At 70.0% G+C, this 115,343-nt stretch carries 100 protein-coding genes, 2 pseudogenes and 1 riboswitch (1 of these 103 running past the window's edge); of the genes and pseudogenes, 67 read left to right on the top strand and 35 right to left on the bottom strand.

Going from position 1 to position 115,343, the window contains the following annotated elements; all coding sequences use genetic code 11:
* The 3 genes from F784_RS0107400 to F784_RS0107390 form a co-directional block, all read left to right on the top strand.
* Positions 1–714, top strand: the 3' portion of a protein-coding gene (locus F784_RS0107400; RefSeq protein WP_019586086.1) for a glycosyltransferase family 2 protein. It extends 1,242 nt beyond the left edge of the window; only the last 714 of its 1,956 coding nucleotides appear in the window; the start codon falls outside the window, past its left edge; it ends in the stop codon at positions 712–714.
* A 54-nt stretch (positions 715–768) separates the two neighbouring features.
* On the top strand, positions 769–1,098 hold the full coding sequence (locus F784_RS26045; protein ID WP_019586085.1) for a hypothetical protein: 330 nt from the start codon (positions 769–771) through the stop codon (positions 1,096–1,098).
* A gap of 84 nt (positions 1,099–1,182) precedes the next feature.
* Entirely contained in the window at positions 1,183–2,487 is a 1,305-nt protein-coding gene (locus F784_RS0107390; RefSeq protein WP_040382684.1) for a hemolysin family protein, read from the top strand.
* A 108-nt stretch (positions 2,488–2,595) separates the two neighbouring features.
* Here F784_RS0107390 and F784_RS0107385 read toward each other — a convergent pair whose 3' ends face one another.
* Positions 2,596–2,832, bottom strand: coding sequence for a hypothetical protein (locus F784_RS0107385; RefSeq protein WP_019586083.1), 237 nt, complete (start codon positions 2,830–2,832; stop codon positions 2,596–2,598).
* A gap of 410 nt (positions 2,833–3,242) precedes the next feature.
* On the opposite strand from F784_RS0107385, the gene F784_RS0107380 reads away from it, so the two are divergent.
* Positions 3,243–5,225, top strand: a complete 1,983-nt coding sequence (locus tag F784_RS0107380) for a putative bifunctional diguanylate cyclase/phosphodiesterase (protein WP_019586082.1) — start codon at positions 3,243–3,245, stop codon at positions 5,223–5,225.
* A 117-nt stretch (positions 5,226–5,342) separates the two neighbouring features.
* Positions 5,343–6,227, top strand: coding sequence for a hypothetical protein (locus F784_RS0107375; protein ID WP_019586081.1), 885 nt, complete (start codon positions 5,343–5,345; stop codon positions 6,225–6,227).
* 286 nt (positions 6,228–6,513) lie between these two features.
* On the opposite strand, the gene F784_RS0107370 is transcribed toward F784_RS0107375, so the two are convergent.
* Positions 6,514–7,077 carry a TetR/AcrR family transcriptional regulator gene (locus F784_RS0107370; RefSeq protein WP_019586080.1) on the bottom strand — a complete coding sequence of 188 codons (564 nt, stop codon included), beginning with the start codon at positions 7,075–7,077 and terminating at the stop codon, positions 6,514–6,516.
* 162 nt (positions 7,078–7,239) lie between these two features.
* Between F784_RS0107370 and F784_RS0107365 the strand changes: the two genes are divergently transcribed.
* Positions 7,240–8,148: an alpha/beta fold hydrolase gene (locus tag F784_RS0107365; RefSeq protein ID WP_019586079.1), complete on the top strand. Its 909-nt coding sequence runs from the start codon at positions 7,240–7,242 to the stop codon at positions 8,146–8,148.
* A gap of 386 nt (positions 8,149–8,534) precedes the next feature.
* Here the strand turns inward: F784_RS0107365 and F784_RS0107355 are convergent, their stop codons facing one another.
* Positions 8,535–9,173: a response regulator gene (locus tag F784_RS0107355; RefSeq protein ID WP_019586077.1), complete on the bottom strand. Its 639-nt coding sequence runs from the start codon at positions 9,171–9,173 to the stop codon at positions 8,535–8,537.
* On the bottom strand, positions 9,170–10,366 hold the full coding sequence (locus F784_RS22540; RefSeq protein WP_083939162.1) for a sensor histidine kinase: 1,197 nt from the start codon (positions 10,364–10,366) through the stop codon (positions 9,170–9,172). Before F784_RS22540 ends, F784_RS0107355 begins: the two co-directional genes overlap by 4 nt.
* Positions 10,367–10,558: 192 nt before the next feature.
* Here F784_RS22540 and F784_RS24450 point away from each other — a divergent pair, with 192 nt between their 5' ends.
* The 20 genes and pseudogenes from F784_RS24450 (at position 10,559) to F784_RS22500 (ending at position 29,907) form a co-directional block, all read left to right on the top strand.
* On the top strand, positions 10,559–11,344 hold the full coding sequence (locus F784_RS24450) for a phospholipase A2 (RefSeq protein WP_019586075.1): 786 nt from the start codon (positions 10,559–10,561) through the stop codon (positions 11,342–11,344).
* A gap of 202 nt (positions 11,345–11,546) precedes the next feature.
* On the top strand, positions 11,547–14,942 hold the full coding sequence (locus F784_RS0107340) for an ATP-binding protein (protein WP_019586074.1): 3,396 nt from the start codon (positions 11,547–11,549) through the stop codon (positions 14,940–14,942).
* A 342-nt stretch (positions 14,943–15,284) separates the two neighbouring features.
* The gene (locus F784_RS0107335; protein ID WP_019586073.1) at positions 15,285–16,292 is read left to right on the top strand and encodes a hypothetical protein; all 1,008 of its coding nucleotides are present in this window, start codon (positions 15,285–15,287) and stop codon (positions 16,290–16,292) included.
* Between the two features lie 64 nt (positions 16,293–16,356).
* A complete protein-coding gene (locus tag F784_RS0107330) occupies positions 16,357–16,704 on the top strand; it encodes a nuclear transport factor 2 family protein (RefSeq protein WP_019586072.1) in 348 nt (115 codons plus the stop codon).
* 135 nt (positions 16,705–16,839) lie between these two features.
* Entirely contained in the window at positions 16,840–17,013 is a 174-nt protein-coding gene (locus F784_RS26035; RefSeq protein ID WP_019586071.1) for a hypothetical protein, read from the top strand.
* 90 nt (positions 17,014–17,103) lie between these two features.
* Positions 17,104–18,384, top strand: a complete 1,281-nt coding sequence (locus F784_RS22530; RefSeq protein ID WP_019586070.1) for a styrene monooxygenase/indole monooxygenase family protein — start codon at positions 17,104–17,106, stop codon at positions 18,382–18,384.
* A gap of 25 nt (positions 18,385–18,409) precedes the next feature.
* Positions 18,410–18,538: a hypothetical protein gene (locus F784_RS27530; RefSeq protein WP_019586069.1), complete on the top strand. Its 129-nt coding sequence runs from the start codon at positions 18,410–18,412 to the stop codon at positions 18,536–18,538.
* Positions 18,539–18,700: 162 nt separating this feature from the next.
* Positions 18,701–19,600, top strand: coding sequence for an ester cyclase (locus tag F784_RS24445; protein ID WP_019586068.1), 900 nt, complete (start codon positions 18,701–18,703; stop codon positions 19,598–19,600).
* Positions 19,601–19,641: 41 nt separating this feature from the next.
* A complete protein-coding gene (locus tag F784_RS0107305; protein ID WP_019586067.1) occupies positions 19,642–19,911 on the top strand; it encodes a hypothetical protein in 270 nt (89 codons plus the stop codon).
* A 256-nt stretch (positions 19,912–20,167) separates the two neighbouring features.
* Positions 20,168–20,656: pseudogene (locus F784_RS22520) on the top strand (VOC family protein); the annotation flags it as partial.
* Positions 20,653–21,339: a cytochrome P450 family protein gene (locus tag F784_RS26780; protein WP_211211881.1), complete on the top strand. Its 687-nt coding sequence runs from the start codon at positions 20,653–20,655 to the stop codon at positions 21,337–21,339. The pseudogene F784_RS22520 and the gene F784_RS26780, both read left to right, overlap by 4 nt.
* 16 nt (positions 21,340–21,355) lie before the next feature.
* Positions 21,356–21,868 carry a cytochrome P450 gene (locus F784_RS26775; RefSeq protein WP_211211880.1) on the top strand — a complete coding sequence of 171 codons (513 nt, stop codon included), beginning with the start codon at positions 21,356–21,358 and terminating at the stop codon, positions 21,866–21,868.
* A 142-nt stretch (positions 21,869–22,010) separates the two neighbouring features.
* A complete protein-coding gene (locus tag F784_RS0107290; protein ID WP_019586065.1) occupies positions 22,011–22,307 on the top strand; it encodes a hypothetical protein in 297 nt (98 codons plus the stop codon).
* Entirely contained in the window at positions 22,304–22,774 is a 471-nt protein-coding gene (locus F784_RS0107285) for an aspartate/glutamate racemase family protein (RefSeq protein WP_026332341.1), read from the top strand. The genes F784_RS0107290 and F784_RS0107285 overlap by 4 nt, the downstream gene beginning before the upstream one ends.
* Positions 22,702–23,043 carry an aspartate/glutamate racemase family protein gene (locus F784_RS25190; RefSeq protein ID WP_169405657.1) on the top strand — a complete coding sequence of 114 codons (342 nt, stop codon included), beginning with the start codon at positions 22,702–22,704 and terminating at the stop codon, positions 23,041–23,043. The genes F784_RS0107285 and F784_RS25190 overlap by 73 nt, the downstream gene beginning before the upstream one ends.
* A gap of 258 nt (positions 23,044–23,301) precedes the next feature.
* Positions 23,302–24,471 (top strand): ROK family transcriptional regulator, encoded by a 1,170-nt coding sequence (locus F784_RS22510; RefSeq protein ID WP_019586063.1) that lies wholly within the window; start codon positions 23,302–23,304, stop codon positions 24,469–24,471.
* Positions 24,471–25,343: a carbohydrate ABC transporter permease gene (locus tag F784_RS0107270; protein WP_019586062.1), complete on the top strand. Its 873-nt coding sequence runs from the start codon at positions 24,471–24,473 to the stop codon at positions 25,341–25,343. Before F784_RS22510 ends, F784_RS0107270 begins: the two co-directional genes overlap by 1 nt.
* Positions 25,340–26,218, top strand: a complete 879-nt coding sequence (locus tag F784_RS0107265) for a carbohydrate ABC transporter permease (protein WP_245557777.1) — start codon at positions 25,340–25,342, stop codon at positions 26,216–26,218. Before F784_RS0107270 ends, F784_RS0107265 begins: the two co-directional genes overlap by 4 nt.
* A gap of 61 nt (positions 26,219–26,279) precedes the next feature.
* A complete protein-coding gene (locus F784_RS22505) occupies positions 26,280–27,488 on the top strand; it encodes an ABC transporter substrate-binding protein (RefSeq protein ID WP_019586060.1) in 1,209 nt (402 codons plus the stop codon).
* Positions 27,489–27,534: 46 nt separating this feature from the next.
* Positions 27,535–29,907, top strand: coding sequence for a glycoside hydrolase family 31 protein (locus F784_RS22500; RefSeq protein ID WP_019586059.1), 2,373 nt, complete (start codon positions 27,535–27,537; stop codon positions 29,905–29,907).
* A gap of 49 nt (positions 29,908–29,956) precedes the next feature.
* Here the strand turns inward: F784_RS22500 and F784_RS0107250 are convergent, their stop codons facing one another.
* Entirely contained in the window at positions 29,957–31,651 is a 1,695-nt protein-coding gene (locus F784_RS0107250; RefSeq protein WP_019586058.1) for a long-chain-fatty-acid--CoA ligase, read from the bottom strand.
* A gap of 292 nt (positions 31,652–31,943) precedes the next feature.
* On the opposite strand from F784_RS0107250, the gene F784_RS0107245 reads away from it, so the two are divergent.
* The 3 genes from F784_RS0107245 to F784_RS0107235 all read left to right on the top strand — a co-directional run bounded on the left by F784_RS0107245 (position 31,944) and on the right by F784_RS0107235 (position 34,385).
* Positions 31,944–32,696 (top strand): SDR family NAD(P)-dependent oxidoreductase, encoded by a 753-nt coding sequence (locus F784_RS0107245; protein ID WP_019586057.1) that lies wholly within the window; start codon positions 31,944–31,946, stop codon positions 32,694–32,696.
* A 97-nt stretch (positions 32,697–32,793) separates the two neighbouring features.
* Complete coding sequence (locus F784_RS0107240; RefSeq protein WP_019586056.1) at positions 32,794–34,098, top strand: hydroxyacid-oxoacid transhydrogenase; 1,305 nt, start codon at positions 32,794–32,796, stop codon at positions 34,096–34,098.
* 77 nt (positions 34,099–34,175) lie between these two features.
* Positions 34,176–34,385: a hypothetical protein gene (locus F784_RS0107235; RefSeq protein WP_019586055.1), complete on the top strand. Its 210-nt coding sequence runs from the start codon at positions 34,176–34,178 to the stop codon at positions 34,383–34,385.
* Here F784_RS0107235 and F784_RS22495 read toward each other — a convergent pair.
* The 5 genes from F784_RS22495 to F784_RS27525 all read right to left on the bottom strand — a co-directional run bounded on the left by F784_RS22495 (position 34,348) and on the right by F784_RS27525 (position 39,628).
* Positions 34,348–35,955, bottom strand: coding sequence for a glycerol-3-phosphate dehydrogenase/oxidase (locus F784_RS22495; RefSeq protein ID WP_019586054.1), 1,608 nt, complete (start codon positions 35,953–35,955; stop codon positions 34,348–34,350). The genes F784_RS0107235 and F784_RS22495 overlap by 38 nt on opposite strands.
* A gap of 81 nt (positions 35,956–36,036) precedes the next feature.
* Positions 36,037–36,816, bottom strand: coding sequence for a class I SAM-dependent methyltransferase (locus F784_RS0107225; RefSeq protein ID WP_019586053.1), 780 nt, complete (start codon positions 36,814–36,816; stop codon positions 36,037–36,039).
* Between the two features lie 57 nt (positions 36,817–36,873).
* Entirely contained in the window at positions 36,874–38,382 is a 1,509-nt protein-coding gene (glpK, locus tag F784_RS0107220) for a glycerol kinase GlpK (protein ID WP_019586052.1), read from the bottom strand.
* Positions 38,383–38,494: 112 nt separating this feature from the next.
* Positions 38,495–39,373: a manganese catalase family protein gene (locus F784_RS0107215; RefSeq protein ID WP_040382667.1), complete on the bottom strand. Its 879-nt coding sequence runs from the start codon at positions 39,371–39,373 to the stop codon at positions 38,495–38,497.
* A gap of 132 nt (positions 39,374–39,505) precedes the next feature.
* Complete coding sequence (locus F784_RS27525; RefSeq protein ID WP_019586050.1) at positions 39,506–39,628, bottom strand: hypothetical protein; 123 nt, start codon at positions 39,626–39,628, stop codon at positions 39,506–39,508.
* Here F784_RS27525 and F784_RS0107205 point away from each other — a divergent pair.
* Positions 39,627–40,631 (top strand): SDR family oxidoreductase, encoded by a 1,005-nt coding sequence (locus F784_RS0107205; protein WP_019586049.1) that lies wholly within the window; start codon positions 39,627–39,629, stop codon positions 40,629–40,631. The two genes, F784_RS27525 and F784_RS0107205, sit on opposite strands and share 2 nt — an antisense overlap.
* Positions 40,632–40,822: 191 nt before the next feature.
* Positions 40,823–42,490 (top strand): tyrosine-protein kinase domain-containing protein, encoded by a 1,668-nt coding sequence (locus tag F784_RS0107200; RefSeq protein ID WP_019586048.1) that lies wholly within the window; start codon positions 40,823–40,825, stop codon positions 42,488–42,490.
* Positions 42,491–42,709: 219 nt separating this feature from the next.
* Here the strand turns inward: F784_RS0107200 and F784_RS0107195 are convergent, their stop codons facing one another.
* A complete protein-coding gene (locus tag F784_RS0107195) occupies positions 42,710–43,168 on the bottom strand; it encodes a response regulator (RefSeq protein WP_019586047.1) in 459 nt (152 codons plus the stop codon).
* A gap of 77 nt (positions 43,169–43,245) precedes the next feature.
* On the opposite strand from F784_RS0107195, the gene F784_RS0107190 reads away from it, so the two are divergent.
* On the top strand, positions 43,246–44,514 hold the full coding sequence (locus F784_RS0107190) for a sensor histidine kinase (RefSeq protein ID WP_019586046.1): 1,269 nt from the start codon (positions 43,246–43,248) through the stop codon (positions 44,512–44,514).
* A 194-nt stretch (positions 44,515–44,708) separates the two neighbouring features.
* On the opposite strand, the gene F784_RS0107180 is transcribed toward F784_RS0107190, so the two are convergent.
* Entirely contained in the window at positions 44,709–46,061 is a 1,353-nt protein-coding gene (locus F784_RS0107180) for an FAD-dependent oxidoreductase (RefSeq protein ID WP_019586045.1), read from the bottom strand.
* A 99-nt stretch (positions 46,062–46,160) separates the two neighbouring features.
* Between F784_RS0107180 and F784_RS0107175 the strand changes: the two genes are divergently transcribed.
* Positions 46,161–46,643: a MarR family winged helix-turn-helix transcriptional regulator gene (locus F784_RS0107175; protein ID WP_019586044.1), complete on the top strand. Its 483-nt coding sequence runs from the start codon at positions 46,161–46,163 to the stop codon at positions 46,641–46,643.
* A 145-nt stretch (positions 46,644–46,788) separates the two neighbouring features.
* Here F784_RS0107175 and F784_RS0107170 read toward each other — a convergent pair whose 3' ends face one another.
* From F784_RS0107170 to F784_RS0107155, 4 genes are all read right to left on the bottom strand, one after another.
* A complete protein-coding gene (locus F784_RS0107170; RefSeq protein ID WP_019586043.1) occupies positions 46,789–47,136 on the bottom strand; it encodes a hypothetical protein in 348 nt (115 codons plus the stop codon).
* A gap of 980 nt (positions 47,137–48,116) precedes the next feature.
* Positions 48,117–49,301: a sugar ABC transporter substrate-binding protein gene (locus F784_RS0107165; protein WP_019586042.1), complete on the bottom strand. Its 1,185-nt coding sequence runs from the start codon at positions 49,299–49,301 to the stop codon at positions 48,117–48,119.
* Between the two features lie 44 nt (positions 49,302–49,345).
* The gene (locus F784_RS0107160) at positions 49,346–50,467 is read right to left on the bottom strand and encodes a glycosyl hydrolase 53 family protein (protein WP_019586041.1); all 1,122 of its coding nucleotides are present in this window, start codon (positions 50,465–50,467) and stop codon (positions 49,346–49,348) included.
* Entirely contained in the window at positions 50,464–52,455 is a 1,992-nt protein-coding gene (locus F784_RS0107155; protein ID WP_019586040.1) for a beta-galactosidase, read from the bottom strand. Before F784_RS0107155 ends, F784_RS0107160 begins: the two co-directional genes overlap by 4 nt.
* Before the next feature lie 371 nt (positions 52,456–52,826).
* On the opposite strand from F784_RS0107155, the gene F784_RS22490 reads away from it, so the two are divergent.
* Positions 52,827–53,942, top strand: a complete 1,116-nt coding sequence (locus F784_RS22490) for a LacI family DNA-binding transcriptional regulator (RefSeq protein ID WP_083939158.1) — start codon at positions 52,827–52,829, stop codon at positions 53,940–53,942.
* 126 nt (positions 53,943–54,068) lie between these two features.
* On the opposite strand, the gene F784_RS27520 is transcribed toward F784_RS22490, so the two are convergent.
* From F784_RS27520 to F784_RS27515, 3 genes are read right to left on the bottom strand one after another with little or no spacing between them, the layout of a single operon-like run.
* Positions 54,069–54,458, bottom strand: coding sequence for an SDR family NAD(P)-dependent oxidoreductase (locus tag F784_RS27520; RefSeq protein ID WP_019586038.1), 390 nt, complete (start codon positions 54,456–54,458; stop codon positions 54,069–54,071).
* Positions 54,455–54,613: a hypothetical protein gene (locus tag F784_RS27775; protein ID WP_211211878.1), complete on the bottom strand. Its 159-nt coding sequence runs from the start codon at positions 54,611–54,613 to the stop codon at positions 54,455–54,457. The genes F784_RS27520 and F784_RS27775 overlap by 4 nt, the downstream gene beginning before the upstream one ends.
* Positions 54,610–54,786, bottom strand: coding sequence for an SDR family NAD(P)-dependent oxidoreductase (locus F784_RS27515; protein WP_157465105.1), 177 nt, complete (start codon positions 54,784–54,786; stop codon positions 54,610–54,612). Before F784_RS27515 ends, F784_RS27775 begins: the two co-directional genes overlap by 4 nt.
* Positions 54,787–55,283: 497 nt before the next feature.
* Here F784_RS27515 and F784_RS0107140 point away from each other — a divergent pair, with 497 nt between their 5' ends.
* The 14 genes from F784_RS0107140 (at position 55,284) to F784_RS0107075 (ending at position 70,928) form a co-directional block, all read left to right on the top strand.
* On the top strand, positions 55,284–56,639 hold the full coding sequence (locus F784_RS0107140) for an NAD(P)-dependent oxidoreductase (RefSeq protein WP_019586036.1): 1,356 nt from the start codon (positions 55,284–55,286) through the stop codon (positions 56,637–56,639).
* A 132-nt stretch (positions 56,640–56,771) separates the two neighbouring features.
* A complete protein-coding gene (gene preA / locus F784_RS0107135; RefSeq protein ID WP_019586035.1) occupies positions 56,772–58,151 on the top strand; it encodes an NAD-dependent dihydropyrimidine dehydrogenase subunit PreA in 1,380 nt (459 codons plus the stop codon).
* Between the two features lie 129 nt (positions 58,152–58,280).
* Positions 58,281–59,645: a dihydropyrimidinase gene (hydA, locus tag F784_RS0107130; protein WP_019586034.1), complete on the top strand. Its 1,365-nt coding sequence runs from the start codon at positions 58,281–58,283 to the stop codon at positions 59,643–59,645.
* 120 nt (positions 59,646–59,765) lie between these two features.
* Complete coding sequence (locus F784_RS0107125) at positions 59,766–60,575, top strand: ABC transporter ATP-binding protein (protein ID WP_245557776.1); 810 nt, start codon at positions 59,766–59,768, stop codon at positions 60,573–60,575.
* Between the two features lie 44 nt (positions 60,576–60,619).
* Entirely contained in the window at positions 60,620–61,453 is an 834-nt protein-coding gene (locus F784_RS0107120; protein WP_019586032.1) for an ABC transporter permease, read from the top strand.
* On the top strand, positions 61,435–62,406 hold the full coding sequence (locus F784_RS0107115; protein WP_019586031.1) for an ABC transporter permease: 972 nt from the start codon (positions 61,435–61,437) through the stop codon (positions 62,404–62,406). Before F784_RS0107120 ends, F784_RS0107115 begins: the two co-directional genes overlap by 19 nt.
* A 150-nt stretch (positions 62,407–62,556) precedes the next feature.
* A complete protein-coding gene (locus tag F784_RS0107110) occupies positions 62,557–63,639 on the top strand; it encodes an ABC transporter substrate-binding protein (RefSeq protein WP_019586030.1) in 1,083 nt (360 codons plus the stop codon).
* Positions 63,636–64,907: a hydantoinase/carbamoylase family amidase gene (locus F784_RS0107105; protein WP_019586029.1), complete on the top strand. Its 1,272-nt coding sequence runs from the start codon at positions 63,636–63,638 to the stop codon at positions 64,905–64,907. The genes F784_RS0107110 and F784_RS0107105 overlap by 4 nt, the downstream gene beginning before the upstream one ends.
* Positions 64,908–64,909: 2 nt before the next feature.
* Positions 64,910–65,743: a nucleotidyltransferase domain-containing protein gene (locus tag F784_RS22480; protein ID WP_169405656.1), complete on the top strand. Its 834-nt coding sequence runs from the start codon at positions 64,910–64,912 to the stop codon at positions 65,741–65,743.
* Between the two features lie 6 nt (positions 65,744–65,749).
* Entirely contained in the window at positions 65,750–66,592 is an 843-nt protein-coding gene (locus F784_RS22475; RefSeq protein WP_083939155.1) for a PucR family transcriptional regulator, read from the top strand.
* 135 nt (positions 66,593–66,727) lie between these two features.
* Entirely contained in the window at positions 66,728–67,459 is a 732-nt protein-coding gene (locus F784_RS22470; RefSeq protein WP_157465104.1) for a hypothetical protein, read from the top strand.
* A gap of 115 nt (positions 67,460–67,574) precedes the next feature.
* Complete coding sequence (locus tag F784_RS0107085) at positions 67,575–68,921, top strand: aminotransferase class III-fold pyridoxal phosphate-dependent enzyme (protein ID WP_019586026.1); 1,347 nt, start codon at positions 67,575–67,577, stop codon at positions 68,919–68,921.
* A gap of 38 nt (positions 68,922–68,959) precedes the next feature.
* Positions 68,960–69,391 carry a VOC family protein gene (locus F784_RS0107080; protein ID WP_019586025.1) on the top strand — a complete coding sequence of 144 codons (432 nt, stop codon included), beginning with the start codon at positions 68,960–68,962 and terminating at the stop codon, positions 69,389–69,391.
* Positions 69,392–69,401: 10 nt separating this feature from the next.
* Positions 69,402–70,928, top strand: a complete 1,527-nt coding sequence (locus F784_RS0107075; protein WP_019586024.1) for a CoA-acylating methylmalonate-semialdehyde dehydrogenase — start codon at positions 69,402–69,404, stop codon at positions 70,926–70,928.
* A 260-nt stretch (positions 70,929–71,188) separates the two neighbouring features.
* On the opposite strand, the gene F784_RS0107070 is transcribed toward F784_RS0107075, so the two are convergent.
* From F784_RS0107070 to F784_RS0107045, 6 genes are read right to left on the bottom strand one after another with little or no spacing between them, the layout of a single operon-like run.
* Positions 71,189–71,947: an SDR family NAD(P)-dependent oxidoreductase gene (locus F784_RS0107070; RefSeq protein ID WP_019586023.1), complete on the bottom strand. Its 759-nt coding sequence runs from the start codon at positions 71,945–71,947 to the stop codon at positions 71,189–71,191.
* Positions 71,944–72,966 (bottom strand): LacI family DNA-binding transcriptional regulator, encoded by a 1,023-nt coding sequence (locus F784_RS0107065; protein ID WP_019586022.1) that lies wholly within the window; start codon positions 72,964–72,966, stop codon positions 71,944–71,946. The genes F784_RS0107070 and F784_RS0107065 overlap by 4 nt, the downstream gene beginning before the upstream one ends.
* Before the next feature lie 51 nt (positions 72,967–73,017).
* Entirely contained in the window at positions 73,018–74,316 is a 1,299-nt protein-coding gene (gene hisD, locus F784_RS0107060; protein ID WP_019586021.1) for a histidinol dehydrogenase, read from the bottom strand.
* Positions 74,317–74,342: 26 nt separating this feature from the next.
* Complete coding sequence (locus tag F784_RS0107055; protein ID WP_019586020.1) at positions 74,343–75,140, bottom strand: HpcH/HpaI aldolase family protein; 798 nt, start codon at positions 75,138–75,140, stop codon at positions 74,343–74,345.
* Positions 75,133–75,804: an alpha/beta fold hydrolase gene (locus tag F784_RS0107050; protein ID WP_026332333.1), complete on the bottom strand. Its 672-nt coding sequence runs from the start codon at positions 75,802–75,804 to the stop codon at positions 75,133–75,135. The genes F784_RS0107055 and F784_RS0107050 overlap by 8 nt, the downstream gene beginning before the upstream one ends.
* A gap of 4 nt (positions 75,805–75,808) precedes the next feature.
* Positions 75,809–76,420: a cupin domain-containing protein gene (locus F784_RS0107045; protein ID WP_019586018.1), complete on the bottom strand. Its 612-nt coding sequence runs from the start codon at positions 76,418–76,420 to the stop codon at positions 75,809–75,811.
* 578 nt (positions 76,421–76,998) lie between these two features.
* Here F784_RS0107045 and F784_RS0107040 point away from each other — a divergent pair.
* From F784_RS0107040 to eutC, 14 genes are all read left to right on the top strand, one after another.
* Entirely contained in the window at positions 76,999–78,372 is a 1,374-nt protein-coding gene (locus tag F784_RS0107040; protein ID WP_019586017.1) for an ABC transporter substrate-binding protein, read from the top strand.
* An 88-nt stretch (positions 78,373–78,460) separates the two neighbouring features.
* Positions 78,461–79,411, top strand: coding sequence for a carbohydrate ABC transporter permease (locus F784_RS0107035; protein ID WP_019586016.1), 951 nt, complete (start codon positions 78,461–78,463; stop codon positions 79,409–79,411).
* Positions 79,412–80,260 (top strand): carbohydrate ABC transporter permease, encoded by an 849-nt coding sequence (locus F784_RS0107030; RefSeq protein WP_157465103.1) that lies wholly within the window; start codon positions 79,412–79,414, stop codon positions 80,258–80,260.
* Positions 80,261–80,391: 131 nt separating this feature from the next.
* A complete protein-coding gene (locus F784_RS0107025) occupies positions 80,392–81,468 on the top strand; it encodes a nuclear transport factor 2 family protein (protein ID WP_019586014.1) in 1,077 nt (358 codons plus the stop codon).
* 3 nt (positions 81,469–81,471) lie between these two features.
* A complete protein-coding gene (locus F784_RS0107020; protein ID WP_245557775.1) occupies positions 81,472–82,557 on the top strand; it encodes a nuclear transport factor 2 family protein in 1,086 nt (361 codons plus the stop codon).
* A complete protein-coding gene (locus tag F784_RS0107015; protein ID WP_019586012.1) occupies positions 82,554–83,669 on the top strand; it encodes a nuclear transport factor 2 family protein in 1,116 nt (371 codons plus the stop codon). Before F784_RS0107020 ends, F784_RS0107015 begins: the two co-directional genes overlap by 4 nt.
* Before the next feature lie 25 nt (positions 83,670–83,694).
* Positions 83,695–84,741 (top strand): ester cyclase, encoded by a 1,047-nt coding sequence (locus F784_RS0107010; RefSeq protein ID WP_245557774.1) that lies wholly within the window; start codon positions 83,695–83,697, stop codon positions 84,739–84,741.
* Between the two features lie 11 nt (positions 84,742–84,752).
* A complete protein-coding gene (gene hisD, locus F784_RS0107005) occupies positions 84,753–86,036 on the top strand; it encodes a histidinol dehydrogenase (protein ID WP_019586010.1) in 1,284 nt (427 codons plus the stop codon).
* Positions 86,036–86,938 (top strand): carbon-nitrogen hydrolase family protein, encoded by a 903-nt coding sequence (locus F784_RS22465; protein ID WP_019586009.1) that lies wholly within the window; start codon positions 86,036–86,038, stop codon positions 86,936–86,938. The genes hisD (F784_RS0107005) and F784_RS22465 overlap by 1 nt, the downstream gene beginning before the upstream one ends.
* 39 nt (positions 86,939–86,977) lie before the next feature.
* A complete protein-coding gene (locus F784_RS0106995) occupies positions 86,978–88,102 on the top strand; it encodes a nuclear transport factor 2 family protein (RefSeq protein ID WP_019586008.1) in 1,125 nt (374 codons plus the stop codon).
* 58 nt (positions 88,103–88,160) lie between these two features.
* Positions 88,161–89,597, top strand: coding sequence for a glycoside hydrolase family 32 protein (locus F784_RS0106990; protein ID WP_019586007.1), 1,437 nt, complete (start codon positions 88,161–88,163; stop codon positions 89,595–89,597).
* An 87-nt stretch (positions 89,598–89,684) separates the two neighbouring features.
* Positions 89,685–90,857, top strand: a complete 1,173-nt coding sequence (gene solA / locus F784_RS0106985; RefSeq protein ID WP_019586006.1) for an N-methyl-L-tryptophan oxidase — start codon at positions 89,685–89,687, stop codon at positions 90,855–90,857.
* Between the two features lie 29 nt (positions 90,858–90,886).
* A complete protein-coding gene (locus F784_RS0106980) occupies positions 90,887–92,269 on the top strand; it encodes an ethanolamine ammonia-lyase subunit EutB (protein ID WP_019586005.1) in 1,383 nt (460 codons plus the stop codon).
* 20 nt (positions 92,270–92,289) lie between these two features.
* Positions 92,290–93,021 (top strand): ethanolamine ammonia-lyase subunit EutC, encoded by a 732-nt coding sequence (eutC, locus tag F784_RS0106975; protein ID WP_245557773.1) that lies wholly within the window; start codon positions 92,290–92,292, stop codon positions 93,019–93,021.
* 125 nt (positions 93,022–93,146) lie between these two features.
* Here eutC and F784_RS0106970 read toward each other — a convergent pair whose 3' ends face one another.
* From F784_RS0106970 to F784_RS24435, 8 genes are all read right to left on the bottom strand, one after another.
* Complete coding sequence (locus F784_RS0106970; RefSeq protein WP_019586003.1) at positions 93,147–93,938, bottom strand: SDR family NAD(P)-dependent oxidoreductase; 792 nt, start codon at positions 93,936–93,938, stop codon at positions 93,147–93,149.
* 21 nt (positions 93,939–93,959) lie between these two features.
* Positions 93,960–95,123, bottom strand: coding sequence for a M20 family metallopeptidase (locus F784_RS0106965; protein WP_019586002.1), 1,164 nt, complete (start codon positions 95,121–95,123; stop codon positions 93,960–93,962).
* Positions 95,124–95,217: 94 nt separating this feature from the next.
* The gene (locus tag F784_RS0106960; protein ID WP_019586001.1) at positions 95,218–96,258 is read right to left on the bottom strand and encodes a P1 family peptidase; all 1,041 of its coding nucleotides are present in this window, start codon (positions 96,256–96,258) and stop codon (positions 95,218–95,220) included.
* On the bottom strand, positions 96,255–97,112 hold the full coding sequence (locus tag F784_RS0106955; protein WP_157465101.1) for an ABC transporter permease: 858 nt from the start codon (positions 97,110–97,112) through the stop codon (positions 96,255–96,257). Before F784_RS0106955 ends, F784_RS0106960 begins: the two co-directional genes overlap by 4 nt.
* Positions 97,105–98,028 carry an ABC transporter permease gene (locus tag F784_RS0106950; protein WP_019585999.1) on the bottom strand — a complete coding sequence of 308 codons (924 nt, stop codon included), beginning with the start codon at positions 98,026–98,028 and terminating at the stop codon, positions 97,105–97,107. Before F784_RS0106950 ends, F784_RS0106955 begins: the two co-directional genes overlap by 8 nt.
* A 42-nt stretch (positions 98,029–98,070) precedes the next feature.
* Positions 98,071–99,546, bottom strand: a complete 1,476-nt coding sequence (locus F784_RS0106945) for an ABC transporter substrate-binding protein (RefSeq protein ID WP_019585998.1) — start codon at positions 99,544–99,546, stop codon at positions 98,071–98,073.
* 630 nt (positions 99,547–100,176) lie between these two features.
* Complete coding sequence (locus F784_RS22460) at positions 100,177–101,001, bottom strand: alpha/beta fold hydrolase (RefSeq protein WP_019585997.1); 825 nt, start codon at positions 100,999–101,001, stop codon at positions 100,177–100,179.
* The gene (locus F784_RS24435; protein WP_019585996.1) at positions 100,998–103,751 is read right to left on the bottom strand and encodes a PAS domain S-box protein; all 2,754 of its coding nucleotides are present in this window, start codon (positions 103,749–103,751) and stop codon (positions 100,998–101,000) included. The genes F784_RS22460 and F784_RS24435 overlap by 4 nt, the downstream gene beginning before the upstream one ends.
* 286 nt (positions 103,752–104,037) lie before the next feature.
* Positions 104,038–104,122: riboswitch (cyclic di-GMP riboswitch) on the top strand.
* 515 nt (positions 104,123–104,637) lie between these two features.
* On the opposite strand from F784_RS24435, the gene F784_RS22450 reads away from it, so the two are divergent.
* The 3 genes and pseudogenes from F784_RS22450 to F784_RS25180 all read left to right on the top strand — a co-directional run.
* A complete protein-coding gene (locus F784_RS22450; RefSeq protein ID WP_019585994.1) occupies positions 104,638–105,696 on the top strand; it encodes a S8 family serine peptidase in 1,059 nt (352 codons plus the stop codon).
* 31 nt (positions 105,697–105,727) lie between these two features.
* On the top strand, positions 105,728–108,085 hold the full coding sequence (locus F784_RS22445) for a putative bifunctional diguanylate cyclase/phosphodiesterase (RefSeq protein ID WP_019585993.1): 2,358 nt from the start codon (positions 105,728–105,730) through the stop codon (positions 108,083–108,085).
* A gap of 1,912 nt (positions 108,086–109,997) precedes the next feature.
* Positions 109,998–110,314, top strand: a pseudogene (locus F784_RS25180) (amidophosphoribosyltransferase); the annotation flags it as partial.
* 33 nt (positions 110,315–110,347) lie between these two features.
* On the opposite strand, the gene F784_RS0106900 reads toward F784_RS25180, so the two are convergent.
* Both F784_RS0106900 and F784_RS0106895 read right to left on the bottom strand, forming a co-directional pair.
* Positions 110,348–110,695, bottom strand: coding sequence for a hypothetical protein (locus F784_RS0106900; RefSeq protein WP_019585990.1), 348 nt, complete (start codon positions 110,693–110,695; stop codon positions 110,348–110,350).
* Between the two features lie 57 nt (positions 110,696–110,752).
* A complete protein-coding gene (locus F784_RS0106895; RefSeq protein ID WP_019585989.1) occupies positions 110,753–111,121 on the bottom strand; it encodes a hypothetical protein in 369 nt (122 codons plus the stop codon).
* A gap of 1,789 nt (positions 111,122–112,910) precedes the next feature.
* On the opposite strand from F784_RS0106895, the gene F784_RS27510 reads away from it, so the two are divergent.
* Together F784_RS27510 and F784_RS24430 are read left to right on the top strand one after the other, a co-directional pair.
* Positions 112,911–113,045, top strand: coding sequence for a hypothetical protein (locus F784_RS27510; protein WP_019585986.1), 135 nt, complete (start codon positions 112,911–112,913; stop codon positions 113,043–113,045).
* 633 nt (positions 113,046–113,678) lie between these two features.
* On the top strand, positions 113,679–115,343 hold the full coding sequence (locus F784_RS24430) for a hypothetical protein (RefSeq protein WP_157465099.1): 1,665 nt from the start codon (positions 113,679–113,681) through the stop codon (positions 115,341–115,343).

Here is a 115,343-nt window from a genome sequence, read left to right as displayed (position 1 = left end):
CGCGAGTGGTTCCGGCTCGCCACAGGGGGCCGCTTTGCCGATAAGCCCACCCTGTTGCTCGACGGCGACCTGCCCAGCCGGGTGTGGATGACGGACGAGTGGGCGCCCAAGCTCTCGGAGCGGGACGGCCAGCTTCACACGGTCTGCGCGGGGCGGCCGCTCGGGATGGTGCCGTGGAGCGAACTGGCGGCGGCGGGCATCCACGTCCACTTCTACGGGGCGCAGTTTCACGAGTGGTTCCCCAACTGGTCGCGCGAGGGGCTGGAGACGGGCCTGATGCACCTCCACCCCACGGTGACCCCGGCAGGCTGGGTGCGCGAGCTGTCGCAGTACGACGCGGGCTGGGTGCAGATTTTCGACTCGCGCAACGGCGGCGACCTGCGCCGGGCGGACTGGGACGACCTCAACCTGCCCGCCCGGCTGGGCACCTACGCGGCGGCGGGCCTGCCCTGGCTGATGCGCGACAACCGCCATTCCCTCGTCGCCATGCAGACCCTGGCCCAGAAACACGACTTCGGCCTGTTCTTCCGCGACTTCGCGGACGCCGCCGCGCAACTGCGCGACCGCCCCCGCCTCGCGCAGCTCACCGCCAATACCCGCGCCGCCCGGGATGACTTCGCCTTCGAAACGCACGCGACCGCCCTGGTGGCCCTGTTCCGGCAGGCTATCGCGCGGCGCCACGAGGCCGCGGTCGTGCCGTTGCCCTCGGACTGAGGTTCACCATCCGGGGTCATGTCCACCTGGCCCAGAAGAACGTAAAGTAAGCTCATGAACACTGTCGTGGCCACGGCCGGGCTGAGGTGGCGAACCGTCCTGGTGGTGTTGGCAGCGGTTCTGCTGGTCGGAGTGGGGGGCTTCGCCGCCTTCGGGCCCCGGCCCGTTTCGCCCGGGGACGTGCGGAGGCTGTGCGAGCGCGAGGTGCGGCGGCAGACCCTGACCATCGGGAACAGGGTGGTGGAGGAGTATACGCAGACGGGCCTGACGGCGAGATTCACCCTCCGCACCCTGGGGGATACGGGCACCGCTCCCGTCCCCGTGACCTGCGCGGTGGGCGGGAATGCCAGAAAACCCGAGGTGGCGCTTCAGATGGGGCGGTAGGCGGGTGGGGCCAGGCTTGAGGGAGGCTGAAGACTCCGGGTCCGGCGCCAAATGCTGGCGGGGCTTTCCCCTACACTGCCCCCCGTGGGGAACCCCTTCGTCGAATTCGGCATCCTGGTGCTGCTGCTCATCCTGAACGGCTTCTTCTCCGGCTCGGAACTCGGGGTGGTCTCGGCCCGCAAGTCGCGGCTCCAGGCCCAGGCGACGGCCGGACACCGGGGGGCCGCCCGCGCCCTGGACCTCGCCGAGCGGCCCGGCGCCTTCCTCGCCACCGTGCAGATCGGGATCACGCTGATCGGCACCATCAGCGCCGTCTTCGCGGGCGGCAGCCTCACCCGCTACCTCGAACCGGTGCTGCGGCCCCTGTTCGGGAACGCCGCCGCCAGCGCCGCCTCGGTCGCCGTCGTCCTGCTGGTGACCTTCCTCTCGCTGGTGCTGGGGGAACTTGCCCCCAAGAACATCGCCCTGCGCAATCCCGAGGGCCTGGCTGCCCGGGTCGCCCCCTTCTTCGCGGTGCTCTCGCGGGTGGTGCGGCCGGTCGTGTGGCTGCTGGAGACGACCACGCGCGGGCTGCTGCTGCTCTTCGGCATCCGCGGCGAGCCGCAGGAGAAGATCACCGAGGAGGACGTCAAGGCCCTGGTGCAGCAGGCCGCCGAGAGCGGCAGCCTGGAGGAGGGCGAGACCGAGCGCATCGACCGGGTGCTGCGCTTCAACGACCGCCGGGTGCGTGACCTGATGACGCCCCGGGCGGACGTGATCGCGCTCGGCGTGACGGGTCCCCTGGACGTGGTGGTGGAGCGGGTCCTCGCCTCCCCCCACGACCGCTACCCCGCGGTGGACGAGGTCGGCGAGGTGATCGGGCAGCTCAATGTGGTGGACGTGCTGCGCGCCTCCCGCACGGGGGAGCCGCTCGCCGACCTCATCCGCCCGGTGGTGTACGTGCCCGAGACCGCCTGGGCCGAGGACGTGCTGGCCCGGGTCACCCAGGAGGGGCACCAGCGGTTGGCGATTGCGGTGGACGAGTACGGCACCTTCTCGGGCCTGCTGACCGCGACCGACCTGCTCAAGGAGCTGGCGGGGGTGGACGCGCCGGAGGACGCCGAGATGATCGTGCGCCGGGAGGACGGGTCCTTCCTGGTGGACGGCGCCATCCCCATGCACGACCTGCGCGACACCCTGCCCCTGCCCCGACTGGAACACGAGGAATTCAGCACCCTGGCGGGCTACGTGCTGGAGGTGCTGGGCGAGTTTCCGCAGGTGGGGTCGCAGGCCGTGGCGGACGGCTGGACGCTGGAGGTGATGGACCTTGACGGGGCGCGCATCGACCAGGTGCTGATCACGCCCCCCGCCGAGGTCATCATCGCCACGGTGGACCGGGGGGACGGCTGATACCAAGTTGCGGTGGGCCGCAGACGAGGGGCGAGGCGAGCGGCCATTCGGTATGAACACGGCAAAAGGGCGTGGCTTCTTCACCACGCCCTCTCTGTTCAGCGCTCCTCAGCTTCCGGCGTCCCTGGCCTTCTGCTCGCTGGCGGCGTCATGCAGCTCGGCCTTGCCCCGGTCCACCAGTCCCTTGCCCTTCTCCACGGCGCTCTCCAGCGGATTGTCGCTGGTCTCGGCCTTGAAGTCGTGGCCCTCGGCGCGGGCGCGGTCCGCCCCCTCGTTCACCTTGTGCTTCACGGCGTCGGCCGCCTCGCCGAGACGTTCGCCCAGGCTCTTGTCCTTGTCGGTCATGACGCACCTCCTGCACCGTTACCTTAGGGGAAGGAGGGATGGGGAGGATGGCAGGACGTTCAAGAATGTGGAGGGGCGCGGCAGGCTGGTCCTCCCCAGGAACGTTCCTCACCCCGCCCCGCCGCGCGTGGGGCGCCAGGTTCGTTCGGCAAGAACACACCCGGGCAGGCCGGTCTCGTGGGATAGTTCGGGCGTGAGTCACGCCAAGCGAGCACAAGCGCCGCACTTCCGGGCCGATCACAGCATGGTGGCTAAGCCCGGAGCCGCGGGCAGCCTTGAACTCGCCCTCGGCGACCTTTTCGCCCGCCCCGCCTCTCTCCTCTCCTTGCTGGAGCGCTGATGCTCGCCGGGAAGCAGGTCGTGACGGGGACCGGTGTGTCCTCTTTCCCCCGCGGGGGGGCAGGGTCGGCATGAACGGGCTCCAGTGGTGGGAACGGCTGAGCCGCCTGGTCCCGGCGCCGACCCTGCCCGACGAGGACGGCTGGCGCCGGAGTCTGCTGGTCGCGCTGCCCTTCGCCATCCTCGCCTTCGTGCTGGGCGCCCTCCTGGAGTCGCGCGCCACTCAGCCCTACCTCCTGGACACCGTCGCCTACCCCCTGCTCGCCCTGGGGCTGGGCCTGCTCGAACTCACCCTCTTCCTGCGCCCCGGCAGCACCGGCCGGGTCGTGCTGGGCATCATCCTGACTTGCAGCGTCTACTTCCTGACCAAGTTCGTGTCGATGCTGTTTTTCACGCCGCCCGGGCTGTCGGTTCCCGCCGAGATGACCGAGACCTACTTCTGGGTCCCGGCCCTGTACGTCCTGTCCTTCTTCGTCCCCAACGTCCGGGGTGGCCGCGCCGTCTCCTACTTCTTCTTCGGCGTCACCCTGCTGCTCAGCGCCGCGTACGTGGCGCTCCACCAGAACGCCGAGATGGATTACCGGGTGGTGTTCGCCCTGACGGAATACAACCTCGCCAACCTGACGCTGCTGGCGCTCGCGGGGGCGTTTCTGGGCTTCAAGGAGCGGGTGGTGCGGGCCGAGGCGAGGGCGGAGACCCTGCAACGGCTGGCCTACACCGACCTGCTCACCGAGCTCCCCAACCGCCTGCACTTCAACCTCACCCTTCAGGCGGCCCTGGAAACGGCCCGGCAAGCGAAGCAGCCGCTGGCCCTGCTGTTCGTGGATGTGGACGGCTTCAAGCTGATCAACGACACCCTGGGGCACGAGGCGGGCGATGAGGTGCTGCGGGTGCTGGCACGGCGCTTCCGGGCCTTCTGTGGCGAGGTGGGCTGCTGTGCCCGCATCAGCGGCGACGAGTTCGTGGTGGTGCTGCCGAACCACTCCCGACCGGAGGCGGTGGAGGCGGCCCGCGGGCTGCTCAGCCAGCTGGCGGGGCCCGTCACCCTCCAGGGTGCCGCCGTGACGGTCACGGCCAGCATCGGGGTCAGTCTCTTTCCCAAGGATGGTCAGGACGGGGACGCGCTGTTGCGACACGCGGACACAGCCATGTATCAGGTCAAGGGCAGCGGCAAGAACGGGGTCCGGCCCTATACCCCCGAGGTCGACGAGCAGGTCGAGCGGCGCAAGCTGCTGGAACGCGACATCCAGACTGCCCTGGGCCGCGAGGAACTGTTCCTGGAGTATCAGGGGCTGTACGACCTGCACAGCGGGGAACTGGTCAAGGTCGAGGCGCTGCTGCGCTGGCGGCATCCACAGCTCGGGTTGGTGTCGCCCGCAGAGTTCATCCCAGTGGCCGAGAGCAGCGGGGCCATCGTGCCCATCGGAACGTGGGTGTTGGGGGCGGCCTGCGCTCAGGTCCGGCAATGGCAGCAGCGGACCGGGCGGGCCGTGAGGGTCACCGTCAACGTGGCGCCGCTTCAGCTCGCCCAGCCGGACTTCGTGGATACGGTGATGGCCGCATTGAAGAGCGGGGGGGTGTCAGCCAGTCAGCTTGAACTCGAATTGACCGAGGGCGCGCTGCTGCGGGATTCCCGGATGGTCCGCCAGACGTTACGCACCCTTCAGCAACTGGGGCTGGCCCTCGCCATCGACGACTTCGGGACGGGGTACTCGTCCCTGTCGTACCTGCGTGATCTGCCCATCAGCAGCATCAAGATCGACCGCTCCTTCGTGCATGACCTGAGTGCTCCCCGCCGCACGCCGCAGTACGCTCTCGCCCTGATCGAGGCGATCCTGACCGTGGCCCAGACGCTCGACCTCCAGGTGGTGGCGGAGGGGATCGAGACGCAGGCCCAGCTCGAGGTGGTGCGCGACCTGGGCTGCCATGTAGGCCAGGGCTTTTACTGGTCCAGACCCCTGCCGCCCCACGAACTGGAGAAGCAGTTGCGCCGGGTGGACGCGAGCGGGTGGGCTGAATCCGGGGCGGAACAGGAGACGCGCCGCGTCAATTAAGATTTAATGAAGATCCAAAATCCCCCGAGTTGCATATATCTTGGGCCCGTTCCTTTAGCTGATCTTTAACCAATCCGCGCCCACATCGGCGGCGGGCACTCGCCGCTCAGGAGTAGCATGCTGCAAATTCCATTCGCCAGACCCTTTCCCGTCAACCCGGTGCAGGTGGAGGAAGAAGCGCTGCTCCGGCGCATCTGCGTGCGGCCGCCGTATTTCGCGCTGCAAGCCCTCCAGTTCGACGGCGAGACGTTCGGGGCCCAGGTGCGCGCCGAGTTGCCGCAGGGCGCCGAGCTGGGTCCCATCCAGGGGGCGGAACTCAGCCGACATGCCGCCATCGCCGGGCTGTGCCGAGCGGCGCTGGAGCAGGGGGACGACAAGCGGCGGTACTACCTGGCCCAGCAGGCCCGGTACGAGGGCTACCCGAGTGACGCCCCCTACGGCTCGCCGGTCGCGCTACGCGCCGCGCTGATCGACCTCTCCAAGCGGATGGCGCGCACCTCCATCGTGGCGACAGTCGGGGGCGTGCCGCTCGCCCACTTGGAGGTCGAGTACACCGTGCTGACCGAGGCCGCCTTCGAGCGGCTGTTTCAGTCGCGCCGCAGGCCGACCCCCGAGAGCGGCGCCGCCATGGGGGCCCTGCCCCCCGGCCTGATCGAGCGGCGGGGCCAGACCCTCACCCGCACCCTGGAGGGCGTGCCCGCCGAGGCGTGCGCCGGGCACTTCGAGCACTACCCCGCCATGCCCGTCGCCATCCTGATGGGCCAGCTTGCCGAACTGGCGGGGCTGGGACTGGGGGGCGGACGGGTGCCGTACCGGGTGGTGCGCGGCCGGGTGGAGGCTCAGGACTTCTGCTGGGCCGGGGAGCCCGCCCGGTTCGAGGTCACCCCGGCCGCGCACGAGGGGAAGCTCCACACCTTCCGCTGCGCCGCCCACGCGAGTGGCCGCCTGACCGGCAGCATGGACCTCACCCTCCAGCCGGTGGAAGTGGCCGGGCAGGAGTGACGCCGGGCGTAGCCTGATACCAACTTGCTCTGATTCCAGAACATCCGGTGCTTTCCCGGATGTTCTCCTGTGGCCCCGGGCTCGGGGCGGCCCCTCACCCTTCCTGCTGAGGGTGGCGTTGGCTCACCCACTCATGGTCTACCGCCGCAAGCCGGTATTTCTTGCTCCTCGCTTCGCTCAACCCTTGTCTTCAAGTCACCACAATCCGGTATGAGGGGGGAGGGAGGCGGCGAGTGGCTGCGGGAGCACGGGGGTGCAGTCCTCGCCCGGCGGTGAGGACTTTGCTTTACGTGGGGGCCGCGCCGGAGAGGCGCAACTGGGGGGCCCCTGCCCGCAGCCGCAGGACGCTCTGCCGGAAGAGTTCCGGGTCGTTCAGGGTCCGGGCAACGGTGTAGGCGCCCTGGATGGCGATGAACAGGTCGTCAGCCTCCGTCAGTGACAGGCCGAGGGCGCCGGTCCGGGCGCGCAGGGCGTCGAGGTAGAGCCGCACCGTCTGGGCGGCCCGCGCCGCCGCCGGGTCCCCCAGTGCCCGCAACTCGCCCGCCAGCGTACCGAAGGGGCACCCGAACTCCGCGGCGCCGCCCGGGTCGGCGAGCAGCCAGTCGAAGTATCCCTCGAACCACGCCCGGGGGGGTAGGGGCGCCAGGGTCGAGAGCAGGTCGAGCAGCTCGGCCTCGCAGGCTTCCAGCGCGGCGCGCACCAGGTCGTCCCGCGTCTTGAAGTAGTAGTACATGTTGCCCAGGGGAATCCCGGCGGCCTCAGCCACGTCCTTGAGGGTCGTGCCCGCCACCCCGTTCGCGCGGTAGAGCCGCAGCGTGGTGTCCACGATGTGTTCCCGTTTGCTCCGCATCCCGCACCCTCCGCTGGGGTCAAGATGCCATGAAGCGCGCCTGCATTTTGAGAGGCTGCGCAGCCTCTACCCTCAGTTGGACAACTGACTGAGTTGCCCTTCGGCCTGGGCCCCGCGGCCCGGAGGCCACGTCTTCCTTGTTCCCATGAAAGCAGGTTCGCCATGTTCTCCAGATCCCAACGCCTTCTGTCGCTCGCCGCCCTGACCACGGCCCTGCTTGGTTCCGCCCTGGCGGGGGGCAGCACCGGGACGTACGGCGCGCACGACGGTTTTCTCAACGTGAATGGTGCCCACATGCACTACGTCAGCGTGGGGCAGGGCACGCCCATGCTGCTGCTGCACGGCTATCCCCTCAGCGGTGAGCTCTTCTCGCGCAACCGTCAGGCCCTGGCCGCCGCCGGATACCGCGTCATCACCATCGACCACCGCGGGTACGGCCAGAGCACCGCCCCCGCCAGCGACCCCGGCAGCCTCCAGACCTACGCCCAGGACGCGCTGGCCATGATGGACCAGTTGAACGTGCCCAGGGCCATCATCGGCGGGATGAGCATGGGCGGCCCCATCGCCTTCGAGATGTACCGTGGGGCCCCGCAGCGGTTCCTGGGCCTGATCCTGATCGACACCATCGCCAACCCCGCCAGCATCGTCGAGCAGAACCTCTGGAAGGGCATGGCGCAAAAGGCGAGCGCGTTCGGCCCGCAGTCGCTCGCGCCGGAGCTGCTCAAGGACATGCTGACCGGGCAGACGCGGGTGAACCGCATGGCCGACGCCACGTTCCTGACGAATATCGTGAAGCAGGCCAGCGTGGCCGCGGATGTGGCGGGGGCGAACGTGCTGGCGACCCGGCCGGACTCGATTCCGACCCTGAAGACGATCACGGTGCCGACGCTGATCATCGAGGGGCTGGAGGACACGGTGTACCCGCCGGAATTCAGCCTGAAGATGCAGCAGAACATCCCGGGCAGCAAGCTGGTGGTCATCCCGGGGGCGGCGCACGCGGCGATCTTCGAGAAGGCCAGCGCCGCCAACGCCGCCATCCTCAACTGGGCGAGAAGCCACAACCTCCGCTGAGGCTGGCCGCCTGCTCCTCTCCGGCCAGGTCACGAACTCAGCAGGTTCCGCCAAGGGCCGGGAGGGGCATTCGGACGCCGGACTGATCTGTGTTCTCGCCGGAGGGGACCCGGGCGCCCTAGGGGAGCTGCACCGGCGCTACGCCCCCCATCTGTACGCCCTGACCCGCCGCGCGGGGCACCACGACCCGGAGCTGCCCGTCCGGGAGTCTTTTTTGCTCATCGTGCGGCACGCCGACGGCCACGCCCGCACCTCCCCGGAAGCGCGCCTGGATCGTGGCGATGGCGCAAAGAGCGCTCTCCCGAGTCCGGCATCAAGCGTAGCGACCATTCTGGCCCGCAAGCCCGCCCCTTCGACCTGAAGCGGCGGGCTTCGGCGACCGCCCCTCAGATGAGCCCGTGTTCCAGCGCCCGCAGCACCGCCCGGGTGCGGTCGCGCGTGCCGAGCTTTGAGAGGACACTCGACACGTGGTTCTTGACGGTGCCCTCGGAGAGCGAGAGGCCGTCGGCGATCTCGCGGTTGCTGTACCCGCCCGCGAGCAGGCGCAGCACGTCCACCTCCCGCTCGGTGAGCGCGAAGGGTGACCCCGGGGGGGGGGCCTCGCCGCCGCGCCCGCTGATCTCCCGCAGGTGCTCGGTCAGGGCGGGCTGCGCCATCATCCCGCCCGCCGCCACCGTGCGGATGGCCCCGACGAGCCGCTCCAGCGACACGTCCTTGAGCAGGTAGCCGCGCGCCCCCGCCCTCAGGCACTGGAGCACGGTCTCGTCGTCGTCGAAGGTGGTCAGGATGAGGGTGGGCGGCACGGCGCCGCGGGCAGAGAGGGTGCGCAGCACGTCCACGCCCGACAGGCCCGGCATCAGCACGTCGAGCAGCATCACGTCTACCGGGGTGGAGGCGAGCACCTCCAGGGCCGCCGCACCGCCCGCGGCCTCGGCGACCACCTCGATGTCGGGTGCGAAGCGCAGCAAACTCTGGATGCCCTGGCGCACCAGGGTCTGGTCGTCCACCACGAGCACCCGGATCACGGGCCGCCTCCCTCCGCGGTTGGGGGCGGGGCCCCTTCGCCCGGGGCACCCGGCAGCCAGGCCCGCACCGCGAAGCCCTCGCCGCGGGGGGAGCCGAACGACACGTGCCCCCCGAGCGCCTCCAGCCGCTCGCGCATGCCCCGCAGGCCGTGCCCCACCTCCAGGGCCGCCGCGCCCCGCCCATCGTCGTGGGCGGCGAGCCGCACGCCCCCCTCGTCGCGGTTCAGCGAGAGCCACAGATTGCGGGCACCCGCGTGTTTGAGCGTGTTGGTGACGATCTCCTGCACGGTGCGCAGCACCGCCCGGGCCCGCTCGGCGTCGGTCAGGACAAGGTCGGGCGGCAGGTCCAGGTGAACGCGCAGGCCCGGCGCACAGTGAACGACCCCGCGCAGGGCGAGCGCGAAGTCACCGGGGGCCTCGCGGAGCTGCCCGACGGTGGCACGCACGTCCGAGAGCAGCAGCCGGGCCAGGTCGTGCGCCCGGCGCACGTGGTCCAAGGCCTCGCCCGGGCCGAGCAGGTGCTCGGTCACCTCCAGGTTCATGTTCAGCACCGTGAGGTGGTGGCCCAGCACGTCGTGCAGCTCGCGCGCGATGCGGACGCGCTCGGCCTCCCGCGACGCCGCGGCCAGCCGCTCGCGCGCCTCGCGCAGCTCGGCGTTGCGGGCCGCGAGTTCCGCGCGGGCGCGGGCCTCCTCCCGGATCGCGCGCACGGCCGCGACCGCGAAGACCTGCATCACCAGGAAGGCGGTCGTGAGGTAGAGCATCCCGAACACGCCCTCGGTGCGGCGCAGGGTCAGCGCGAACGCCAGGCTCTGCGCCGCTACCCACACGAGTGCTCCCCGCCGCGGCAACAGGCTGGCGGCCAGGGCGGCGGTCAGGATCAGGAGCGCGCCGTGGTCGCCGTAGTGCGGCGACAGCGCCCCCAGGGCGATCACCAGGGCGCTGAGCCCGGAGGTGACCGCCAGCCGGACCCCGAAGCCGGGAGCGCCGGGCCGCCCCGGGTCGCGGCTGGCCCACCAGAAGCCTGCGGCGAACAGCAGGTACGCGGCTACCCACGCCAGCGTCTCGGGCGGCGAGAGGAACTTCAGGCCGGGTCGGCCGGTGAGCAGGTTGAACCAAGCCAGCAACCCGACGCTCAGCCACATCAGCCACCACACCCAGGGTGGGAGTCCCCTGGTGAGGAACTCTTGCATGGGGGCATCGTACGCCCGCCCCGGGTACGGCTGCCCGTGCCGGACGTCATGCGTGACTTTCAGCACGCGCGCCCGGGGGGTCAGGCCTCCTACGCTTCCGTCAACCACAGGTGGGGAGGCTGTTCGGGGATTAAGGCGGCGCAGCGGCTGGACACAACGACGGGTTCTCACTTCCCACCCAGGAGGGCTGACATGACCACTTCCACCGTTCGGCAAGCCTCCCTCGCCCTGACCCTGACCGTTCTGCTCGCCGCGTGTGCGAATACCGGAGCGCCCGCGCCCACTGGAGTGGACCCGTCCTCCGCCCAGACCGACGCTGTCCAGAGCGCCGCGCCCGAGCCCCTCCTGACGGACGCCGAGTGGGCCGAGGTCGACGCCGCCTTTGACCGTCTGCTGGGAGACCCGCAGGCCCTGGCCGCCCTGCCCAGCGACGCCGAGGTCGCGCAAGCCGAGCGCGAGGCGGCCGAGGGCCCGCAAGACGCGGCTGGTGTGCCGGATTCCGCAGCCTCCCTCGCCCCCCAGTCCACGAGCGAGCGGCAGCGTCGCCTCGCCTTCGTCGACTTCATGATTCGCACGCCGCTCTCCAACTTCTGGAGCATTCGGCAGAACGGGGCGTACCGCCGCGGCTGGTACGCGGGGTTCGACTGGAGCACGGACGGGTGCAGCGGCTACACCCGCCGGGTCCCGATCTCGATCATTCCCAAGGCGCTGCTCGACCTCATCTGGTACCGCGCCTGCACCCAGCACGACTTCGCGTACCGCAACTGGAAGAGGTTCGTGCCGGTGCGAAACCTCAAGACGCAGCGGCCCGACCTCAAGCGCCTGGCCGACCAGCGTTTCCTGGACGGCATGAACTGGACTTGCGACCTCGTGTTCGCGCCCGCCGACTGGCGGCACCCCGTGAACAAGCTCAAGCGCGCCGCGTGCCGCCGGGTGGCGACGGGCGTCTACCAGGTCGTCCGCATCATCGGCACCTGAGGCGAAGTGGTCCCGGCGCGAGCAGGCGCGCCCCCGGCCCCCGGTGGCCGCGCCTGCTCGCGCTCCCGCCCCGGCGGCGCCTCCCCGGGGCGTTGCCAGGCCAGGTGGCTGGTCCTTCCCGCCTCCTCTCGGGAGTACGCTGGGAGCACTTCACGCTCCCCTTCGGTCAACCCGACACCGACCGCGCCCCACGGAGGCGAGCATGCTCCAGATCCACCTGCTTGGTCCCTTTCGCCTCAGCCAGGCCGGACAAGCCCTCCCGTTTCGCGCCCCGCCCAAGACGCTGCCCCTGCTCGCCTACCTCGCTCTGTACGGGCGCGCCCCGCTGAGCCGCGAGGCCCTGGCGGCGACCCTATGGCCCGACGCGGGGCCCGGCGAGGGGCGGGCCAACCTGCGCCGCCACCTGCACTACCTGCGGGGGGCGCTGCCGCCGGGCGAGTGGTTCAGCGCCGAGCCTACCTTCGTGCGCTGGCACCCGGAGGGGAGCTGGGTGGACGTCCACGCCTTCGAGGAGCTGAGCCGCGACCCGGCCCGGCTGGAGGAGGCCGCGGCGCTGTACCGGGGCGACTTTCTGGAAGGCCTGGACGAGGAATGGGTGCCCTACGAGCGCGAGCGGCTGCGGGCACAGTTCCTGGTGAACCTGGGCGCGCTCGTGGGGCAGGCCAGGGCGGCCGCCGACCACACCCGCGCGATCTTCCACGCCGAGCGCCTGCTCGCCGCCGACCCTCTGCGCGAGGACATGGTGCGGCAACTGGCCACCCTGCACACCGAGTCCGGAAACCGGGCCGCCGCGCTCGCGGTGCTGGAGCGGTTCCGGGGCACGCTGGAGGAGGAGCTGGGCATTCCCCCCATGCCGGAGACGGCGGCGCTGCACGACCGGCTGCGGCGGGGCGAGGCGCTGACGCCCTTCGTGCCCGCGCCAGCTCCCGGAGGTGAGGTCCCCTGGCATCTGCCGCTGGTGGGGCGCGAGGCTGAACTCGGGGCGCTCAAGGAGGCCTGGCGCCGGGCGAGGAGCGGCCCCGGACAGACCCTGCTCCTGGGCGGCGAGGCCGGGGTGGGGAAGACCCGGCTGGCGCGCGAACTCGCCCTGACCGCTGAGGCCGAGGGGACCCTGGTCCTAGTGGGCCGCACGACCTCGCCCGAAACCCGGCCGCACCAGGCGCTCGCGGATGCCCTGGGGACGGCCGCGCCGCTGCTGCTGGACCTGCCCGGTGCGGAGGCTTGGCTTCCCGCACTCGCCACGCTCGTCCCGGCGCTCCGGGCCCGGCGCCCGGAATTGCCTGTCCTTCCCCCGCTGCCCCCCGAGCGGGAACGCGAGAGACTGGCCGCCGCCGTCTCCGGGGCGCTCACCGCGCTCGGCCGGGCCCGCCCGGTGCTCCTCGCCCTGGAGGACCTGCACTGGGCGAGCGAGGCGTCGCTGGGGCTGGTCGAATTCCTGGCCCGCGCCGCCCCCGCCCGGACACTGCTGCTCGCCACGTACCGTGACGACCTCGCGGGTGGCCACCCGCTGCGCGGGACACGCCAGCGGCTGCGCGAGGAGAACGCGGCACAGTCGCTCGCCCTGGCCCGCCTGAATCCGGAAGCAGCTCTGGCGGCGGTGGAGCGTGAACTGCCCGGGGACCTCGCCCGCCTCGTCGCTGCCCGCAGCGAGGGGCTGCCACTGTACCTCACCGAGCTGACCTTCGAGGCGCGGCGGGGGGGAGAGGTGGGCCTCCCACAGGGCATCGGCGAGACGGTGCGCGCCCGGCTGGAGCGCCTGGGCCCGGTACCCCGCGCGCTGGTGGACGTGGCCGCCGTGCTGGGCCCCACCTTCGCGGGGGACATGCTGGGCGACGTGAGCGGCTGGCCGGAGGGCGAACTCTACGCCGCCGTGGACGAGTTGCTCTCGGCACGCTTCCTGCGCGAGGCGTTCGGCGGGCACCTCGCCTTCGTCCACGGGCTGGTGCAGGAGGGCGTGTACGCGGGGATCGAGGCGAACGTCCGGCGCAGGCTGCACCGCCGCGCGGGGTTGGCGTTGGAGGAGCGGCTCCCGGTGGGAAATGCCGCCGACGTGGCCCGGCATCTCGACCTGGGCGGGGAGGCGGAAAGGGTCGCGGGGCACTACCTGACGGCAGCGAGAGAGGCTGTCGCGGTGGGGGCGCCGGACGAGGCGCTGCACTTTCTTGGCCGTGCCCTGCAGTTCACGCACGGCTTGCCAGGGCGGTTCGGGGTGCTGGCCCTGCGCGAGGAGGTCACGAGGCGGCGCGGCGAGCTGCGCGAGTGGGAGGACGACCTGACCACGCTCGCCCAGTGTGCTGAGGAGTGGGGGGACCTGGAGGCGCGGCGCGAGGTGCTGCTCCGGCGCGTCCACTACCACCGACGTGCCGGGGAGCCCGAGCGGGAGGGTGAGGTGATCACCGCGTTAGAGGCGTTGAGCAGCGGCTCACCCGTGTGGGAGGCCCGCGTCAGCTTCCAGCGGGGAGCGCGCTGCTTCCGCAACGGTGACCTCACGGGAGCGGCGCGCTGGTACGAGCTGGCCCGGGCCGCATTCGAGGGGTCGGGGCGGCCCTCCGAACTGCTGTCCTGTCTGTGTGAGCAGGGAATGGTGCAGCTGAAGCTCGGTCACCTGGAAGAGGCGCAGGCCGCTCTTGGCCGGGTTCTCGCCCTCGCGGAGGAAAGCCGTGATCCCCAGCAATTGAATGCGGCGTACGGGCTCGCCCTGATGGTCGCCCAGACGCGCAAGGACGACGTGCTCCAATATGAGTATGCTCAGCGCAAGCGCGACGCGGCGCGGACGACCTTCAGCTGGGAGGCGGAGGCTATCGCCGAGGCCCATATGGGCGGCAGTTGCCTCGCCCGCCTGATGTTGCGCGAGGGACGTGAGCATTACGCCCGCGCCGCGGCCCTTTTCGACCAGCTCGGCCACCGCAGGGGTCAGGCGGCCGTGATGTTCAACCTGGGGTGCCTGGATTTTTACATGGGTGCCTACTTGGCCGCGCTGGAGAAATTCGCCCGGGTTAACGAATGGGCAGAACAAATTGAAGACCATCAATACCACATCCTGTCCTTGATTGTCCGGGCGGACGTGTATAACAAGCTCCTGCAGCACGCTGAAGCGCGCGACTTCGCCCTTCAGGGGCTCGTGCTCACGGAGCAACGTTCGGATGCCGAGTACCGGCCCTGGGCTCTGACCTCGCTCGGGGTGGCCGAACTCGGGCTGCGACATCTTGAACCCGCTTTGAACGTCCTGACGGAAGCCGCCGCGCTGTTTCGGGCGACCGACGTTCCCTCGGCCCTTGCCATGACCCTGTGTCACCTCATCGAGGTGCGTCTCCTCACCCAGAACCTGCCCCTCGCCGCGGAGGTGGCGGGCGAGCTGCAGGCGCTCGATATGGCGAACCTGCGGCCCGACGATCACGACCTCTACTTCCTGACGCTGGCCCGGCTGGCCCGCGCCCAGGGCCATGGGGATGAGGCCGCTCGGTATGCCGAGCAGGCCCGCGCCGCCCTGCAGCGCAAGATGGAGGCCATTCCCGACGAGGACCTGCGGGCGGCGTACCTTGACCTCCCGTTCAGCCGGGAAGTCCTCGGTTTGGTCCCCACGGGCGCCCCGACCTGAAAGGCCCGCCCCGGAAGAACAAGTCGCCTCCCGGGCGACTTGTTTTGGTTTCCCACCGCTAGACGCTTTCTAGACGCCCCGCCGCGCACACTGCCCGCATCGGTCCGGGTGAGTCGGCGGTAGCGCCCATCACCGCCCGCCGAGACGGAGGCTAGCGGCCCAGGAGCCGCCCTCCAGGCCGGTTCTTCCGCCATGCGCGGCTGAGCCTGGTTCCACTGCGTTCCTCTTCGCCGTCTTCCGGCCCAGCCGCTGGCCGGGAAGGAGAGCCTATGTAACTCCTTGGCCTCACGCCTCCACCCGGGTCTTCCCGTCTTCTCGCCCAGTTCACCCCAGGAGTCGCTCATGTCGGAAATCCACATCAGCCCCAGCCAGAACGGCAAGGCCCCCGCGCTCCCGATGACCTGTCTGCTGGCCGCGCTCCTCGCCGCGTGCGGTCAGGCGCCCACGGCGGGTGCGCCGCAAGCCCCGGCGCAACTCGCTGACGCTCCGCAGGTCGTCTCCGATCTCGACGCCACCCAGGGCGCGCTTCGGCCCGCCGCCGTCACCGACCCGTACACCTACTACAACTTCACGGGCACGGACGGCGTCCAAACCCTGATGTCCACGGGCGAGGGCGTGTGCTGGCTGGCCAAGGTCGGCGGTAATCTCAACAGCAACTCGGATTACCTGCAGGTCTACCACTCTCAGGGCCAGTGGAAGCTGAACTACCACTCGGACAGCTCTGATCCGGTGAGTGGGCGCGTGTACTGCGTCAAATGGACCGCCTTCAAGACACCCACCGTCACGCAGCCCGCCCGCTGGATCTCGAACGGGTTCACGAGCATTGCCAACAGCTGCACCTCCTTCAACAAGGACACCTGGTGGGGCGACGCCGCGACCTACATCAGCTATGTGGGCGGTGACGTGCAGGGGATCGGCGGCGTGTACGTCAGCCAGAGCACCTCGGGCTCCAAGTCCTCGACGATGACGGCAGTGGCGTGCGCCACCACGTCCAAGGTCTACGGTGGGGCGCACTCGCTGTTCATCGGCAAGCCCTCCTCGAACGACCTGCCCCAGTTCTGGGGCCCCGGCGGCGTGGGGGTGCCCTACAGCACGGCGTACAAGACGGGCAGTTACCGCGCGGTGTCCTGGGGGCCGAGCACCGTCGAGATGGCCCCCACCGACCGGGCGTTTTGTTACCTCAGCACCCTGTGGGGCGACTTCGACGCCATGATCGATGAGGCCAAGGTCTACCGCTCCACGAACAGCGCGGGTCAGCAGGTCTGGAAGCTCAGTGTGTACGACTCCAACCCCGGGGGCAACAAGGGCATTGGGGCGTACGCCAACTGCTACATGCTCACGCAGTACTGAAGCTCGCGGCGGGGAGGGGGTTTTTGCCCCTCCCCACGCGGCCTCACCCCAGAGGAGTCCCCCGATGACGACTTCCCAGGAACGCACCGTCCTCGACATGTTCGCCACCGCGAATAAGGATGGACTGCTGGCCGCCGCAAGCTTTTACGCCGGGTACACCCACGACTCCGGGCGCGAGGTGGGCCGGGCGGGGGTGGAGCGTGTGTTCGCCGACATCGCCGCCACCTCCCCGGACGCGTACTTTCACGTCGATCAGGTCGTCTCCCATGGGGAGCGGGTGGCCGTGCGCGCATCTTCAGCAGCACCCACCTGGGCACCAGGCGCCTTCCCCTCGACCACGACGGCTTGCTGGCGGACCTTACCTCAGTGTCGGTGCGGCATATCCACCTCTACGGGGCCCGGGGCGGGCTGATCACCGACCACCACGGCCTGCACGACAACGTCGGGATGGTCCCACAGCTCGGCGTGTCCGTGCGGGTCATGGCGGAGGGCTGGCGGCGGGGGTCCGTTTCGAGCTGAGGTCTGCCCGGCCAAGCGAGGTCGCACCATGCCCACCCCCCGCGCCTTTCTCCTCGCCGCCCCGCTCGCCTTGGTGGGGGTGGCGCTGATCTGGGGCTCGTCACACCTCGTCGTGCAGGCGGCCCCGGGGGAGCTGGGCGTGCCGCTGCTCGCCCTGGGCGCCCGGTGGGGAGGCGAGCTTCCACCTCCAGGACTGTCCTAGCGTTTTCCGGTCGCCCATTTCCTTCCCCGCGGGCGGGTTCCAGTCCCCGCCCGTCCCCAGGGCAGCTCCAGACCCCGAAAGGAGCACTCCATGACCCGCACGACGGACAGCATTGGGATTCTGGGCACCGGCATCGCGGGCTTGCAGCTGGCCCTCTTCCTCCAGCACCACGGCCTGCCCGTCACCCTTTACGGCGAGGGACCGCCCATCAGCCGAATCGGGGCCCGGCTTCCCAGCCTCGTGCTGCGCACGGACGCCACCCGGGCCCGCGAACGGGCGCTCAGGGTGAACCACTGGGACGGCCTCTCTGACCTCACCGGCTGGCACACCGACGTGCGCGGCGAGCGCCCCCTGCGCTTCACCGCGCGGTTTGACCGACCGCTGAGCGGCGTGGACCTGCGCCTGTACGAGGCGCGACTGCTCGAAGACTTCGTGGACCGGGGCGGGGACTTCGAGGTCGGCACCCTTGAAGCCTGGGATCTGGGGCGGCTGGGATACCGCCACGCCCTGCTGGTGGTGGCAACCGGGCGCGGCGGGCTGAGCGGCCTCTTTCCCCGCGACCCGCAGCGCTCGCCCTTCACCGCCCCACAGCGCCTGCTGATCGGCGCCCTGTTCGAGGGCGGCACGGAGGACGAGCCCCGGGAGGTGCGGCTGAGCCTCACGCCGGGAGTGGGCGAGGTCTTCGAGATTCCCTGCCTGACCTTTGAGGGACGGCGTGTGGGGTTGGTGGTGGAGGCCGTGCCGGGCGGGCCGCTGGAAGACTTCGCGCGGGCGGGGTACGGGTCCGGGGAGGTCGCTCCCGCCCTCCTGGGCGTGCTGCGCGACTACGCTCCGCAGTCGTTCGGGCGAATGGACCCCGGGCGCTTCCGGCTGACCCGGGCGCTGAACTTCCTGCAAGGGGCGGTGACGCCGGTGGTGCGCCGGGCCTTCGTGCCGCTGGAGAACGGGCGGTACGCGGTGGCGCTGGGGGACGCGCTGTGTGCCCACGACCCCATCGTGGGGCAGGGGGCGAACGCCGCTTCCGCCTGCGCCTGGGTGCTGGGCGAGCAGATCGTGGGGGCCGGGGGGAACTTGGAGGCCACCTTCAGGCAGGCGACCGAACTGAGGCTGTGGGAGGTGCTGCGGCCCACGGTGGAGCTGACGACCAGCGCCCTGCGTCCGCCCACCCCGCACCGCCTGGCCCTGCTGGCGGCCTGCTCCCAGCACCCGCACCTGGCCTGTGCCTTCATGAGCCTCGTTCACGATCCGACCCGGTACTGGGAGGTGCTGGCGACGCCCGAGGGGGTGGAGGACTTCCTGCGTGGCCTGGGTGTGGCCCCTGCCTGCCCGCCCTCGGCCCCCGCGCCCCTTGCGGCACGGGTGCGAAGCTGAATCCTTCCGGCCTCCCCCATCCCTGTTGGGCTTTGCCCTGTACGTCGCGGTCGGCCCGGAGGCGCTGCCCGCCCGGGCCCCGACGACGAGCGCCAGCGGCCGACGGGAGGAGTCGGCCACCTTTCCCGACAGGCCGGGGCTGGACGGTTTCTAGACGCTGCGGAACGCACCATGCGCGCAGCACGGCGGGAAGCACCGGGTTTCACCCGTGACTTTAACCGCCGCGCCGTGGGTGCGGGTGCAGGAGGCCCACCCGGAAAAGCTATGCACCTCGAGGAAGTCGCCGTCACCTCCCCTATCGCCCTCAGGAGACCCCATGACCGCCACCGATTTCCAGACTGTCGCCGCCAACGAGACCGCCGTCCGCGCCATGCACGACGCCTTTCGCCGCCGCGACTTTCCGGCGGGCGCGCAGCTTTTCGCCCCCCTGTTCAGCAACCACGGCAAGCAGGTGCCCCGCGAGGCTGTGGTCGCCGTCTGGACCGACATCTGCACCCGTTTCCCGGACGCGCGGCTCGACGTCCTCGACCTCGTGGCGGAGGGTGGGTGGGTGGTCGTCCGCAACGCCTACAGCGGCACGCACCGGGGCGTGGGCCAACTGCCCGTGGACGGCGGCTTCATGGTGGGCCTCCCGCCGACGGGGCGGCCCTTCTCGGTGGAGCACATCCACATGTACCGCTTTCAGGACGGTTTGATCGTCGAGCACTACGCCTGCCGCGACGACATCGAGATGATGGCGCAGCTCGGATTGCCGCTCGCTCTGCCGGGTGTCGAGGCGCACAACCGGGCGGTGATCGAGCGGATGCACGAGGCGATGCGCCAGCGTGGGCTCACCGCGCAACTTGAGTTCTTCGCCCCAATGGTTCGGAGCCACGGCTTCCCGGCGACCCGCGACGACATCCGGGCCGTGCTGGAGGACATCGAAACCACCTTTCCGGACGTGAGCTTCGAGGTGCATGAGATCGTCGCGGAGGGCGACCGGGTGATGGGGCGCTACACGTTGCGCGGCACCCACCTCGGTGTGCAGCGCCTGCCCTTTGTCCACGGCGGTTTCCTGGCAGGTGCCGAGCCCACCGGCCGGTCCTTCACGGCGCAACACGTTCACATCTTCCGCTTGCAAGGCGGCCTGATCGTCGAGCACGACGCCGTGCAGGACAACCTGGAGATGGCGCGGCAGCTCGGGTTGACCGTCCAGGCCCCGGCGCGCGGAGAGTAACCGCCGTTGCTGAGGGGGGACCCCCCAGAAAGAAGGCAAAGATGGCTGTTCTGATTATTGGTGACGTTCCCGGCCAGACGCGGGAGGGCTACGAGAGCATGATCGCGGCGCTGGGGAGCGCCATGAAGGAGGCCCCGGGCTTCGTCATGCACACGGCCTACCCCGTCGAGGACGGCTGGCGGGTCGTCGAGGTCTGGGCTTCAGCGCGGGACGCGGGCCAGTTTTTCGCCACCTTCGTCCACCCCAACCTGCCGCCCGGTATCCGGCCCAAGCGCTCGGTGCAGGAACTTCACACCCTCGTGAGCGTCTGAGATAGCTGCCGCTTGGCCCACCGAGTTCGGCCTTTCCCAAGCGCCCCTTCCCCGGAGTTCAACCATGCTCAGCCTCTCCCTCCTGCTCGCGCTCCTCTTCGCCCTGGCCTCCCTGCCGCCCCGTGACGGGGGAATTGGCCGCGACGCCGCACGTTCCCGGGGACGCCGCCCCACTGTCCCCCGGTGCCCCTCTCCAGGAGGTCTGAGATGACCGCCCCCCAACCCCCTTCCCCCGCAGGTTCACGTCGGACACGTCCACCTGCGCGTCGCCGACCTTGGCCGCTCGGTGGCCTTCTACCGCGACGTGATCGGCCTGAGCACCGTCGACAACGGGGCCGACCACGGGCATCCGGGCGTCGCCTTCCTCTCGGTGGGCGAGCCCTACAACCTCGTGACCCTGAGCACTTGGCACAGCGCAAACGGCACCCCCGCCCCCGGGGGACGCTCCGGGCTGGACCACTTCGCGCTGCTGTACCCCAACCGGGCGGCGCTCCTGCGGGCGGTGCGGCGGCTGGTGGACCGGAACCAGCCCCCCACTTTCGCGGCGGACGGTGGCGCGGTGGTTGGCGTGCGCGTCCCCGACCCGGACGGCATCACGGTCGAGCTGTACGACCAGCGTCCGCGCGCGACCTGGCACACCCCCGGCGGTCGCCTAGTGCTCAGGACGGAGTCCTTCGACCCGCTGGAACTGCTGCGCGGGCCGGACGAATTTCCCACAGTGGTCGTATGGGAGGATCGTCCATGACGGCCCCGCACACCCTCCCCGCCGTCAACTTCTTCGACCCCGCCTTCAAGGCTGGCCCCTTCCCCGCCTACGCCGCGCTGCGTGGAGGCACACCGATTCACCCCGTTCCTCTCCCCAACGGCGAGACGGTGTGGCTCGTCACCCGCTACGCCGACGTGCTCACGGTGCTGCGCGATCCGCGTTTCGCCAAGGACTTGTTCGCGGCCCTCACGCCCGAACAGCTCGCCCGGCAGCCCCGCGCCCAGGCGGGCTTCCGGCTGCTGCACCGCCACCTCCTCTCGCTCGACCCGCCCGACCACACCCGGCTGCGCGCCCTGGTGCAGGCGGCCTTCACCCCACGGTATATCGAGACCCTGCGCCCACGCGTGCAGCAGGTCGCGGACGAATTGCTCTCGGCCCTTCCGGAAGGCAGCGAGGTGGACCTGATCGCCGCCTACGCCTTCCCGCTGCCGCTCACCGTCATTGCCGAGATGGTGGGGGTGCCCGCCGCCGACCGCGACCTCTTCCGGGCGTGGTCCGCCGCCGTCGTCTCCAATCCCGCGCCCGGGCCGGGCACGTCCGGCGAAGTCCTGCGGGTGCTCGCGGAGTTCGGCGACTACCTGCGGGCGCACCTCGCCCGGCTGCGGCGTCAGCCCGACGAGCGCCCTGCTGCGCGCGCAGCAGGACGGGGACCGCCTGGATGAGGACGAGCTGCTCTCGATGCTGTGGCTGCTCCTCGTCGCGGGCTTCGAGACGACCGTGAACCTGATCGGGAACGGGGTACTGGCGCTGCTGGAGCATCCCGAACAACTCGCGCGGCTGCGCGCGGACCCCGGCCTGCTGCCCGGCGCCGTGGAGGAGTTGCTGCGCTTCTGCGGCCCGGTCGAGACCTCGATGCTCCGCTGGGCGCGTGAGGACGTGACCCTGCACGGGGCAACCATTCCCCAGGGCTCCCCAGTGGTCGCGGTGCTGGCGTCGGCCAACCGCGACGAGCGGCAATTTACGAACCCCGACGACCTCGACGTGACCCGGGAGGTGAGGGGGCACGTCGCCTTCGGGCACGGGGTCCACTACTGCCTGGGGGCGCCGCTGGCCCGGCTGGAGGGGCAGATCGCCCTGGGGTCGCTGCTGGGCCGTTTTCCCCGCCTGCGTCTGGCCGTTCAACCGGAGGAGCTGCGCTGGAAACCCGGCGTGCTGATGCGCGGCCTCCACGAACTGCTCGTCCTGACTTGAAAGCCACTCCTCTCGAAAGGAAAACGTTCATGTCGCACCCCGCTGCCCGGCCCCTTTCCCTCCCGCCGCTCGCCTGTGGGCTGCAGCTTCTCAGCGCCTCCCGGGCGCCTGGCCGACGGTGCCCGGTCAAGGGACACCTGCCATGACCGCCCCCTGGGTCACCTCGGTCCCGCTGCTGGCTGGAATGGTGGCGACCGCCCTCTTCGTGCTGAGCAATCTACCCATGCTGGCGCGGGCCCTTCGGAGCAAGGACCTGCGCTCGTACAGCCTGACCAATCTGGTGATGATCAACGCGGGCAACGCCTTTTACTGGCTGTATGTGGCGAACCTGCCCCCCGGGCCCATCTACGTGCTGCACAGCGTGTACACCGTTGCCTCCGCGGCCATGTTGCTGCTGTACCTGCGGTATCGCGGGCGGCAGCCGGGAGGTTGGGGATGAAGACGATCGGCGTTCTGGGCGGCATGGGTCCGCAGGCCACGATGGCCTTCGAGCAGCAACTTCACCGCGTCTCACAGGCCCTGGTCCCCCCGCACTTCGGCACCGGCTACCCGCCGATGGTCGTGTGGTATCACCGCCACCCGCCCGCCGTGCTGGATGAGACGGGCGCGTTCAGGATGCCGCCCGAGCCCCACCCGCGGCTGCTGGAGGGGGCGCGCTGGCTGGGCCAAGTCGCGGACTTCCTGGTGGTCACCTCCAACGGCGTTCACAAGATGTGGGGCGCGCTGGAAGAGGCGGCGGGCCGTCCCCTCCTGAGCATGATCGACGTGACGCTCGCCGAGGTCCAGCGCCGGGGGTGGCGCCGGGTGGGCGTGCTGTGCATGGGGGGCCGCAGGTGTACGCGGAGCCCCTGGAAGCGCGTGGAATCGCCTGGGAAAGCCTCTCCCCTGAGCGGCAAACGCTCCTGAACGCCGCAATCCTGCGGGTGATGGAGGGCCGCGAGGACGAGGCGGGTGCAGCGCACGCGCGGGCGGCAGTGGGGGCGGTGCGCTTGGCGGGGGTGGACGGCCTGATCCTGGGCTGCACCGAACTCCCCTTCCTGCTGCCCGAGGAACTGGACCGGCCGGAGGTGCTCAACCCCGGCGCGCTGCTCGCGGAGGCAGCGGTGCGTCACGCCCTTTCGGACCTCCACTCCGCGCCCAAAGGAGGCTCTCTTCCCGCAGGCAAAGCTTCTTAAGCCCGCCCAGATCGGCCCCCGGCCAGACTGGGCTCTTCCCAATGCGGGTGAGGCTCGGCGGAGGCTTTCACCCATAGCCGCCGCGTTCCTGACGGGTGATTGCCCGGTGGAGCCCCGGGCACTCCCCGGGCGCGCTCGCCACCCGCACCCCACGTAACCGTGCGTCTCGTGATCAGGGGGCCTCTGCGCTTGACGAAGCGGGAAGAACGTCGTACGCTCCCCTTACTTCAATCAGTAAGTGAAGAAAGAGGAGGGCGCATGCGTTCACTCCGCGGCAATGATCAGAGCGTCGTGCGCGCCCTGAACAGAAACGCGCTGCTCAACATGCTTCTGCACGAGGCGCCGCTCAGCCGCGTTCAGCTCCGGGAGCGCTCCGGCCTCAGCGGCGCCGCCGTGACCGCCGTCATCGCGGAACTGATTGAGGACGGCCTGGTCGAGGAGCAGGCGACCGGCCCCTCCACTGGAGGGCGCCCCCCGGTCCTGCTCACGGTCAACTACGGTGCCCGCGCCGCCGTCGGGTTCAAGCTGATGGAGCGCGGGCTGGACGCGGTCCTCGCCAACCTGGGCGGAGAGGTGGGGAACCACGTCCGCTGCGACCTGCCGGATACCCGGCCGGAAACGGTCGTGCAGACCGCCGCCGAGGTCACGGCCCGGCTGCTGGACGGCAGCGGGGTGCCCCGGGAGCGCCTGGTGGGCCTGGGCATGGGGCTGCCCGGCGTGATCGACACGGAGAGCGGGGTCTGCGTCCACTCCTCGTATCTGGGGTGGCACGGGGTGCCCATCGCCGAGTTGCTGGAGCGGGCGACCGGTGTGCCCACCGTGATCGACAACGATGTCAACGCCTTCGCGGCGGCCGAACGCCTCTTCGGCCACGGCCGCCAGGCCCGGCACCTCGCCGTCGTCACCGTGGGCCGGGGCATCGGGTCGGGGCTGGTGGCGAACGGGCGGACGTACCGGGGCGCGCGGGGCGGCGCTGGGGAACTCGGCCACACCGTCAGCGAGCGGGGCGGCCGGGCCTGCGACTGCGGCAAGCGCGGCTGCCTGGAGGCGTACGCCTCCGAACCCGCCCTCGTCGCCCGCGCCCGAGAGGCCGCCCCCGACCTCCCCCTCCCCGACATCCACGCGGTCCTGGCACAGCGCAGCGACGCCCGCATCGGGGCGCTGTTGACCGACGCCGGGGAGCGGGTGGGCGTCGCCCTCGCCAACCTCGTCAACCTCTTCAACCCGGAACTCATTGTGATTGGCGGGGAGGGGGTGCGCCTGGGCGAGCCCTACTTTTCCGCTCTGCGCCGCACGCTGCGCGAGAATGCCTTCGACGGGCTGGCGGACGACCTGCCCGTCGTGGTCGAACCCTGGGGCGACGAGGCCTGGGCGCGGGGGGCGGCCAGCCTGGCGATCAGCCGGACCTTTGACCTGGAGGTGACGTGATGTACGAACGCGGGCTGCGGCGGTACGGAACGCTCGCCCTCTTCCTGGGCCCGGCCCTGATCGGCGCGGCGGTCTTCCTGATCGGCCCGATCCTGGCGTCCCTGGCCCTGGCCTTCGCGCGCTGGGACCTGCTCACCCCGGCGCGCCTCGCGGGGCTGGCGAACTTCCGGCAGATGCTGGGCGACCCCGAGTTCTGGGCGGCGCTGCGGCACACCCTCACCTTCATCGCGGGGTACGTGCCGCCCGTGATGGTCCTGGGCTTCCTGGTCGCGGTGGCGCTCAACAGCCGCATCCCGGGCCGGGGCCTGCTGCGGGCGGTGTACTTCCTGCCCGTCGTCACCTCCTGGGTGGCTGTGGGACTGGTTTGGAAGTGGCTGCTGAACCCGCAGTACGGGCTGATCAACAACGCCCTTTCCCACCTCGGTGTGCCGGGTCCCGCCTGGCTCTTCGACCCCGCCTACGCGCTGGCCGCCGTGATCCTCACCAGCCTGTGGAAGGACCTGGGCTTCGTGATGACGATCCTTCTCGCCGGACTTCAGACCATCCCGCAGGAGTATTACGAGGCCGCTGCCATCGACGGGGCGAGCCCGGCGCAGCTCCAGCGCCTCATCACCCTGCCGCTCCTCATGCCCGCCGTGTTCTTCGCGCTGACGATCAGCCTGATCAACTCCTTTCAGGTGTTCGACCAGGTGTACGTGATGACGGGCGGGGGCCCGGCGGGGGCGACCACGGTCCTGATCGAGCGCATCGTGAAGAGTGCTTTCTCGTACAGCCAGATGGGCTACGCCGCCGCGATGTCGTGGGTGCTGTTCGGGCTGGTGTTCGCCACGTCCTTCCTGATCTCGCGGCTGAGGGGACGGTGGGCGGCGTGACCTCGCAGGCCCGGACGATGGTGCGGGAGACCGGGCGTACCCGCCGCAAACCCTTCCCCTGGGGGCGCACCCTGACCTTCCTCGCGCTCCTCGTCGGGGCCGCCGTGATGATGGTGCCGTTCCTGTGGATGCTCTCCACGTCGCTCAAACCCTCGACGGACGTGCTGACGTTACCGCCGCGCCTGATTCCCCGGGAACCCACGCTCGGCGCCTACGGCGAGGTCGCCGCGAGCTTCCCCATCTGGCGCGTGCTGCTCAACTCCGTGGTCGTCGCGGTCCTCACCACGCTCGGCCAACTTGTCGTCAGCTCCATGGCCGGATACGCCTTCGCCCGCTTCCGCTTCTGGGGTCGGGACGCGCTGTTCACGGTCTTCCTCGCGACGCTGATGGTGCCCTTCGCCGTCACGATGACGCCCCTGTTCATCATCGTCAAGACCCTCGGCTGGACGAACTCGTACCTGGGCCTGATCGTTCCGGCGATGTTCAGCGCCTTCGGCATCTTCCTGATGCGCCAGTTCTTCCTGTCGCTGCCGGTCGAGCTGGAGGAGGCCGCCACGCTCGACGGCAGCAGCACCTTCTCCACCTTCTGGCGGGTGATGCTGCCGCTCTCGGGTCCGGCGATTGCCACCCTCGCGGTGTTCTCCTTTATGGCGTCCTGGAACAACTTCCTGTGGCCGCTGCTCATCGTGAGCCACCAGAACCTGATGACCCTGCCGCTCGCGCTCGCCACCTTGCAGGGCGTGTACCCCGGCCAGACCCAGTGGAACCTGATCATGGCCGGAACCGTCCTGACCGTCACCCCGATGATCCTGGTGTTCCTGCTCGCCCAGCGCTGGGTGGTCGAGGGCGTCACCACCAGCGGGCTGAAGGGGTGAGGCGGCCACGACCTGACGCGCACCCCGCCTGAGCCTGCCCATCACGTCCCTGGAGGACCGTATGAAGAAGCTGCTCACGCTCGCCCTGCTCGCCGCCGCCAGCCCCGCCCTCGCCCAGACCACCCTCACGTACTACTCCTTCACGACCGACGCCACCCACATGGACGACATGCGGGCGCTGATCGGGACCTTCGAGAAGGAGAACCCCGGGGTGAAGGTCAACCTCGTCACCGCGCCCTTTGACTCCTACTTCACCAAGCTCCAGACGGACATCGCCGCCGGGAACGCGCCGGACGCCTTCGACCTGAACTACGAGAACTTCGTCTCCTTCGCCTCGAAGAACGCACTGCGGCCCCTGCCCGCCAACCTCGCCCCCGCGAACACCTTCTACCCGGCGGCGCTGAACGCCTTCAAGTACGGGGGCCGCCAGTACGCGCTGCCCATCAGCTTCTCCACGGTGGTCCTCTTCTACAACAAGGACCTCTTCGACAAGGCGGGCGTGGGGTACCCCACCGCGACCTGGAAGTGGCAGGACGTGCTCAGCGCCGCGCAGAAGATCAACAACCCGGGGCAGCGGGTGTACGGCGTCTACCAGCCCGTCCAGTTCTGGGAGTTCTACAAGGTCGCTCAGCAGGCGGGCGGGGGCCTGAAGGTGAGCCCCACGGTGCAGATCGACACGGCGGCCAACCGCCGGGCGCTGCATTACCTGGTGGACAAGGTGCTCGTCTCCAAGGTGATGCCCACCAGCGCCCAGATGAGCGGCGTCAGCCCCGAGGACATGTTCCTGAACGGGCAGCTCGGGATGCTCGTTTCCGGCGTGTGGATGTTCGACAAATTCAGCAAGGCGCCCTTCAAGTGGGACATTGCGGTGGAACCGGGCGGGGCCAGAAAGGCCACCCACTTCTTCTCGAACGCCGCGTCCGTGAGCCGCACGAGCAGAAATCCGGCCGCCGCGGAAAAATGGGTGCGCTTCCTGTCGAGCAGCCCGGCGGTGGCGACGCGGCGCATCCAGGCGAACTGGGAACTGCCCGCGCTGTCGCTCTCCAACCGCACCCTGATCGACCCCTACCTCAAGCGGCCCCTGCCCAGCAACCGCGAGGCCGTGTTCGACAGCCTGCGTTACGCGGTCACCCCACCCGTCGTGGACAACCAGTCGCAGCTCCAAGACATCGTCAACCAGGAACTGGAGGCCGCGAGCCTGGGCACGAAGACCGTCGATCAGGCCCTCGCCAGCGCCCAGCAGCGGGTCACGGCGCTGCTGGGCAGGTGAGGCCCGAACCCGTGCGAGTGCCCCAGCTCAGCAAAGCAGGTCTTCTGTGACCGATATTGCCACCCGAACCATCACCCACCACCCCACCGGCATCGACGACCCGTACAAGCGCCTGCCCACCGAGCGCTTTCCCCGCGATCCGCAGCCTGGCGACCGGGTTCAGGTGAACTTTCGCGCCGGGGGGGCGCAGGGGGCGGTGGTGCTGCAAGCGAAGGGTGGCGCCGTCCGGGTCGAGGCGACCCCTCTCGGGCAGGACCTGTGGACGGCGGATCTCGGCCCGGTGGAGACGGGTGAGTACAGCTACGTCATTGGGACGGAGGAAGGGGTGCAGAGCGGGCCCTACCCCTTCACGGTCGGTCGCTGGCGTCAGGTGAGCGGCGTCTCCAGGGTGGAGGTGCGGGATCAGGGCGTCATCCTCGAACTGCAAGGCGTGGAGGGGTGGGCGGGAAGCGCGGCGCTCAGCTTTCCGCGAGCCGGGGTGTGCCGCCTCCACTTCGGGACGGGGGAGGCGCCTCCTCCGGCAGGCCTCCCATGTCACGCCGAACAGGACGGCGATCTGGTGACCATGCAGGCCGAGGGCACCGAGGTCCAGGTCAACCTCGCCACGCTCGACGTCCACGTCACGCGGCCGGGCCGCACCGTCGGCGCCCGCTCCACCCTCGCCTTCCGCTGGCTGGAGGGGGCGAGCGGGCTCAATCAGATCGAGGGACGGTTCAGGGCCGATCCGGGCGAGCCACTGTACGGCCTGGGCGAACGCTTCGACACGGCCGACCGCCGGGGCCGCGTGTCCGACGTGCGCGTCTACGAGGAATACAAGGAGCAGGGCGCACGGACGTACCTCCCTGTGCCGTTCGTCGTCTCGCCGGGGGCCTGGGGCCTCTGGCTGGACGCCGCCGAGCCGTCCTCCTTCGACCTGCGGGGCGAGACCTGTGTCATCACCCTCGACAAGCTCCCCGAATCGCCGCTGGAGATGGCCCTCCACCTCATCGTCGCGGATGAGCCCTACGGAGTGACGGCGGCCTTCACCGCGCTGAACGGGGGTCTGGCCGTTCCCCCGAAATGGGCCTTCGGCCCCTGGATGAGTTCCAACGACTGGAACAACCAGGCCCGCACCGAGGAGGTGATCCGGCGCACCCTGGCCGAGGACGTGCCCGCCACCGTCCTCGTGCTGGAAGCCTGGAGCGACGAGAGCACCTTCTACATCTGGAACGACGCGCAGTACACCCCGAAACCCGGCGCCGAGGCGTTGACCCTCTCGGACTTCACCTTCACCGGCCGCTGGCCCGATCCCAAGGGGCTGATCGACGAGTGCCACGCGAACGGCCTCCACGTGCTGCTCTGGCAGATTCCGGTGCAGAAGCATGTTCCCGAGGACCACGCCCAGCACCGCGCCGACGAGGCGCACATGGTGGGGCGCGGCTACGGGGTGAAGGAGGCCGACGGCCGCCCCTACCGCTGCCAGGGGTGGTGGTTCACCGACGGTCTCGTCATGGACTTCACGAACCCGGAGGCGAGCGCGTGGTGGTTTGCCAAACGCGCCTATCTCTTCGACGAGCTCGGGATCGACGGGATGAAGACCGACGGTGGCGAGCACCTGTGGGGCCGGGACCTGCGGCTGCACGACGGGCGGCGCGGCCTGGAGATGTACAACGGCTACCCCAACAGCTACGTGGGTGCGTACCACGCCTTCGTGCAGGAGCGAACCGGGGGCAACGGCCTGACCTTCTCCCGGGCGGGCTTCACGGGCGCGGGGCAGTACCCGGCCCACTGGGCGGGCGACGAGAACAGCACCTGGAACGCCCTGAGAGCCAGCATCCAGGCGGGCCTGTCGGCGGGCGTGAGCGGCGTCTCCCTATGGTCGTGGGACATCGGCGGCTTCAGCGGCGAGATTCCCACGGTGGAGCTGTACCTGCGCTCTGTCGCCTTCGGCGCCTTCTGCCCGGTCATGCAGTACCACAGCGAGTGGAACCCGGCCGTGGAAAACCGGGACCGCACGCCCTGGAACCTTGCCGAGCGCCACCGCGACCCCCGAACGCTGGAGGTGTACCGCCGCTACGCGAAGCTGCGGATGCGGCTGCTCGACTACCTGTACGGGGAAGCGCAGGCGATGAGCGCCGAGGGTCTGCCGCTGATGCGTTACCCGGGGCTCGTGTCCCCGCAGGCGGGGGCCTTTCTCGCCGCCGATCCCCACGCCTACCTCTTCACCCGCGACCTGCTCGTCTGCCCGGTGGTCGAGAAGGGCGCCCAGGCCCGGGAAGTGCGCCTGCCGCCGGGACGATGGGTGGACGCCTGGTCGGGCCGGACCTTCGAGGGGAACCGGGTGGTCCTCGTCCCGGCCCCCCTCGAATGCCTGCCGCTATTTATCCGCGCGGACAGCCCCCGGCTGGAGGAGCTGCGCGTGATTTTCGCCACCTTCTGAGCGTGAGGGGCGGGGCCGTCCACCTGGCCCCGCCCCATCTGCCCTCCTCCTACCGCTGACCGCTCACCTCGGCGCGGGCCTGTTCCTGGAGGGGGCGCCAGGCGACCTTGCCCGTCGCGCCGCGCGGCAGGCCCTCCACGAACTGGTAGTCGCGCGGCACCTTGTAGGTCGCCATCTGGGTGCGGGCCCAGGCCTCGATCTCCTCCCCGGTCGCGCTCTGCCCCGGCTTCAGGACGATGAGGGCCCGGGCGCGCTCGCCGGTGCGCTCGTCGGGCACGGCGATCACGCAGGCCTCCTGCACGGCGGGGTGGCCGTGAAGCGTGTTCTCGACCTCAGCGGGCCAGACCTTCATGCCCGAGACGTTCACCATGCGCTTGAGGCGGTCGGTGAAGAAGAAGTACCCCTCCTCGTCCCGGTAGCCCAGATCGCCCGTGCGGAAGAAGCGCTTGCCGCCGATCTCCGTGAAGGCCTCCCCGGTCGCCTCGGGCCGGTTCCAGTAGCCCTGCATGACCTGCGGCCCGTGAATCACGATCTCGCCGACGCCCCCCGCAGGAAGCTCCTCGCCGCTGTCGAGGTCCACCACCCGAGCGTCCACGTCGAAGAGCGGGATGCCCAGGCACTGGAGTTTCTGGCGGCCCCTGGGGTTGGTGTGCGTCTGCGCCATGGTCTCGGTCAGGCCGTACCCCTCGATAAAGGTGATGCCCGTCAGGTCGAGCAGCCGCTGCCCCACCGAGGCGGGGAGTGAGGCCCCGCCTCCCGTGATGTCGCGCACGCTGCTCAAATCCTCCGGCCTGAAGTTGGGGGAGGCCATCAGGTCGATCACCATGGTGGCGGTGTTCGTCCAACGCACCACCCCGTGCCGCCGGATGAGTTCCCGCGCCGTGTCCCGGTCCCAGCGGGCCATGACGACGACCTTGCTGCCGCCATTGAGCGGCGCGAGCAGGCTGTTGACGAAGCCGGTCACGTGGAAAAAGGGCAGGGTCGCCAGGAACACGTCCTCCACCGTGCCGTCCACCCACACGCCCGCGCCGAAGACGTTGGCCTGCACGCTCCCGTGGGTGTGCATGGCCCCCTTGGGCCGCCCGGTCGTGCCGCTCGTGTAGGGCAGCACCGCGAGGTCGTCGGCGTTCACCTCGGCGGCGGGGGCCGGGTGGTGGTTCACGGCGTCCTCCAGGGTGATGTCCCCCTCCTGCAACTCGGGGTTCACGTCCAGCCCCTCGGGAAGGGGCACGCCCGCCCGCCCCGCGTCGGTGCCCCGCATGATGTTCGCCACGACGGCACGTTCGAGCCCGCCCTGCTTGGCCCGCTCGTACAGCTCGGCGCCGACCACACCCACCTTGATGCCCGCGTCCCCCAGGAAGTAGGCGAACTCGCGGGCCTGGAGCATGGGGGCCAGCGGCACCACGACCCCGCCGAGCTGCCAGACGGCATGGGCCGCGACCGCCCACGCCGGGCTGTTCTGGAGCCACACCGCGACGCGGTCCCCCTTGCCCACCCCCTGCTCGGCGAGGTGCCCGGCGAGGCGCTCGGCCCCCTCGCGCAGCTCGCGGTACGTCACCTCGCGGCCGTAGAACCACAGGGCGACCTTGTCGGGGTAGCGCTCGGCGGACACGCGCAGGTTGTGCATCAGGCTGGTGCGGGGAATCGTCAGGCTGCGCGGTTTGCCCTCAGGCCAGTAGTGCCCCACGCTGCGGGTGGCGGGGGCGACGGGACGGGGCAGTTCGGTGGGGTGATCCTGTGACATGAAAGCCTCCGGGGGAGAGACGCGGGCCACACCGACCACGCGCGGGGCGGGGCGGCGGGAACGGGGAAGAAGTGTGGACAGAGTGTAGGGCAAACTGCGCCCTGAGCGCATCTCCCGCTTTACTCGTCACGTGACGAGCGGGGGAACCCCGGGGGAGGGGAGCCGTGCCCGCTCAAGGTCGGGGTGCCCCACGTTGACTTGCTCCCCGCGGCCCGGGTGTTACGGTGGAGCGGCCGACCCCGCGGGCCGGGGGAAGTCGCCACCCGGGCGGGTCCGGCACAGGAGGCGAGCCATGGAATTGCAGGGCAAGGCAGCGTTGGTGACGGGGGCGGGCTCGGGCATCGGGCGGGCCATCGCCCTGGCCTACGCACGGGAGGGGGCGCGCGTGGTCGTGTCCGATCTGAACGAGGAGGCGGGGCAGGAGACCGTGCGCCTGATCGGGGAGGCCACCCCCGGGGCCCAGGCCACCTTCGTGCCCGCGGACGCCTCCCGCCCCGAGGACAACGAGGCGCTCGTATCGGCGGCGGTGCAGCGCTTCGGGGCGCTGCACGTGGCCTGCAACAACGCCGGGATCGGCGGCGAGCTGAACCCGGTCGCGGGGCAGAGCGTGGCGGGCTGGCAGCGGGTGATCGACATCAACCTCTCGGGGGTGTTCTACGGGATGCGCGCCCAGATTCCCCGCCTGCTGGAAGCCGGGGGCGGGAGCATCGTGAACATGGCCTCCATCCTGGGGCAGGTGGGCTTTGCGGGCTCGGCGGGCTACGTGGCCGCCAAGCACGGCGTGGTGGGCCTGACCCAGGCGGCAGCCCTGGAGTACAGCGCGCAGGGGCTGCGCGTCAACGCAGTGGGTCCGGCCTTCATCGACACCCCGCTCCTCTCCGCCCTGGACGAGCAGGCCCGGGGCGCCCTGGTGGCCCTGCACCCCATCGGGCGCCTGGGCCGCCCCGAGGAGGTTGCCGAACTCGTCCTGTGGCTGAGCAGCGACCGGGCGAGCTTCGTGACCGGGGCCTACTACCCGGTGGACGGCGGCTACCTCGCCCGGTAGGCCCGCCCGGGGTGGTACGTCCGCGGCGGGGTGAGATACTGGCCCATCTGCCCGGACGGACAGGCTGCGCCGGGTGACCCGTGCCCCGGAGGTTCCCTTGTCCACCCCGCCCAACCACGAAACCCTCTTCACCATTGAGGCCACGCCCGTCAAGTTCGGCCCCGGCGCCGCCGACGACGCGGGCTGGGAGGCCGCGCGGCTGGGTATCCGGCGCGCGTTCGTGGTGCTCGACCCGGCGCTGGCAGGGGGCGAGGCGGCGCGGAGAGTGCTGGAGGGCCTGCGGGTCTCCGGGGTGGACCCCGTCGTCTACACCGGCATCCGGGTCGAACCCGATCTCGCCAGCCTGGAGCGGGCCGCGGCCGCCGCGCGGGAGGCGGGAGTGGACGGTTTCGTCGCCCTGGGTGGCGGCTCGACCATCGACACGGCGAAGGTCGCCAACCTGCTCACGACGCACGGCGGCGGGGTGATGGACTACGTGAACGCGCCCATCGGGGGTGGGCGCCCAGTCCCCGGCCCGCTGCGGCCCCTCCTCGCCATCCCGACGACGGCGGGCTCGGGCTCGGAGGCGACCACGGTGGCGATCCTCGACCTGCCCGAGTTGGGGGTCAAGAGCGGGATCAGCCACCGTTATCTGCGTCCGGGCCAGGCCATCGTGGACCCCGAACTCACCCGCACCGCGCCGGGCAGCGTGATCGCCTCGGCGGGTCTGGACGTGGTCTGCCACGCCGCCGAGAGCCTGCTCAGCCGCCCCTACACCACCCGCCCGCGCCCGGCCTCGCCTGCCGAACGTCCGCCCTATCAGGGCAGCAACCCGGTGGCGGACCTGTGGTCGGCCCAGGCCCTGCGCTATGGGGGGCAGTACCTGCGCCGGGCGGTGCGCGACCCGGACGACGTGGAGGCGCGCGGCTTCATGATGCTCTCGGCCACGATGGCGGGAGTCGGCTTCGGCTCGGCGGGGGTGCATATCCCGCACGCCTGCGCGTATCCCATCGCGGGGTTGCGCCATGCGTTCCGCGCCCCCGGTTATCCCCAGGACCACGCCTTCGTTCCCCACGGCTTCAGCGTGATCGTGACCGCCCCCGCCGCCTTTCGCTTCACCTTCGGGGCCGACCCGGCCAAACACGTGTACGCGGCGAGCCTCCTGACCGGGCAGGAGTACGAACCCGACGACGCTGGCGCCCTGCCAAACGCCCTGCTCGACCTGATGCGGGACGTGGGGGCGCCGAGCGGCATCGCCGAGCTGGGCTACGGCGAGGCCGACCTCCCTGCCCTGGTGGCCGGAGCCCTCAAGCAGCAGCGGCTCCTGGCCGTCGCGCCCAGGACACCCAGCACCGGGGACCTGGAGGGCATCCTGCGGGGGTCCCTGCACAACTGGGAGGTCACTCCGGCACAGGCGGGATAAAGCTTTGCTAGGGAGGAGGGGAGAGGATTCTTGCCCGGGCCAGCCCCGAGGCGCGTTCAATGGGCTGGAGGTACGCCATGAACGACAACGACGACCGCAAGGATCACCCGCAGGAGGACGCAGGCACCCCGACGGAGCACGGCCGCTGGACTCCCGAGGTCTCGGAGGCGGCCGACCGCGAGATGCGTGAGCTGCTCCGCGAGGACCCCGGGACCGAGCCCACGACGGAGGGGGTGGACAAATCCGACCTCAGCCTGCCGACGGAGCGGCGGCCGATCGATCACTGACCACGGGGGGTCCTGCCAGCACGTATCCCTGCGCCACCTCCCGGTAGCGCCGCACCTGCTCCTGCGCCCACGCGGCGTCCTTCCCGAGTTCCTCGGCCAGGAGGGCGGCGGCGCGGGGGGCCGCCTCGACGCTCGCGCGGGCGTTCAGCAGCAGGGCGCGGGTGCGCCGGGCGAGCAAATCCTCGACGGTCCGCGCCCCCTCGCAGCGAATCCCCCAGCGGAGTTCGGCCTCGGTGTAGGGCAACTCGGGGTGGAGGAGCCGGTCCGCCCCGGGCAGCGCCTGCACCCGCTCGGCGTCGCTGCCGTAGACCTTCCAGTGGTCCGGGCGCTCCTCCTGCGACCAGCCGTGCAGGTGCAGGCCGGGCGTGACGCTCAGGCGCTCCGGCAGGCCTGCCAGGCGCTCGGCGCGGTCCACGGTGTCCTCGCCCATGCGGCGGTAGGTCGTCCACTTGCCGCCCGTCAGGGTGATCAGGCCGCCCGGGGACACCCGGATCACGTGGTCGCGCGAGAGCGCCGCCGTCGAGCCCACCCCGTCGGTCTTCTCGTTCTTGACCAGGGGCCGCAATCCGGCGTACACGCTGCGGACATCGGCCCGGGTGGGCGCCGGGTCCATGTACCGCCCGGCGGTGTTCAGGATGAACTCGATCTCCTCCTCCAGCGGGCGCGGCTCGGGGCTGGCCTCGGGGACCGGTGTGTCGGTCGTGCCGATGACCACGTGGTCGTGCCAGGGGACCGCGAACAGCACCCGCCCGTCGTCCGTCCGCGGAATCATGATCGCGCTGTCGCCCGGCAGGAAGCGGCGGTCCACCACGACGTGCGCCCCCTGGCTGGGGGAGAGCATGGGCCTCACCTGGGGGTCCTCCATCCGCCGGACCTCGTCCACCCAGACGCCCGTCGCATTGACCACCGCCCGCGCCCGCACCTCGTACTCGCCGCCCGTCTCGGCGTCGTGGAAGCGGGCGCCGACCACCCGGCCGCCTTCCGTCAGGAGCCCGGTGACCGGCGCGTGGTTGAGCGCCACGCCGCCGTGGTCCTCCAGCGTCCGCAGCAGGGTGACCGCCAGACGCGCGTCGTCGAACTGGCCGTCGAAGTAGAGGATGCCGCCCTTCAGTCCCTCCGTCTGGAGGGTGGGGGTACGCTCCAGCGCGGCCTCCCGGCCCAGGTACTTGCTGGTGCCCAGGTTGAGCCGCCCGGCGAGGAGGTCGTACAGCTTCAGGCCCACCCCGTAGTACGGCCCGGCCCACCAGTCGTAGGCGGGCACCACGAAGCCCAGGTCGCGCACGAGGTGCGGGGCGTTGCGCCGCAGCAGCCCACGCTCGCGCAGCGCCTCGCGCACCAGGGAGACGTTGCCCTGCGCGAGATACCGCACGCCGCCGTGAACGAGTTTCGTCGAGCGGCTGCTCGTGCCCGCCGCGTAGTCGCGCCCCTCCAGCAGCAGCGTTCGGTGCCCCCGCGAGGCGGCCTCCACGGCGGTGCCCAGCCCCGAGGCCCCCCCCCCGATCACGAGGACATCCCAGGTTGTGGGGGCGGTGGCGGCGACGAGGGCGGCGGGGCGGGGGTCGTGGGGCATGGGGGTCCTTTCGGGGGAGGGGGAACACGCGGGGGTGCGGAGGACGGGGTGGGCGGAACTTGCCCGGACGCACGGGGGTTCTCAACGTTTATAGGCGAAAAGATAGTCGGTGTGCAGGTGCTGCACGAACTGTCCGGAAGGATCGAGGGCGAGGAGTGAGCGCCGCACGTCCGTCTCGAAGGCGTCCGCGCGCTCCCCCAGCAGGGCCCGGCTGGCAAAGGAGGTCGAGAAGAGTTCGCCCACGATGGTCTCCACGTCCACCGGACGCGACCAGTGGTGTTCTCCTGCCGTCACGCCCGTAAAGCGTGAGCGCGAGAGGGACCGCCGTTCTGCGCCCTCCTCGGCGGTGAACGGGCCCGTTCGGGTCAGGCGGCGCGGCCCCAGCCACCGAACAAGGACCTCGCGCACGGCACGCTCCCAGGCGTCCTCGCCGCTCCAGATCCCGCCCGGATGGCCGAGAATCGCCACGCCGCCGCCCTGGAGCAGGTCGTATGCCTTGCCCAGCACCTCGTCCTGGCGCATCCAGTGGAACGCGTTGCCCAGGGTCACCAGCCGAAAAGAGCCCAGCTCCGCGGAGATGGCCTCGGCGGGTTGGCAAAGCCACCGGACGTTGGTGATCCCCGCCCGGGCGCTCTGCCTCCGCGCCTCGGTCACCATCTCCAGGCTGAGGTCGATCCCGACCACGTCCCGAAAGTCCGCGTGGAGGGGGCGGGCCAGCTCTCCCGTGCCGCAGCCGAGGTCGAGCAGCCGCCCGCTGCCGTCCAGGTTGAAGGCGGCCCGCAGGCGCCCGAGCACGGCGTCCGGGTAGCCGGGGCGGTAACGGGCGTAGTACGGGGCGGTGCCCGCGAAGAGACCACTCATCCGGAGTCGAGCCTACCTCCACGCCGCGCCCGGCTGCGGGCGGCCCCGGGGAAGCCTTCAGGTCCGGGCCGTCTCTCCCTCCTCCCACGCCCGGCTGCGCTCCACCGCCCGGCGCCAGCGGTGCAGCCGGTCCCCGCGCTCGGCCGCCTCCATCCGCGGCTCGAAGACGCGGTCCACCTGCCAGCGGCGGGTGATCTCCCCGGTATCCTGCCAGTAGCCCACCGCCAGCCCGGCCAGCGAGGCGGCCCCCAGCGCAGTCGTCTCGGTCACCCGGGGCCGCACGACCGGCAGGCCCAGCAGGTCGGCCTGGAACTGCATCAGCAGGTTGTTGGTGCTCGCGCCGCCGTCCACCCGCAGTTCGCGCAGGGGCGCGGGGCTGTCCTGGCTCATCGCCGCGAGCAGGTCGGCCGACTGGTAGGCGATGGACTCCAGCGCGGCGCGGGCGATATGCGCCGCCGTCGTGCCGCGCGTCATCCCGACCAGAGTGCCCCGCGCGTACGGGTCCCAGTACGGCGCCCCCAGGCCGACGAAGGCGGGCACCAGGACCACCCCTCCCGAGGACGACACGCTCGTCGCCAGCGTCTCCACCTCGGAGGAGTTGCGGATGATGCCCAGCCCGTCGCGCAGCCACTGCACGACCGCGCCCGCCACGAAGACGCTGCCCTCCAGCGCGTAGGTCCGCTCGCCGCCCAGTTGCCAGGCGACGGTGGTGAGCAGCCGGTGGCCGCTGGGCACCGCCCCCGCCCCCGTGTTCATCAGCATGAAGCAGCCGGTGCCGTAGGTGTTCTTCGCCATCCCCGGCGCCAGGCAGGCCTGCCCGAAGGTCGCCGCCTGCTGGTCCCCGGCGATCCCCGCGATGGGGATGCGCGCCCCGAACAGCCCCTCGGCGGTCGTCCCGTACACCTCGCTGCTGCTCCTCACCTCGGGCAGCAGGGCGCGCGGCACGTCCAGCAGGCCCAGCAGCTCGTCGTCCCAGTCCCCGGTGTGGATGTTGTAGAGCAGGGTGCGGCTCGCGTTCGTCGCGTCGGTGAGGTGCAGTTCCCCGCCCGTGAGGTGGTACACCAGCCACGAGTCCACCGTCCCGAAGGCGAGGTCGCCCCGCTCGGCCCGCTCCCGCGCCCCCTCCACGTGGTCCAGAATCCAGCGCACCTTCGTGCCGCTGAAGTAGGCGTCGAGCAGGAGACCGGTCTTCCCCCGGAAGGTCTCCTCATGCCCCTGCGCCCGCAACTCCTCGCACATCCCGGCGGTGCGGCGGTCCTGCCACACGATGGCGGGGCACACCGGCTCGCCCGTGCGGCGGTCCCACACGACCACCGTCTCCCGCTGGTTGGTGATGCCGATGGCGGCGATGTCACCGGCCCGCAGCCCGGCGCGGGTGATCGCCTCCTGCGCCACGCCGCTCTGGGTGCTCCAGATTTCCAGCGGGTCGTGTTCCACCCAGCCGGGGCGGGGGAAATGCTGCGTGAACTCCTTCTGCGCGGCCGCGAGGACCCCGCCCTCCTGGCCAAACACGATGGCGCGGCTGCTCGTGGTGCCCTGATCCAGGGCGAGGATGTACTGGGACATGGCGACTCCTTCTGGCAGGAGTCTAAAAGGGAAAGTGGGCTGAGGGCGCGAGGAGACAGAAGAGCGGTGGACGGACTCCTGCTCCCGCCCACCGCCCCACAACGTTTTGCGCTCAGTCGTCCGAACTCGTGCCCATGCCGCTGCTCATACCGCTTCCGGCCCCCATCATCTGCTGGCTTTCGGCGTAGGCCTCGGGCAGGGGCGGGGCGAGCTGCGGTTCCTGGCCCATGGGCTGGGCGACGACCATGCGGAATTCCCCCATGCCGTCGAGCGAGGGACCCTGGGTGAAGCGGCCCATGGGGGGCTGCACGCCCTCGATCCCGGTGAAGACGTAGTCGTAGCTGACCTCGCGCAGCTCCTCCTCGACCGGGAAGGAGTTGGGGATGGGCAGCGTGCCCGGGTGCCCGCCCAGTTCCTCGATCACGGCGAGCCACTGCTGCTGGTGCATGGTGTCGCGGGCGATCAGGAACCGCAGCATGTCCTTCATGCCCGGGTCGTCGGTGAGTTCGAAGAGGCGGCAGGCGAGCGCGCGGCCCGTCGCCTCGGCGGTCACGTTGGAGTACATGTCGGCAGCGATGTTGCCGCTCGCGTACACATGCGAGCCGTTAAAGGGCACCCCGTTCGCGTCGGAGGCGAGCGCCGCCATGCCCGCCGAGAGGTACTGGCGGGGGTCGCCCCCGCCCATCACGGCCTCGACCAGCGGGTTGGCCCGCGCGGCGGCCTCCTGCATCCCGCCCGGCGCCCCCTCCAGGTTCATCGCCACGGCGGTCGCCAGCATCTCGATGTGGGCGATCTCCTCGGTGCCGGTCGCCAGGAGCATGTCGCGGTACTTCTTGGGTCCGCGCGCGCCGAACGCCTGAAAGAGGTACTGGAGGCACACCCGCATCTCGCCCTCGACCCCGCCGATGGCCTGCTGGAGCGCCCGCGCGAAGCGGGGATCGGGGGTCTCGACACGCACGGGGTACTGAAGCTTGCCGTCGTAATAGAACATCTTCCCCTCCTGGTCCTGCGAAATCTGGCTCTGCCGCATTGGAACACCCGGGCTGAATCCAACCGTGAGCGCCGCCTTGAGTGGGGCGTAGCCAAGGCTTCATCCCCCACTCCCATTGGCCTGGGGAACGCTTTAGCCCGACCTCATGGCGGCCCGGACGGTCGCCTTCAGGAAGTGTTGACCCTCGCCGGGCTTTACCCCAGTCACGTCAAACTCACCTCCCAGCCCCGCGAGACTCTGCTCGGAGGCGGACATGGTGAAACTCAAACCCCTGAACGAGCAGGTCATGGTGATCACTGGCGCGTCGAGCGGGATCGGGCTCACGACCGCGCGCCTGGCGGCCAAGCAGGGCACGCGGCTGGTGCTCGCCGCCCGCAGCGAGGAGGCCCTGCGCCAGCTCACCCAGGAGATCGTGGACGGGGGCGGGGAGGCGGTCTTCGCCGTCACCGACGTGAGCCGCGAGGAGGACGTGCGGCGGCTGGCCGACCTGGCGCTGTCGACCTTCGGCACCTTCGACACCTGGGTGAACAACGCGGGCGTCGGCATGTACGGGACCCTGGAGGAGCTGGAGGTGGAGGATATGCGCCGCCTCTTCGAGGTCAATTTCTGGGGCGTGGTGTACGGCTCGCGGGTGGCGGCGTCGTACCTCAGGGGTCCGGGCGGGGCGCTGATCAACATGGGCAGCGTGGCCTCCGAGCAGGCGATCCCGCTCCAGGCCCTGTATTCCGCCTCTAAACACGCCGTCAAGGCCTTTACCGACGGCCTGCGGATGGAGCTGGAACACGAGGGGGCACCGGTCTCGGTCACGCTGATCAAGCCGGGACCCATCGACACGCCCTTCCCGCTGAATGCCCGCAACTACCTGAACGCCGAGCCGCAGCATGTGCCGCCCGTGTACGCGCCGGAGACGGTCGCGCGGGCCGTCCTGCGGGCCGCCACCACCCCGACGCGCGAACTCTTTGTGGGCGGGGGGGGCCGCGGCATGGCCGCCTTCGGCGAGTTCGCTCCGGGCATGACCGAGCGGGGGATGGCCGCCACCGTCATCTCCCGGACCCACAGCGACAAGCCGCCGCTGCCCCGCGAACGCAACGCCCTCGATCACCCCTCCGAGCGCCTGGCCGAGCGCGGGGATTACCCCGGCCAGGTGCGGGAGACGAGTGGGTACACCGCCGCGGCGTCGCGTTCCGGGCAGCTGGGGGCGGGCCTGCTCGCCGCAGGGCTGGCCGCCGCCCTGTGGCGCCTCTCGCGCCGGTCCTGAGGGCGGATGGGGCGGGCTCGTGCGCCCGTGAAGTGACCGTGTTCGGGGGAGACGGTCTGCGTCTGGCGGGCGGCGCATCGTGACCCGGCAGGGTGGGTGACCTTCAGCCTGCCGGGCGGACCTGTGCCGCGCCCCCGCCGTGAAAAATCCGGCGTTCCCCCCGCCGGGGGGGTTGCTAGACTGGCGGTCATATGCAGACCCCGCCCTCCCGCGCCCCGAACGCGGATCAGATTGACCTCCGGCAGGTGTTCGGAACACTGCGCCGCTACGCGCCCTGGCTGCTCCTGACCCCGGCGCTGGCAGCGGGCGGGGCGTACCTGCTCTCGCGCCAGCAGCCCCCCGTGTACGAGGCCAGCGCGAGCGTGATCGCGGTCGACAACGACGCGCAGAACTCGCTCATCAACAACACGCTCGTCACCGCGCCGCCGCTGCCCCAGGGGGCGGTCGAGCAGGTCATGCACAGCCGCAGCGTCCTGAACAGCGTGGTGGGCCGCCTGCAGAAGACGGACCTCGACCCGGCCCTGGTGCGCGGCATCGCCCGCGACCTCACGAACGAACTCGCCGACAATTCCTTTACCCGCTTCAAGGTGCGCGCCCGCCTCGACCCCCAGCAGCGCGGCGTGTACGAGCTGCGCGCCCGCGCCGAGACGCCGCAGGCGGCCCAGGGGCTCGCCCAAGCCGGGGTCGAGGCGCTGATCACCTGGGACAACAACCGCGCCAAGCAGGGGGTGATCCGCTCGCGCCAGAGCCTGCAAGAGCAGCTCACGGACCTCACCGCGCGCGTCGCGGCCGTCTCGCCGAGCAGCCTGGAGCGCCAGAGCCTGGTCGCCGCCCGGGGCCAGGTGCTGCAAAACCTCTCCCAGATGGCGGTGCTGGAGACGGCGGCGAGCGGCACGCTGGTGCTCGTCGCCGAGCCGGTCGCGCCGCGCAGCCCGGTCTCCCCCCGCCCGTTGCGGAACGCCGCGCTGGCGGGCCTGCTCGCCCTCTTCCTGAGCGCGGCGGGCGCGCTGCTGAGTGACAGCCTGCGCCGCCGGGTCAATGGCCCGGAGGACCTGCTGCCGCTGGGCCTGCCGCTGCTGGGCCAGCTCCCGCTGCTGCGCCGCAAGAACATGGGGCAGGGCTTCGTGTCCGCCAGCCACAGCGGACCGCTGTACGAGAGCGTGGGCTTTCTGCGGATCAACGTGCAGTCGCTCCTCCAGGAGGGCCGCCACCGCCGCCTGGTGGTCTCCAGCGCCTACCCCGGCGAGGGCAAGAGTTCGGTCACGGCGGCCCTGGCCGAGAGCCTGGGGGCGAGCGGGTTGAGGGTGCTGGTGATCGACGCCGACCTGCGCCGCCCCACCCAGCTCAAGGTCTGGTCGCCCGAGCGGCTGGCGACCCACCCTCTCCCCGGCACCGACCCGTCCCTGCCCCCCGCCACGACCGTCTCGGACATGTTCCTGCGCCCTGAAGCGGCCCACGTGACCCGCGTCTCGCCCCACGTGGACTTGTTGCCCGCGGGCACTCCCGCCCGCGGCGGCCTGCCGGGCATCCTGAATCAGGCGGCCTTCCGCAGCCACCTCGACCGCTGGGCCCAGGGTTACGACTACGTGCTGATCGACACGCCGCCCATGCTCTCGCTGCCCGACACCCTGGCGGTCGCCCCCTCCACCGACGGCGTCCTGCTCGTCGTGGAGGGCGCCAAGACCCGCCTCGCCGACGTCGAGCGCACCATGGAGAACGCCCGGGTCGCCAATGTCCGGGTGCTGGGGATTGTGCTGAACAAGCTCGCCCGGGTGGGCAGCGCGTACTACAGCTACGGGTACGGCAGCGAGCAGGCGGGTTCCTCGCCCAGTCCCAACCTCCGGGCCACCCGCACCTGAAGGCGGGCAGGGGATAGGCGCGGGCCAGCGAAGCTTGGCCCGCGCCGCGTTGGTCCATCACGGCCCGTCCGAATACCGTTTCATCCCAGCCTGCCCCCTGCGGTCCCGGACGGCCCCGTGTTTGGGAGCCTCGCGCGTCCACCGCACGGAGCCCGTCCCCGTTCCTGCTCGCTCCGTGCGGAAGATTCCGGTATGACCGGAAACGTTCCGGACGGCGGATCAGCCCCGGCCGAGGGCCACTTCGCCCAGGGTCGGCAGGCGCATCACCCCGCGCCAGTACGCCTGCACGACCTCCAGCACCCGCGTGTATTCCCCGTACGTGCCCGGCTTGACCACGTAGCCGCTCGCCTGCCCGTCGTAGGACCGGTGGACGTCCTCGGGGTGGTCCGACGTGGAGAGCACCAGCACCGGGATGCTGCGGACTGGGGCGAGCCCCTTGACCTGCGCCAGGAACTCGTGGCCGCCCAGCACCGGCATGTTCAGGTCCAGCACCACCAGGTCCGGGCGGGGCGTGTCCCCGTACCCCCCCGCGCGCGTCAGAAAATCGAGCGCCTCCTGGCCGTTTTCCACGTGATGCACCGTGATGTCGCTGCCGACCTCGGCGAGCATGTCCTGAAACAGGGCGGCGTCCGCCAGTTCGTCTTCCACCAGCAGGACGGTGAAGGGCTTGGAGGGCATGCCCCCCACCCTACACGACGGGCGGGCGAACGCCCAGACGCCCGCGCTCCTCACGCCCTGGGTGCTAGCGTGACGGCATGACCCGTTCCCCGGCGTCGCCGAGCCGATATGTCAGCGCGGCCTTCGACGCGCTTTCGGCCAACGTCGCCATCCTGAACGCCCGGGGCGAGATCCTCGCGGTCAATGCGGCCTGGCGGGCCTTTGCGCGCGAGAATGGCGGCGGGGACGATGTGGGCAGCAACTACCTGGAGGTGTGCGAGGGCTCCTGGGGCGAGGACCGTGAGGACGCCCTCAGCATCGCCGCGGGCATCCGGTCAGTCCTGGCGGGCGAGCAGGCGCTGTTCGAGCTGGAATACCCCTGCCACTCCCCGACCGAGCAGCGCTACTTCGCGGCGCGCGTCACCTGCTTTGTGCAGGACGGCGAGCGGTATGCGGTCGTCGCGCACGAGAACATCACCCGGCGCAAGCGGGCCGAGCTGGAGGTGCGCGAGCTGAACCGGACGCTGGAGGTGCGGGTGGAGGAGCGCACCCGCGAGGTCGAGGCCAGCAACCTGGCCCTGGAACTCAAGAACGCCGAGCTGGAGGACCGCAACCGGGACCTCGCGCAGTTCGCGTACGTCGCCTCGCACGACCTGCAAGAACCCCTTCGCATCCTGGGCGCCTACGCCGACCTCCTGCGCCACCGCTACCAGGGTAGGCAGCTCGACGAGCGCGCGGACACCTACCTGATGCACATCAACGAGCAGGTGTTTCGCGCCCGGCAACTCGTGCGGGACGTGCTCACGCTCTCCAACGTGACGGCCCGCCCGCCCCTGGCCCGCCTCGACCTGCGCCAGGTGTGGGACGAGGTGTGCCTGTCGCTGCCCTGGCCGGAGGACGCGCGCCCGGAGTGCGGCGAGGTGCCCCCGGTGTGCGCGAACGCCGCGCAGGTCCGGCAGCTCCTGACCAACCTGCTGGGCAACGCGATCAAGTTCCGCGCGGACGAGCCGCTGGAGGTGTCGCTGCGGGCGCGGGCACAAGGCGGCTGGGTGCAGTTCGCCCTGTCCGACAACGGCATCGGGATCGCGCCGAAGCACGCGGAAAAGGTCTTCGTGATGTTCCAGCGCCTGCACAGCCGCACCCTCACGGGGGGCAACGGCATCGGTCTGGCGGTGTGCAAGAAGATCGTGGAGCGCCACGGCGGGCGCATCTGGATCGAGCCGCACGCGGGCCGGGGAACGACCGTGCGCTTCACCCTGCCCGCCGCGGAGGTGGGGGCGGCCCAGGACGAAGGTTGTGGGAACGGCCAGGGGAGCAGCGCCGGAGAAGAGGCGGTCTCTTCCGGTCATGGTGGTGCCCAGGCCTGACCGCGGGGCATGAGCGAGCGCATCTTGATCGACCCGAACATCTGCAACGGGCGCCCGACCGTGCCCGGCACCCGCTCCTCGGCGCTGGCCTGAGGCCGGGGCGCACCCCGACCGGCACGTGGGGCGAGGGCGTGACTGACGGCTCTTTGTTCCTGACACAGCCCCGTGCCCCCATCCTGGGGCCGCAAAGCGTCCTAAGCGCCCCCGGCCTCCCGCCGCGCGCCCCGGGGGCGGGTCAGGTTCTCGGTCATGCGGCGCTTGAGGGGGGGCACGGCATTGACGAGCCGCAGCCCGGTGCGCGTCATGCCCAGCATCAGGCTCCCGATAATGGGGCGGTGGAGGGGGCCGCGCCCGTCCATCTGCGCCCGGGAGTCGAGCACCGCCCGGTAGCCGTACTCGCGCATCTCGGCCTCGTACTCGCCGACCGCCGCCAGGAGGGGCAGGGCCCCGTCCCGGACTGCCGCCAGCTTTCGGCACAGCAGCGCCGCGTCGCGCAGCGCGGTGTTCGCCCCGATCCCGCGCCCGGGGGTCATGGTGTGGATGGCGTCGCCCAGCAGCGTGACGCGGCCCGGCGCCCAGGGGCCCTGGGGCACCGAGGTGCGGATGTTGATGGGGAAGGCCGTGCCCGGGTCGCTGAGGCGGAAGAGTTCCCGCAGGTCCGGGTGCCAGCCGGGGGTCATACCACGGACGAGGTCCACGAGCGCCGGGCCCCGCAATCCCTGGGGGTCGACCGGGAAGTTCTGGCGCGCGCCCGAGAAGCCCCACATGATGTAGTCGGTGGTGTTGTCGTAGAGCAGGCCCGGCCAGCGGCGGATCAGCTCGGCGTCGTTGCCGCCGATGCCGGACCTGACCCCCTGGCGGTCCCAGCTGAACTCCATCACGTGCAGGATCAGGCTGTACCCCCTCGGCGCGAGGACCATCGAGATGCCCTCCAGCACCCGGGGCGGGAGCAGGCGCCGGGTCTCCCACGTGAGCGGCACCTTGGCCCCGACCGCCAGGATGCCGGAGTCCTCCAACCGCGCCTGGGGCAGGTACTGTCGCCGGATCCTCGAATTCGTGCCGTCCGCCGCCACGAGGAGGTCCCCGGTGGCCGAACTCCCGTCCTCGAAAAAGGCCGTAACGGTGCCGTCCGGGCCCGACTGGTAACGGGCGAAGGTCTTGCCAAACTGCACCGTGTCTTCCAGCCCGGTGAGCAGGACCTGGCGCAGGGTCATCCGGCTCACCGACTTCTCGCTTTGCAGCGGGTCCTCCTCGGGGGACAGGGACAGCGAGAGGAGTTCCGCCATCCCCTCCGTGAGCAGGTTGAAATACCGGGGCGTGCGGGCGCAGGTGGCGACGAAGGTGTGAAACAGCTCGGGGGGCAGGCACGCCGCGAGTGCCTGGCTGCCCCCCGGGCTGATCCCCACCCGGTAACCCTGGAGGCCGTCGCTCCGGGTCCGGTCGCGCTCAAACACCGTCACGCGGATGCCCGCCCGTTTCAGTCCGTGGGCCAGGCAGAGCCCGCCGGTTCCGGCCCCGACGATGAGGACGCGCAGAGGCTCGGGCATACTTTCCCCCTTCGGACTTAGACTCTTAGGGCGCCAGCAGACGGGTATCTAAGTATCTTAGTAACTAAGATACTTAGAAAGTAAGCGAAGAGGGGGCCGATGTCAAGACGCAAGCGGGAGGAACTGGTCGGGCGCTTTTTCGAGGAGATCAGCCGCAACAGCACCTGGACGGTGATCTTTCACCAGGCCCAGGCGGCGCGGTTGGGGCTCAATCCCACCGATCTCAAGGCTGCTGGGCTGCTGCGGGACACCGGCCCGGTCACCGCCGGGGAGCTGGCCGAGCTGATGGCGCTGACCACCGGGGCCGTGACCGGGGTCATCGACCGGCTGGAGCGGAGCGGCCTGGTGGAACGGGTCAAGGACCCCGCCGACCGGCGGCGGGTGGTCGTGCGGACGACCGAGGACCCCGAGCGGATGAAGACCCTGGAAGCCCTGTTCGCCTCGCTGGGGGGCGCGACCGGGCGGCTGCTGGAGCGCTTCAGCGACGAGCAGCTCGAAACCATCCTTGAATTCGTCGTGGCAGGCACCCAGCTGATGAAGGAGCAGACCGCCAGACTGCGCGAGGAGGCCTCGGTGGGCTAGGGGTGCCCACAGCCAAAGGGGTGTCGCCCGGGTCTTGGGCTCCTCTGGGCGTGTTGGGCCGCCCCGCGGGCGTCAGGCGGGCGGAAACGTGGGGGCAGGCCTCACCAGGACATTCGTGGATGGCGCCCCGAGCGGCCGTCTTCTCCTAGAACTCGGTGAACACCAGCAGCGAGCCCGGGCCGCTGACGTTCTTGAAGACCGACACGACGTAAAGGTCCTTCCCGTCACTCGTGAAGGAGGCCCCGTCCTTGACCCAGGGGTCGGTCTGTTTCCAGCGGGGCCATTTCCCGATCCTGGCCTGCAAGGCGGCCTTGCCCCGGGGACTGGTCGCGCAGGCCGTGCCTGATCCGCCCAGCCCACCCGGGCACTTGACCTGCCGCATGGCCGTGTCCTTGAGGAGGGCATGAAACAGGGTGCTGGCGCGGGGGCTCAGGGGCTGGGCCGCCCACGCCGGGGTCAGGGACAGGGCGACGAGCGCGAGGAGCTTTTTCACCGGGCCCTCCGCGGGTGGTGTGGGGCAGGCTGGCGCACACGGTGGTCGGGATCAGGGGTGGTCATCATGGGTCGGGCCTCCAGGGCTGGCCTGTCACGTCCGGCCGTTGCTGTTGACAGCAGGACCAGACCTGCGTGCTGAATTGCGGTCTGTCCGCCCCAGGTGGGTAATTCCCACCACACGGGCAGGTGGATGAGGCTCACGCCGCTCCCCCGCACATTTCGTCCGCCCCGCTCCTCATCTTGAACCCGGCACCTCCAATGCACCGGGCACCACCGTGGTCTCTTCCAGCGCCTTCTGCACCAGCTCCCAGGCTGTGCGGCCGGGCGCCGATGAGCCATCCGGCCGGGTGGGTGGGCCTCCAGCGAGTCCAGAAAGAGCCCCAGGGCCCCGGTCACGCAGGCGGGCGTCCACCCCGCGGGCACTGCGCCGGGCCTCCAGCCGCCGGAACGGGTCATGCCGGACCTCGGGGCACGGGGGAGGGCAGCGGCTCGGCGCGAAACGGGACCATCGGTGTTCAGGAGGCTAGCAGGTGGGAGAGGGCCACCCCGCCGGGTTCCCCTGGTCGGGGCCAGTTGTGACCACACGGCGGCAAGCAGGCCGAGGCGTTGGGCGGTCGGCACGCTCCCGCCGGACGAGGGGCGCCCGCGAGGCCTGCGGGCTCACGGAGGACGCCGCGAACACGGCCCGGAACATCCTGAGCGGGGCGTGCCCTTCAGGTGTCCAAGCGGCGCTTGCACCTGCAAGGCCGGAGAAGTCGACGGGTTGAGCCGTGGGCGGGTCATCCCCACTTCAGGTGAGTCGAGGGCGAGGGGCGAGCGCCGCGAGAAGAAGGAAGGACCGAAGTGCGGCGAGGGACCGGGAGCGGGTGAGCCTCCGCCGCTTCTCGCAAGAAAGGCGAGGGGCCGTCCCCGAGCCCCGGGCCACGCAAGAACATCCGGTGTTGTGCCCGGATGTTCTGGAGTCAGCGCGAATTGGTCTTACTTGATGTTGCCCTTGATCTCCTTCAGCGCGGCATTGAGGACCGAGGCGTAGTTGGGATTGGGCTTTTGCACGCTCTGGGCGACGGCATTGCCCCACGGCCCCCAGACCGCCCCCATCTCGGGCACGTTGGGCATCGGTGTTCCCACCGAGATCGCCCGGCTGAAGCCCGTCACCACCGGGTCGGCTTTCAGCCGGGTGCGGGCGGCGAGGCTCACCGGAATGCGCCCGCCCGCCTGGTTGAAGGCGAACTGGGCCGGACCGTTGACCAGCGCCCTGGCGAACTGCGCCGCCGCACTCTTGTTCTTGCTGTAGGCGTTCAGGACGACGCCCTGCACACCGACGAACGGCCCCCATTTCGCGCTGGCCCCGGGAGGCGCCGGGATGGTGGTGATGCCGTAGTCGATCCCGGCCTTTTTGATGTCGCCCATGTCCCAGGGGCCGGTCACGACCATCGCCAGCCGCCCGTCCAGGAACGCGCTCTTGGCGGCGTCGGCGGACACACCCTCGGGCACCAGCTTGTACTTGTAGCGCAGGTCGTTCATGAGGGAGACGGCCTTGAGGGCCCCGCTGTTGGCGATCCCCACGTCCTTCACGTTCAGGGTGCCGCCGCTGTTCTTGAAGATGTAGCCCCCGTAGGCGCTGAAAAAGCCGTAGTTGGCGTAGGCGTTGGTGAGGTCGACCAGGAAGCCGAACCGGCCGTTCCCGGTGTTCTTCTGGGCCGCGCTGATGAACTCGTTCCAGGTGGTGGGGGCCTTGGGGACCAGCTTCTTGTTGTAGATCAGCGCGACGGACTCGGCGAACATGGGCAGCCCGAAGAGCCTGCCCCGGTAGGTCAGGGCCTGCACGGCGGTGCGGTCGAGGTCCGCCTTGCTCACGACGTACTTGTCCATCGGCTCGACGACGCCCGCCGCGGCGAGCTGACCCAGCCGGTCCTGCGGGAGGGTGACGACCATGTCCGGCCCCTGGCCCTTGGGGGCGGACTGAATCAGCTTGTCGGGGATCTGGTCGAGCGGCACGCTGACGATACTCACCTTGTTGCTGGTGGCCTTGGCAAAGGCGTCCGCCTGGGCACGCAGCCAGGCCAGCTCGGCGGCGTCCGTGAAGTGGCTCCAGACGGTGAGGGTGGCGGCGCTGGCGCTCCCCGCCAGGGCCAGGGACATCAGAACGAGCATGTTCTTCATGGCACTCTCCTTGAGTTGCAGGCCGGGGTTCTCCGGTTTCGGGCTTACTTCAGACCGTCGATGCCGACTGTCGCGCGGGCATCGTCGTCGAAGAGCGAGCGGCGCGAGGCGTCGTCGTCCTTCCAGCCGGGGGCATTCAGCCACCGGCTGCTCTGCGACCAGAAGGCCCCCCAGTAGAAGATGCCGCTCCCCCCGGCGTCCTTCACCACGGGCGTCAGGGCCTGGAGAAAGTCGTACTGACCCTGCGGGGTCTCGGGATAGGGCAGGTTGGTGGTCCCGACCTGGTTCTTGTCCCAGTAATAGGCGGTCTCGGCCACATAGACCTTGGTCTGGGTGAAGTTGCTCCGCAGCGCCCGGATGGTCTCGCCCAGCCCCGAGAAGTCGCCGTGCCAGCTCGGGTAGTACGAGAGGCCGATCACGTCCACCCAGCCCCCGGCGTCGATGAAGGCCCGGTACCAGGCCACGGTCGCGGCGGCGTCCCCGGTCTTGGCGATGTGGACCATGATGGGCGGCATCCGGTCCCGACCTCCGCTGGCGTCGCGTACCGCCGTCGCCCCGGCGTTGGTCAGCCGCACCAGGGCGGCCATGCTGCCCGTCGTGAGCTGCCCGGACTCCCACTTCAGGCGGCCCGTCTCCCACAGCATCCCGGCGTTGATCTCGTTGCCGATCTGCACCATGTCCGGCGGGGTGTCCTGGTCGCGAAGCTGGGTGATGACATCCCGGGTGTAGTCGTAGACCGAGGCGCTCAGCGTGGTCAGGTCCTGGCCCTTCCAGCGCTCGGGCGTCCACTGGTTGCCGGGGTCGGCCCACCAGTGCGAGTAGTGCAGGTCGAGCAGCACCTTCAGGTTCTGCTTTTTGGCGTCCCGCATCACCGCCTTCACGTAGGGCAGGTCCTGCGCCAGCCCGTAGGCCTTCACGTCCGGGTCGATCATCAGGCGCACGCGCACCCAGTTGTACTCGTGGTCCCTGACGATCTGGAGGGCGGGCTTGACCGTGCCGTCCCGGTCCCTGAACTGGACGCCCGCCGCCTCCGCCTCGCGGGCCTCCGACACGTCCAGGCCCCGAATCCAGGTGTCTCCGGTGGCCTCCGGGATGGTCACCTGGGTGCAGGCGCTCAGGCCAGCCGTGAGGGTGAGAAGCAGGGTTGCCGCGCCGATCTTGTTCATACTGACTCCTTGACGGTGCCCAGAAGGCGCGTGCTGACGGGGGCCAGCACCTCGCCTTGCCAGGTCTGGGCGGAGGCGTTCCAGTTCTGAAGCAGCGTGATCCCGCCCCGCCGCGAGAGGCGGACCCCCTCGGGCAGCCGCGTGGGTTCAAGCCCCGCCGCGTTCAGCCGCTCCTCCAGCACCCCGGCGATCAGCGTCTCGCTGTGCGCCCCGATCACGGTGACGTTCCCGTGCCGGATCACGGCGGCCTCGCCGTCCAGCGGTCCCCCGACGTAGCGGGCCAGGACGGCGGCGCCCTCAGGGTCGTAACTCTCGGCCCAGCGACGGGCCGTGTGGGGTTCGCTGCCCAGGTGGACGGTCTGCCCGAGCCCCACGGGGAGGCTGTCGTAGTTCTGGAGCCGCGCGCCGATCAGGCGGCTCAGCGGGCCGAACTGTCCGTCCTCCGGGGTGCGACCCGACGCGGTGCGGAAGGCCGTGCGGGGGCCGAAGACGATCTGGGCGTGTTCCGCCGCCTGCGCCAGGTGCTGGGCGCGCTCCGGCGTCATCAGCGTCAGGGCCGGGGCGACGATCACCGCGTAGCCGCTCAGGTCGCTGTCCGGGTGCAGGAGGTCCACGTCCATGCCCAGCGACCGCAGGGCGCGGTAGTAGGCGAAGGTCTGCGCCCAGTAGTTCATCCCCTCGGCGTGGGGCTGCAGGTTGTACAGCCACAGGCTCTCGTAGTCGTGCAGCAGGGCGACCCGGGCGGGGACCTCCCCAGTCGGGAACTGCGCCGTGTTCAGCGCCGCGACCTCCGCGTACCCCCGGTCGGGCCGCTCGTCGTGGCGCAGGAGGCCCGAGTGCAGGACCTCCTGCGCCATGGTCGCCGCCCGCCAGCGGAAGTAACTCACCACGTCCGCCCCGTGCGCCCATGCCTGGGTGGTCCAGAGTTCCACCGCACCCCTGGCGGGCAGGGGGTTGGACGGCGCCCAGTTCACCGGCCCGCACTGCTGCTCCATCACCCAGAAGCCGGGAGCAGAAGCCTGCCTTGCGGCGCCTTTCACCATTCCCCGGTACAGGTCGTGGTTGAAGCCCGTGACATCCGGGTGACCCGTCCGGGCGAAGTCCAGCATCAACCCCGGCTCCGCCAGCCCCCATTCCCGCACGGCCTCCAGGGTTCCGGTCGGGTAGCTGTCCCAACTGGCAAAATCCAGGCACCGGCTCACCCGGTAGTGGTCGAACCCGCTGAAAAAGCCCATGTAGTTGTGGGTCACGAAGCGCCCCGGCGAGCACTCGCGCAGGATGGCGACCTGCTCCTCCTGGAATTCGGCGATCTGGTCGCTGGAAAAGCGCAGGAAGTCCAGGGCGTGGGCCGGGTTGACCTCGGCCACCGCCTGACCCGGCAGCGGAATCTGACCCCAGTCGCTGTACTCCATGCTCCAGAAGACGTTGCCCCAGGCCTCGTTCAGGGCGTCGGGCGTGCGGTAGCGCTCCCTGAGCCAATCCCGGAAGGCCGCGGCGGCCGCCGGGGTGTAGCTCTGCGCGGTGTCGCCCCAGCCGAACTCGTTGTCGGTCTGCCAGCCGACGACCGCGGGATGCTCGCCGTACCGCCCGGCCATCGCCCGGGTGATCCGGCGGGAGAACTCGCGGAAGACCGGGCTGGAGGGGTCGTAGTGCCGCCGTGAGCCGAAGGTCTTCACCCGCCCGTCACGCCCGGCGGGCAGGATGTCCGGGTGACGCTCGGCCAGCCAGGCCGGAGGCGCGGCGGTGGGCGTGCACAACACCACCTGGAGGCCCGCCGCCGCGTAGGTCTCGACCGCCTCATCCAGCCAGCGCCAGTCGTACTCCCCGGGCCGGGGTTCCAGGCGGCTCCAGGCGAACTCCGCGAGGCGCACGAACCGCAGGCCCAGGGCTTTCTGCGCCCGGGCGTACTCACGCCAGCGGCTCTGCGGCACGTGTTCCGGGTAATCGCAGACGCCCAGTTCGAGGTGGGAGGGGGGGAGGGGGGGCATTCGGGGCATAGACACCTCCGCGGACCGCCACGAAGGAGCGGTCGCGCCGAATCACGGCACAGGCGCCGTGGTGAAGCAGGGCTGGGGAGCCTCTTCTGGAACGAGTTGACAGCCAAAAACTAGGGGATGTTAAGGCTAACACTCGTGTGCCGAATTACCTTGCGGGGGTGGCCGCTCTTCTTTCCCCGCGAGGGGTTCGGCGCACTCCTGAATGACTGTCTGAGATATTCGTCTGGGAGGTAAAGATTGGCCTCGCTCATCTCGATGTATGCGCGGGCTGGGGAGGCCTCAGGAATGGAAGAAAGACGGGTAGTGGAGGTGTAACTCCTCCGGTCGCCACCACACGAGTCTGTGTGTTAGCCTTAACATCTATGGGGGCACCGGGGAAGACGGGGGGCAAGGCGGCGACGTTGGCGGATGTGGCCGAGGTGGCCGGGGTGTCTCAGCAGACCGTCTCGCGCGTCGTCAACAACCAGGGACCCGTGGCGGCCCGCACCCGAGCCCGGGTCATGGAGGCGGTGGGGCAACTGAACTATGTCCCCAACCGGCTGGCCCAGGGGCTGGCGCGGCAGCGGAGCCATTCCATCGGGTTTGCCACCAACGACATCTCGCTGCACGCCCCCTCGCAGCTCACCTCCAGCATCGAGCGGGCGGCGCGGGAGGCGGGGTTCAGCCTGGTCGTCTCCATCGTGCCCGGCTACGGCCTGGGCCGGGTCACGCAGACGGTGCGGACCCTCAAGGAGCGCCAGGTCGATGGTGTCCTCATCAACGCGTCGCTGAGCGGTGCGGACGCCGCCGAGATCGCCCGCCGGTTTCCCGAGCTGCCCTGCGTCTTTATGGACGTGCCCACCGACGCTCCCGTGAGTGCGGCGCTGCTGGACCAGTATCACGGCGCCGTGCTGGCCGCCCGGCATCTGGTGGACCTGGGCCACACCCGGCTCGCCTGCATTCACGCCCCCCAGGACGCGGTGGCTGAACATTCCCGCCTGCGGGGCTGGCAGGAGGTGCTGCGCGAGCGCGGCCTCGCCCTCGTGGCCGGGCAGGAGGGCGACTGGAGCCCGGCGGGCGGGTACCGCGCGGCCCTGGCCCTGCTGGCCTCCGGGGTGGACTTCACCGGCCTGCTGGTGGGGAACGACCAGATGGCGGTCGGTGCCCTGCGGGCGCTGTGGGAACGCGGCCTGAGCGTGCCCGGCGACATGTCGGTCATCGGGTACGACGACACGGCCGAGAGTGCGCTGCTGATTCCCCCCCTGACCACCGTCCGGCAGGACTTCCCGACCCTGGGCCAGCGGGCCTTTCACCACCTCAAGGCGCTGCTGCATGGGCAGGACCCACCGAAGATCACGTTGACCCGCCCCGAGCTGGTGGTGCGCTCCAGCACGGCCGCGCCCCGTTCGGGTGAGCGGTTGCGGCTGCAGGACGCTCTGCAACTCCTGCAACGTCATGTGGGGGGATGGGGCGGGCCGGAGGTCCAGGGCCAGACCTGAGCGTTCAACCGCGAACGGACGTGTTCAGGGAGGCGCGCGTTCCGGACCCCCACCTGCGGACGGGGCCGACAACCGCGCCACGCCCGCGCTTGGGTGGGCCGGTCTGGGGCGCGCAGACCGCCTGCCTCACCCCCGCTGTGACAGCCGCCTCACCTGCTCCGCGTACACCTCGGTGGCCCCGGTCTCGATGGCCTCCAGGATCAGGCCCGCGGCGTATTCCGGTGGGTCCCCCCGCAGCGGCCCCGCCTGCCTGCGCTCCTCCCCGGCCATCACCGCGTTGCGGGCAAAGTCGGTGTCGGTGATGAAGGGGTAGACCACGCTCACGCGGATGTGGTCCGGGGCGAGTTCCGCGCGGGCGACCAGCGACAGGTTGTTCAGCGCGTGCTTCGTCGAGGAGTACGGCGCCACCCCGGGCAGGATGGCCTGTGTGGTCCCCGAGCTGACGTTCACGATCACGCCCCCACCCTGGGTCCGCATGTGGGGAATGGCCGCCTGCATCGCGTTCAGCGCGCTCACGACGTTGAGCTGGAACAGGTCGCGGAGGCCCGCGGCTCCGCGCGCTCCACCGAAGTATGCATGCCCCGCCCGGCGTTGTTCACGAGCACGTCCAGGCGGCCGAAGTGCTCAACAGTGTCCCCGACCATTAGGCGCCCGGCGTCGTCATGGGTCACGTCGGTGGGCAGTGCCAGGGCGCCGGGCAACTCGGCGGCGAGGGCGCGGAGTTATCGGCAGACCGCGCGGCCAGGGCGACGCGAGCCCCACGTTCCGTGAGGAGGCAGGCGGTGGCAAGGCCGATGCCGCCCGAGGCGCCGGTAATCAGGACTACTTTGCCGTTCACTTCCATGCGCCCATGGTTCTTCCCGGCGGGGAGAACGGGGTGAGCCGGGGGATGACCGGCCTTGAGCTCGGCGCGTCCGGGAAACCCGGAGCCGCAAAGAGGGTTCCTTCGCGGCGGCGCGTGCCCCCGCTGGGCCTCCTGAACGGCGCGTCAGCAGCCGAAGGACCGCGAAAGGACCTCGAGCATTCAGCCTCACGGCCTCGTTCATAAGGAGGGAAAATCCACCTTCTCTTTATGACGGGTCTGGGTCCATATCGTGTTGTCCATAAGACAGAACATGGCGGCCACTCAGTCTTCTTTGAAAGAGTCACCCGACTTGAACACGGGGTTCAAAAGAACGTCCTCCTCTTAGTTTTACTCTTCTCCTCGACAAAAAGCTGAGCCGTCAACCTCCATGACGGCTTGACGCTATGCATACCTCGCATTAGAATTCTCAATATTCGGTTAATTCGGCTCCGGTGAGGGCGCGAACCGACCCGCCCCTGAGAGAAGCGAGGTCAGTCATGGAACGTTCGAGTCCGGCCGTCTCCGAACCAGAGGTGTACCGTTTTCAGGAGGCCCTGCCTCCACTGACCGCCCACGAGGCGACGGTCGAGGCCAACCGCTGCCTGTACTGCTACGACGCCCCGTGCCTGCAGGCCTGCCCCACCCACATCGACATCCCCAGTTTCATCCGCAAGATTTCGACCGGGAACCTGCGGGGGTCGGGCCGCGTCATCCTGGAGGCCAACTTTCTGGGCGCCACCTGCGCCCGAGTCTGCCCGGTGCAGGAGCTGTGCGAGGGAGCCTGCGTGCTGGGCAAGGACCACCAGCCCATCCAGATCGGGCGGCTTCAGCGGTACGCGACCGACCACATCTTCGACCGGGGCGTGCAGGTCTTCACCCCCTCGCCTCCGACGGGGAGAAGCGTGGCGGTGGTGGGCAGCGGCCCAGCGGGGATCAGCGTCAGCGCCGAACTCGCCAAGCTGGGGCACCGGGTCACCCTCTTCGAGCGGCGCGAACTCGGCGGCGGCCTGAGCACCTACGGCATCATCGGCCTGCGCGAGCCGGTGGAGGTGTCCCTGCGCGAGGTGGAGGCAGTGCAGGCCCTCGGCGTGGAGGTCCGCACCGGGGTTGAATTGACCGACCGCGAGGGGCTCGACGTGCTTCTCTCGCAGTACGACGCCGTGTTCCTCGGCCTCGGCCTAGGGGCCGTCCCTGCCCTCGGCATCCCCGGCGAGGAGGCGGTCCTGGACGGTCTGGAAGTCATCGAGGCGAGCAAGGTCGAGCCCTGGCGGCTGAAGGTGGGACCGCTCGCCCTGGGTCAGCGGGTCGTCGTCATCGGCGCGGGCAACACCGCCATCGACGCCGCGACGGTGGGACGGCGGCATGGCGCGGAGGTGGAGATGGTCTACCGCCGCACGGAGAATGAGATGACCGCCTACCGCCACGAGTACGAGTTCGCGCTGCACGAGGGGGTGCGCTTCACCTTCCTGACCCAGCCCGTCGGGTTGAAGGTGGAGGGGGGCCAGGTGACCGGTCTGCGCTGCGTGCGGATGAGCCTGGGTGTGGCCGACGCCTCGGGCCGCCCCCGCCCGGAACCCGTGCCCGGCAGTGAGTTCGTGATCGGCTGCGACACGGTGATCGCCGCCATCGGGCAGGAGAAACCGGCCCTGGCGGTGGCACTGGGCCTCTCCCTCGAAAACGGCTACATCCGGGTGGACGACGGCCTGCAAACGAGCGAACCCCGGGTCTACGCGGGCGGCGACTGCATCCGGGTGCGCGGCAGCGCGAGCACCGTCATGGCCGTGCAGGACGGCAAGCTGGCGGCGGCAAGCATTCACGCGGCGCTGAGTGCTTCGGCTGTGGCGGCGGATTAGTGGTGTTGAGGATTTGCATTGTGGGGACGTTGCGACGGTTCACCCCCACCCGGCCTCCCCCTCAAGGGGGAGGGGAAAAGACAGCCTCCCCTTTCTTGTTCCATAACGCCCCCCTCTTTCTGGAGACCCCTTATGGCTGACCTCTCCGTGAACTTCGCGGGCATCCGGGCGCCCAACCCCTTCTGGCTGGCCTCCGCGCCGCCGACGAACAGCGGCAGGCAGGTTCACCGCGCCTTCGAGCACGGTTGGGGCGGGGCCGTGTGGAAGACCATCGGCGCCCCGGTGCTCAACATCTCCAATCGCTACGGGGGCCTCTCCCTGGGCGGGCAGCGGCTCGTCGCCATCAACAACGTCGAGTTGATTTCCGACCGCCCGCTGGAGGTGAACCTGCGCGAGATCGCCGAGGTCAAGCGGATGTGGCCCGACCGTGCGCTCATCGTCTCCGCGATGGTGGACGCCGACCCCAGGGCGTGGCGTGAGATCGTCATGCAGATCGAGGACACGGGCGCCGACGGCATCGAGCTGAACTACGGCTGCCCGCAGGGCATGAGCGAGCGCGGCATGGGCGCGGCGGTGGGCCAGGTGCCCGAGATGTGCCAGCTCAACACCCACTGGGTGACGAGCGTGACCCGCCTCCCCGTCATCGTGAAGCTCACGCCCAACGTCACCCACATCACCGACCCGGCGCACGCGGCGCTCGCGGGGGGGGCGCACGCCCTGAGCCTCATCAACACGATCAACAGCGTGATGAAGGTGGACCTCGACACGCTGCTCGTGACCCCCAGCATCGGCGGGCAGGCCACCCACGGAGGGTACGCGGGCCCGGCGGTCAAGCCCATCGCGCTGCACATGCTCAGCGAGCTGATGTGTGACCCCACCGTGCGGAAGAGCGGCGTGCCGATCTGCGGCATGGGGGGCATCCAGACCTGGCGCGACGCCGCCGAGTTCCTGCTGCTGGGTGCGTCGGCCCTCCAGGTCTGCACGGCGGCGATGCATTACGGCTACCGCATCATCGAGGACTTCGTGGACGGCCTGAGCAACTGGATGGACGACAAGGGCTTTGCCACCCTCGCGGACGTGACGGGCCGCAGCCTCCCGCAGATGAGCTCTTTCGGCGGGCTGGACCTGGGCTACCAGGCGGTCGCGCGCATCGATCCCGACAAGTGCATCCAGTGCGACCTGTGTTATGTGGCCTGCAACGACACCGCCCACCAGTGCATCGACCTGTACTCGCCGGAAGGTGTGAAGGTCAACCCTGGCTTCGATATCCACGACGGCGGGAAGCAGGTTGCCCAGGGTCGCTCCACCCCGGTCGTCCGCGAGCCCGACTGCGTGGGCTGTGCCCTGTGCGCCAACGTCTGCCCAGTGGACGGCTGCATTGAGATGGTCAGCGTGCCCAGTGGTCGCCCGTCCGTCACCTGGAATCAGCTCACCGCCACCCGCCCCGCCGTGACCCAGGAGTGGGGCGCGATGGAGGCGTACCGGGCGGAGGCGGGGATCGAGATTCACTGAAGGGGGATGGCCGAGCGGCATGGGCTTCCCGGCATGCTCACCCCCACCCGGCCTTGCCAATCAGGAGGGGAGGAAACAGAGAGCTGACCCTTCCGTGCCACCGTTCATTCCCTGGGGGAACCAACCTGCATGTCACTGCTGATTAAAAATGGCCGCATCATCACCGCCGACGCCGACTACACTGCCGACCTCCTCGTGGAGGGCGAGACCATCAGCCAGATCGGGGAGGGGCTGACCGCGCCTGAGGGCGTCCGCGTGATCGACGCGAGCGGCAAGTATGTCTTTCCCGGCTTCATCGATCCGCACGTTCACGTTTACCTGCCGTTCATGGGAACGTTCGCCAAGGACACGCACACGACGGCGAGCCAGGCGGCCCTGATCGGCGGGACGACCACCTACATCGAGATGCTCGCCCCCTCTCAGAGCGAGCCGCTGCGGGAGGGCTGGGAGAAGTGGACCGGGCTCGCCGAGGGAAAGAGCGCCTGCGACTACACCTTCCACCTCGGGGTGACCCGCTGGGACGACGACACGGAGGCCACCCTGCGCGACCTGGTGGCCCGGGGCATGAAGTCCTTCAAGGTGTTCCTGGCCTACAAGGGCGCCTTCGGCATCGACGACGACGTGCTCTACCGGGTGCTCACCCTGGCGCGCGAACTCGGCGTGGTCGTCACGGCGCACTGCGAGAACGCGGAGCTGGTGGCGCAGTTGCAACGCAAGCTGCTGGCTGAGGGCAAGACCGGCCCCGAGTGGCACGAGCCCAGCCGCCCGGAGGGGGTGGAGGCCGAGGGCACGGCTCACTTCGCCGCCTTCCTGGAGATGACCGGAGCCGAGGGGTATGTGGTTCACCTTTCCAACGAGCGGGCGCTGGAGGCGGCGCTGGAGGCCAAGCGGCGGGGAGTGAGACTCCATATCGAGTCGGTCATCCCGCACTTCCTGCTGGACAAGACCTATGCCGAGCGCCCCGGAGTGGAGGGCGCCAAGTACGTCATGAGCCCGCCGCTGCGCGAGAAGCACAATCAGCAGGCGCTCTGGACGGCGCTGGAGCAGGGCCTGATCGATACGGTGGGCACCGACCACTGCCCCTTCGACGTGGCCCAGAAGGCGATGGGCGAGGGCGACTTCACCAAGATTCCGAACGGGATCCCCGCCATCGAGGACCGGGTGAACCTGCTCTACACCTACGGGGTCAGCCGGGGCGGGCTGAGTCTCAGCCGCTTCGTGGAATCGGCGAGCACGAAGGCGGCCAGGCTGTTCGGGCTCTTCCCGCGCAAGGGCACCATCGCCGTGGGGTCGGATGCCGACCTCGTGATCTACGACCCCGCCTACCGGGGCCGCATCTCGGCGAGCACAAGCCACATGAACAACGACTACAGCGGCTTCGAGGGCTGGGAGATCGACGGGCGGCCCGACGTGGTGACCGTGCGCGGCGAGGTGGCGGTGGAGGGCGGGCAATTCGTGGGGGACCCGGGGCGGGGGCAACTGCTGCGGCGGTGAGGCGGAGGGGCGACCAGGGGTAGCCCCCCGTTTCCTCTCCCCAACTCTCTCCTGCCAGGAGGGAGGGTGAACAGGACAAAACCCCCCAGTTCTTGAGGTCTTTCTGACAGGAGCGCCCCCGTGACACAAGTGCTTCCTTCCCAGGCCGTTCACCCCCCCTCCTCCGAGCCCATCGTCGCCATCCGGGACCTCCAGATGGTCTTTCCGCACCCGGGTGGGCAAACCGTCGCCCTTCAGGACGCGAACCTGAACATCGGGCGGGGGGAGTTCATCAGCCTGATCGGGCCGTCGGGATGTGGCAAGACGACCCTGCTGCGGCTGCTGGCGGACCTCGTGCAACCGACCGCCGGAACCATCCTGATTGGGGGACAGCCGCCGGGGCAGGCGAGGCGGGAGCGCAAGTACGGGTATGTCTTCCAGGCCCCGGCGCTGTTGGAGTGGCGCACGGTGCTGAGCAACGTCCTGCTGCCGCTGGAGGTGATGAACGTGCCCGGCGACCGGGCGGCCCGTGCCCGCGAGATGCTGAACCTCGTGGGGCTCTCAGGCTTCGAGCGGCGCTACCCCTGGCAGCTTTCGGGCGGCATGCAGCAGCGGGTGAGCATCGCCCGGGCGCTGGCCTTCGACCCGCCGCTGCTCTTCATGGACGAGCCCTTCGGGGCGCTCGATGAGATCACGCGCGAGCACCTGAACCTCGAACTGCTGCGGCTGTGGCGCGAGACGGGCAAGACGGTCATCTTCGTGACGCACAGCATCAGCGAGGCGGTGTTCCTCAGCACCCGGGTGGTGGTGATGACCGCCCGGCCCGGCAAGATTGAGAGCGTGGTGGACGTGGACCTGCCCCAACCCAGGGGGGACGACACCCGCGAATTGCCGCGCTTTTTCGAGCTGATGACCCAGGTACGCGAACTCCTCCGGAAAGGGCACGCATGACCGCCGCGCCCAGAAGGGGAAGGCTCACCGGGTCCCTTCTCCCAATGCTGGTCGTGCTGGTGGTCGCCGTCCTGCTCTACCTCCCCCTGATGCTGTGGGCGAATGTCGGCCCGGCGTCGCGGGCGCTGGCGAGCGGGGCGGACCTGGGATGCCCCAACGCGATTGCTTGCGCCACTCAATTGAGAAACCCGGTGCTGCCCGCGCCGGGGCAACTCGTGCAGGGGTTCCGCTCCCTCAGCGTGCCGCCCACCGCCCCCACCTCCGCGCCGTACAACGCCGTCGTGACAGGCGGGGAAACGCTGCTGGGGCTGGTCCTGGCGACCGGGCTGGGGCTGGTCCTGGCGGCGTTGCTGGTGCTGAGCCGGTCGTTCGAGCGGGCCACCCTGCCCTGGCTGGTCGCGTCCCAGACGGTGCCCATCGTCGCCATCGCGCCCATGCTGGCGGTGCTGCTGGGGCAGTACGGGGTGCAGGGTTTCCTGCCCAAGGCGCTCATCGCCGCGTACATCGCTTTTTTCCCCGTCGCGGTGGGGATGAGCCGGGGGTTGCGGAGCCCGGACGCGCTGCAACTCGACCTGATGCGGACGTATAGCGCCTCGCCGGGGCGGGTGTTCGTCCAGCTCCGGCTGCCCGCCAGCCTGCCGTACCTCTTCACGGCGCTCAAGGTGGCGGTGACGGCGGCCCTGGTGGGCAGCATCGTGGCGGAGATCAGCACCATCTCCTTTTCGGGGCTGGGCAAGATGCTCGCCGAGAACTCACGGGCGTCGGACACCATCGCGCTGTGGGTCATCATGGCCTACGGGGCGGTGCTGGGGGTGGGGCTGGTCGCGCTGGTCGGCCTTCTCGAAAGGGTGGTGACGCCGTGGCGAGCGGGGCGGTGACGTGGCGCGGGGCGGTCCGCCGTCCGGGGCTGGGGGCGGCACTCCCGCTGGTGCTGAGTACCCTTGGCCTGCTGGGACTCGCCGCCGGGCTGACCCGGTTGGGAACCGCCCCCGAGCGCCCGCTGCCCTGGCTGCTGGGGGTGCTGGCGCTGCTGCTCCTGGGCGTCCTCGGCATCCGTGCGGCGGCACAGGGAGAAGGACGGGCGGCCCGGTTCCTTCCCGCCGCCCTCACAGGGTTGCTCGCCGTGCTGGCGGTCGAGGTCCTGCTGCGGGCCTATGGCGTTCCGGCGGGCCTGATCCCCACCCCCAGCCGCGTGCTCGTCGCGCTCTGGGAGGCGCGGACGGTGCTTCTTCAGGACACCTTCTCCACCTTCGTGCTGGAAGCGCTGCTGGGCTTCGTCGTTGGGGCGTTGATCGGTCTGATCCTCGCGCTGCTGGTGGTGCGCTTCCGCTTCCTCGAACGCGGGCTGTTGCCCTACGCGGCCCTCTTCAGCTCGGTGCCCATCGTGGCCCTCGCCCCGGTGGTGGTGAAAGCATTGGGGCTGGAGTGGCCGAGCAAGATGGTCGTCGTGGCGATCACGGTGCTGTTTCCGGTCGTCGTGAACGCCGTGCGCGGCCTGCAAGCGGCGCAGCCCCTGCACCTCGACCTGCTGCACACCTACGCGGCGAGCCCCTCGCAGACCTTTCGGAACGTCCGGGTGCCCACCGCGCTCCCCTTCGTCTTCAACGCCCTCAAGGTGGGGAGCACCCTCGCCCTGATCTCGGCCATCGTGGCGGAGTTTTTCGGCACGACCGGGCACGGGCTGGGTTTCCGCATCCAGATCGAGGTCGGGCGGTTCAACCTCGCCGTCGTGTGGGCGGCCATCGTGCTGGCGAGCGTGGTGGGGCTGGCGTTCTTCGGGCTGATCAGCGTGCTGGAGCGGCGGTTCGCGCCGGTGCCGGAGAACTCGTGAAGGAGTGTTGGAAGGACCTTTTTCTTAGGCGCCTTGCCTGTTCGTCCCCTCCGCAGGGGAGCTCTGGAAGTCCCCGCCTCCCTGCTTGAAGGGGGAGGAGCAATAAGAGAACGCCTGTCTCCCCGCCTTTCTTCTCCCCCTGGAGGAACCATGAAACATTCCAAGCTGACCGCCGCCGTCACCGCCGTCCTCGCGGCCGCTCTGCTCGCCCCCGGCGCTCATGCCCAGAAACTCGTGCCCGTCAAGGTGCAACTCAAATGGTTCCCGCAGGCGCAGTTCGCGGGCTTTTTCGTGGCGCAGGCGAAGGGCTACTACAAGGCCGAGGGGCTGGACGTGCAGTTCCTGCCCACCGGGGACCAGTCGCCGATCCAGACGGTGGCGACGGGGACCGCCGACTTCGGCACGACCTGGATCACCGACCTGCTGACCGCCCGGGCGCAGGGCATCCCGGTGGTCCATATCGCGCAGCTGTTCCAGAAGAGCGGCTATACCCTGGTCGCCCTGAAGAGCAGCAACATCACCAAGCCGCAGGACTTCAAGGGCAAGCGGGTGGGCGTGTGGCCCAGCGGCAACGAGTACCCGGCGGTGGCGCTGCTCAAGAAGTACGGCATGACGACCAGCCTCGACAGCACCGTGAGCAACCCCAGCGTGCAGGCGGTGACCTACCCCTTCGACCCCAGCATCGTCTTCCCCGACAAGGTGGACCTGGTGTCGGCGATGACCTACAACGAGATCGACCAGATCGTGGGGCTGGGGTACAGCCTCGACAAGCTGCGGATTTTCCGCACCGCCGACTACGGCATCAACCTGCTGGAAGACCTGATGTTCACCACCGACCGCACCCTGAAGACGGCCAACTTCAAGGGCAGCGGCCAGAGCGGGCAGCAGATTGCCGCCAAACTGGTGCGCGCCACCTTAAAGGGCTGGAACTACGCGGTCACCCACCAGGCCGAGGCCGTGAACATCGTCCTGCCGCTGTGCGGCAACACCTGCAAGGGCAGCGGCACCCGCGCGGACGCCAAGTCGCACCAGACCTGGCAGATGGCCGAGGTCGCCAAGCTCTACAACACTGGGCCGACGACCCGGGGCCAGGCGGGCTACCTCGATCCCACCGTTTACCGCAACAACGTGGCCCTCCTCAAGAGCCTGGGCATCCTCAAGGCCGATCCCGACGCGGGCGCCGTGACCTACAGCGTGTGGGAGGCCGCGACCGGGAAGAAGGCGGCGCGGTGAGTGGGGGAGAGGTGGCGGAGACCACCCCGACCGGGCTCAAGCCTGCCCGCACCGTGGCCGAGCTGAAAGAGTTGCGGCGGCTGACCGGCGACGAGAACGGCGCCCAGCGGGTCGCTTTCACCGACACCTGGCTGCGGGCCCGGGAGTTCCTGAAAGAACGCCTCGCCGAGCTTCCCGTGGAGGTCCATCAGGACCCCGCCGGAAACCTGTGGGCCACGCTGAGGGGCGAGTCCGAGCGTGAACTGCTCATCGGCGGCCACCTCGACAGCGTGCCGAACGGGGGGTGGCTCGACGGCTGCCTCAACGTGCTCGCCGGGCTGGAAGTGCTGCGGCGCGTGAACAGCCAGTACGGAGGCCGCCCGCCCGTCACCCTGCGTCTGGTGGACTGGGCCGACGAGGAGGGAGCGCGCTTCGGACGGAGCCTGTATGGGTCCAGCGCGGCGAGCGGGCACCTCGAGGTGGCCGAGATGGCAAAGTTGACCGACCGGGATGGGGTGAGCCTGGGCGCCGCGCTGGAACGGATGGGGGTGAGGCTGGAGGACGCTCCACAAGCGCGCCAGGAACTCAAGAACGCCGCCGCCTATCTCGAACTGCACATCGAGCAGGGGCCGGTATTGGAAGGGTTGGAATTGCCTCTCGGCGCGGTGCTCGGCACGGTGGGCGTCGAGCGCCACGTCCTGACCTTCCACGGGCAGGCGGCGCACTCGGGGAGCACGCCGATGAACGTCCGGCGTGACGCCTTCCTGGCGGCGGCGCGGCTGGGGCAGGAAATCTACGCCACCGCCGAGCGGCACGGCGGCGTGTGCACGATTGGCAGCGTCAAGACGTGGCCCGGCATCGTGACGAGCGTGGTGGAGCGGTGCGAGATCACCCTGGACCAGCGGCACCTGGATGCCGATAAATTGGCGGCGATGTGGCAGGACGCGCGGGAGGCCGCCGAGCGGTTCGCGGAGGAAGGCGGCTGCACCGTCGAGTTCGGCAACTTGTGGAACATCGAGCCCATCCCCTTCCACCCCGACCTGATCGACGCGGCGGAGGCGGCGATCCTGGAGACGGTGCCGACAAGTCACCGCCTGCCCAGCGGCCCACTGCACGACGCGGCGGAGGTGGCCCGCGCCGGGGTGCCCACCGTCATGATGTTCGTGCAGAGCCTGCGGGGCATCAGCCACAACAAGATTGAGGACACGCGGGAGGAGCACATCATGCAGAGCGTGGAAGCCTTCGACCGGCTGGCGAGTCGGGCGATGGAGTGGGTGGCGGGACGGTAGTGGTGGATGGCCCCACGTCCTTTCCGGAGTTGAACGGCATTCTGGCGTCCTATGTCGAGGGTGCCCGGCGGGTGCTCGGCCCGAACTTCGTGGGCGCCTACCTGACCGGCTCGTTCGCGCTGGGGGATGCGGACGCGGGAAGTGACGTGGACTTTCTGATCGTCGTGCGTGAGCTGCTGGGAGAGGAGCAGGCGCAAGACGTTCAGACCATGCACCGCGAGGTGTACGACCGGCCCTCGCACTGGGCGAAGCATCTGGAAGGCTCGTACTTCCCGGCGGACCTGCTGCGCCGCCCCGACCCGGCCCGCACCCCGGTCCCCTACTTCGACCACGGCAGCCGCGACCTGCAATTCTCCGATCACGACAACACCCTGGTCGTCCGCTGGGTCACGCGCGAGCACGGTCTTGCCCTCGCCGGGCCGCCGCCGCGGGAACTGATCGACCCGGTGAACCCGGACGACCTGCGTGCCGAGGTGCGGACCATCCTGAACCAGTGGGGCCGCGCGCTGCTGGGCGAATCGGAGGACACTTCGAGGGGCTGGGCCTGGACCCCGGACGGCCTGGACAACGACTGGCTGCAACCCCTCGTGGTCCTCCTGATGACCCGGATGCTGCAGACCCTGGACACTGGCGCGGTGTATTCCAAGAAGGCGGCGGTGGCCTGGGCGGAACGTCACGCCCCCGAGTGGGCGCCGCTCCTCGGGCGCGCCTGGGCCAAGCACGCCGACCAGTTCACGCGGTATCAGCGGCCTGCGGACCCGCAGGACCTCGCCCTCACCCGCGACTTCATCCGCTTCGCCCTGAACCACCCTCTCGCCCTCATGCCGGACGCCTGACTGCCTATGTTGCCCACCCTGCGCGAACTCCTCACCCTCCCGGCCTTCGCGGGCGCGGAGGTGCTGAGCGGGCACGCCCGGCTGGGGGAGCCCGTGACCTGGGTGCACGTCTCGGAAATTCCCGACGCGGCCCGCTTTCTGAGTGGGGGAGAACTGCTGCTGTCGGTGGGCGCCCCCCTGGCCCACGCGGGGGAGGGGGCGGGCCACGATTACGTCCGCTCGTTGGCGGAGCGCGGGGCGAGCGGGCTGGCCCTCGAACTCGTGCGGGAGCTGCGGGAGCCCCCGCCCGCCGTGCTCGGCGCCGCCCGGCTCTACGACTTCCCGCTGCTCGTGTTCCGGCAGGAGGTCAACTTCGCCCAGCTCACCCGGGCGGCCCACGCCCGCATCCTGCGCCAGCCTGCCGGGCACGGGGAACCCAGCCTCGCGCCCCTCCTCGACGCCCTGGCCGAGACGGGGCGCAGCCGGGCCTTTCTGGAGGCGCAGCTCGGTCCCCTGCTTGCCCTCCCCACCCGGGCGCGGGTGACCCTGATCGGCACCCTGGCCGCCCTGCTGGAGACGAACTTCAACATGGCCGAGTCTGCCCGGCGGCTGGGCGTGCGCCGTCAGACCGTGTACTACCGCCTCGAACAGTTGCGCGCGATGCTGGGTGACCTGGACTCTCCCCGGCGGCAACTCGGCCTCCACCTCGCCCTCGAACTCAGCCGCAGCGAGGTGGCGGAGGCGGTGCCGATGCCCACGGAGCGTGAGACCCGAGGCCTCTCACAACGCGGCGTGAGCGCTAGCAACGCCCGCCAGGAGGTTGGGAGGGGTGGAGGAACAAATCTTGGGGGTGATCGAGACCCTACCTGAACACAGACATTGCGCGATGTCCCTGTCCTTCAAGGGGAATGATCTGCTCAGGAGGAAACGCGCGTGACGGAGACCGCAGCATCAAAGCGCCGTGAACAATGGATGGCCAGGCTCGGGCAACGCCTGGAGGCGCTGGTGAAGTCCCTGGAACGGCAGCCCGGAGCGCTCGCCCTGCTCGGTCTGGGCTCCACAGGTATCCACGGCGAGCGCCTGGACGAGTACTCCGACCTGGACTTCTTCGTCGTGGTGGAGGAGAGCACGCGGGAACGCTTCCTGCGGGACATCGAGTGGTTACGGGGGGCGGCGCCCATCATCTACAACTTCGAAAACAGCCAGCATGGGCGAAAGGTCTTGTTTCACGACGGGGTGTTTGCGGAGTACGCCGTGTTCACCGAGAAAGAACTCGCTGCCGTGGCTGAACCGTCCATGCGGGTGATCTGGTCGCGTGACCCCGGGCGGGATTGGAGTGGGGTGCGGACGAGACACGTCCCGATGAACGGGGGTCACGAGCAGGCGGACTACCACCTGAACGAAGCGGTCACCAATCTTTTTGTCGGGCTGCTGCGTGACCGGCGCGGGGAAAGGTTGACAGCCATGCGCTTCATTCAGGTCTACGCGGTGGACCGGGTGCTGTCCATACAGGCTGTGCGTGATGGGACGGGGGAGCGGCGCGACCCGTACGGGGTGGAGCGGCGGGCCGAACAGTGGGCGGCGCACGTGCCGCTGGCGTCGTTCTGCCCGGGGTACGAGTGCAACGCCCAGGCGGCGCGGGCGATCCTCAACTGGCTGGAGGAGCATGAGTCGCCCCCCGGGGTGATGGTCGGGGCGATTCGGTCACTGCTCGCTGGAGGGCATCCGGGCGGGTGAATCAAGTCCGGAGGAGCTGGGCCTTAGACACTCTGTCTCTTGGCACGACCGCACCTGAAACCTAGGATCAGGTCGTCCACAATCATTTCGCCCGCGTGGCCCAGAGGAGGCACCCATGCCGGAAGCTCATCCCGACACCCAGCAGGTCATCGCCGAGAACCGCGAGTACACCCTCTTCTCGTGGAGTGTGCAGGGGCAGGCCAATCCTATCCACATGGTGGGCGGCAAGGGCAGCCACTTCTACGACGGGGACGGGAACACCTGGCTCGACTTCTCCTCGCAGCTCATCAATATCAACGTGGGGCACCAGCATCCCAAGGTCTTGCAGGCCATCAAGGACCAGGTGGACCAGATGTGCTTCGCCGGGCCGAGTTTCGCCACCGACGTGCGCGCGGAGCTGGGCAAGAAGCTCGCCGAGGTCACCGGCCTCGCCAAGAGCTTTTTCACCCTGGGCGGCTCCGAGGCGAACGAGAACGCCATCAAGATGGCGAAGCTCTACACCGGGCGGGACAAGATCATCACCCGCTACCGCTCCTACCATGGGGCGACGATGGGCTCCATGAGCGCCTCGGGCGATCCTCGGCGCTGGCCGGTGGAGCCGGGGATCCCCGGCATCGTGCGGGTGTTCGACCCCTACATGTACCGCCCGCCGATGGGAGGCAGCGCCGAGGAGTGGGAGGACGGCTGCATCACCCACATCGAGGAGGTCATCCAGCTCGAAGGCCCCCAAACCATCGCGGCGATGCTGGTGGAGGGCATCACCGGAAGCAACGGCCTGCTGATCCCGCCCGACAGCTACTACCCCCGGCTGCGGGCACTGCTCGACAAGTACGGCATCCTCCTGATCGACGACGAGGTGATGAGCGGCTTCGGGCGCACCGGCAAGTGGCTCGCCACCCAGCATTACGGCATCGTGCCCGACATCGTGACCTGCGCCAAGGGCCTCACGAGCGGCTACATGCCGCTGGGCGCCGTCATCGTGAACCAGAAGATCGCCGACCACTTCGAGAACCACTTCCTGGCGGGCGGCCTGACCTACAGCGGTCATCCGGTGTCCCTCGCCGCCGCCATCGCCAACCTCAAGGTGTACGAGGAGGAGAACCTCTTCGAGCATACGTTGGAGCTGGGAGCCTACCTGGGCGAGCGCCTGGAGGCCATGAAGCGCAAGTACGCCTGCGTGGGCGACGTCCGATACATCGGCCTCTTCAGCGTCCTGGAGCTGGTGAAGGACAAGAGGACGAAGGAGCCGCTGGCCCCCTTCAACGGCACCTCGCCGGAGATGGCGCGGCTGACCTCCCACATCAAGTCCAAGCACGTCTACGCCTTCAGCCGCTTCAACATGGTCTGGGTCTGCCCGCCCCTCGTGATCACGAAGGAGGAGCTGGACGCCGGGCTCGACGTGTACGAGGAGGCGCTGGCCCTGGTGGACGAGATGATCGGGGCGCCAGTGGCGGCGGACTGAAGGGGCCGGTCTTTCCCGCGTCCCCCGGAGGAGCGCTCGTGACCTTTCTGGACGTCTACCCGCTGATCACCACGCCGGACCTCACCGAGGTGCGGAGCTTCTACCCGCGCTGGTTCGAGGCCACCCTCTCCTTCGATTCGAGTTGGTTCGTGCTGTTCACGCTGCCCGGGGAGCGGCCCTTCAGCCTGGCCTTCATGTCGCCCGACCACCCTTCCCGCCCGCCCGGCCCAGAGCCCTTCGGCGGTCTGGGCATGATCCTCACGTTGCAGGTGGCCGACGCGGCGGTGCTGTACGAACGGCTGCGCGACGGCGGCCTCACTCCCTACCACCCGCTGTGCGATGAGCCGTGGGGCCAGCGGCGCTTCATGGTCCGCGACCCGGCGGGCCTGCTGCTCGACGTGGTGGAGCAGACCGAACCCTCGCCGGGATTCTGGGACGCCTACCTCCCCGATCACCTGCCCACCCCCTGAAAGGACACCCATGACCAGCACCGCCGAACCGTCCACCCAACAGGCCGCCGTCCAGACCCTCACCCACTGGCTCTCGGGCGCACCCGCCGAGGGCACTTCTGGGCGCACCGCTCCCGTCTACAACCCCGCGACCGGCCAGGTGCAGGCCCTCGTGCCCCTCGCCAGCCGCGCCGAGGTGGACCACGCGGTCGAACTCGCCACCGCCGCCGCCAGAAGCTGGCGGGCCGCGCCCCTGGGCAAGCGGGCCGAGGTTCTCTTCCGCTTCCGCGACCTGCTCGACCGCCGACGGGAAGACCTGGCGCGCATCCTGACCCGCGAGCACGGCAAGGTTCATGCCGACGCGCTGGGCGAGATCGCCCGGGGCATCGAGAACGTGGAGTACGCCTGTGGGGTGCCCAACCTCCTCAAGGGCGGCTATTCCGAGCAGGCGAGCAGCGGGGTGGACGTGTACTCCATCCAGCAGCCGCTCGGGGTGGTGGCGGGGATCACGCCCTTCAACTTCCCGGCCATGGTGCCGCTGTGGATGATGGCGAACGCCCTGGCCTGCGGGAACGCCTTCATCCTTAAGCCCAGCGAGAAGGACCCCAGCGCGAGCCTCTTCCTGGCGGAGTTGCTGAGGGAGGCGGGGCTGCCCGACGGCGTGTTCAGCGTCGTCCACGGGGACAAGGAGGCGGTGGACGCCCTGCTGGAGCACCCCGGCATTGCCGCCGTGAGCTTCGTGGGGAGCACGCCCATCGCCCGCAGCATCTACCAGAAGGGGACGGCGCACGGCAAGCGGGTGCAGGCCCTCGGAGGAGCGAAGAACCACATGCTCGTCCTCCCCGACGCCGATGTGGGCATGGCTGCCGACGCCGCCGTCTCCGCCGCCTACGGCTCGGCGGGCGAGCGGTGCATGGCGATCTCCGTCCTCGTGGCGGTGGGCGGCGTGGGGGACGCCCTCGTGTCGGCCATTCAGGAACGCCTGCCCGCCCTCAAGGTCGGCCCGGGGGACCAGCCCGGCAACGAGATGGGGCCGCTCATCACCCGCGAGCACCGCGACCGGGTGGCGAGGTACATCGAGAGCGCGCGGGGGCAGGGCGCGACGGTGGTGGTGGACGGGCGCGAGCAACAGTTCGACGGGGACGGCTTCTTCCTCGGCGTGTCGCTCCTCGACCACGTGACCCCCGAGATGGACGCCTACCAGGACGAGATTTTCGGCCCTGTGCTCTGTGTCGTGCGCGCGAACAGCTACGACGAGGGCCTGAAACTCATCAACGAGAACCAGTACGGCAACGGCACCGCCATCTTCACCCGTGACGGTGGGGCGGCCCGGCGCTTCCAGTTCGAGGTCGAGGTCGGCATGGTCGGGATCAACGTGCCGATTCCCGTGCCCGTGGCGTATTACTCCTTCGGCGGCTGGAAGGCGAGCCTCTTCGGGGACAGCCACATGTACGGGCCGGAGGGGATCAAGTTCTACACGCGCAGTAAGGTGGTGACTTCGCGCTGGCCCGATCCCGCGAGCAGCAAGGTGGACCTGGGGTTCCCGCAGAACAGGTAGGCGCGGGCCACGGCGAGCCCGGCTGACGGGGAGCGGCCCTGGCCCTCGCGGGTCAGGTGCTCCGGACCACGCCGCCGTGGACCTGCTGGTGCAGCGGGGACTCGCCGGGCGGCGCGAGCGTGGGGGCCCTGACCTGGCCTCAGGTTCGAGGCCGCACGTCCGCTGCCGAGGTCTTCATGCCGACACGGAGCCCGGGCGAACGGGAGCAAGAGCGGGCCCGCTGGTGGGAGCAGGCCGCCGCCCTGCCCGCCGGGTGAGCCTCAGCCGAGCGGGCGCCCACCGTCCACCGGAATGATGCAGCCCGTGCTGAAGGTGAGGTGCGTGGCGGCGGCGAGCACGGCTTGGGCGACCTCCTGGGGGCGGGCGATGCGGCCCAGCGGCGTGCGGGCGGCCTGGGCCGCGATCAGCTCGGGCGGCATTCGCTGCGCGTACTCGCCGTCCACCCAGCCGGGCGAGATGCTGAGGACCCGGATGTCGGGGGCAAGCGCCCGGCCCAGGCTGCGGGTCATGGAGTCGAGGGCCGCCTTGCTCGCGCAGTAGGCCACGTTGCTGCCCAACCCGGTCTGCCCCGCGACCGAGCTGATGTTGACGACCAGCCCCTCGCCCGACACCCGCAGCAGCGGCGCGAAGGCCCGCACGCAGGCGAAGGCCCCTCGCACGTTGACCTGGAAGATGGTGTCGATCCACTCGTCCGTGAGGCCCTCGAGGTCCGCGTGCGGCACCGGCGTGGTCACCCCGGCGTTGTTGACGAGCAGGTCGAGGCGGCCCTCCCGTTCACGCACGCTCCCGGCAGCCTCGGCCAGCGTGGCGCTGTCGTCCACCCGGGTGAGCAGGGCGCGGTGCGCTCCGCCTCCCGGCAGCCGCGCCGCCAGCTCGACTGCCCGCCCCTCGCCCCCCGCGTACCCGACGAGCACCGTCGCGCCCGCCCAGGCCAGCGCCTCGCAGATCGCCGTGCCGATGCCGCCCGCCCCACCGGTGACGAGCGCCACGCGCCCGGTCAGGTCACCCGTGGCCGTCACGGCGGCGCCCCCCTCACGGTGCCGCGCCAGACCAATTCGCCGGGGTGCAGGCGGGGGCTGGCCCCGGGCCGCGGGTCGTCGAGGGCGCGCAGGGCATCCTCGATCATGGCCTCCAGCGGCTGGCGGATGGTGGTGAGGCGGTAGGCCACCCGCCCGCCCTCCTGAATGCCGTCGAAGCCGATCACGCTGACGTCCTCGGGCACCCGCCGCCCCAGCAGGCGCAGGGCGTCGAGCACCCCGATGGCGACGATGTCGTTGGCCCCGAAGATGGCGTCCGGGTGCTCTCCCGCCGCGTGCAGGTCGAGGGTGGCCTGGAAGCCCCAGTCGTAGTGAAACGCGCGGGCGGGCGCGGCGACCGGGCTCAGGCCCACCCCCTCCAGCCACCCGGCGAAGCCCCGCAACCGGTCCTGATGGGTCGAGGTCTCCGGGTCGCCGCCGATGAAGGCGAGCCGCCGGGCCCCGCTGCCGTACAGAATCTGCGCGGCCAGCCGTCCCCCGGCGTGGTTGTCGCAGGCCACCGAGAGCAGGTCGTCGTGGCCAGGCAGGCGCCGGTTGAAGAGCAGCACCGGGATGCCCCCCCTGGACACGTCCCCCAGGCTGGGCGGGGTGCTGTTCAGGCGGGTGGGAAAGACGATGGCCGCCTCAATCTGGTAGGCCCGCGCGGCGTCGAGCGTCTCCTGCACGTCGCGCCCGGCGTCGTGGGTCAGGAGCAGCGCCCTCTGACCCCGCGCCTCCAGCGCCTGCGCCATCTGGGAGAGCGCCTGGGGGTAGAAGGGGTTGTGCAGGTCCCCCACGATCAGGGCCACGATCCCGCTGCGGCGGGTGGAGAGGCTGCGGGCCAGCGCGTTCGGGCGGTAGCCCAGCCGCTCGGCGGCCTCCAGCACCCTCCGGCGCGTCTCCGGGCTGATGCGCGCTCCCGGCGTGAAGGCCCGCGACACCGCCGACTGCGACACGCCCGCCTCCCGCGACACGTCGATGGACGTGACACGGTGATCGGGAAGTGCGGGGGGCCTGTTCATGGGCGCTGTTCAGGATAGGGGACGCGGGGCGAAGCTGCCCTGGCCGCGTCTTCAGGTCGCCGCCTTCACCGCGGCGGCCTCGCCGTACCGCTCGACGCGCAGGTCCGCCTGCCGCTGGTGGCCCGCGAAGCCCTCCACCCCGCAGATCACCGAGCAGTGCCGCCCGACGATCACGCTGGCCTCCGGGGTGGCCCGCTGGTAGGTGACGGTCTTGAGGAACTTGCCCACCCACAGCCCGCCCGTATAACGCGCCGCCCGGCCCGTGGGCAGGATGTGGTTGGTCCCGATCGCCTTGTCGCCGTAGGCCACGTTGGTTTCCGGACCCAGGAAGAGGGAGCCGTAGTTGGTCATCCGCTCCAGGAAATAATTCGGGTCGCGGGTGAGCACCTGCACGTGCTCACTGGCGATCTCGTCCGCCACCCGCACCATCTCCTCGTCCGACTCCGCGAGGAGGACCTGGCCGTAGTCGCGCCAGGCCCGCCCGGCGACCTCGGCGGTGGGCAGGCGGGCGAGCTGGCGCTCGATCTCGGGCACCACCGCCCGCGCCAGCGCCTCCGAGGTCGTGAGCAGCACCGCCGGACTGTTCGGCCCGTGCTCGGCCTGGCCCAGCAGGTCGGTGGCGACCATCTCCGCGTCGGCGGAGGCGTCGGCGATCACCAGCGTCTCGGTCGGCCCCGCGAGGAGGTCGATGCCCACCTGGCCGAACAGTTGCCGCTTGGCCTCGGCCACGTAGGCGTTGCCGGGGCCGACGAGCATGTCCACGGCGGGAATACTTTGGGTGCCCAGGGCGAGCGCGGCCAGGGCCTGCACCCCCCCCATGATGTAGATTTCGTCCGCTCCGGCGAGGTGCATGGTCGCCACCGTGGCCGGGTAGGGCTGCCCGTCCTTGGGCGGGGTCACGGCGGCCACCCGCCCCACCCCCGCGACCTTGGCCGTCGCCACGCTCATGATCGCGCTGGCGACCATCGGGTAGCGCCCGCCCGGCACGTAGCACGCCACGCTGTTCACCGGCAGGATGCGGTGGCCTAGGGTCACGCCCGGCAGCGTCTCGACCTCCAGGTCGTGAACGGACGCCCGCTGCGCCCGCGCGAACGTCCGCACCTGCTCCAGCGCGAAGCGGATGGACGCGAGCTCCTCCTCGGGAACCTGGGCGACCAGGGCTTCGATCTGCTCCCCACTCAGGCGGAAGGAGGGCGGGTTCCAGCCGTCGAAGCGCGCGGACAGTTCGCGCAGGGCCGCGTCGCCCCGCATCCGCACGTCCTCAATGATGCCGCGCACGGTCTGCTCGACCTCGCCGCGAACTTGGAGTTGCGCTTGGGGACTCATGCCGGGCTTCAGGGTGCGTGCCATCGGGGTCTCCTCTCCGGATGTGGGGTTCAGTAGCTGGTCGGGGGTGCCGGGGTGGGCTGCTGGCCGCGCAGTTCGCCCAGCACGGCGCGGGCGGCCCCAGCCAGCAGGGCCAGGTCGGACCCGGGGGTCACGAAGCGGTAGCCGAGGTCCATCGCGGCGCGGGCCAGTTCGGCGCCGGGGGTGAAGATGCCGGGAATCAGGCCCCGGCGCAGGGTTTCCTGGGCGATGCGCGCCACCGCCCCGGCGGGCTCACCCCCGCGGAAGTCGAGGGTGGCGCGGCCGGTGAGGCTCAGGCTGAGGTCGCCCGGACCGACGAACACACCGCTGAGCCCGGGGGTGTCGAGGATGGCTTCGAGATTCCCCAGGGCCTCCCCCGTCTCGATCATGGCGAACACCAGCGTGTCCAGATCGGCGCGCACGCCGTAATCGTCGCCGTACACCAGCCGGGCGCGGGTGGGGCCGAAACTCCGGCCCCCCCGGGGCGGGTAGCGGCAGGCCTGGACGAGGGCGCGGGCCTGCCCCGGCGTGTCGATCATGGGGCAGATCACCCCGGCGGCCCCGGCGTCCAGGGCGCGCATCAGGTCGGGCGGGTGCAGCCAGGGAACGCGTACGAGGGGGACGGCGGGCGTGGCCGCGATGGCTTCCAGCGTGGCGACGAGCCCACCCTCCCCGATCAGGCCGTGTTGCAGGTCCACCGTGAGGGCGTCGTAGCCCGCGTGCCCCATCACCTCCGCGCTCACCCCGCCGGGCAGGTGCAGCCAGCCGCCCAGCACCGTCTCCCCGGCGGCGAACCGTTCAGCCAGGCGTGACAGGCCTTCAGGCATGGGCCACCCCGTTCAGAACGTCTGAGATCGCGTCCGGGGCATCCAGCGGCAGGTAGTGCCCCGCGCCCGGCACCACCCGGACGGCGGCGTGGGGATCCAGGGCGTGGAGTTCGGCGGCCAGGTGGGGCGGCGTGACGCGGTCCTCCCCGCCGACCAGCAGGGTCAGCGGCCCGGTGAAGCGGGCCAGGTCGCCCCGGCTGTCGGGGCGCGAGCGCAGCAGGTCGAGCTGTTCCAGGTAGACCTCCGGTCCCACCCGCCGCGCCATCTCCAGCACCTTCTGCCGGTGCGGCCCGCTGGTGTCCGCGATGACCTGCGCCACCTCCTCGAAGTGTCCGGCGCGCACTTGTCCCGCCTGCGCCGCCCAGGTCTCCAACTGAAGCGGGAGGGGCGCGTGCGGGTTGGCGCTGATCAGGGTGAGTCGGGAGAGCCGCTCCGGGACCCGCCGCAGCACCTCGAAGGCGACGATGGCCCCCAGCGAGAAGCCCACGAGGTGCAGCCGCGTCCCGTCCTGCACATCATTCAGGACCTGTTCGGCGGTGTCGGCCAGCGAGCGCCCCCGGACCATGTTCAGCACGTGCGCTCCCCCCGGCACGGCCACATCCGCCCACAGCGCCGCGTCGCAGAGCGTACCCGGCACCAGCACCACCTGGGGCTCTCCCGTCACGGCGCTACTCGTCCCCGAACTGGCCCAGCATCCGGCGTTCGAGTTCGGCGAAGTTCTCCGGCTTGATCATCTTGCCGCGCTCGTCCGCCTCGAAGCCGTACTCCCGGGCCTTGCGGATCACCTCGGGCGCCCAGTAGGGGTCCTTGCCGCCGAAGACCTCGTGCTTCTCGAGCACCGCGAAGATCCAGCTCTCGCCCTCGTCCACCGCCTCGAAGCCGCGCCAGAGCCGGGGCGGCAGGGTCACGTAGTCGAACTCCTCCAGGATGGTCTCGCCGTCCACCCGGTCCTCGTGCTCGCCCCAGTAGAAGCGCCAGCGGCCCCGGAGCGGCAGGAACGACTCGATGTAGTCGTGGGTGTGATAGGCCGGGCCGTTGCCCTGCCGTGCCCGCACCATGCCGATCTGGAAGCCGTGCGGCGTGGTGATGAAGGGCGCGTAGGCGTCGTTCTCGCTGGCGGTGTCCCCGATGATGGCGTAGTTGTGACGCTGGTGCCCCGGAATGATGCTGTCGATGAACATCAGCGGCACGGCGCGGGACCCAAGCTGGGAGAAGCGCACCACGTTGCCGGTCATCACGCCCAGGTCTTCGGCAGGCGGCGCCTTTGGGTTCGAGGTCATGGGAACTCCTGTGCAGGGGGCAGGGGCACTCGTGGGAGCATCCGTCTTGTCCGTGGCGACGGCGGTCCGTGCCCAAGGTCAGCTACGAACCTGAACTTCCTCCGTTGGACGGCTCCTCAGGAGAGGATGTGGCCGGGCAGAGCCTGTGGGGCAGGGGAGACCTCCGGGAATGAGCCGGGAGAGAGCGAACATCCGCCGGGCTACCTCCAACCCAGCAACCTGCTTGCATACGTATTCACACCGTACCCCTGACGGCCGTCCCCGTCAAGCGTTGGGGGCAGGCACTTAACTGGAGCATTGGCCGGGTTCAGCCCTATGGAGACTTAACCGTCTATTTCCGACGATGCTCTTCTCAAAGGAACCCTGCCGCCAGCAAAACGTTCCGCAACTCCTCTCCCCGTGACTGTGAAGGACTTGACAAATTTCGCGCCATATGCTTACGATACGTGCATACGTATGCAAAAGTAAGGAGGGTCCGTCGCACGCCTGGAGCGGCTCGCACCGGCCTGTGGCGCCCTGCGGCTCACCGGTCCCGTCCACATTCTGTTTTGGTCACGCTGACGCGAGGAGGATGCCAGATGGATCACGCACGGAAGGCAATCTGGAGGCGGGCGGGTGGGGCGCTCGTCCTGACGGGGGTGCTGGGCCTGGGGACGCTGGCGGTGCAGGCCCAGGGGGCGACCACCCTCTACGGCCTCAAAGCGGGCAAGCCCTACAACGGCACCAAGCTCAAATTCCTGATCTGCTGCCTGGCGGCCGGGCAATTCGCGCAGCTCAGCAAGATGACCGGCGAGGGCAGCGAATTCCAGAAGCTGACCGGCATCACCGCGCAGTGGGAGAACACGCCCTACGGCGCCCTGCAGCAAAAGGAACTGGTCGAGGCCACCACCGGCGGCACGACCTACGATGTGGTTTCCTGGGTGGACGCCTGGGGTGAGGCGCTCAAGCCGTACCTGCTGCCGCTGAACAGCCGCATCAAGGCGGACAAGATCAATCTCAAGGATTACCCCAACGCCTACATCGAGGCCTCGACCGACAGCAAGGGCAACATCATCGGCATTCCGTTCCGCGGACACCCGCTGGTGCTGTTCTACCGCAAGGACGTGTTCAAGGAACTGGGGCTGCCGGTGCCGCGCACCTGGCAGGCGGCCGTCAGCACCGCCCAGACCATCCAGAAGCGCAAACCGGGCATGGTGGGCTTATCCGCCATGTACGGCGTGAGCGCGGGCCAGAACCTCTTCAGCTGGGTCAGCATGTTGTGGGGCAACGGCGGCGACATCCTCGACAAGAACAACCGCCCGGTCTTCAACAACGCCAAGGGCGTGCAGGCCACCCAACTCTACATCGACATGCTGCGCAAGGACAAAATCGTGCCCGCGGCGGCCACCACCTTCGGCGAGACCGAATCCTCCAACCAGATTCTCCAGGGCAAGGCCGCCATGTGGGTCGGCTGGTGGTGGTACTGGTCGCAGTTCGCCGATCCCAAAACGGTCGCGCCCGCCGTGCTGAACAACGTCGGCTTCGCCCCCGCCCCCGGCTGGGCGGGCGGCACCACCCAGAACTACGCGCTGGTGTGGCCGATCGGCATCTTCAAGAACTCGAAGAATCCCGACGCGGCCTGGGAATTCATCAAGTACGTCACCAACACCGACGTGCAGAAGAAGGTCGCCTCGAACCGCAGCGTTCCGGCCGAGGCCGACAACACCATCGTCACCTTCTCGGGCATGAACGACCCCAAGGTCAACGCGGCCAACGGCGGGATTCCCAAGGTCGGGGCGCAGGCGCTGCGGACCGCGCGCACGCTGCCGCAGGTGCGCTCGTGGGCCGAGATTCAGAGCGTGCTGGAGGTGGGCATCAACAAGATGGCGAACGGGGCCGACGTCAAGGCGACCCTCGACGGCATGGCCCGGGACGTGGACGCCATTCAGAAGCGCGCCGGGTACTACCGGTAGCGGGCGCGGGCCTCAGGGGGCTGGGGCGGCGTTCCCGGCCCCCTGGCCCGTTGGGACCCGTCCCCCGCGCGCAGCCGAGGTGAACCCTATGGCACTTCCCCAGACGACCGCCGAAGCCTCGACACCGCCCCTTCGTTCGGCCCTCCGGCCCAGGCGGCAGGGCGCCCAGGTTCGCACCGGCGCCCTGCGCTGGCTGCTTCTGGGTCCCGCGCTGCTGATCGTCATGGCGACGGTGCTCTACCCGCTGGTCTCGTCGCTGATCACGTCGTTCCGCGACTGGCGGCTGATCTACTCGCCCACGCCCGGCCCCTTCGTGGGCTTTGCCAACTACGCCCGCGCGTTCACCGACGGCGGCTTCCTGAACAGCCTGGGCGTCAGCGCGGCCTACATGGTCCTCTCGGTGACCCTGACGCTGCTCATCGGGCTGGGCATCGCGCTGCTGCTCGCCAAGCCGACTCGGCTGAACGTGTTCGCGCGCACGCTGCTGATCTTTCCCTTCGCGGTCGCCCCAGTGCTCAAGGGCTACAGTTGGCGCTTCATGCTTGACCCCGACGCCGGGGTGTACGCCCGGTTGATCGGCGCGGTGGTGCCGCCCCTCAAGGGCTTCCTGTGGCTGGGGCACGAGTTCAGCGCGCTCCTGGCCCTCGCCATGTCGGAGGTCTGGGGCTGGGCGCCGCTCTTCGCCCTGATGTTTATCGGGGCGCTGGGGTCCATCCCCGCCGAGGTCAACGAGGCCGCCCGGGTGGACGGGGCCACGAACACCCAGATTTTCTTCCGCATCACGCTGCCGCTGCTGGCCCCCGTCATCTACATCGTGGGGCTGCTCAAGATCATCTCGGCCCTCAAGATGTTCGACCAGGTGGTCACCATGACGGGCGGCGGTCCGGGCGACTCGACCCAGACGCTGTACTACTACGTGTACCAGCTTGCGTTCCGCAACCTCGACATGGGCTACGCCTCAGCGGTGTCGTACCTGCTGGTGGTCGTCATGGGGCTCTTCGCCGTGCTGTACGTGCGCGTGCTGCTGAGGGAGCGCTGAATGAACAGTCCTGTCCCCGCCAGAAGTCTCACCCCCCGCCGCCGATTGGGGCAGACGCTCGAAACGCTCGGCACGCTGCTGGTGATCTTTTTCGTGGCGTTCCCGCTGCTGTGGATGCTGCTGACCGCCTTCAAGACGCAGGCCGACACGTTCTCGCCCAAGCTCCTGTTCCAGCCCACGCTCGACAACTTCCGCGCCGTCTTCGACAACCCGATCTGGCTGGGATCGCACGTGTGGGTGAGCGCGCTGGTGTCGTTCCTGACCGTCGCCATCACGGTGCCGCTGGGGGCCGCGGCCGCCTACGTCATCTCGCGGCACCGCTTCCGCGGGCGCGAAACGCTGTCGCTGCTCATCCTGATAACCCAGTTCATCCCGGCGGTGGTCGTCGCCATCCCCTTCTTCACGCTGTTTCGCAGCCTGAACCTGATCGACACGGCCGTGGGCCTCGTCATCCTCTACCTGTCGTTCACGCTGCCCTACGCGATCTGGCTGCTGCGCGGCTTTTTCGACGCCCTCCCGGTGGAGGTCGAGGAGGCGTCCTTCATCGACGGCTGCAACGAGCTTCAGACCCTGCGCCACGTGACGATCCCCCTGATCATGCCGGGCATCCTGGTGTCCGCGGTCTTCGCCTTCATCTCGGCCTGGAACGAGTTCTTCTTCGCGCTGATCCTGGCCCGCACGAACACCCAGACGCTGCCCATCGCCATCCAGGGCATCTCCGGGGCGAAGGGCCCCGAGTGGCAGAAGGTGGCGGCGGCGAGCATGGTCGTGATGCTGCCGATCATGGTGATGTCGCTGTTCATCCGCCGCTACTTCGTGGAGGGCATCACCGTCGGGGCGGTCAAGTGAGCCCACCCCCGGGCCGCGTTCCCAGAGCGAAACACGGCAAGTCGAATGCCCGGCCCGCAGCGGAAGTCGGCGGGGCGGCCTCTCCCACCCTGTCCGCGCCGCGCCGCACCTCCCGAAGGAGAACGCCCCACATGGACGACCGTGCCCAGGCCCCCCTCCCCGTCTTCGACTTCGCCGACCGCCCCGATATGGCCGACTTCGAGCGGGCCGCCGATACCGGGAGGCGGCAGCCGCTCGCCGGGTATGACCCCGACTACACCGACATCGTCGATTACATTGTGCGCTGCACCCACAAAATCTGGGAGGAGAAGGGCATCGGCCTGATCTACACCCACTACGGGCACAACGCCATCGTGCATTACTCCAGCGGGATCATGTACGGGCGCGAGGGCATGGTGGTGAACACCCTCCAGCGTCAGGCCGCCTACGCCGACCGCCGCGCCTACGCCGACGACGTGATCTGGAGCGGCAACGAGCAGGACGGTTTCTACACCTCGCACCGGGTGTCGAGCCTGGGCACGAACACCGGGTACACCGAGTTCGGGCCGCCGACGGGCCGGAAGATTCAGCGCTGGGGCTTCGCGGACTGTTTCAGCGTGCGCAACAAGATCGTCGAGGAATGGCTGATGAGCGACGCCATCACCGAGCTGCGCCAGATGGGGTATGACCCCCTCAAGCTGGCCCACGCCTCGGTGCTGCCCTGGAGCCCGCACACCCACGGCGAGGTGGACCGGCTGCCGACGGGACAACAGGCGCCCGAGTTCCACGACGTGCCCTCACCCGACGATCCGCAGGCGTTCGTCCGGGCCATCCTGCTGAACCTCTGGAACGCCCGCCTGGTCAACATGGTCCGCGAGCATTACGCCCCGGGCCACGTTGCCTTTGTGCCTGACTCCCGCAAGCTGTACGGCCACGGGGACTACGAGAACTTCGTCATCACGCTGCTCGCCAGCTTTCCCGACCTGGCCATGACGATCGATCACCAGTGCTTCCTGGGGGACGAGCGGCGCGGCTACCGGGTCGCCACGCGCTTCACCCTCCAGGGCACGCACGAGGGCTACGGGCCGTACGGCGCCCCGACTCGACGGCGCATCTTCCTCATCGGTGGGTCGCACCACATCATCCGGGGGGGCCAGATCGTCCAGGAGTGGACGCTGTTCGACGAATTCGCCCTGCTCAAGCAGCTTCACGCCCGGGTGGAAGGCTGAGGCGTGACGACCAGGCGCAGTCAGCCCAGGCCCGCCATATTCGATCTCGCTGGCCACCCCGACATGGCCGACTTCGAGCGGGCCGCGGGCACTGGACGCAGGCAACCGCTGGCGGGCTTCGACGACGATTACACGGACATCGTGGACTACATCGTCCGCTGCACGCACAAAATCTGGGAAGAAAAGGCCATCGGCCTGATCTACACCCACTACGCGCACAACGTCATCCTGCACACCTCGTTCGGCGTCACGTACGGCCGCGAGGCGGTGGTGCGAAACACCCTCGCCAGCCAGGCGGGCTTCACCGCGGGGCGCGGGTACGCCGATGACGTGATCTGGGGCGGGGACGAGCGAGACGGCTTTTACACCTCGCACCGCGTCCGGGGCTCTTCCATCAACACGGGACCGACCCCGCACGGCCCACCGACCCTCCGCCGGACAGCCCGCTGGGGCATCGCGGACTGCTTCATCCGGGAGAACCGCATCGTCGAGGAATGGCTCGTCCACGATGGGGCGAGCAGTCTGCGGCAGATGGGATATGACGCAGTGGCCCTGGCGAAAAAGGCCGTGCTTCCCGCCAGGCCGCACACGCACGGCGAGGTGGACCGCCTGCCGACCGGCCAACAGGCCCCGGCCTTTCTGGACGTGCCGGGTGCGCAAGCGGACCCACAGGGCTTCGTCGCCGCCCTCCTGCACAACCTCTGGAATGCCCGCCTCGTCAACATGGTGCGCGAGCATTACGCGCCGGGTCTCGTGGCCTACGTGCCCGGCGAGCGCAAGCTGTCCGGGTACGGCGATTACGAGAACTTCGTGATCACGTTCATGGCCTGCTTTCCCGACCTCGCGCTGACGATCGACCACCAGTGCGCCCTTCCGGCCCCCGGAGGCCACCGGGTCGCCACCCGCTTCACCCTGCAGGGCACGCACCAGGGCTACGGTCCCTACGGCGCACCGACCGGGCGGCGCATCTTCCTCATCGGGGCCAGCCATCACGTCATCCAGGGCGGCAAGGTCACTCAGGAATGGACGCTCTTCGACGAATTCGCCCTGCTCACCCAGCTCCACGCCCGCCAGGAGGCTCAGCAGTGACCGACGACATCCAGCCGCTCCCCGTCTTCGACTTCGCCGACCGGCCCGATATCGCCGACTTCGAGCGGGCAGCGGGCACCGGGCGCAGACAGGCGCTGCGCGGGTTCGATGCCGACTACACCGACATCGTGGACTACATCGTGCGGTGTACCCATAAGATCTGGGAAGAAAAGGCCATAGGGCTGATCTACACCCACTATGCCCACAACGCGATGGTGCATACCCCCGGCGGCACGATCTACGGGCGCGAGACGGTGGTGCGAAACACCCTCCAGAATCAGGCGATCTGGGGTGACCTGCGGGCCTATGCCGACGATGTGATCTGGGGCGGCAACGAGGACGAGGGGTATTACAGCTCCCACCGCCACGTGAACACGGCCACCCACACCGGATACACCGACTTCAGCCCGCCGACAGGGCGCAAAATCCTGTACTGGGGCATCGCCGACTGCCTGATCCGCGAGAACAGGATCGTGGAGGAGTGGCTGACCCATGACGGCGTGACCATCGTGAGGCAGATGGGGTACGACCCGCTGCGTCTGGCGAAACAGGCCGTCCTGCCCGCCACGCCTCACACCCACGGCGAGGTGGACCGCCTGCCCACCGGTCAGCAGGCGCCGGAGTTCGTAACGGTGCCAAACGCCGACGGGGACCCGCAGGGATTCATCCGGGCCGTCTGGCAGAACCTGTGGAATGCCCGGCTGGTCAACATGGTCCGCGAGCATTACTCGCCCGGCCTCGTCGCCTTCCTGCCCGACGCGCGCAAGCTGTACGGGTACGGCGACTACGAGAACTTCGTCATCACGCTGCTGGCCTGCTTCCCCGATCTGGCGGTCACCGTGGACCACCAGTGCGTGCTGGGCGACGACCGGCGCGGCTACCGGGTGGCGACACGCTCCACCTTCCAGGGCACCCACGAGGGGTACGGGCCGTACGGCGCCCCTACCGGGCGGCGCGTCTCCATGATCGTGATCAGCCACCACACCGTCCGGGACGGCAGGGTCGTGAAGGAATGGACGGTCTTTGACGAGTTCGCGCTCCTCAAACAATTGCACGGGCGGATCGGGGGTGCCAGTGTCAGCGGACCAGAGGTTACCGAAGTCAGCCAGTGAGCACGAGGAACGCGCCGTCCTCAGCGTGGAAGAGCGCGAGCTCGGTCCCCAGATGGCCCCGGTCGTGGCCGGGCGGCGGCAGAGCCTGGAGGGCTTTGGCGCCGATTACACCGACATCGTGGACTACATCGTCCGGTGTACGCACAAAATCTGGGAGGACAAGGCCGTCGGCCTGATCTACACCCACTACGCGCACAACACCCCGGTCCACCTCTCGGACGCCGAGTACTACGGGCGCGATCAGGTGGTCGAGAACACGGTGCGGACGCTGGCGGCCTTTCCCGACCTGCGCCTCTTCGGCGACGAGGTGATCTGGAGCGGCAATGACCGGGAAGGATTCCACTCCTCGCACCGGGTGACCTGGAGCGGCCACAATCTCGGCCACAGCATCTACGGGCCGCCCACCGGGAGGCGGGTGCAGCGCCGCGAGATCGCGCACTGCGTGGTGCGCCGAGGCCGCATCGTGGAGGAGTGGGTCGTCCACGACGAGACGGCGCTGATTCGCCAGCTCGGGCTGGATGAGGTCGAACTGGCCCGCACTCTCTCCCGGGCGGAGGCGGAACTGGGGTGGCAAGGTCCCGACACCCTCGTCGGCGAGGTGTCCCGGCTGCCCGGCCAGGGACACCCGCCCGTCCACGCGGACGGTGACCCACGCGACCCGGACGCGCTGCCGGGCCTGCTCTACGGGCTGGTCTGGAACGCCCGGATGCTCAACTACCTGGCCAAGTATTACGCGCCGAACGCTGTGGTGTGGGTGCCGGGGAACCGCCGCCTGGAGGGGCACGGCGACCTGACCGCTTACGTGCTGGGGCTGCTGGCCGCTTTTCCCGACGGGGCGATGAGCGTGGACCACGTGGCCTGGATCGGGAGCGAGGCGCAGGGGTACAGGGTGGCCGCGCGCTGGACCTTCCAGGGCACCCACGGGGGGCCGGGACCCTACGGGCCCCCCACCGGGCGGCGGGTGCGGGTGCTGGGAATCAGCCACTTCGAGGTGCGCGGCGGGCGCATCGAGCGCGAGTACATGGTCTGGGACGAGTTCGCCCTGCTCAAGCAGGTGTACCGCCCCGGTTGAAAGGACCCCCGATGGAATACTTCAAACAGGCCGCCCCCCAACCCCCTTCGGTGAATCAGGAAATCCGGGACACCGTTTCGCGCATCCTCTCCGACGTGGAGCGCGAGGGCCTGACTGCTGTGCGGCGCTACAGCGAGCGGTTCGACGGCCACAGCCCGCCCTCCTTCCGCATGTCCCCCGAGGAGATCACCCGGGTCACCTCGGAGGTCGAGGATTCCGTGGCCCGCGCGATCGACTTCAGCCTCACGCAGGTGCGGAACTTCGCGGAGTTGCAGCGCCGCACACTGGTGGACTTCGAGGCAGAGACCCTGCCCGGCGTGACCATCGGGCAGAAGCAGATTCCGGTGAACGCGGTGGGGGCGTACATCCCGGGGGGGCGCTACCCGATCACGGCGGCCCCGGCGATGACCATCGGGGTGCCGAAGGCGGCGGGCGTGCCCCGGGTGGTGGCCTGCGCGCCCGTCCAGCGCGGCACCGGCCGCATCAACCCCTCCCAGCTCTACGGCATCGTGAACAGTGGGGCCGACGAGATCTACACCATCGGTGGGGCGCAGGCGATGGCGGCGATGGCCTTCGGGCTGGAGGGCAGCCCGCCGCTGGAGGCCGTGGACATGATCGTGGGCGCGGGCAACGCCTACGTGGCCGAGGCCAAGCGGCAACTGTTCGGGGTGGTGGGCATTGACCTGCTCGCCGGACCCACCGAGATCTGCATCCTGGCCGACGACTCCGCCGACCCCGAACTCGTGGCCGCCGACCTGCTGGCCCAGGCCGAGCACGGGGTCAACTCGCAGTCGGTGCTGATCACGACTTCGCGGGCCCTGGCCGAGGCGGTCACACGCGAGATCGGGCGCCAGCTGTCCACTCTGCCCACCGCCGACGCCGCCGGGGTCTCCTGGCGCGACTACGGCGAGATCATCCTGGTGGAGTCCGACGAGGAGATGGCGCAGGTGTCCGACCGGGTGGCCTCCGAGCACCTGGAGGTGCAGACCCGCGACCCGGACTGGTTTCTCGCGCGGCTGACGAACTACGGCTCGCTCTTCCTGGGCCGGAACGCGGCGGTGGCGTACGCGGACAAGGGGATCGGCACGAATCACGTCCTGCCCACCAGCCGGGCGGCCCGCTACACGGGCGGGCTGTGGGTGGGCAAGTTCATCAAGACCGTGACCTGGCAGCGGGTCGCGGACGCCGCCAACCCGGTCGTCGCCCCGCCCTTCATCACGATGGCCGACACGGAGGGGATGGTCGGCCACGCGGACTCCATGCGGCTCAGAATCCGTGGGGCGTCAGGGGACTGATGGCGAGGGTCCTGCCGGTCGCCGTGGTGCAGGAGGCCCCGTTCCCGGTCGATGGGCCGCTGAGCCGCTTTGCCGAGCACGTGCAGGGGCTCGTGGCGGCCTTTCCGCAGGTCCGGATGATCGTCTACCCCGAACTCCACCTATTCGGGACCGAGGGACCCCTGAGGCGGGAACGGCTGCTGGAGGTGGCCGAGCCGCTCTCCGGCCCGCGCGCGTCAGCGCTGGGCGAACTGGCGGGGGACCTGGGCGTCTGGCTGGTGCCGGGGAGCGTGTGCGAGCGGGGCCCCGCGGGGCAACTGTTCAACACGGCCGTCGCCCTCTCTCCCGAGGGGCGCCTCGCCGCGTCGTACCGCAAGGTCTTTCCCTGGCGGCCCTACGAGCCGTTTGAGGCGGGGGACCATTTCGTGACCTTCGACCTGCCGGGAGTCGGGCGGGCCGGGTTTTCGGTCTGCTACGACGCCTGGTTCCCGGAGGTCACCCGCCACCTGGCCTGGATGGGCGCCGAGGTCGTGCTCAACCTCGTGAAGACGACGACCTGCGACCGGACCCAGGAGGTGATCCTGGCGCGGGCGAACGCCATCGTCAACCAGGTGTTCGTGGTGAGCGTGAACTGCGCGGGGCCGGAGGGGACGGGCCGCAGCCTGATCGTGGACCCGGAGGGGATCGTCCGGGCGGAGGCGGTTGGGGCGGCCCCGACCGTCCTGACCGATGTGCTCGACCTCGACCACGTTCCGCGCGTCCGGCAGTACGGCACGGTGGGGCTGACCCGCCCGTGGGACCAGTTCCGGCCCAGCGACCCGCCGCTGCCGCTGCCGCTGTACGGCGGAAGCATCGACCCGGGGCGCTGGAATCCGGATCGCCGCCACCCGGCAGAGGAAGCCCGGGTCGAGCGTGCCGAGTAGGCGGGGTGGGTCTGCCCACCCATCCCAGGAAGGAACCGCGTGACACAGGAACCCCCACCCGTCTTCGACTTCGCCGATCACCCGGACATCACCGATTTCGCCGCCGCCGCGAACAGCGGGCGCCGCCAGGACCTCGACGGCTTCGACCCGGAGTACGTGGACATCGTGGACTACATCGTGCGCTGCACCCACAGGATCTGGGAGGAGCGCGCGGTCCACCTGATCCACACGCACTACACCCACAACGCCCGGGTGCATACCTCGGACGGGCTGACGACGTACGGCGCCGAGGCCGTGGTGCGAAACACCCTCCGCAGCCAGGCGGCCTACAGCGGCTCCCGCTCGTTCGCGGACGACGTGATCTGGGGCGGCAACGCGCAGGACGGCTTCTACACCTCGCACCGCCTGTTCACGGTGGGCGTCAACACCGGCCACACCGACTACGGCCCGCCCACGGGGCGCCGCATCGGCCGCTGGATTGTTGCCGACTGCCGCATCAAGGACAACCGCATCTTTGAAGAGTGGCTGGTGGGCGACCACAGCGCCGAGTTGCGCCAGCTCGGCTATGACCCCCTGGAACTCGCCCGCGCGGGTGCGCCCGTGCCCCCCGTGCCGCCCGGCGAGCCCACCGGGGAGGACGGGCAGCTCCCGCCCACCCTCCTGGCGCTGCCCGCTCCCGAGGAGGCGGAGGCCTTTGTGCGTGCCCTGCTGCACAACCTGTGGAACGCGCGAATGCTGAGCCTGGTGCGCGCCTGCTACGCCCCCGAACACGTGGCCTGGGTGCCGGGCCACCGGCAGCTTTACGGGCACGGCGACTACGAGCAGTTCGTGCTGGGGCTGATGGCGCAGTTTTCCGACCTGCGGCTGAGCGTGGACCACGTGTGCGTGCTGGGCGACGCGGGGCGAGGGCACCGCGTCGCCACCCGCTGGACCCTGCAGGGGACCCACGACGGTCCCGGCCGCTACGGGCGGCCCACCGGGCGGCGCGTGCGGATGCTGGGCGTGACGCATCACGAGCTGCGGGGCGGGCTGATCCGGCAGGAGTGGACGCTGTTCGACGAGTTCGCGCTGCTCAGGCAGCTTCACGCGCCGCTGGCGCCGGAGCACGCCCCCTTCGCGGCCGGGTTCGCGCCCTCCGCCCCCGGGGAGCCGACCCTCCTGTGAGCCCCCCGGGAGAACGCGGGTCCGGCCTGCCCGGAGGGCGCGGCTCCCTGTCCCGGCCGTGACCGGCGCCCCGGACCGCCACCGCCCGCTCTTTCATTTCACGCCCGCGCGCCACTGGATGAACGACCCCAACGGCCTGCTGCACTTCGGGGGCGAGTACCACCTGTTCTACCAGCACAACCCCTTCGGCCCCATCCACGGGCACCTAAGCTGGGCTCACGCGGTCAGCCGCGACCTGGTGGCCTGGGAGCATCTCGGGGTGGCGCTGCCCGAGCGCCCGGACCGGGCCATCTACTCGGGGAGCGCCGTGGTGGACTGGCACAACACAAGCGGGCTGGGGCTCGGGGACGTCCCGCCCTTCGTCGCGCTGTACACCGGCCACCGGGCGGGTCACCAGGCGCAGTACCTCGCCTACAGTCAGGACCGCGGGCGAACCTGGCACGACCCCTGGGAGCGGCCCGTGCTGGACCCCGGTAAGGCTGACTTCCGGGACCCCAGGGTGTTCTGGCACGGCGAGACCGGGCGCTGGGTCATGGCGGTCGCCCATCCCGCCGAGCGCCAGGTGGAGATCTTCAGCTCGCCGAACCTGCGCGACTGGACCCCGCAGAGTGTGTTCGGCCCCGCGGGTGACACGCGGGGTCCCTGGGAGGTGCCCGAGCTGTTTGCTCTGACGGACGAGCGGGGCGTGGATCATTGGGTGCTCAAGGTGGACGTGTACCCGGGCCGCCCCTTCGGGAGGTCGGGCGGCCAGTATTTCGTGGGGACGTTCGACGGCGTGACGTTCAGGCCGACCACACCCGCACGTCCCCTCGACCACGGCCCGGACTTCTACGCGGCCCTGTCCTTCTCGGACCTACCCGGACGGCGGGTCTGGCTGGGCTGGATGAACCACTGGCGGTACGCCTCCCGCCTGCCCACCGGGCCGTGGCGCGGCACGCTGAGCTTTCCGCGCGAGCTGTCCCTGGTCCGGTCCGCCGGGGGGCCCGTGTTGCGGCAGCGGCCCGTCGCCGAACTCGACCGGCTCCGTGGGGCCGAATTTCGCCTCACGGGGAGCCCGCTGCGGGAGGGCGTGCCGCTCACCCTCACGCCCCGCGCCCGGCCCGCCCTGGACCTGACCCTCGATCTGGCCGGGCGCGGGGCGCGCCGTCTCGACCTCCTGATTCGGGGCGGGGCGCGGGAGGAGGTGGTGCTCTCGCATGACCTGGAGGGGAACCGCCTCGTCCTCCGGCGCAGGACTGCCCCCTCCGTCGGCGCGCCGGAAGGCTTCGATGGGGAGTACGGGGCGCCGCTCACGGCGGGGAACGGCCTCCTCTCGCTGCGGGTCCTCATGCACCGCTCGTCCGTGGAGGTGTTCGCGGAGGACGGGCGCGTGGTGATGACCGCCCTGGCCTTTCCCGAGGAGGTGGGCTGGACCGTTGCGGCCGTGGCGCGCGGGGGGGACGCCGAGGTGGTGCGGTCCACGGTCTGTTCCCTCGCGGCGTCCCCACCGGGATGAGCGGGGCGGCGAGGGGAGGGCCGTCCATCACCAGACCCACGGGGCGCGGCTTTGCCCCCGACCCTTCATGCAGAATGCGGGAGATCCATGGAAAGGGTATACGACTGCATCGTGCTGGGAGCTGGGGGTGCCGGAACGAGCGCTGCCTACCACCTCGCCCGGCGGGGGCGGCGGGTGCTGCTGCTCGACCAGTTCGCTGTTCCGCACGACCGGGGGTCCAGCCACGGCCACTCGCGCATCTTCCGCCTTGCCTATGACCACCCCGACTACGTTCACCTCGCCCAGCACGCCCTCGACCGGTGGCGCGAGCTGGAAGAGGTCTCCGGGCAGACCCTGCTGACCCTGACGGGCGGCCTCGACCTCGGCCCCGGGGCGTTGCCGGGCCTGCGGGCCGTCGAGGAGAGCCTGCGGGGGGCGGGCGCGCAGGTCGAGACCCTGGACGCCGGGGCGCTCATGCGGCGCTTCCCGCAGTGGAGGGTTCCCGGGGACTGGGCGGCCGTCTACTCGCCCGACGCGGGCATCGTCAACCCCACGCAGACGGTCGAACTGCTCGCGGCCCTGGCCCGCTCGGAGGGGGCGACCGTGCTCGAACACACCCCGGCGCTGGACCTCGACCTGGGCGACCCGCGGGCCCCGGTCGTCCGCACCCCGCGGGGGACCTTTGCCTGCCGCCGCCTGATCGTCGCCGCGGGCGCCTGGCTGCCCCACCTCGTGCCGGAACTCACGCCGACCCTGCGGGTCACGCTGGAGACGACCGCCTTTTTCCGGGTCCGGGACCTGGCCGCCTTCCTGCCTGGCCGCTTCCCGGTGTTCATCCAGCACGCCCGGGTGGGGGAGGCCGAGGTCTACGGCTTCCCCGCCTTCGGACTTCCCGGCGTGAAGATCGCCGAACACCTCCAGGGACCAGCCACGACGGCCGAAACCCGGAGCTTCGAGGTGGACGGCGCAACCCTCGCGCGGCTGGGGGCCTATCTGGAGCGCCACCTGCCCGGGGCGGCGGGCCCGGTCATGCAGGCCCGGACCTGCCTGTACACGACGACCCCGACCCAGGACTTCCTGCTGGACACCCATGACGCCGTGGTCCCTGGCGGTTCACCGTCCGTGCTGCTCGCCTCGCCATGTAGCGGGCACGGGTTCAAGTTCGTGCCCGCGCTGGGTGAACTGATGGCCGACTGGGCGGACGGCGTGACCCACCCGCTCCATTTCGGGCGCTTCCGGGCCGGGCGGGCGCGGAATACCCTCACCTCCGCAGGGTCCTGACCCCGCCGGGCCGCCTCCCGGGAGACGCCATGTCCTACTCCATCACGCTGGGCCACCGACACTACACCTTCCCGGACCTCAGGAGCGTGCTCGCCCGCGCCAGCCCGGCCCGCTCGGGTGACGAGCTGGCGGGGCTGGCTGCCGCGAGCGCCCACGAGCGGGCGGCGGCGCGGTACGTGCTCGCCGGGCTGCCGCTGCGCCTGTTCCTCGAACAGCCGCTCATCCCCTACGAGACCGACGAGGTCACCCGGCTGATCGTGGACACCCACGACGCGGCGGCCTTCGCGCCCGTGGCGGGGCTGACCGTCGGCGAGTTCCGCGACTGGTTGCTGGGGGAGGAGGTCACCCCGGAGCTGCTCGCCGCCCTCGCCCCCGGCCTCACCCCCGAGATGGTCGCCGCGGTGAGCAAGCTGATGCGAAACCAGGACCTGATCCTGGTCGCCCGCCGCTGCCGGGTCGTCACCGCCTTTCGCACCACGCTGGGGCTGCCGGGCCACTTCTCGATGCGGCTGCAACCCAACCACCCCACCGACGATCCCCGGGGCATCCTGGCCTCGGTCATCGATGGGCTGATGTTCGGCATCGGGGACGCGGTCATCGGCGTGAACCCGGCGTTGGATAGCGTGGCCTCCACGGTCCGGCTGCTGCACCTGCTCGACGACCTGCGCCAGGACCTGGAGCTGCCCGCCCAGACCTGCGTGCTCGCCCACCTCACCACGCAGCTCGCCGCCCTCGGGGCGGGCGCGCCCCTCGACGTGATCTTCCAGTCGGTCGCGGGCACCCAGACGGCCAACGCGGGGTTCGGGGTCGACCTGGCGCTGCTGCGTGAGGGCCGGGACGCCGCGCTGTCGTTGAACCGGGGCACGGCCGGGCAGAACGTCATGTACTGCGAGACCGGCCAGGGGAGCGCCCTCTCCGCGAACGCCCACCACGGGGTGGACCAGCAGACCTGCGAGGCGCGGGCGTACGCGGTGGCCCGCTCGCTCTCGCCCCTGATCGTGAACACGGTGGTGGGCTTTATCGGGCCCGAGTACCTGTACGACGGCAAGCAGATCATCCGCGCCGGGCTGGAGGATCATTTCTGCGGCAAACTCCTCGGCCTGCCGATGGGCTGCGACATCTGCTACACCAACCACGCCGAGGCCGATCAGGACGACATGGACACGCTGCTCACCCTGCTCGCCTCGGCGGGGCTGACCTTCGCCATCGGGGTGCCGGGGGCCGACGACATCATGCTGAACTACCAGTCCACGAGCTACCACGACGCCTGGTACGTCCGCGGGCTCTTCGGCCTGAAGCCCGCCCCCGAGTTCGCAGGGTGGCTGGAGCGCATGGGTATCGCGCAAGGGGGGCGGCTGCTCCCCCCCGATCCGGCCCGCACCCGGCGCCTGCTGGGCTGGGGCGGCGCGTGAGGGGGGAGATCGAGCCGGGGGTGACCCCCTCCCCCTGGGAGGAACTGCGCGCCCACACCCGCGCCCGCATCGCCCTGGGCCGGGCGGGGCACAGCCTGCCCACGCGCGAGGTGCTCGCCTTCGGCGAGGCGCACGCCCGCGCCCGGGACGCCGTCCATACCCCGGTGGACTTCGGCGCGGTGGAGGCCGTGCTGGGGGAGGCGGGCGTGCCGCACCTCCACCTGCAGACCGAGGCCGACAGCCGCGAGACCTACCTGCGCCGTCCCGACCTGGGGCGAACGGTGGGAGAGGTGGCCCTTGGCCGCCTGCGCCCGCACGCGGGAACGTACGAAGTGGCCCTGGTGGTGGGTGACGGGCTCAGCGCCCCCGCCATCCGGGAGAGCGCGCCGCCCTTTCTGCGGGCGCTGCTGGCCGAGCTCTCCGGCTACCGCCTCGCGCCGGTGGTCCTGCTCCGGCACGCCCGGGTGGCCGCCGCCGACCCCATCGGCGAGGTGCTGGGCGCGCGGCTGACCCTGATCGCGCTGGGAGAGCGGCCCGGGCTGCTGACGCCGGAGAGCCTGGGGCTCTACCTCACCTACGCTCCGCGCGTGGGCCGCCTGGACGCCGAGCGCAACTGCATCAGCAACATCCACGTGGGGGGCCTGCGGGCGGACGTGGCGGCCCGGGCCACGCGCCAGCTCGTGCAGGCCAGCTTGCGCCGGGAACTCAGCGGGGTACGCCTGCCCGCGGGGGACGCCCTGCCGGAGGGGTGACGGGGTGCCGGGAAAGAATGATGCGGGCCCAGGTTCCTGGCGTTCGCCGGGGCTCGCCGGTTCCCGCACGCTCAACCCCCGCCCCGGCTCCTGCGGCGGGCGCGGGCAGGAAGACCCCACCGCCGCTACAGCGGCGGCGTGAACCGCCCGTCCATGCTGGTCCAGCCGCCGTCCACGAACAGGATCGTGCCGGTCACAAAGGACGCGGCCTCCGAGGCGAGGTAGACCACGGCCCCGGCCAGCTCTTCCGGCCTGCCCCAGCGGCCGAACACGCTCTTTTGCGCGTAGGCGTCGGCCCACTGCGGGTTGTTCTTGATGGGCGCGGTGAGCGGCGTGTCGATCACGCCGGGGGCGACGGCATTGGCGCGCACCCCCCGCCCCCCCAGCTCACTGGCGAGGCCGCGCAGCAGTTGCAGGGTGCCCGCCTTCGTCGCCGCGTACACGCTCTGGCCGGGCTCTACGACCTGCGAGCGCACCGACGAGAAGGCGATCAGGCTGCCGCCGCCCCCATCGGCCATCGCCCGGCCCGCACTCCGCAGGACGTTGAAGGTGCCGCCCATGTTGACGCGCAACACCCGCTCGAATTCCTCAGGGGTGTAGTCGAGCAGCGGCTTGCGCACGTTGATGCTGGGGCTGCTCACCCCGATGTCGAGCCGACCGTGCCCGCGCAGGATGCCCGCCACGGCGCCTTCCACGGCACCCGCGTCGGTGAGGTCGAGGGGGAGGCCCTCGGCGGCGTACCCCGCCTGCCGGATGGCGTTCGCCGTCCGTGAGGCCGCTTCCCCGTTCAGGTCCGCCACGACCACGTGGGCGCCGTTGGCCGCGAGGGCATGCGCGCTGGCCTCCCCGATGCCGCTGCCGCCCCCCACCAGGAGGGCCACCTTGCCGTCGAGCCGGAACATCGTCGCGTAATCCATAAGCCTCCAGACGGGGGACGGTCACTCGTCCCGGTTCAGGAACAGCACCGCGGCCGCCGCGTACATCCGGGCGGCGCCGATCACCGCGCGCAGCGGGACATGTTCATCCACCCGATGCGGGATGGTGCGGTCCCCCGGGCCGATGGTCACGATGGGCACCCCCCCCCAGGCGTGCAGGAAGGTGCCGTCGGTGGCCCCCGGCACGCCGCCGAAGTGCAGCGGCTGCCCGGTGAGGTCCAGCGCCCGGACAACGGCCCGCACGACCGGTGCGTCGGGGGGCGTCTGGGTCGCCGGGCGGTCCTCGTACACGTCGAGCGCGGCCGAGATGCCCGGGAAGTCCGCTAGGACCGACCGGATCAGGTCCCGAACCTGCCCGGCCAGCGCGGCGTGGTTCACCCCGGGCACGGTGCGGATGTCCAGCCCCACCCGGCACGTGCCGGGAATGACGTTGTTCTGCCCCGGCCCCGCGTTCGCCTCGAACACGGTGGGGGTGAGGTACACGTCACCCAGCAGCTCGTGCCGAGCGTCCCGCCACTCCCGTTCGAGAGCGGCCAGTCCCCCCACAAGGGCCGCCGCCGCCGGAATAGGGTTGGCGCCCGCGTAGGGCATCGCGCCGTGGGCCATCCGCCCGGTGAAGGTCACCCACGCGCGCATCGCGCCTTTCTGGCACAGGCAGACCTCGTTCTCCTCGGGCTCGCAGATGATCGCCCCGCCAAAGCCACGCGCGTACCCCGCCCGCACGAACGCCTTGACGCCCAGCATCAGCCCCTCCTCGTCGCAGAGGATGGCGAGGCGCAGGGGGCGGGGTGGGGCGGGCGTCACCTCCCGCACGGCGACGGCGGCGCAGATCGCGGCGGCCAGGCCCGCCTTCATGTCGGCGCTGCCCCGCCCGTGCAGCAGGCCGTTCTCGATCCGTCCCTCGAAGGGGGGAATGACCCAGCCGCCCGGGTCGCCGACCGACACCACGTCGGTGTGCCCCTCGAAGATCAGGCCGCCCTCCCCCGTGCCCAGGTCGGCGATCAGGTTGGGACGGCCCGGGGCGACCTCCTGCCGGGTGACAGTGAAGCCGCGCTCCCGCAGGTACGGCTCCAGGAAGTCGGCGGCGGCGGCCTCGCCGGGCAGGGGCGCCTGGGTGTCGAGGCGCACGAGCGACTGGGCGAGGTGGGTCAGGGCCTCCTCGTCCACGGCCTCGGCGGCTCGCCGGGCGAGGTCGTGCGGGGCGTCACGGGGGATGGTCGCTGAAGGGTCGATGGCAAACCTCCTGGCGGGGAAGAGGACTTCAGGGCGGTGAGGGGCGGCTGGCCGCCTCCCGGTACGCGGGCCAGCGGCCCAGGGTGCGGGCGTTCAGGACCCCGTGAACGACGGCCCGGGCGAGCGTGTCGGCGGCGACGGTGCCCAGTCGGCTGAGGTCCCCGGGGGTCTCCACGGGCGGACCCCCGGTGGCCGCCGAGAACACCACGTCGCCGTCGAAGAGGGTGTGGACCGGCCAGATGGAGCGGGGCAGGCCGTCCTGGGCCATCTGCGCGACCTTCAGAGCCTGCGCCTTGCCCAGGGTGCGGTTCACGGCGACGAGGCCGAGGGTGGTGTTCTGGCCGGGGCGCGGCAGGTCGGCGGGGGGCAGCAGGCCGAGGTCCACCGGGGGGAGCGGCCCGGCGAACTCCCCGGCGAGTTCGAGGTGTTCCGCATAGAGTCGGCCGGTCGTGGGCGAGAAGACCTGCCCGGCGGCGTTGAGGGCCACGAGCGCGCCGACCACGCTGCCGTCGTCCAGCACGGTGCTCGCCGTGCCCACGCCGCCCTTGAGGACGCCCACCACGGCCCCGGTGCCCGCGCCGACATTGCCCTGCCCGACCGGACCTGTCCGGGCATTCTCCGCCGCCCGGTAGCCGAAGGAGGCGTCCGGGCGCCCCCCGAAGTTCCCGCCGCGCCCCAGGTCGAACAGCACGGCCCCGGGCACGATGGGGACCACCCGGCCCTCCCCGACCCCGAAGCCCACGCTGCGCTCCTCCAGGTAGCGCATCACGCCGCCCGCCGCGTCGAGCCCGTAGGCGCTGCCGCCGCTCAGCAGCAGGGCGTGGATGTGGCTCACGGCGTTCTCGGGCTGCAGCAGGTCCGTCTCGCGGGTGCCGGGGGCGGCGCCGCGCACGTCCACAGCCGCCACGGCGCCCCCACCGAACAGCACCACGGTGGTTCCAGTCGCCTGAGCGAGATCGGTGTGGTGGCCCACCCGCACGCCCGCCACATCGGTAATGGCGTTCAGCGGACCGGGGCGCCGGTCCCCCTCACGTTGACTCCCCGCCGCCGAGGCCTCGAAGCTGGTCATGGCCCTCCCTCCCGGCCCCGCAGGCCGTCGCCGAGCAGGTTGAAGCCCAGCACGGCGAGCATGATCGCCACGCCGGGCACCAGGGTCGGATAGGCGGAGAGGTACAGGAAGCTCTGCGCCTCCCGCAGCATGTTGCCCCAGCTCGCCTGGGGGGGCTGGATGCCGAGCCCCAGGTACGACAGCGCCCCCTCGATCAGGATGGCCGCCCCCAGCGTGAAGCTCGCCTGCACGATCAGCGGCGTGAGGATGTTGGGCAGCACGTGCCGCCCCAGCACCCGCGCCGGTCGGGCCCCCAGCGCCTGCGCCGCCTCGACATACGGCTCGGCCCGCACCGAGACCGCTCCCGACCGCGCCAGCCGCGCGAAGACCGGCACGGCGCTCACTCCCACGGCGAGCATGGCGGGGAGGAGTCCCGCACCCCAGGCCGTCACCAGCAGCATCACCAGCAGCAGGGTGGGGAAGACGTACACCGCGTCGAGCAGCAGCGTGAGGGTCCGGTCGAGGGCGCCGCCGTAGAACCCGGCCAGCAGCCCCAGCGGCAGGCCCAGCCCCAGCCCCACGCCCACCGCCACCAGGCCCACGGCAAGGGCACTCCTCGCGCCCACCATCACCCGCGCCAGCAGGTCGCGCCCGAAGGCGTCCGTGCCCAGCGGGTGCCCGCCCCCCGGCGGTTTGAGCCGCGCGAGCAGGTCGCCCGCGTTGGGGTCGGCGGGGAGCCACACCAGGCTCACCAGCGCCGCCAATCCCACCAGCCCCACCAGCCCCATGCCGAGGGTCAGCGAGGCATTCCCCCGCCGCCTCGCCGTCCTTCCCGGTGCCCCCTCAGTCTCCACCTTGGAGAGCGACCTAGCCATAGCGCACCCGGGGATCGACCAGGCCGTACGCGAGGTCCACGAGCAGGTTGACGGTCACCACGAAGAGCGCGAGCACCAGCACGGCGCCCTGCACGAGCGGGAAGTCGCGCGCCGAGATGGCTTGCAGGGCCAGCGTGCCCATCCCCGGCAGCGCGAAGACGTTCTCCACGATCACGGTGCCGGTGAGCAGTTCGGCGAACTCCAGGCCCAGCACCGTCAGGAGCGGGATCAGGGCATTCCGCAGGCCGTGGCGCAGCAGCACCTGGCGTTCGGGAAGGCCCTTGGCCCGGGCGGTGCGGACATGGTCGCTCCGCATCGTTTCCAGCAGGGCGGCCCGCACCATGCGAGTGGACAGGCTGACCCGCACGAGTACAAGGGTCAGCATCGGCAGGATCAGGTCGCGCGCGCCGCGGAAGCCGGTGGAGGCCAGCAGCCGGTACTTCACCGCGAACACCAGGATGAGGAGCAGTCCCAGCCAGAAGGCCGGAACCGCCGAGAGCAGGGTCAGCACCGCGCGCAGCGTGAGGTCGAGCCACGAGCCCTCGCGCCGGGCCGCCAGGATCCCCAGGCCGAGCGCGAGCAAAGCCGTCAGCCCCAGGCTGAGCAGCGCCAACGTCAGCGTGAAGGGGAGCCGGGTGCCCAGCAGCCCCGTCACCGGCTGGCTGTAGCGGATGGACGTGCCCAGATCGCCGCGCAGGGCGCCCGTCAGCCACCCCAGGTAGCGGCCCAGCGGCGGCTCGTTCAGCCCCAGCTGCTCGCGCAACGCCGCCACCGCCCCCGGCGTCGCTCCCACGCCGAGCAGGCTCAGCGCCGGGTCCCCCGGGATCAGATTCAGGCTGAAGAACACGATCAGGCTGGCAATCAGCAGGGTCACCAGGGCGATCAGGAGACGCCACAGGACCAGGGAGGCATTCACGTGGGGGCGGCGTCCTTTCCCACGCCTTTCACGCCCGCCCGCTCACTTCTGCCACGACACCCGCGTCACGTCCAGGCTCACGATGGGCGAGCCCACGGTCCAGCCCTGCACCCCCTTGCGGAGCGCCACGATGGTGGGGAACTCCATGACCCAGTCGTTCACCGCGTCGTCGCTGAGGATCTTTTGCAGGTCGCGCATCGCCTGCGCCGCCTGGGCGGGGGTGCCGCTCTGGTAGCGCCGGAAGGTGGCCTGGAACTTCGGGCTGTTGTAGCGGAAGTAGTATTTTGGGTCGTTGTAGATGCCGATGTCGTTGGCCTCCACGTGCCCGATGACCGTGGCCTGGTAGTCGGCATTCGTGTAGATCTTGGTGAGCCAGGTGCTGAACTCGATGGAGCGCACCTGCGCCCGGATGCCCACCTTCGCCCACTGCGCCGCGACCGCCTGCCCGATTCGCACCTCGTTCTGGTACTGGGCGGGCAGGTCGAAGGTAAAGGTCAGCGGCTTCTGGTCGGTGTACCCTGCGGCCCGCAGGAGCGCCCTCGCCCGGTCCGGGTTGTAGGGATACGCCTTGCTGAGGTCCACGTAATTCGTCTCGCTGGGCGTGCGGTGGCTGCCGATGGGCGTGCCCTGCCCGAAGAACAGGCCCTGCACGATCTCGGGCTTGTTGGTGGCGTAAGCGAGCGCCTGGCGCACCCGCACGTCGTTGAAGGGGGCCTTGCTGTTGTTCAGCCCGATGGTCATCTTGGTGGTCGAGCCGCCGATCAGGAGCTTCAGATTGGGGTCCGCCCGGATTGCCGGAAGGTTCTCCGGCCCCACCCCGTACCCGATCACGTCCACGTCCCCCGCCTTGAGGGCCGCGAGCTGCGCGTTGAGGTCGGGGATGATGCGGAAGGTGACCTTGGCGAGTTTCGGCAACGACTTGTCGTAGTACCCGGTCCAGCGCGTGAGTTCAATGCTCGTGCCGCGGTTCCAGGCGCTGAAGCGGAAGGGGCCGGTGCCGACCGGGTTCGTCTTCTGGGTCGCCTCCTTGCCCTGCGGCCCGATCACCGAGTCCGAGCGGGCGAGGTTGAAGAGCAGGTCGTTGTCGGGGCGGCTCAGCCGCAGGATGACCGTGGCCGGACCCTGAGCGGTGACCGACCGAATCTGGGCGTAGTACTCGGGGTGGGTGTGGCCCGACTTCGGGTCGCGCGCCCGGTTCAGGGCCGCCACCACGTCGGCCGAGTCGAAGGCCGAGCCGTCGTGGAAGCGCACGCCCGTCCTTAGCCGGAAGGTGTAGGTCAGGCCGTCGGGGGACACGGTGTAGCCGGTCGCCAGCAGCGGCACGATCTTCCCCCGCGCGTCCACGGTGAGCAGGCCCTGCATGACGTTGAGGTTGAACACCCGCGCGATCTCCGCGGAGGGGGAGGCGGTGGGGTCGAGCAGCGGCGGCTCGGCGGCGATGGCGACAGTGAGGGTGTCGGGGGCCGTCTGGGCGGCGACGGCGGAGAGCAGCAGCAGGGTGGTGAGGGCGTATCTCATGACGGACCTCTCTTCCAGTGGGTGTCCCGGGGACGGATGCTGGCTCGGCTGTTCAGATCATAGGCCACCAGAGGCCGTCCCGGTGAGAGGGCCACCCAGCAGGTGCAGGACCCCGTTGAACTGCCGCTTGCCGCTGGAAGGTTGGCGTTCATTCCCTGGGCCAGCCTGAGCCTGGTCCTCCTTTCTTGCCTCGGCGCTGACTCACCGGAAGTCCTCCTTGAGGCCCGCGCCTTGTGATGACCAAGTCGACGGGGACCATCTGCAACCTCGACTGCGTGTACTGCTCTTATCTGGAGAAGGAGGCGCTCTCCCCCGAGAGCCGGAGGCGCCGGGCCTTCGAGATTCAGGTCGCCCACCTCCCCGGCAAGGCTCTGGCGGGGACCATCCACGGTGGTGCAGCGCAGACGCACGGAGCCGGGAGCGAACTGCGGGCGGAAGGTCTCCAGGGAATGCTTGAAGGACAGCCTGCTCGGCAGGCTTTCTTCCCCGCACACCGCGAGACGTGGAATGTCCTCTCAGCTCTACCCGCTCCGGTGGCGCCGTGGGACTGCGCGCCTTCCGCGCCCTTTCCTCCCTTCCTAGGGGCCCGCATTGCTGTGAGGGTGGGACGTCACGGGCCGAACTGGAGGCTCAGCCCCGTTCAGACGACAGGGCCTGGGTCAGAAACCTCTCGACGGTCGCGTTGAAAGGCTCTGCCTCGGTGAAGTTGGGGATGTGACCGACACCGGGCAGGAACGCCAGTTCGGCCTCCGGCAGGTTGCGCTGCAGATACCACCCCACGCTTTCGGGCACCGCGCTGTCGGCCCGCGTCTGGGTCACCAGAACGGGGTGACGCACGTGGGGCAGCAGGGAGCGGTAGTCGGACTCGAAGATGGCGCGCGCCACGGTGCCCGCCACCTCCGCCCTGACGCCGCGCACGCTCTCCGCGATTTCCTGCAGCGGCAGGGACACGGGCTGGTTGAGCAGGATGTCCGTCATGGTGCCCTGCCAGTTCTGCCGCCCGTCAATCAACCCGTAAAACGCGTCGACCTCAGCCCGCTCGAACCCACCACGGTACGTCCCGTCGTTCAGGTACCGCGGGCTCGCCCCGATGAACACCAGCGCGTCGAAGCGCTCGGGACGCCTCAGGGAGGCGAGCAGGCCGATCATGGCACTCATGGACGCCCCCAGCAGCGTGATGTGCTGCAGGTCGAGTTCGTCGATCAGGCGCACCATGTCGGCCGCGTACCCTTCGAGGCGCTGGTGAAGGCCCGCGCGCCACAGCCCGGGATCAGCCTGCCCGAACCCGGCGAGGTCGTAGGTCACGACCCGGTGGGTGCCCTGGAAGGCCCGAACCTGGTGCCGGAAGATCCCCTGATGCGAGCAGAACCCGTGGGCGCACAGCAGAGTCCGCGGCCCGGAGCCGCTGATGGAGACGTTGGATTGCCGGGCGAAGCCGGAGTCAACGGGGGTCATGCGGAAACCTCCCCGGTGGGCGCGGGCGCGGCGTTCTCCTGGGTGAGGATCCGCAGGAAGACGTCCACGATGCGCTCGTCGAGCAGCACCCCCGATTCCTTGCGGAGTTGCTCGGCGGCCTCCTCGGGCGTCCAGGCTTTCTTGTAGGGCCGTTCACTCGTCAGGGCGTCGTACACGTCGACCACCGCGAACACGCGCGCGGCGAGGGGAATGTCCGTGCCCGCCAGTCCCCCGGGATACCCGCTGCCATTCCAGCGCTCCTGGTGGTGCAGCACGACCTCCAGGGTCACGGGGGGCAGGGAGGGGATGTGGTGCAGCATCTCGTACCCGATGCGCGGATGCCGCTGGATAACGTCCCATTCTTCGGGCGTGAGCCTGCCCGGCTTGAGCAGGATCGCGTCGGGAATGGCCACCTTGCCTGTGTCGTGCAGGAACGCTCCCCACCGCAGCGCGTCGAGGTCAGGTCCGGAGAAGCCCAGGGCCCGGCCGAGCCGTTCGGTGTGCTGCACGACGCGGTCGGTGTGACCCTTGGTCTCGTAATCGCGGTATTCCAGGGCCAGCCCCAGGGCCCGCAGGGTCTCCTCCCGGGACTGCTTGAGTTCTTGCAGGTGGGCGCTGCGCTCGACGGCGCGGCTGGCCTGCTCGCTCACGCCGAGCAGCAACCTGCGGGTGTCGCCGTCCACCTCCACCGGGTCGTCCGTCCCGAAGACCATCAGGCCGCGCAGCACGCCCCGGGCCACCACCGGCAGCACCGCCAGCGAGGTCCACACCGGGCGGGGCAGGGGCTCGGGGGCGCTGAACACCGCCTGGCCGGGCCCGGCGAAAAAGGGCTTGAGTCGCCGCAACGCCCCGCACAGCTCCCCACTGCCGTGCGCGTTCATCAGCGGCGCTATCCGCCCCAACAGGGCGTCGGTGGCCTGGCCGGCGCGCAGCGGTTCCGCCAGGGCGGTGCCGTCCACCGGGACGTAAAAGCCGTAGGTATACGGGGTGAGGTCGATGCAGTGGTCCAGGGCCGTCTGGATGTGCTGCTCCGAGGCCTCCTGTACCGCGAATTCCGCCGTCAGGTTCACGAGGTGCTGAAAGCGGCGCAATTGCGTCCGCAGGGCGTCCTCGGCTTCCTTGCGCGGGGTGATGTCCCGGGTGGCGACATACACCTCCACGAGCCCGCCCGCCTCGTCCGTCACCGTGCGGGCGCTGCTTTCCACCCACAGGTACGTGCCGTCCCGGCGCCGCATCCGATAGGGCGGGACGGGGGTGTGGGCGGCCAGGGCGGCCCGCAGGGCCGCTCGGTCTTCCGGGTGAATCCACTCGTCCACCTGGGACCTCAGGAGTTCCCCGGGCGTGTACCCCAGCATGGTTTGTGCTGCGGGCGACGCGTAGAGGCATGTGCCGCCGGGGCTGAAAATCCGGATCAGCGTGTCCGACTGCTCCCCGAAGAGTTGCAGGCGCTGCTCACTCGCCCGGCGCGCCTGCTCGGCCTTGATGCGGCCCGTGACGTCGCGCGTGTTGATCACCACGCCCCTCACGTCCGGGTCGTGAAGGGCGTGGGTGCCGGTGGATTCCAGCCAGACCCAGTGGCCCTCCTTGTGCCGGAACCGGTAGGTCACCAGAACGGGCGTGTCCGGCGTCTCGATCACCTGCTGGAAGGCCCGGGTGGCCTCCTCGCGGTCGTCCGGGTGGATCCCTTCGAACACCTTCACGCCCAGGCGTTCCTCGGGGGCGTAGCCCAGCATGCGCCCTGCAGCGTGGCTGATGTACCGCGTGGTGCCGTCCGGGGCGATGATGGACACCAGGTCGTAGCTGTACTCGGCGAGCTTGCGGTAGTGACGCTCCTGACGCTGGAGCCGCGCGTGGAGCTCGCCGCGCTCCAGCGCCAGGGCACACTGGGCCGCGACGGTCCGCAGGTACTGCCGTTCGGTTTCACCGAGATCCCGGTTCTCCCCGAACGAGAGGGTGAGCGCGCCGGTCACCTGCCCGTTCACCCGGAGGGACAGCACGGCATTGCTGCCCGTGGTCGCCGCATGGACGTGTTGCAGGTGCGGGTACAAGGTGTGCCAGTCCTGGCGTGTCAGGAACAGGTCGAGGCCGTCCCGGATGGCGTCTGTGGCGGGGATGGGGGCGTCCAGGGGAAAGTCGCGCCAGGGGCGCTCGATGCGCTCGGGATAACCGGCGCTCCCCAGGACGCGGAAGCGCTGTTCGTTCACGTCATGCTGGACGACCCCACCGGCGACGGCCCCCACCGCCTCCAGCCCCTGAACGAGAATGACCTGCACGACCTCTTCCGTGGTGTTCGCGCTGGCCAGCGCCGTGCTGAGCCCCTCCAGGGCCCGGGCGCGCTGCTCTGACTGGACCCGGGCCGTCACGTCGCGGGCCTGCACCAGGATGCCGCGGACCCCGGGGTCGTCCAGCAGGTTGATGGCGGTGCCCTCGAGCCACCGCCAGTGGCCATCGGCGTGCCGCACGCGGTACGGGCACAGGGACACTGTGGCGCCGGGGGGGGCGTGCAGGACCTGCTGGTTGATGCGCTCCCGGTCCTCCGGGTGCAGGTAGTCGAGGTTGACGTGGTACTGGCCGGGGACGGGGTTCCGGTCACAGCCGAAGTGGCGGTGTGCCGAGGGGCTCTGGTACAGGATGCGTCCTTGCCGGTCCAGCAGGGTGATCAGGTCCGCGCTGTGTTCGATGAGGGCCTGAAAGGGGGGACTGCTTCCGTCCAGGACACTGAGGTTGAAGGGGGTGGGAAAGTTGGGCAAGCGAACCTCAGTGGTGGGTGGGCCGCCGGGCGGGCCAGCGGGCGATCATGACATGAAAATTAGATGAAGCTTTCTCTCAAGGTCCTTACACGGCTGGGCAAGGCCCAGGGCTGGCGCCCCCCCAAACGCCCGTGGGACACGTCCAGCAGGAGACCCGGCCCCCGCCTCACCGGTCCAACTGGGGCATATCTCACCGCACTTCCCCCGGTGGGGGCCCCTCCATCACACATTGATCACTCCTCGCAAAGCTGCTTAAATTCTGTCCATCAGCACAGTTCCTTCCGGACTGGCTGGTAGGGGCGATGAAGCGTGGTCCTGTATTCGGGCACCTGGGACGCGCGGAGCCAGTGGTGCGACCGACTATCCGTCAACCCGCCAGGTAGGCGGCGCCGTCCGTGTCCCCGGGAGGGGAGAACGCCTCTGTGGCGATCAGGAGCATCCATGAAAATGGTGAACCGAGCCGAGGCTGTGGGCAGCCTAACCCTGAGGGTCCAGCTCACCTGTGGTGGGCCCACAGCCCACGGCCGCCTGACGCCGGGAGTTGACTCGCCGGTGGGTGATGGGATGCCGGTGAAGGCGAGCCCCGTCGACGGGGTTGTCACGGCCGCCCAGGCGAAGAGGGTCTCCCTGCTGAAGGACGCGGCGCCACGTTGCGGCTGGGCCGGACCGTTCCGGCTCCACGTCGGCCACCAGGGTCATGCCCGTGCCTTTGGAGGCCAGCTGCTCCACCGCCCCATCCCGCAGTGCCCGAATCTCGAGGTCGCCTGGAAGTCCCTACCCGGGCGTGGCGCGATCCTCCCCCCGCTGCGGGGGCACTCAACCTCCGAGGACGTCCCGGCGAACGGGCAGGCCTGCCCGTTCGCCGGAGCGTCCGCCTGAAAGGCCCATGATGTCCCGAAGACTCCTGCTCTCCCTGTTTCCCCTGGCCCTGGCCGCTTGTGGCACCGCCCCCGCACCGTCCACGCCCATCATGACCCTGTCCGTGAAGGCGGCGGGTGAGCCCTCACCGGCCATCACCGCGCAGACGGCGGGCCCGCCCCGGCTCTCGGCCAGCGGGGCCCGGCTCTGGGCGGAGGGCGCCCGCCTGTGGGCGGAAGGGGCACGCCTCTGGGCCGAGGGGGCCCGGCTGTGGGCGGAAGGCCGGTACGTCCTCCTGCCCGGCAGCACGGCCTGGCTCCGGCAGATTCATGCCGATGAGGCGCACGCCCTGGCGGGCCGGGCGGGCCGGGGCGTGACCATCGCCCTCCTCGACTCCGGCGTGGACCTGGCCCATCCCATGCTGCGGGGCGCCCTCCTGCCCGGATTCGATTTCGTCAGCGGGGACGGGGACCCCTCGGAGTGGGGGAGCGAGGCGGGCCCCACGTACGGGCACGGCACGGCGGTCGCCGGGATCCTGCGGCAGGTGGCCCCCGGCGCCCGCATCCTGCCGCTGCGGGTTCTGGGGCCGGACGGGTCCGGCCGGGCGGCCGACGTGGCGCGGGCCATCCGGCTGGCGGTGGAGTCCGGCGCCCAGATCATCAACCTGAGTGTGGGCGCTCCCGTCGCCAGCGAGGGGGTTCGGGCGGCGTTGCAACACGCGGCGTCGCGGGGGGTCCTGGTGGTGGCGGCCAGTGGCAATGATGGGGGCCGCTGGCCCCAGGCCCCGGCCGACGCGCTGAACGGCAAGAACCTGCTGGGGCAGCTCGGCCTCTCGGTCACGGCGGTGGACCAGCAGGGGGCGCTGCCCGACTGGAGCAACCGCGGTGGGGAAGTGCGCGCCCCCGGCGCCGGTCTCGACACGGCCTATCCCGGTGGCCGGATCGTCACGGCGAGCGGCTCCTCCTTCGCGGCGCCCGTGGTGAGTGGCGCGCTCGCCCTCGCCCTCGCGGAAGGCCGAGGCGCCCGTGCCCTCGCCGCCCGGGTCTCATCTGGGGGGCTGCTCGACGCGGCGGCGCTCCTGAAATGACGGGCCGCGAAGCGCCCAGACCGGACCCCGCATGACCACCCTCACACCTTCCCTCACCCACCTGCTGTCGCGCGCCCGCGCCCTGCGGGGGCAGGACGACCACCGGGCCGCCCTGCTTTTCGAACAGGCGGTCAGCGCGGCGCGCGCCCAGGAGGACCCGGTGAGCCTCGCGGACGCCCTGAACGGGCTGGCTGGCCTGGAACACGCCCGGGGAGACAGCCCGGGGGCCCTCCTGCACCTCGAGGAAGCCCTCGCGCTGCGGGAGGCGGGCCAGGACCGGGAGGGCGCGGCGGTCGTCCTGTGCAACCTCGGCGCCGTTCACCTGGACCTGGGCAGCTACAACACGGCGCTGGACTACCTGCTGCGGGCGGACGTGGCGGCCGTGGACGCGAGCCCGGCGCGGGCGGCGATGGTGGCGGGCAACCTCGCCCGGACGTACGACGCCCTGAACCTGGCTGAGGAGGCCCTCGCGCACTCGCTGCGGGCGCTCACGCTGACCCGGGCCGCCGGGCAGGCCCCCGCGGAGGCGGCCGTCTCCATCAACCATGCCGACCTGCTGCGCCGCCGGGGGGAGTTCGCGCGGGCCGACGAGTTGCTGGGCCGCGCCCTCGAGCTGGTGGGCCGCCGGGGCGTCCTGGCGGCGGGCGCGTTCCAGGGCCTGGGGCAGCTGCGCCGGGACGAGGGACGCCTGCCGGAGGCCCTGGCGGCGTTCCGGGAGGCGCTGCGGGAGGCGGAGGAGGACCAGGATCTGGACGCGGTGCTGGAGGCGCGCTGCGAGGCGGGGGAGACCCTGCTGGACCTGGGGCGGGCCGGGGAGGGGCTGGCCCTGCTAGCGGTCGCGGCACAGTCCGCCGGGAGCAGCGGGCGCACCCGGACCTGCGCGCGGGCGCTGACCCTGCAGGCCCGGGCGGCCGAGCAGGGCGGCGACCCCGCGGCGGCCCTCGCCCTGCTCCGGCAGGCGCACGCCGCGGAGACGGAGGTGCTGCGGGCCGAGGCGGAACGCCGCACCCGGGAGCTGACCGCCCGGGGGGAGCTGGAAAAGGCCCGGGCGCAGCTGGCGCGGGAACAGGCCCGCTACGAGGCCGAGCATCACGCCAAGGAGAAGCTCGCCCGGGAGCAGGCGGCGCGGCTGGAGGAGCTGGAGCGCCTGGCACTCTACGACGCGCTCACGGGGCTGCCCAACCGGCTGCTCCTCTCCGAACGGGTGCGGGCCGCCCTGGCGACCGCCGCCGCCCAGGGCGGGCAGGTCGCGCTGGGCGTGCTGGACCTCAACAAGTTCAAGGGGATCAACGACACCTACGGCCACCACATCGGGGACCTGCTGCTTCAGGGGGTGGCGGCGCGGCTCACGGCGGCGCTGGGGCCCCAGCCCACCGTGGCCCGGACGGGCGGGGACGAGTTCGTGGTGCTGGTGCCGGGACCGGAGGCGGGCGCGCTGCCCAAGGTCGCCCGCTGCATCCTGGGGGCCTTCGATGAGCCGTTTTTTCTCGACGGCGTGGAGCTCGCCATGCGCCCGAGCCTGGGCTTTGCCCGCTACCCGGACGAGGCGGCCGACCTCGCCGGGCTGCTGGAGCACGCGGATCACGCGATGTACCGCGCCAAGGCCCGCGGCAGCAGCTTCGAGTTCGGCGTGGTCCACGCGGAGGTGGCGCCCGCGACCCTGGAGGCGGCGCTGCACGGGGCGCTGAGGGCGGGGGAGATGCACCTCGAGTACCAGCCCCTGGAGGACCCGTCCGGCCGGTGGACCGGCGTGGAGGCCCTGCTGCGCTGGCGCAGCCCGGTGTACGGCAACGTGACGCCCGACCAGTTCCTGCCCCTGGCTGAGCGCAGCGGCCTCAGCCTGCCCCTGGGGGAGTGGACCCTGTGGCAGGCGTGTGCGGAGCTGGCCCGGCTGCCCGGCCTCACCCTGGCGGTGAACGTCTCCGCGCGGCAACTGGCGGACCCGGGCCTACCGGAGCAGGTCCGCCGGGCCCTGGGGGAGGCGGGCGTGGCGCCGGAGCGGCTCGCCCTGGAGGTGCGCGAGGAGGTCGTGGCCCGCGCGCCCGAACGGTCCCGGCAGGCCCTGGAGGACCTGCGCGCCGCCGGGGTGCGATTGACCCTGGACGACTTCGGGGGGGGCTTCGCCCATTTCGCTGGCCTGACCCACCTGCCGGTGCACGCGGTAAAGCTCGACCGGGCCCTCGTCCACGGGCTGGACAGCGGGCCGCGGGGGGCGGCCCTGGTGGGGGCCGTGGTCAACCTCGCTCGGGCGCTGGACCTGGATGTGATCGCCAAGGGCGTCGAGACGGTCACCCAACGGCGCCACTTGCGGGACCTGGGGGTGAAGGGCCTGCAGGGGTTCCTGATCTCCGCCCCCCTGGGGGCCGACGCGCTGCGCCGCCGGTTGTGATGGGCGGCCTTGGAGCGGTTGAGGCGCTGCGGCGGACCAAGGGCGGTGCCTTGGAGTCAGCGTGACGTGTGGGGACGATGCCTCGGAAACTGTGTTCCTGGGTGAAGCCTCCTGGAAGACTGCACGGGGCCGGATTTTGAGAAAGGGCGACGAGCGGGACACCATCACCTTCCAGCCTCAAACGCCTTGCTGTGGCTGAGGAGGCCACGTGGCTTCACGCGGGATTGACCGGCTAGTGGCTGAGCCATTGCCAGAGGATCAACCCCCACAACACCAGCAGGACGAGCAGCGCGATCCGCAAGAACACGCTGAACCACCCGAAGGCGAACCGCTGACGCTTCCTCCTCGCCACAGGCCGCAAAACCTAGCACACCTCATCCCACCCGTCCCTCCGGCGGGTTTCTTCATGTTCCTTCATCTACAGGAGGCACCCCTGCCGCCAAAAACTTCTTGCGAAAAAATTCCAATTGTTAGACATCCTCAGGTCGTGCGTCATACTGATCGGAAAGTGAAGTGGCGAATTCAGCGCAGTGAGTCCGTTCAGATGACCCTCGTCGCCCTCCTGGTACTTGTTCTAACCCTCGGGCTTGTGCAGGTCCTGATGCGCTGAGCTCGCGGCCATTCTCCGGTCCCCTGCAACAGGGGGACTTCCCATTGCCCTGCCCGGCTTCCCGGCTATAGCGGGTCCTCCACATTCAGGAGAGGAGGCCCGGCCCGAGAAAACATTGATATTCGCTGCTCTTCCGTCGCCAATGGGCTTCAATGTGCCGCCTTCAACGTAGAAATCAACACGCCCGCGAGAGTGACGTCCTTCCTAGCCCAGGCCCAGTGTGCGTGCGAGACCCGCGCGTTCATCTGTGCTGAGGAGGTCTGAGGCCCGGCCCCAGCGCAGGGTCGCTCTGAGGGCCAAGCTGACCTGGGCAACACGCAGCTGGGGGCTGGGCCTGCATCAGGGGGTAAGGACTTTCAGGCGACCAGGAGGGCCAACCACCGCAAGTACGGCCAGAAGCGTGGCATCGACCCGGAGGGGAACCGGGGCCTTGCCGGTGAGCCGGAGATTGCCGCGAAGATCACGGCGCTGGACCGGGTCGATCACGGCCTGAGAGTGCACCCGCCGATCAGGGCAGCTCCGCAAGATACAGCGGGGTGTTGGAGCGATCCGAAGATTCGGAGCTGGATTCGCGGCAACGGCGACCTGGTGCTCGAGCGTGCATCCACCGCCGCTGGCTCCAGATGAGACTGCTTGTCATCGCGGCGTTGCGGAGGTCGAGCCCTGAGCTGCGGCGGGGCTGGCCCGCGACAGCACCACTACTCCCGGCGAGCACAAGCGCCACCTGGTGTTGGAGCATATGCTTTCAGTTTGGTCCGGGAGCACCCGCCAAGTTCTGGGCCTGACCGACCGCCAGGGCGGCGACCATGAGGCGGGCGCGAGGAGAACGGGAAGACGCACACGCTGCGTGCTCCGGGTCATGGGAAACCTCCAGGGGTGCAAGGGACCTCGGTCGTCGCAGGGCCAGGTGGGTTGGAGAGTGTCGCCAGGTCCCATCGGGGGCGCACCTCCTTCAGGGTGCGCCCGATGATCGTCTCCTCCTTCCCCGGTGGGAGGGGCGCTCTGGTGTCGAGGGGCCGCGCTCCCCTCTGCCCATCCGCCCCGCCGACCTGACCCCCGTGGAGATCGTCACCCTGCTGGAGGAGCGCACCGCCCTCGCGGATTAGCTGGGCTGTCATGAGGACATCCGGGAGGTCCTGACGGCACAGGGTGGCCAGAGCCTCGACCGCGCGGGCCATGAGGTTGTCCCCCCGAGCCCGGTAGCGGGCGGCCTCCCCAAAGGCGCGCAGCCTCGGCGTACTCGCCCAGCGCCACCTTTGAGTCAGCCAGCGCGCGTCATTTGGCCATTGGGGGATTCAGGGCGGCACTCCCAGCCGTCAGATCGTGAACCGGCTGCGCGAGGCGGGGGCGCTGGAAGTCCACTTCCGCGTATCCAGCCCGCCCATCACGCACCCGTGCTTCTACGGCATCGACACCGCCGCCCGTAAGGAACTCGTCGCCAGCACCCACAGCATCGAGGATACCTGGGAGCTGATCGGCGCCGACACCCTCGCCTTCATCAGCGAGCCTGACGGCAGGCCATCGGCGGCTCAGGCCTGTGTGGCGCATGCTTCACCGGGGACTACCCCGCGGGAACGCCGCTGCTGAACGACGTGGACAAGCTGGCGCTGGGGGTTTGACCGAAGGGGAGGGCTTTCCCCGCCCTCCTCACTTCAGCCCACCGGACGGCAGCCGCTGAGCTCAAGCTGGCCGGTGCGGTTGTCCTTCATGTAGGAGCCCTGGCTTTGGGTCACCCAGGTGAACTGGGTGTTACGGGCGGAAGTGCCGCTGGGGTTGCGGTTGAGTGTCTGGGACTGTCCCGCAAAATCAACCCGCACGGTTTTCGTCCTTCGCGTGACGTGAACCCGCACCCCACCCTGACACTGGAATGTCACCTCGGCCTGGACCGCGTCATGCGCAGCCCCGGTGTAGGAACTGCCATCTGCCAGGGCCGTGCCTGTAACCAGCAGAAGGCCAGCTTGCAGGACGCCAAGGCACACTCGAGCCGTAAGTTGTTGCATTTGTGAAGTATTTCATAGCGGGTTGTCTCCTATGATGAGGGATCTTCGCTCCCGCACTCATCTGGACGGCTCGACCTCGCGACTTTCACCTGGGAGGTCACCGGGCAGCACTCCGGCACCAACGATCCCGAATTCCTGAACCCTTCCCTCGGGGGTCAGGCCGAAGATCACGGTCCAGGGAACGTTCCGGTCCCCCTCAAACGTCGCGGTGCGCGTGTAGTAAGTCAGACTGCCGCCACGAATCACGTTCTCCCGGAGTACTCGTGTCTCCGCGCCGTAGGTCTTGGCTCCTTCCGCGCGATAGGCCGCGAAAGCAGCGAAATTGCCCCATTCGGACTGGACGCCGGGCGTAAATACCTTCCACACCAGTTCCAGTTGCCCGCTGTACAGCAGCCTGGTCAGCCGCCGACCGCGCTCCAGAGCCACAGGAGTAGAGCCTCTGAGCGATTCCGGGGTGGCAGGAGGGGCCACCGCAGCCCCGGCAACACTGGGGCCCGCCGCTACCGGGGGAGTGGCAGGCCGTGGGACAGGAGCGGCCTCTGAGCGCCGGGCCGTGGTCGCCGACGAGTTAGAGGTCACCGCCGTTGCCCCGCGAGAGCTCGCGGGAGACCCGGCCGAACCCGGCTTCGCCGTGCTCGCCGTAGCTGTGGAAGGGGCCGACCGGGAGGGGGCCACCGTTGCGGGGGCAGTGATAACGGAAGTCACCTCGTCGGGCGGACCAGACGAGGAGGGCCTGATCAGGTCCAACACGCAGATAAGACCAGTCATTGCACAGCAAACCACAAGGGTGCGTGTGTCCGTCCACCGCATCAGCACCTCCTGACGTTCCCAGGTTCACACGGAAGTTACCTTCCCTGCATGTTTGGTGCAGAGTCCCCACATGGTAACGTATCCTCCTTTGCTTGGAGTCCCGCACGCGGTAGATACTTGATCCACGACGATTCCGCAGCCACATGAGAAGTTGGGCATCAGGATGACACTGCGAAAGACACTGACGAGGCCGTGCCTGTGAAGGGTGGAGAAGGCGCGGCGGATGCGGCAGAAGTCATCGTACCCTCAGCGGCACGGAAGAGACCCGAAACGTTACGCTTCACACAGGCCAGTAACGTCTCCACGCCGAGGTTGATCGGTGGATGAATAGCTAGGGACGCCTCCTGGTGCAGTTCCTCAAGGTCCTCGGTGCTCACGACCGTGTACCGGGTGCACATGACGAGGATGGTATCCCGCAGGCAGACTTGTGGTTGATTTGCCAGCCTTCCCGGGTCATCAGCACGTGAATGCGGCGATACCCGTACCGGACCCGGGTCTGAGCGATCTCGGTCATCCTGTGCAGGATGACCAGCTCGTCCACCTGGACCTGAGGCGCGTACCGCTGCACCGAGCGCCACACCTTCAGCACCCGACACGCCCGCCGCTCGCTCACCCGGAAGGTTCCCTGCAAGTGACCCACCAGGTTCCGCTGCTGGACGGGCTTTATGGCTTTTTTAACACCACATCCTGAAGCATGGCCTTGTCCAGGCTCAGGTCCGCCACCAGTTGCTTGAGCTTCCCCTGTCGATCTCCAGCCGATGACCCTCAGTCAGCCTTGTCTACTTTTCGGGGAGCTGGCCCCTCCTGGGCTGTACCTTTTCAACGGCGTGTGGGGTTATGTGCTGACTCGACTTGCGTCCACTCCTCCAACTCCCTTATACTGTGAGAAATTTTATAGACGAGTATCTCCATAGCGGCAAGGGTTGCCAATCTGTGGGATTCTATCGCTCGGCTAGAAGGGGGCGGACTGCACGAGGGCATGAAAAATACCGTTAGTGCGCGGCCTCTGGACCAGCGAACCCTGTTGCGGAAGTTGGTCGGTTGAAGCGCTCCATTCGGTGATCAAGGCCAAGCCTCAAGCTGTTCTAAACGATGCAGCAGCTTTCCAGAAGGGAGGTGCACATGCGGGAAGCACCGGCTGAACGTCTGTCCTACCAGACCCCCCAACTGCATAGGCTGGGGAACTGGAAGCACTTGACCCAGGCCCCGCCCTCTTCGCCAGGCCGGAGTCCCAACGGCCCACCGGGTCCCATCGGTAACCCCAATCACTAGTTTGGGAGGGGTCCCGGAAGGGATTGGCGAGGACTGGCGCCGATGTGAAGGGCGCAGCCGCTTGTCCGTTGTCCCACCACTCCAGATTGAGTTCTCTGTCACCCAGTCTGACCCAAGTCCGCAGGAGGACACCATGCAAGAAGGCAAGAAGAACCAGAAGACGGAACGCCGCGCCTACGGGCAGCCCGAATTGCAGAAGCTGGGGAGCTGGAAGCAGCTCACGCAGCAGATGCAGGCGCAGACCTGGAAGGGAAGCCGCAAGTACTGACCTCCGGAGCCTGACTGCTGGCAGCTTGTAGCACAGAAAACGACAGGGGTCCAAGTCAGGTCGAAAAGCCGCTCATCTGAGCGGCTTTGATGCTATGAAGTGGATCGGCAGACGTGTTCCTCGGCGCGGCAGGCCCCAGAGGGGAACTGTGTGCCGCGCGGCAGGTGGATGAAGTGCCTAACAGTGACAGGAGTCTTTAGGAACCGAGCGTACGCCAGAACGTGAAGACAAAGTTCAACTTCAGATACGTGAGCAGGACCGAACTGCTTCGGTGGCTGAAATTCGGGAGCGCGCCGGATGCTCAGTTATCCCCACGGTTCGGTCTTTTGTGCTGCCTGCTTTGTCCTGCCGCTTTGGATATCCGCCCGGGTCCGGCCACGACCCGCCGCCCTAGGTAGGTGGGCTCGTCCCTCTCCTCTCGGACCCGGAGTGGTGACCCTGAGGGTGGGGAAGCCCAGGACGCTGTCATGCGACCCCCCGGCTCCAACCCAAATCGGGCATCCGCGTGGTTTGGTGCTCCCTGACTCACACTCGCCACGAACATCTTCCTGGCCTCCGTACTGACCCGGCGACAGGGAACGTGTTGCCAGGATCAACTGAAAGCCCTGATGTTGTGTCTTGAGGAGGCCGACCATGAGATGGTTGTTGCTCACGCTCACTGGCTTGCTGATGCTGGAGGCCTGCAATTCCGAGGAGGTGTCGCCGATGCATGCCTCTTACAGGAGCGGGGTGGGCCGTGCCCTGCTTGTCGCGGCCCGGTTTGTGCCGTTATCCAGCCCCGCTGAGCATGAGCTACCGACGCTGGTGTCGCGGTATGGGTACTGGCAGGGGGCGCAAGGGGTGCTGGAGCAGTACGAGAACATGCAGTATCGCCCGCGGCAGTTTGCCGCCGGTCTCACCCTGGAAACCGGCGCCACCAGCTACGGCACCCAGGTCGTGGCTAACCCCGGCCCCTACGCCCGCTGGGACGCCCTCTCGCTGCCCAACACCTATATCGTCACCGTCCAGGGCCAGCCCGAGGTCGTCCACTTCACCCTCAGCCGACCCGCCCGGGTCGGCCTGATCTGGCGCGCCGGTTCCTTCCGCCCCGGTTGGCTGGGCTCCTGGTCGCAGAACGGCAGCGTCCAGGTCACCCGCTCGGGCAGCACCCTGACCTACCCGGTGTTCGTCAAGGACCTCCCCGCGGGCCAGGTCAGCCTGCCCAGCGTGGGCTACCCCAGTGAGAGCGGCACCCAGAACTACAGCGTGATCGTGGGCGAGCAGGGCGGGGTGGCCCCGGTGGTGCCCGCCGTTCCGGCGGGCCAGACCGTGCCGGTGCCCAACCAGAGTTGCCCGGCCTGGGTGCATGATCAGTACAAGGCCCAGGGCCCCGACGGCCAGTGGTACCCCACCTGGCACCCCCAGATCGACCCGGTGTACTGGTGCTACTTCCGCCACGAACACGGCTCTGATCCCAAACTTGCGGGGGTAGACGCGGGTGGCAAGCCACTGTACACGCCGCTGTACGGCTACACCGCCGCGCAGGACGGCCATAGCGAGCCGCACGAGGGCTTCAAGAGCCAGGTGTTCCGGAACACCGACGGAACCTGGTGGAACGTGACGGTGCATATGGGCTCCAGCGGCCTGGGGCGGGTCTGCACCCGCTACCACACCTTCGACCTGGGGGTGACCGACGGCCAGACCCTGAAGGCGGACGTGCACCTGATGGGGGACTTTGGGCGGGCGAGGTATTCCCCGGCGACCAATATGGTCGCGAACGTGACCGGGTGCAAGGACGCGGCGGGCAATCTGGTGGATCAGAACAGCATCCGCGACATGGGCTCCCGCACGCTGGGGTCACCCAACACCAACGGGTATGAGCCGTGGGTGGTGGACAACGAGTACAACGTGACGGGGTTCTTCCCGAACTTTTTCAGCGTGAAGCAGAGCTTTCCGATGACCCGCTGCGCGGTGGTGCCCAGTTGCACCTCGTTGCAGGACCTGATGGCGCTGGACCCGGTGCACTCGGGGAGTGAGCGCTTCCTGGAATATGGCCCGACGCGGGTGGTGGCGGGGGACCACGGCCAGAATGTGGGGGTGTACTACACCGATCCGATGGGCGCGAAGTTCGTGGGTTCCAGCGTGACGGGCGCGACGCGGCAGTTCATCGCCAGCGGCTTCCGCTCGACCCTGACGTCACCGCCGGACCCGACCGGGTATTGCACGGCGCGCGACGCCTGGGGGGTGGAGTTCAAGTGCCAACTCCGTTTCCTCACCGGCGACAAAAACCTCGAACACTCCCTCAAAGCTCCTAACTGA

The organism is Deinococcus apachensis DSM 19763 (genome assembly GCF_000381345.1).
Lineage (GTDB): Bacteria > Deinococcota > Deinococci > Deinococcales > Deinococcaceae > Deinococcus > Deinococcus apachensis.
The sequence above is the reverse complement of the archived record's forward strand: the minus strand, read 5'-3'. Positions and strand labels throughout refer to the sequence as shown.

Bases quoted from the DNA above. Each gene is read 5' to 3' on its own strand.
- F784_RS0107175 (WP_019586044.1), top strand. From the start codon at position 46,161: ATGTCAAGACGCAAGCGGGAGGAACTGGTCGGGCGCTTTTTCGAGGAG.
- hisD (WP_019586021.1), bottom strand. From the start codon at position 74,316: ATGGCACGCACCCTGAAGCCCGGCATGAGTCCCCAAGCGCAACTCCAA.
- F784_RS22465 (WP_019586009.1), top strand. From the start codon at position 86,036: ATGGCGAGGGTCCTGCCGGTCGCCGTGGTGCAGGAGGCCCCGTTCCCG.
- F784_RS0107085 (WP_019586026.1), top strand. From the start codon at position 67,575: ATGCCGGAAGCTCATCCCGACACCCAGCAGGTCATCGCCGAGAACCGC.
- F784_RS0107120 (WP_019586032.1), top strand. From the start codon at position 60,620: ATGCTGGTCGTGCTGGTGGTCGCCGTCCTGCTCTACCTCCCCCTGATG.
- F784_RS0106960 (WP_019586001.1), bottom strand. From the start codon at position 96,258: ATGACCAGCTTCGAGGCCTCGGCGGCGGGGAGTCAACGTGAGGGGGAC.
- preA (WP_019586035.1), top strand. From the start codon at position 56,772: ATGGCTGACCTCTCCGTGAACTTCGCGGGCATCCGGGCGCCCAACCCC.
- F784_RS0107330 (WP_019586072.1), top strand. From the start codon at position 16,357: ATGACGACTTCCCAGGAACGCACCGTCCTCGACATGTTCGCCACCGCG.
- F784_RS0107110 (WP_019586030.1), top strand. From the start codon at position 62,557: ATGAAACATTCCAAGCTGACCGCCGCCGTCACCGCCGTCCTCGCGGCC.
- hisD (WP_019586010.1), top strand. From the start codon at position 84,753: ATGGAATACTTCAAACAGGCCGCCCCCCAACCCCCTTCGGTGAATCAG.
- F784_RS0107250 (WP_019586058.1), bottom strand. From the start codon at position 31,651: ATGTCACAGGATCACCCCACCGAACTGCCCCGTCCCGTCGCCCCCGCC.
- F784_RS0107140 (WP_019586036.1), top strand. From the start codon at position 55,284: ATGGAACGTTCGAGTCCGGCCGTCTCCGAACCAGAGGTGTACCGTTTT.
- F784_RS22510 (WP_019586063.1), top strand. From the start codon at position 23,302: ATGCGTTCACTCCGCGGCAATGATCAGAGCGTCGTGCGCGCCCTGAAC.
- F784_RS27515 (WP_157465105.1), bottom strand. From the start codon at position 54,786: ATGGAAGTGAACGGCAAAGTAGTCCTGATTACCGGCGCCTCGGGCGGC.
- F784_RS0107205 (WP_019586049.1), top strand. From the start codon at position 39,627: ATGGTGAAACTCAAACCCCTGAACGAGCAGGTCATGGTGATCACTGGC.
- F784_RS0107365 (WP_019586079.1), top strand. From the start codon at position 7,240: ATGTTCTCCAGATCCCAACGCCTTCTGTCGCTCGCCGCCCTGACCACG.
- F784_RS26775 (WP_211211880.1), top strand. From the start codon at position 21,356: ATGCTGTGGCTGCTCCTCGTCGCGGGCTTCGAGACGACCGTGAACCTG.
- F784_RS24430 (WP_157465099.1), top strand. From the start codon at position 113,679: ATGAGATGGTTGTTGCTCACGCTCACTGGCTTGCTGATGCTGGAGGCC.
- F784_RS0107200 (WP_019586048.1), top strand. From the start codon at position 40,823: ATGCAGACCCCGCCCTCCCGCGCCCCGAACGCGGATCAGATTGACCTC.
- F784_RS0107195 (WP_019586047.1), bottom strand. From the start codon at position 43,168: ATGCCCTCCAAGCCCTTCACCGTCCTGCTGGTGGAAGACGAACTGGCG.
- F784_RS0107155 (WP_019586040.1), bottom strand. From the start codon at position 52,455: ATGCCCCCCCTCCCCCCCTCCCACCTCGAACTGGGCGTCTGCGATTAC.
- F784_RS22450 (WP_019585994.1), top strand. From the start codon at position 104,638: ATGATGTCCCGAAGACTCCTGCTCTCCCTGTTTCCCCTGGCCCTGGCC.
- F784_RS0107040 (WP_019586017.1), top strand. From the start codon at position 76,999: ATGGATCACGCACGGAAGGCAATCTGGAGGCGGGCGGGTGGGGCGCTC.
- F784_RS0107160 (WP_019586041.1), bottom strand. From the start codon at position 50,467: ATGAACAAGATCGGCGCGGCAACCCTGCTTCTCACCCTCACGGCTGGC.
- F784_RS0107190 (WP_019586046.1), top strand. From the start codon at position 43,246: ATGACCCGTTCCCCGGCGTCGCCGAGCCGATATGTCAGCGCGGCCTTC.
- F784_RS24450 (WP_019586075.1), top strand. From the start codon at position 10,559: ATGACCACTTCCACCGTTCGGCAAGCCTCCCTCGCCCTGACCCTGACC.
- F784_RS22460 (WP_019585997.1), bottom strand. From the start codon at position 101,001: ATGACCCCCGTTGACTCCGGCTTCGCCCGGCAATCCAACGTCTCCATC.
- F784_RS0107165 (WP_019586042.1), bottom strand. From the start codon at position 49,301: ATGAAGAACATGCTCGTTCTGATGTCCCTGGCCCTGGCGGGGAGCGCC.
- F784_RS0106900 (WP_019585990.1), bottom strand. From the start codon at position 110,695: ATGCAACAACTTACGGCTCGAGTGTGCCTTGGCGTCCTGCAAGCTGGC.
- F784_RS24445 (WP_019586068.1), top strand. From the start codon at position 18,701: ATGACCGCCACCGATTTCCAGACTGTCGCCGCCAACGAGACCGCCGTC.
- F784_RS0107305 (WP_019586067.1), top strand. From the start codon at position 19,642: ATGGCTGTTCTGATTATTGGTGACGTTCCCGGCCAGACGCGGGAGGGC.
- F784_RS22475 (WP_083939155.1), top strand. From the start codon at position 65,750: ATGTTGCCCACCCTGCGCGAACTCCTCACCCTCCCGGCCTTCGCGGGC.
- F784_RS0107235 (WP_019586055.1), top strand. From the start codon at position 34,176: ATGAACGACAACGACGACCGCAAGGATCACCCGCAGGAGGACGCAGGC.
- F784_RS0107340 (WP_019586074.1), top strand. From the start codon at position 11,547: ATGCTCCAGATCCACCTGCTTGGTCCCTTTCGCCTCAGCCAGGCCGGA.
- hydA (WP_019586034.1), top strand. From the start codon at position 58,281: ATGTCACTGCTGATTAAAAATGGCCGCATCATCACCGCCGACGCCGAC.
- F784_RS0107075 (WP_019586024.1), top strand. From the start codon at position 69,402: ATGACCAGCACCGCCGAACCGTCCACCCAACAGGCCGCCGTCCAGACC.
- F784_RS0107335 (WP_019586073.1), top strand. From the start codon at position 15,285: ATGTCGGAAATCCACATCAGCCCCAGCCAGAACGGCAAGGCCCCCGCG.
- F784_RS0107245 (WP_019586057.1), top strand. From the start codon at position 31,944: ATGGAATTGCAGGGCAAGGCAGCGTTGGTGACGGGGGCGGGCTCGGGC.
- F784_RS22505 (WP_019586060.1), top strand. From the start codon at position 26,280: ATGAAGAAGCTGCTCACGCTCGCCCTGCTCGCCGCCGCCAGCCCCGCC.
- F784_RS0107380 (WP_019586082.1), top strand. From the start codon at position 3,243: ATGAACGGGCTCCAGTGGTGGGAACGGCTGAGCCGCCTGGTCCCGGCG.
- F784_RS0107270 (WP_019586062.1), top strand. From the start codon at position 24,471: ATGTACGAACGCGGGCTGCGGCGGTACGGAACGCTCGCCCTCTTCCTG.
- F784_RS0107055 (WP_019586020.1), bottom strand. From the start codon at position 75,140: ATGCCTGAAGGCCTGTCACGCCTGGCTGAACGGTTCGCCGCCGGGGAG.
- F784_RS22445 (WP_019585993.1), top strand. From the start codon at position 105,728: ATGACCACCCTCACACCTTCCCTCACCCACCTGCTGTCGCGCGCCCGC.
- F784_RS0107025 (WP_019586014.1), top strand. From the start codon at position 80,392: ATGGACGACCGTGCCCAGGCCCCCCTCCCCGTCTTCGACTTCGCCGAC.
- F784_RS22495 (WP_019586054.1), bottom strand. From the start codon at position 35,955: ATGCCCCACGACCCCCGCCCCGCCGCCCTCGTCGCCGCCACCGCCCCC.
- F784_RS0107215 (WP_040382667.1), bottom strand. From the start codon at position 39,373: ATGTTCTATTACGACGGCAAGCTTCAGTACCCCGTGCGTGTCGAGACC.
- F784_RS0106970 (WP_019586003.1), bottom strand. From the start codon at position 93,938: ATGGATTACGCGACGATGTTCCGGCTCGACGGCAAGGTGGCCCTCCTG.
- F784_RS22540 (WP_083939162.1), bottom strand. From the start codon at position 10,366: ATGCAAGAGTTCCTCACCAGGGGACTCCCACCCTGGGTGTGGTGGCTG.
- F784_RS26045 (WP_019586085.1), top strand. From the start codon at position 769: ATGAACACTGTCGTGGCCACGGCCGGGCTGAGGTGGCGAACCGTCCTG.
- F784_RS0107370 (WP_019586080.1), bottom strand. From the start codon at position 7,077: ATGCGGAGCAAACGGGAACACATCGTGGACACCACGCTGCGGCTCTAC.
- F784_RS0107285 (WP_026332341.1), top strand. From the start codon at position 22,304: ATGAAGACGATCGGCGTTCTGGGCGGCATGGGTCCGCAGGCCACGATG.
- F784_RS0107045 (WP_019586018.1), bottom strand. From the start codon at position 76,420: ATGACCTCGAACCCAAAGGCGCCGCCTGCCGAAGACCTGGGCGTGATG.
- F784_RS0107290 (WP_019586065.1), top strand. From the start codon at position 22,011: ATGACCGCCCCCTGGGTCACCTCGGTCCCGCTGCTGGCTGGAATGGTG.
- solA (WP_019586006.1), top strand. From the start codon at position 89,685: ATGGAAAGGGTATACGACTGCATCGTGCTGGGAGCTGGGGGTGCCGGA.
- F784_RS0107180 (WP_019586045.1), bottom strand. From the start codon at position 46,061: ATGCCCGAGCCTCTGCGCGTCCTCATCGTCGGGGCCGGAACCGGCGGG.
- F784_RS0107030 (WP_157465103.1), top strand. From the start codon at position 79,412: ATGAACAGTCCTGTCCCCGCCAGAAGTCTCACCCCCCGCCGCCGATTG.
- F784_RS0107385 (WP_019586083.1), bottom strand. From the start codon at position 2,832: ATGACCGACAAGGACAAGAGCCTGGGCGAACGTCTCGGCGAGGCGGCC.
- F784_RS26780 (WP_211211881.1), top strand. From the start codon at position 20,653: ATGACGGCCCCGCACACCCTCCCCGCCGTCAACTTCTTCGACCCCGCC.
- F784_RS0106955 (WP_157465101.1), bottom strand. From the start codon at position 97,112: ATGGCTAGGTCGCTCTCCAAGGTGGAGACTGAGGGGGCACCGGGAAGG.
- F784_RS0107035 (WP_019586016.1), top strand. From the start codon at position 78,461: ATGGCACTTCCCCAGACGACCGCCGAAGCCTCGACACCGCCCCTTCGT.
- F784_RS0107065 (WP_019586022.1), bottom strand. From the start codon at position 72,966: ATGAACAGGCCCCCCGCACTTCCCGATCACCGTGTCACGTCCATCGAC.
- F784_RS0107225 (WP_019586053.1), bottom strand. From the start codon at position 36,816: ATGAGTGGTCTCTTCGCGGGCACCGCCCCGTACTACGCCCGTTACCGC.
- F784_RS27525 (WP_019586050.1), bottom strand. From the start codon at position 39,628: ATGTCCGCCTCCGAGCAGAGTCTCGCGGGGCTGGGAGGTGAGTTTGAC.
- F784_RS26035 (WP_019586071.1), top strand. From the start codon at position 16,840: ATGCCCACCCCCCGCGCCTTTCTCCTCGCCGCCCCGCTCGCCTTGGTG.
- F784_RS22530 (WP_019586070.1), top strand. From the start codon at position 17,104: ATGACCCGCACGACGGACAGCATTGGGATTCTGGGCACCGGCATCGCG.
- F784_RS27510 (WP_019585986.1), top strand. From the start codon at position 112,911: ATGCAAGAAGGCAAGAAGAACCAGAAGACGGAACGCCGCGCCTACGGG.
- F784_RS22490 (WP_083939158.1), top strand. From the start codon at position 52,827: ATGGGGGCACCGGGGAAGACGGGGGGCAAGGCGGCGACGTTGGCGGAT.
- glpK (WP_019586052.1), bottom strand. From the start codon at position 38,382: ATGTCCCAGTACATCCTCGCCCTGGATCAGGGCACCACGAGCAGCCGC.
- F784_RS0106945 (WP_019585998.1), bottom strand. From the start codon at position 99,546: ATGAGATACGCCCTCACCACCCTGCTGCTGCTCTCCGCCGTCGCCGCC.
- F784_RS0107375 (WP_019586081.1), top strand. From the start codon at position 5,343: ATGCTGCAAATTCCATTCGCCAGACCCTTTCCCGTCAACCCGGTGCAG.
- F784_RS0106980 (WP_019586005.1), top strand. From the start codon at position 90,887: ATGTCCTACTCCATCACGCTGGGCCACCGACACTACACCTTCCCGGAC.